We start from the raw sequence: 110450 nt of genomic DNA, 5'->3' as shown, positions 1-110450 counted from the left end.
TTGCAACTGACGCCTCTCTTGGCTCTGCAGGGTGACGTCGACTATCTCAATGCATCCTCAGGTTCGCTCGCTGCCATTAATGCGATGGCCGCCGATCCTCGAATAGACACCACCGCCGACATGCGGTCTTCCTTTGCCCGTTACATGGCGACCGCCGGACTTGAAATGCGCTGGCCGGTGCTGTTCTCGATGACCGGCTCCAGCCATGTCGTCGAGCCGATGGCGCAGGTCTTCATGCGCCCAAACGAACAGTATGTCGGCGGCCTGGCCGTTCCCAACGAGGATGCACAGAGCTTCGTCTTCGACGCCACGACGCTGTTCGAGCGCGACAAGTTCTCCGGCTACGACCGCGTCGAAGGCGGCAGCCGCGCCAATGTCGGGTTTCGCTATTCGGGCGCCTATGACAATGGCTGGGGCACCAACGCCATCTTTGGCCAGTCCTACCAGCTGGGCGGACGCAATTCGTTCGATTCACCGGATCTGGTCAATGCGGGTGCCGATTCCGGCCTGGAGACTTCGACCTCCGATTATGTCGGCCTTATCGGGTTCAGCAGCCCGAGCGGCTTCTCAGGCTCGTTCAGCGGCCGCTTCGACGAGCAGAGCTTCGAAGTTCGCCGCGCCGAGGTGAAGGCCGCCTATTCCGGCCTGCCGGTTTCGCTGAGCGCCAAATACGCCTTCATCCAGGCGCAGCCGCTCTACGGTTTCACCACCGATCGCCACGAAGTCACGCTCGGCGCCTCGACGCACCTGGCTGAAAACTGGCGCGTCTTCGGCACAGGCACCTACGACCTGCAGCAAAGCGTGCTGGTCAAGGACGGCGTCGGCTTTGCCTACAACGATTCCTGCTTCACCTATCTGATGACGTTCTCGGAATCGCGCGACATCAACACCAGGGAAGTGTCGCAGAATGTCGGCTTCAACCTGTCGTTCCGCACGCTCGGCGATTTCGGCTCGTCACAAAACTCGATCGACACCATCCAGTAGAGCCGGCTGACGACATCGTTTTGCCGTATAAAGCGGGCACGGGTTTCGGTCATCCAAAACCGGGCTTAGAATTGGGATGCTTTCGATGAGGAAATACCTGTTTTCGGCAGGATTCGCGCTCCTGATAGCGGCGACCTCGATCTCAGTCACCATGATGACGCCGCCGGCCTTCGCCAGTGAAATCAAGTATGTCGTCAACAACATACCGATCACCAGCGGCGACATTGCGCACCGGGCTGCCTTCCTGAAACTGCAGCGCAAGAAGGGCGACGCAGGCAAGGAGATGATCGACCAGACGCTGCGCATGGCCGAGGCCAAGCGCCTCGGCATCCGCATCACCGACGCCCAGGTCGAGGCCGCCTATCAGCGCTTTGCCTCGACCAACAAGATGCAGCTCAAGCAATTGGACGGCGTCATGACGCAGTCCGGCGTTACCAAGGAGCATTTCAAGGAATTCATCCGCGCCCAGATGGCGTGGAACCAGGCGCTGAGCGCACGCTATAGCGGCGGCGGCGGACAGATGAGCGAACAGGACCTGGTCAAGCACATGCTCGAAAAAGGCGGCGCCAAGCCGAGCGCCACCGAGTACATGCTGCAGCAGGTGATCTTCGTGGTGCCGAAGGCCGAGCGCAGCGCCACACTCGCCAAGCGCAAGCGTGAGGCCGAGGCCATGCGCGCCCGCTTCAACGGCTGCGCCACCACGCGCGAATTCGCCAAGGGCCTGATCGACGTCACCGTTCGCGATCTCCCCAGGGTGCTGGCGCCGCAACTGCCGCCGGACTGGGCCGAGCAGATCAAGGCCACCAAGCTGGGCGGCGCCACGGCCGTGCGCGAGACCGATCGCGGCATCGAATTCATCGGCATCTGCTCGTCGCGCGAGGTCTCCGACGACAAGGCTGCCCAGATGGTGTTCCAGAGCGAAAGCACCGGCGACAAGAACGCCGACGACCTCTCGGCCAAATATGTCGAGGAGCTGAAGGCGAAAGCCAAGATCGTCACGCGCTGAAACCGGCCTGGCCGTGCGTGAGACAGAGCTTCCGCTTGCACTGAGCGTCGGCGATCCGTCCGGCGTCGGGCCGGAAATCGCCATTGCCGCGTGGCAGAGCGCCCACGATTCGGGTGCGGCACCCTTCTATCTTCTCGCCGACCCGGCGCTGATCGCCGCGCGGGCGCGCCGGATCGGCGCCGAAGTGGCAATCGCGGAGACGGTGCCGGCGCAAGCAGCTGATGTCTTTCAACACGCTTTGCCCGTGGTGCCGCTGGCGGCCCGCTTCACCGACGATCCCGGCCGGCCTGACGCGGCCAATGCCGCCGGCACCATCGAGGCCATCGACAGCGCCGTCGCCGACTGCCTTGCCGGCCACGCGGCCGCGGTCGTCACCTGTCCGATTGCCAAGAAGCCGCTTTACGATGCCGGCTTCGGCTTTCCCGGCCACACCGAATATCTGGCGCATCTGGCCTCTCTCCACACCGGTGGCGCGGTAACCCCGGTGATGCTGCTCGCGGGCCCCGAATTGCGCACCGTTCCGGTCACCATCCACATTGCGCTGGCCGAGGTGCCGAAGGTGCTGACGACGGAGCTGATCGTTGCGATCTCGCGCATCACCGCCGCCGATCTTGCAAGCCGCTTCGGCATCGCCAGGCCGAGGCTCGCACTTGCCGGCCTCAATCCGCATGCAGGCGAGAGCGGCACCATGGGGACGGAGGATGAGCGCATCATCCGTCCGGCGGTCGAGATCCTGCGCGCGCAAGGCATCGACGCCTTCGGGCCGCTGCCGGCCGATACGATGTTTCATGCGCGCGCCCGTGCCGGCTACGACGTGGCGATCTGCATGTATCACGACCAGGCGTTGATCCCGGCCAAGGCGCTGGCCTTCGACGAGGCGGTCAACGTCACGCTTGGCCTGCCGTTCATTCGCACTTCGCCCGATCACGGCACAGCCTTCGACATCGCCGGCAAAGGCATCGCACGTCCCGACAGCCTGATCGCGGCGCTGAAGCTGGCCCGCCGGCTGGCCGATACCGGCATAAAGGTCGCAGCCGCATGAGCATTGATGGGCTGCCGCCACTGCGCGAGGTGATCGAGCGCCACGGGCTGCAGGCAAAGAAAGCGCTTGGCCAGAATTTCCTGCTCGACCTCAATCTGACCGGCAAGATCGCGCGCGCCGCCGGTGACCTTAGCGACAGCACGGTGATCGAGGTCGGCCCCGGCCCCGGCGGGCTGACCAGGGCGCTGCTCTCTGCCGGTGCCCGGCGCGTTATCGCCATCGAACGCGACGAACGCTGCCTGGCGGCGCTTGCCGAGGTCTCCAACCACTATCCGGGCCGGCTTGAGGTGATCAGCGGCGACGCGCTGAAGACGGATTTTGCCACTCTTGCCAGTGCCGCGTCGCAAGGCGGCGGCCCGGTGAGGATTGCCGCCAACCTGCCCTACAATATCGGCACCGAGCTGTTGATCCGTTGGCTGACCGTCACCGACTGGCCGCCCTTCTATCAATCGATGACGCTGATGTTCCAGCGCGAGGTGGCCGAGCGGATTGTCGCCGGCGCCGGCAGCGACGCCTATGGCCGGCTCGGCGTTCTGGCGGGCTGGCGGACTGAAGCGAGGATCGCCTTCGACGTGCCACCGCAAGCTTTCACGCCGCCTCCCAAGGTGACCTCCTCGGTGGTGCATCTGGTGCCGCGTGCCAGCCCGCTGGCGGCCGACGTGAAAAAACTCGGCCGCGTCACCGAAGCCGCCTTCGGCCAGCGCCGGAAGATGCTGCGGCAGAGCGTGAAGAGCCTGGGGGGTGAGGCACTGCTTATGCGCGCCAACATCGATCCGACCCGGCGGGCGGAGACGCTCAGCGTCGAGGAGTTCGTGCGGTTGACGAACGCCGTTTGAGATACTGCTGATCTCCCCCCTCGTGGGGGAGATCAGCGCTCTGCCCTCACACTGTCTTCTCGTCCAGCAGCCCCGAGACGAAATCAAACAAACCCGGCCGCCTATCCCGTCGCAGCCGCTCGGCAGTGACTATGCCGCGCACTTCGGCGAAGGCGCGGTCGAGATCGTCGTTGACGATGACGAAGTCGTATTCCTTCCAGTGCTCGATCTCGTTGCGGGCGTTCTTCAGCCTGGTCTCGATCACCTGTTCCTGGTCCTCGGCGCGGCGCTTCAGCCGCGCCTTCAATTCCTTCATCGACGGCGGCAGGATGAAGATCGAGACGATGTCGGCGCGCATCTTCTCCTTGAGCTGCTGGGCGCCTTGCCAGTCGATGTCGAACAGCATGTCGCGTCCTTGCGCCAACGCCAGTTCGGCCGGCTCACGCGGTGTCGCATAGCAATTGCCGTGCACCTCGGCCCATTCCAGCAGCGCGTCGGAATCGCGTAGCCGCTCGAACTCGCGCATGGTGCGGAAGTGGTAGTGGACGCCTTCGATCTCCGAGCCGCGGCGTGGCCTGGTGGTGACCGAGACCGACAGTTCCAGGCTGCCGTCGCTTTCCAGCAGGTTGCGCGCGATCGTCGACTTGCCTGCGCCGGACGGCGACGACAGGACGAGCATCAGCCCGCGTCGGCGAATGCGGGACCCCAGATCCCTGGCAACCATCGGCTCCTTGGCACCCATTTTGGGCTACTCCAGATTCTGGACCTGTTCGCGAAATTGGTCGACCACCGCCTTGAGCTCCAGCCCGATGGCGGTGACAGTGGCGGCGTTCGACTTCGAACACAGCGTATTCGATTCGCGGTTGAATTCCTGCGCCAGAAAATCGAGCTTGCGGCCGATGGCGCCGCCATTTGCCAGCAGCACCCGGCCCGACGCCACATGTGTCTTCAGCCGGTCGATTTCTTCGCGAATATCGGCCTTGGTGGCCAGGAACGCCGCTTCCATGTGCAGCCGAACGGCATCGAGATTGGCCGACGCATCCATCAGCAGCCGCACCTGTTCGGCGATCCGCTCGCGGATTGCCGCCGGTTCACGCGACGGGTCGGCCTCGGCCTTGCGCGTCAGCGCCTCGATGGCGTCGATGTGACCGGAAAGCAGCGAGCGCAGCGCTTCACCTTCGCTTTGGCGCGCCTGCTCGAGACCGGTAAGTGCGGTTTCGAGCGCTGACAGGATTGCCGCGTCGAGCGCTGCCCGCACCTCCTCGGTTTCGTTGCTTTCGGGGATGTCCAGCACGCCGCGCAGGGAAAGCAGGCCGTCGGCGGTCGCCGGGGCAACACCGAACTGGTCCTGCAGCCGCTTGGCCAATCCGGCCAGATCCCGGAGGAAGACTTCGTTGACCACCGGCTGCACCTGCTGGCCGGCGGCACGGCCGACGGTCAGGGTCGCCTGGAAATTGCCGCGCGAAAAGCGCTTCTGCAGCGTCTGCCGGACCGCCGGCTCGAGCCGCTCAAAACCTTGCGGCAGCCGCAGCCTGACCTCGACGCTCTTGCCGTTGACCGACTTGACCTCCCAGGCGATCGAGGCGCCGTCGTGCTCGCCGACGGCGCGTGCAAATCCGGTCATGCTCTGCAAATTCATGATGCGGCTCGTGTCTCCTGATGTTCCAATTCTGAAATCCCGCTCGCGTTCGATATCACGGGGAGCGCGAATGTCAGAATCGGAATACCGGCAAGGTGTTGATTTCCGGTATCGTTTTGATCTCGCAGTACTGAAATCTGCAGAGCCATCAGAGCAAGGCCAAAGACGCTTCGAACCGCGCTGGGCGCTCAAAGCACCAGCGCGTCGCCCATGTCCGCAAGGCGCAAGGTCACTCCGCCAAAAAGCGCCGGTCTGCTACTGGGCGGCACCCGCATCGCCGCCGGCGTCCCCGCTGTCGCCGCCGGCATCGCCACTGGCGTCACCGCTGTCATCGCCATCCGCCGGCGCATCGGTCTGGCCCGGGGTCTTGGCGCCCTTTGCGGCAGCTTCAGCCTGCTTTTTCTGCAGCGCCCGGTAGCGGGCAACGTTCTCATTGTGCTCGGCAAGCGTTGTGGCAAAGACATGGCCACCGGTGCCGTCGGCGACGAAATAGAGATCGTCGGTCTTCGACGGGTTGGCGACGGCTTCGAGCGCGGCCCGGCCGGGATTGGCGATCGGCGTCGGCGGCAGACCGTTGATCAGGTAGGTGTTGTAAGGCGTCTGCTTCTCGATGTCCGACTGATAGATCGGCCGGTCGGCGGGTTTGCCCTTGCCACCGAACAGGCCGTAAATGATGGTCGGATCGGATTGCAGCCGCATGCCCTTGGCCAGACGGTTGAGGAAGACGGCGGCAACGCGCGAGCGCTCGTCGCCCCGGCCGGTTTCCTTTTCGACGATCGAGGCCAAGGTGACGAAGTCGTCGACATTGGCCAGAGGCAGGTCGGGCGCGCGGCGCTGCCAGACCTCGTCGACCAGCTTCTTCTGGTCGGCGAGCAGCTTGTCGACCATCTGCTGGCGCGTGGCGCCGCGGGTGAAGCGCAACGTATCGGTGGCAAGGCTGCCCTCGGCCGGCGTGGTCGCCGGCATGTCCCCGGTCAGCGCATCCTGTTCGGCAACGCGCTGCAGCGCCTGCTCGACCGTCAGGCCCTCGGGAATGGTCAGCGAATACATCACCGACTTGCCGCTCTTCAGAAGCTCCATGATGTCGCGCATGGAGGCGCGCGGCTTGACTTCGTATTCGCCGGCCTTCAGCGCTGAATCATTGCCATAGACGCGCACGCCAATGCGGAAGATGCGGGCGTCGGTGATCAATCCACGCCGTTCGAGCTGGTCGGCAATATCCTGGACGCCGGTGTTCGGCTTGACCAGGAAGGTGTCGCCATTGGCGGACGGACCAGGTTCGTTGAAGGCCTGTTTGCCGAAATAGAGCGAGACGCCGGCGGCGAGGATCATCAACATCACCGCGGAGATGACGAAGTTCATGAACACGACGACCTGGCTGCGCGAGGCGCGCGAGCGCTTCGGCGGCGGCGTGCCGGCTTCCGGCCGCAAGGCCTCGGCCGCAGTCTTCGGCACGATCGGGCCGGTCTGCTGGTTTTGTCCGAATTGTCCGCTGCCGCCCGGATTGGTGTTCATAAGCGCCCTACCATCTGATCTCTTAGAGCGCCCATGCGTCCGGTCGGACGCACAGCGTGCCCTAACATTTCAAGCCTACGCATCGTGCTTTCAAAAAAAACGCCTTCGGTTTCAGGCCGATGCGACGAATCCCCAGCGGCAGAGTAGGCTCGAATATGGCAAAATTGACGACAGACCGCTGGCGCGCCGGTCGATACCGCAATCAGCCGATATAGCGCTGGAAAACCAGCGAAGCGTTGGTGCCGCCGAAGCCGAAGGAGTTGGACAATGCCACGTCGATCTGGCGGGGGCGTGGCGTGTTCGCTACCAGATCGATCGCGGTTTCGCGTTCCGGGTTGTCGAGATTGATGGTGGCGGGTGCGATGTTGTCGCGGATGGCGAGGATCGAGAAGATCGCCTCGGCGGCCCCCGCGGCACCCAGGAGATGGCCGATCGACGACTTGGTCGATGACATCGAGATCTTCGAGGCGGCATTACCGACCAGCCGCTCGACGGCACCGAGCTCGATCGTATCGGCCATGGTCGAGGTGCCATGCGCGTTGATGTAATCGATATCGGCGGGCGTCAGCTTGGCCCGGTTCAGCGCCGCCGTCATACAGCGGAAGGCGCCGTCGCCGTCTTCGGCCGGCGCGGTGATGTGATAGGCGTCGCCGGTCAGGCCGTAGCCGGTAACCTCGGCATAGATCTTGGCGCCGCGCGCCTTGGCGTGTTCGAGTTCTTCCAGCACGACGACGCCGGCGCCCTCGCCCATGACGAAACCGTCACGGTCGCGGTCATAGGGGCGCGAAGCCTTTTCAGGCGTGTCGTTGCGCTCGGTGGACAGTGCCCGGCAAGCGGCGAAGCCGGCTAGCGAAAGCCTGGTCACCGGCGATTCGGCGCCGCCGGCCAGCATCACGTCGGCATCGCCGAAGATGATCAGCCGGGCGGCATCGCCAATGGCGTGCGCGCCAGTTGAGCAGGCAGTGACGACGGCGTGATTGGGACCCTTCAGCCCGTGCCGGATCGACACCTGACCGGACACCAGGTTGATGATGTTTCCAGGAATGAAGAACGGGCTGATGCGGCGCGGACCGCGCTCGTGCAGGATCAGCGCGTTTTCGGCGATGCCTTCGAGGCCGCCAATGCCGGAGCCGATCATGACGCCGGTGGCGCAACGCTCGGCTTCGGTGCCGGGCTCCCAGCCGGAATCCTTCAGCGCTTCGTCGGCGGCCGCGATCCCGTAAAGGATGAAGTCGCCGATCTTGCGCAGTTCCTTCGGCTCAAGCACGGCTTCGGGATTGAGCGTGCCGTTGGTGCCGTCACCGCGTGGAATGACGTGGGCGATCTTGCAGGCAAGATCTTCCACTTCAAACTCGGTGACGCGCTTGGCAGCGCTGCGGCCGGTCAGCAATTCCTTCCAGCTGTGCTCGAAGCCCATGCCGAATGGCGAAACAAGGCCAAGGCCCGTGACGACGACACGCCTCATCGCAGGTCCTCCCCGGTGATGACTGCGGATAGCGTCAGGCCGAAGCCTTGTCGATGTACTTCACGGCATCGCCGACGGTCAGGATGGTCTCGGCCGCATCGTCCGGAATCTCGACGCCAAACTCTTCTTCGAACGCCATGACGAGTTCGACCGTGTCGAGGCTGTCCGCGCCCAGATCATCGATGAAGCTCGCCTGCTCCGTCACCTTGTCGGCATCGACGCCAAGATGTTCGATGACGATCTTCTTGACGCGCTCTGCGGTGTCACTCATTTGGGGCATCCTCGTCTTTTGTTTGTCTGTCTTCGTTAGCGGGCAGAATGCCGCTAATCAAGCTCAAAGATGGTCCTGCCGGAAACGCAACGGCACCGGACCGGTTTTTGCCCGAACCGCCGGGTTGCGGGCCGCATTACACGAAAATTGGCTAAGGTCCAAGGCGAAATGGTCTCTTTTCACAAGCCGGCCACGTCTTCTTATAACCCGGCCATCTCCCGTCAAATCATCGCCATGCCGCCGTTGACATGGATGGTCTGGCCGGTGACGTAGGCGGCTTCGTTGGAGGCGAGATAGGCGACGGCAGACGCCACTTCAACACTCGTGCCCATGCGGCGCGTCGGAATCGCCGCCATGATCGCGTCTTTCTGCTTGTCGTTGAGCTTGTCGGTCATGGCCGATTCGATGAAGCCCGGGGCGACGCAGTTGACGGTGATGTTGCGGGTGGCGATCTCCTGCGCCAACGACTTGGAAAAGCCGATCATGCCGGCCTTGGAAGCGCAATAATTGGTCTGGCCTGGGTTGCCGGTGACACCGACCACCGAGGTGATGTTGATGATGCGGCCATGCCGGCGGCGCATCATCGGATGGGTGAGTTCACGGGTCAGCCGAAACACGGCGGTCAGGTTGACCTCGAGCACACTGTCCCAATCGGCATCCGACATCCGCACGAACAGGCCGTCCTTGGTGATGCCGGCATTGTTGACCAGTATATCGACGCCTTCGAGTTCGGCTTCCGCCTTCTGGCCAAGCGCCTTGACCTCGTCGCGGTTCGACAAATTGGCTGGAAACAGTTTTACCCGGTCGCCGAGCTCGGCTGCCAGGGTCTCCAATTTCTCGATGCGGGTGCCGTGCAGGCCGACAATGGCGCCTTGCGCATGCAGCACCCGGGCAATCGCCTCGCCAATGCCACCCGATGCGCCGGTGACAAGCGCCTTGCGGCCGGTCAGTTCGAACATTTTCGTCTCCTGATCTTAAGAGAACACCCTTCCCATGGGAGGGGTCGAATCGCCAGTGGATTATGCAAGCGCGGCCTGCGCCGCCTCGACATCGGCAGGAGTGCCGACGGCTGCGGTAGCGATGTCGCGGTTGATGCGTCGTGCCAGGCCCGACAGCACCTTGCCGGCGCCGATCTCATAGAGTGTAGCGACGCCGTTGGCGCCGAACCACTCCACCGTTTCGCGCCAGCGCACGCGGCCGGTGATCTGCTCGACAAGCCGCCGAGCGATCTCATCGGGATCGCTGGTCGGGGTCACGGTAACGTTGGAAACGACTGGAACCACCGGCGCATGCTTGGCTACCCCGGCCATCGCCTCGCGCATCACAGTGGCCGCCGGCGCCATCAGCGCCGAGTGGAAGGGGGCGGAGACCTGCAGCATCAGCGCCCGCTTGGCGCCCTTCTCGGTGCACAGTTTCGCGGCGAGTTCCACCGCCGCCTTGGCGCCGGAGATCACCAGCTGGCCGCCGCCATTGTCGTTGGCGATCTGGCAGACCTTGCCGGAGCCGGCTGCCGCTTCAGTGCAAGCGGCTTCGACGTCAGGCTGTTCCAGTCCGATGATCGCCGCCATCGCGCCCTCACCGGCCGGCACCGCCGCCTGCATGGCATCGCCGCGAATGCGCAGCAGCCGGGCGGCATCGGCGACCGAGACGAAACCGGCGGCGGCAAGGGCGGAATATTCGCCGAGCGAATGGCCGGCAACGTAGGCGACCTTGTCCTTCAGCGAAAAACCGCGCGCTTCCAGTGCCCGCACCGCAGCCAGCGATACTGCCATCAGCGCCGGCTGGGCATTGGCGGTCAAGGTCAGCGTCTCTTCAGGGCCTTCCCAGATCAATGTCGACAGCTTTTCGCCCAGCGCCTCATCGACTTCCTCGAAGACCCTGCGCGCCTCGGGGAAGGCGTCGGCGAGGTCCTTGCCCATGCCGACAGCCTGGCTGCCTTGTCCCGGAAAGGTGAATGCAACGGCCATTTGGGCTCTCTCCAGCGGCTGATTTTTCCTGCCTGTGACGCAAGGCGGACCGCCAAGTCAAGCCCGCGAGCAGCATTTCGGCCCTCGTTCCACCCGGCAGCTGACCTCGAGTCCCTGTTCTGAAAGGCTTTTTGCCGATCACTCCTGATGAAAACCGCTCACGAATCGTTTGCTGGCTCTTCTTATTTCCGCCACAGGCGCTAGCTTTTGCATGACAGTTCTATGACAGAACGGTGACGCGAGTGGAAAAACGCGTTGCTTGGGCCGGGGGAAGAAGAGAAGTGGCAAGGATCAGGAAGGGCGCGGCAGTACCCGCGCCACAGTTCTTGGAAGACGATCCGTCCACCGGCTACCTGCCGGGGCGCAGATGGCCTGTCATCCGCTACGGTCTGGTCACGCTGCTTGCTTCCGCCGTTCTGGTGTTCGCCATCGAATGGATCGTGCGCGGCGACTTTTTCGGCACGGTCGACTTCTTCCTGCAACCCTTCAAGCCGGGCTGGACCACCATCATCGTCTTTGCGCTGGTGCTGATCGGACTGGACGCCGTGCTTGGCCGCAGCCACCAAAGCCTGATGATCGTGGCGCCGCTGACGCTGGCGCTGGCCTTTGTCGGGCACCAGAAGTCGCACTATCTCGGCGATCCGCTCTACCCGACCGATTTCCTCTATTCGCGCCAGATCATGGCGTTGATGCCGCTTCTGGTGCGCGAGCGGCCCTGGACGGCGGTGGCCATGGCCGTCGGCATCGTCGCCGGCCTGTCGCTGCTGATCTATGGCTGGCGGGTGTGGCGCCGCAAGGTGCCGATCCTCAGCCGCAAGGGGCGCCTGGCGCGGTTGACGCTGGCGGTGCCGCTGCTCGCCTTCTTCGTTTCGATCATGGACTACGCCACCTTCTCGTGGACCCGCGACCGGCTGCAGATCATCCCGATCATGTGGGACCAGAAGGAAAACTATGCCTCCAACGGGTTTGCGCTGGCTTTCGCGCTCAACGTGCCGATGGCGCATGTCTCGGCGCCAGTGGGCTATTCCGACAAGGCGATCGATGCGATCGACAGGCCTGAGGTGACGGCCTCGGTGCCGGATGAGAAACCCGACATCATCGTGGTGATGAGCGAATCCTTCTGGGATCCGACCAAGCTGCCCGGCGTCACCATCACGCCGGACCCGATCCCCAATGTGCGCGCTTTGCGCTCGGGCTACATGTTCTCGCCGGAATTCGGCGGCATGACCGCCAACATCGAATTCGAGGCGCTGACCGGCTTTTCCAATGCCTTCCTGCCGGCGGGCTCGATCCCCTATCAGCAATATGTGCGCACGCCGACGCCGTCGCTGGCGACCTTCCTGAAAAGCGAAGGTTATCGGGCGCGCGCCATCCATCCCGGCACCAACTGGTTCTGGAATCGCGGCGCGGTCTATGCCGATTTCGGCTTCAACGATTTCCGCTCGGAAGAGACGCTGCCGCCGCTGGAGAAGCGCGGGCCGCTGGCCTCCGACGCGGCAATGACCGACGAGATCATCGCAGAGGCCGACGCCAGCGAGGACCCGGTGTTCTTCTTCGCCGTCAGCCTGCAGAACCACGGCCCCTACGAGCCGTACCGCTACTACAACCCGACCCACAAGGTCGCGGCACCCATCAGCACATGGGCGCGGGAATCGCTGCTCAGCTACGCCGAGGGTTCGGCCGATGCCGACCGTGGCCTCGAGCGGCTGATCGAATGGGCGAAGAAGCGCGAGCGGCCGACGGTCATAGCCTTCTTCGGCGACCATCTGCCGCCGCTTGGTCCCGTCTATGTCGAGACCGGCTTCCTCAAAGACAATGTCGCGCCGCGCAAGGAGCCGACGCCGGAGGCCGCACTTGAGCACCACCAGACGCCGCTGATCATCTGGTCGAACCGCACCGGCCCGGCGCAGGATATGGGCGCGGTCAGCCCGGCCTTCCTGCCCTACCACATCCTGACCACCGCCGGGATCACGCACCCCTACTACACCGGCTTCCTCGGCGCGCTGCGCGAACGCTATCGCGTCGTCGATCGCAATCTCCTGCTGACACCGTCAGGCGAAGCGACGCCCGACTGGGCGCGGCAGAAGGACATCGATCCGGCGATCAACGATTTCCGCCTGCTGCAATACGACATGATGTTCGGCAAGCGTAAGGCCGCGCCCGACTTCTTCCCCGAAACGGTGGACAAGCTCGCCCATACAAGTTGACGCCCGGCGTTTTTCGATCCTGCGACGCCAAGGATGCTGGAACGGCGTCCTACCCTTGCCTTCCCGCCAAATTGCTGTATAGACGCCCGCAATCTGCCGGTCCTTGCTGGGGGCTGAACGGAGGGCCGTTGTTTTCCCAGGGAAAACGGCGTGTGAAGCCAGAAGCGCTTCCGCCTCCCGTGTCTCCGCTCTCGACCGTCTCGAAATGCTCCTTTCTTCCCCGCCCCTTCGGGACCAGCGGGTCAGAGAAGTTGCAGAGGCTTTTGCCGCGAGGGTCCGGGAGAGAAACGAAGAAAGGCATTGAACCACTATGGCTCTATACGAACATGTGTTCCTTGCCCGGCAGGACCTCTCGCAGCAGCAGGTCGATGCGCTTGTCGAACAGTACAAGGGCGTCATCTCCGCAAATGGCGGGTCCGTCGGCCGGGTCGAGAACTGGGGACTGAAGTCCCTCACCTACCGGGTCAACAAGAACCGGAAGGCTTACTACACGCTTATGGACCTCACCTGCCCGCCGGCAGCGCTCAACGAGATGGAGCGCCAGATGGGTCTGTCCGAAGACGTGCTGCGTTTCCTGACCGTCAAGGTCGAGGCGCATGAGGAAGGCCCGTCGGCCATGATGCAGAAGCGCGAAGAGCGCTCGGAACGCGGCGGCTTCGGCGACCGCGACCGTGGCGATCGTGGTCCGCGCTCGTTTGGCGATCGTGATCGCGGCGACCGTGGCGATCGTCCGCCGCGCTCATTTGGCGACGCCGGTGGCGATCGTGGTCCGCGCCGTCCGCGCGAAGGCGTTGAAGGGGGTGCAGAATAATGGTCGACATCAATCAGATCCCGACCCGGCGCCCGTTCCATCGCCGCCGCAAGACCTGCCCGTTCTCCGGCGCCAACGCGCCCAAGATCGACTACAAGGACGTGCGTCTGCTGCAACGCTACATTTCCGAGCGCGGCAAGATCGTGCCGTCGCGCATCACCGCCGTCAGCCAGAAGAAGCAGCGCGAACTCGCCAAGGCGATCAAGCGCGCCCGCTTCCTCGGCCTGCTGCCCTACGTGGTTCGCTAAGACTTTCGAGCGGGCGGTTCGCCGCCCGCTCTATTCTCCCACGGCGACGGGCGCCGCAGGGAGTATTTTGATGATGCATGTCGTTGTCCCAAAACCGGGATCCACTTTTGGGCGACATGCATTGAAATCCCGAGTTGAGGTGAAAAGCCTCTAACTGCCGCGACAGGCAGGACAGCGACACCGGCGCCAAGGCGCTCCGAGCTTCCTGACCTGTTCCACTCAATTCGGCGCCGACCTTGTGATCGGTGCCCAGACGAAGGAACAAAACCATGGAAGTCATTCTTCTCGAACGCGTTTCCCGCCTCGGCCAGATGGGCGATACCGTCAAGGTCAAGGACGGCTTTGCCCGCAACTTCCTCTTGCCGCAGGGCAAGGCGCTGCGCGCCAACGAAGCCAACAAGAAGAAGTTCGAGGGACAGCGCGCCCAGCTCGAAGCCCGCAACCTCGAACGCAAGTCGGAAGCCAGCCAGGTTGCCGAAAAGCTCGACGGCAAGAGCTTCATCGCCGTGCGTTCGGCCGGCGAGACCGGCCAGCTCTACGGTTCGGTGTCGACCCGCGACATCGCCGAGCTGCTGACGGCGGAAGGCTTCTCGGTCAACCGCAACCAGATCCAGCTCAACCAGCCGATCAAGACCATCGGCGTCACCAATGTGGCGATCGCGCTGCATCCGGAAGTCGAGGTCACCATCAGCCTCAACATCGCCCGCACGGCCGATGAAGCCGAGCGTCAGGCCAAGGGCGAAACGCTGACCACCGCCGAAGCCATCTATGGCGACGACATCAACGACAATGCGCGGCCGGAGAACTTCTTCGACCCGAACACCGAGTTCGAAGGCGGCGAAGACAACGCCTGATCGCCTAACGACAAGCGAGGAAGCGGCGCTCCCAATCACATTGTCGTCATTCAGCCTTTGTGGACCAATGCCCGGGCCTCTCGCCCGGGCATTTTTGTACCAAATGGAACTTTTCGAACCCCTATATATTGTTGCAGAGTTAGCCCGCCAGTCTGACCGTGAGGGGACATTTGGTGATGAATATTCTGTTGAAGCGCGTTCTCGACCGCCTGGTGCGCACAGGCAATCTCAAAGTCACCGCGCCGAAGGGTTCGACGCATGTGTTCGGCGACGGCAGCGGCGAGCCGGTGCACATGCACATCAAGACCAAGCATGCCGAACGCGCCATCACCTTCGATCCGATGCTGGCGGTGCCGGAATCCTACATGGACGGCGAACTCGACATCCTTGAGGGCGGCGTTCTCGGCCTGATGCGCATCGCCTTCCAGAACATGGGCAGCGGCGGCATCGATGCCACCTGGTCGAAGGCGATCGAGGGCCTGCGCCACGCCTTCCGCCGCCTGCAGCAGATCAACACCGCCTCGCGCTCGCGCCGCAACGTGCAGCGCCACTACGATCTGTCGGGCGACCTCTACCGGCTCTTCCTCGACGAGGACATGCAATATTCCTGCGCCTATTTCGAGCAGCCGGACATGACACTCGACGAGGCGCAGGTCGCCAAGAAGCGCCACATCGCCGCCAAGCTCAGGCTGAAGGCCGGCCAGACCGTGCTCGACATCGGCTCCGGCTGGGGCGGGCTTGGCCTCTACCTCGCCAAGGCTTTCGACGTCGACGTGCAGGGCGTGACGCTGTCGACCGAGCAGCACGGCGTCGCGACCGACCGGGCGCATGCGCAAGGCCTGCAGGACCGAGTGCATTTCGAGCTGAAGGACTACCGCGAACTCAACGAACGCTTCGACCGCATCGTCTCGGTCGGCATGTTCGAGCATGTCGGCGTCAACCATTTCCGCACCTTCTTCGAAAAGTCGGCGACGCTGTTGAAGCCGGACGGCGTCATGCTGCTGCACACGATAGGCCGCTCCGGCGTGCCGTGGGCGACCAGCGCCTTCGTCCGCAAATACATCTTCCCCGGCGGCTACATCCCTTCGTTGTCGGAGGTGATGCCGGCAATCGAAAAGTCGGGGCTGGTGGTTACCGACATCGAGATGCTGCGGCTGCATTACGCCGATACGCTGAAGCACTGGGGCCAGCGCTTTGCCGCCAACCGCGACAAGGCCAAGGCCATCTATGACGAGCGCTTCTGCCGGATGTGGGAGTTCTATCTCGCCGCCTCGGAAGCGGCCTTCCGCTGGCAGGACCTGGTGATCTTCCAGATCCAGATCGCCAAGAAGAACGACACGCTGCCGATGACTCGCGACTACATGGCCAAATGTGAAAAGGCACTGGAAATGCGCGAGATTGGGCATAGCCACGAACAACCGGTCGCCCAGCCTGCCGTTGCCAAGGCTGTTGCTACAAGGTCAGCTGTTGCGAAGTCCGCGCGCCGCCGCAAGGTGGCGGATCGCGAGTAGCCCGGCGGCGGCCCATCGGTCTTGCCATCGCCAGCCCAAACATGAAAAAGGTCTCGCACTAGTGAGACCTTTTTCATGACCTACCTCCTCTACATCGCCGCCGCATTGGCCGAGATCGCCGGCTGCTTTTCCTTCTGGGCCTGGTGGCGCCTTGAAAAGTCACCGCTGTGGCTGGCGCCTGGCCTCGTCTCGCTTGCATTGTTCGGCTTCCTGCTGGCGCTGGTCGACACCAATGCCGCCGGCCGCGCCTACGCCGCCTATGGCGGTATTTACATTGCCGCCTCGCTCGGCTGGCTGTGGCTGGTGGAAGGCGTGCGCCCAGACCTTTGGGATCTTGCCGGCGCGGCGCTTTGCGTTGCCGGCGCCTCTGTCATCCTGTTCGCACCGCACGGAGCCTGAGCGTGGAACTGCCAGCACCGCTCAGACAAGGCGTCGAGCGCCTGCTCGAAACGATACCGCTGCCGGCGTTGCGCCAGGCGGCGAAGACGCTGTCCGACCGCTACCGTGCCGAACTGCGCGACGGTCGCCTGCACATGGCCGAGGAGATGGCGGTAAAAGCCTATCTGGCGACGCGGCTGCCGGCGACCTATGCCGCCGTGCGCGCCAGCCTCGATGCCCTTGCCGATGCACGGCCTGATTTCCAGCCAAAAACCCTGCTCGATGTCGGCGCCGGACCTGGTACGGTGCTTTGGGCCACCACGGACCTCTGGCCAGACCTCGAACAGGCGGTGCTGTTTGAGGCCAGCGCCGCGGTGCGCAAGGTCGGCCAGTCGCTCGCTCTTGATACCATTGTCGCGAGCACCGACTGGCGCGCCGGCGACGTCACCATCGATCTTGCCGATCTCAAGCCTGCCGATCTCGTCACCTGCGCCTATGTGCTGGACGAGATCGCGCCGGCGTCGCTGCCGAAGCTTGTCGGCCGGCTCTGGCAGTTGACCGCCGACACCCTGCTGATTGTCGAGCCGGGCACGCCGGCAGGCTGGCAGCGCATCCTGGCCGTGCGCCGGCATTTGCTGGAGGCCGGCGCGCATGTGCTGGTCCCTTGCCCGCACGAGGCACCCTGCCCGCTTGAGCTGCCCGACTGGTGCCATTTTTCGCGCCGCGTCGCCCGCTCGCGCCTGCATCGCCTAGCCAAGGATGCCGAAGTGCCCTGGGAGGACGAGAAGTTCATCTATGTCGCGGCGTCGCGGCAGCCCGCGGCCTCCCGCGCCGCGCGCGTCATTGCGCCGCCGAAAGCCGGCTCCGGCAAGGTGCTGCTCAAATTGTGCCGGCCGGACGGCAGCGCCGGCGAGACGCTTTTCACCAAGCGCGACGGCGAGCTGTTCAAGCAAGCGCGGCGGTTGGACTGGGGCGATACGTTGGACGAGGGAAGCGGATAGCCGCAGAGATTGTTCTTGCTTCGTTCCTGTCGGACCAATACAATCACCACTTGGCGAGTCAATCGGAATCAGAGCACGGGAATTCTGTCCTGTGGACGGTTTGCCGTCCCCTGTGGACAGCGGGCATCAACGCCGATTGGACGCAACTGATGCATATAAGTCAGCATCGGATCTTTCGCGTTCTGGTATCGAGAAGCCGGGATCGAAATCGGGGACATCATGGCAGAGGCAGCACGAAAATTCGGCGTGGCGGAGCAACCGCTTTATCGTGAGGCGCCAAACAACATCGAGGCCGAGCAGGCGCTGCTCGGCGCCATCCTCGTCAACAACGATGCCTTCTACCGCGTCTCCGACTTCCTCAAGGCCGGCCATTTCTATGAGCCGCTGCACAGGAAGATCTTCGAGGTCGCGGCCGAACTCATCCGCATGGGCAAGGTGGCGACGCCGATCACGCTGAAGACCTTCCTGCCGGCCGACGAGAAGGTCGGCGACATGACGGTGGCGCAATATGTGGTGCGGCTGGCGGTCGAAGCCGTCACCGTCGTCAACGCCACCGACTATGGCCGCGCCATCTATGACCTCGCCACGCGCCGCGCGCTGATCACCGTCGGCGAGGACATGGTCAACATCGCCTATGACGCGCCGGTCGACATGGCGCCGTCCGAGCAGATCGAGGATGCCGAGCGGCGACTGTTCGAACTGGCCGAAACCGGCCGCTACGATGGCGGTTTCGAGAGCTTCACCGACGCCGTCAAGACCGCCGTCGACATGGCCAACGCCGCCTATATGCGCGACGGCCATCTGTCGGGCGTCGCCACGGGCCTGCGCGATCTCGACCGCCGCATGGGCGGGTTGCAGCCCTCCGATCTGATCATCATCGCCGGCCGCCCCGGCATGGGCAAGACATCGCTCGCCACCAACATGGCCTTCAACATCGCCGAGGCCTATGTGCCGGCGCAGCAGGCCGACGGGTCGTTCAAGGCGGCCAATGGCGGCGTCGTCGGCTTCTTCTCGCTCGAAATGTCATCCGAACAGCTGGCGACCCGTATCATTTCCGAGCAGACCGAGATCCCATCGTCAAAAATCCGCCGCGGCGAGATTTCCGAGATGGATTTCGAAAAGCTGGTCGCCTGCTCGCAGACCATGCAGAAGATCCCGCTGTTTATCGACCAGACCGGCGGTATCTCGATCGCGCAGCTTTCCGCCCGGGCGCGGCGGCTGAAACGCCAGCGCGGCCTCGACCTCATCGTCATCGACTATATCCAGCTGATGCAGGGTTCCAGCGCCAAGGCCTCGCAGAACCGCGTGCAGGAAATCACCGAGATCACCACCGGCCTCAAGGCGCTGGCCAAGGAGCTGTCCGTGCCGATCATCGCGCTGTCGCAGCTGTCGCGTCAGGTCGAAAGCCGCGAGGACAAGCGCCCGCAGCTTTCCGACCTGCGTGAATCCGGCTCGATCGAGCAGGACGCCGACGTGGTGATCTTCGTCTATCGCGAGGAATATTATCTGAAGAACCGCGAGCCGAAGCCCGGCACCGACGAATACATCAAGTGGGAACACGAGATGAACGAGATGCGCGGCAAGGCCGAAGTCATCGTCGCCAAGCAGCGCCACGGCCCGACCGGTTCGGTCAGCCTCGCTTTCCAGGGCGAATTCACCCGCTTTTCCGACCTCGCCGAAGAGCATCATATCGCGGAGAGGTTTGAGTAGCCGCTTGTCAGAAGTCGCATCAAATATCTGGAAGGGCAGGTCTCCACGGCGCCCCCCTCTGTCCTGCCGGACATCTCCTCCACCAGGGGGGAGATTGGCTGCCACCGCTGTCGGCGCTTCTTTCTGCAACGTTGAAAATTGGCGAAATCCGTTGCGCAATCTGATCTCCCCCCTGGTGGGGGAGATGTCCGGCAGGACAGAGGGGGGCGCTGTCCCGCTAACCTGTCTTTCTTTGATCGCCGGCCGCGCCTGATGGCTAAATCCCGCGTCCAGTTCATCTGCCAGAATTGCGGATCGGTGCATCAGCGCTGGGCCGGCAAATGCGATGCTTGCGGCGAGTGGAATACCCTCGTCGAGGAAGGCACGTCGGGCGGCATCGGCTCGGGGCCTGCTAACACGCGCAATGCCCGCAAGGGCCGCGCCGTGGTGCTGACCAGCCTGTCCGGCGACATCGAGGATGCGCCGCGCATCATTTCGGGCATTGGCGAGCTCGACCGCGCCACCGGCGGCGGGTTCGTGCGCGGTTCGGCCCTTCTGGTCGGCGGCGATCCCGGCATCGGCAAGTCGACGCTGCTCACCCAGGCCGCTGCAGCATTGGCGTCAAAAGGCCACCGCATCGTCTATGTCTCGGGCGAAGAGGCCGTCGCCCAGATCAGGCTGCGCGCGCAACGGCTTGGCGTCGCCGACACACCCGTCGAACTTGCCGCCGAGACCAATGTCGAGGACATCCTGGCAACAATCGCCGACGGCAGAAGGCCGGACCTCGTCATCCTCGATTCGATCCAGACGCTGTGGACCGACATGGCCGATTCGGCGCCCGGCACTGTCACCCAGGTGCGCGCCGCCGCCCAGGCGATGATCCGCTACGCCAAATCCACGGGCGCCGCCATCGTGCTGGTCGGCCATGTCACCAAGGAAGGCCAGATCGCCGGCCCGCGCGTCGTCGAGCACATGGTCGACGCCGTGCTCTACTTCGAAGGCGAAGGCGGCCACCACTACCGCATCCTGCGCACGGTGAAGAACCGCTTTGGGCCGACCGACGAGATCGGCGTCTTCGAAATGTCCGACAAGGGCCTGCGCGAAGTCGCCAACCCATCGGAGCTATTCCTCGGCGAACGCCATGCGAAATCGCCGGGCGCGGCGGTTTTCGCCGGGATGGAAGGCACACGTCCGGTACTGGTCGAGATCCAGGCGCTGGTGGCGCCGTCGTCGCTGGGCACACCGCGCCGCGCCGTCGTCGGCTGGGACGGCGCGCGGTTGTCGATGATTTTGGCCGTGCTCGAGGCCCATTGCGGGGTGCGCTTCGGCACCCATGATGTCTATCTCAACGTCGCCGGCGGCTACCGGATTTCCGAGCCGGCTGCCGATCTGGCGGTGGCGGCTGCACTGGTTTCGTCGCTCACCGGTCTTGCCCTTCCCGCCGATTGCGTCTATTTCGGCGAAATCAGCCTGTCGGGCGCAGTGAGGCCGGTTGCGCATGCGCAACAGCGCCTTAAAGAGGCCGAAAAGCTGGGTTTTGGAAGTGCGGTTCTGCCCTTGGGCAGCGAGGAGGTTGTCGGGGGGATCGGGACCGGCGCTTTCCAGCCAACCGAACTTGCCGATCTCGTGGCGCGCATAGCCGGCTCACGGCGTAGTCGTGTCGACGAGGAAGACTAACGCGGCTCGGCCGAGCCGTGAAAAGACAATCGGAGTGGGGCGAACAACATGCCGATTACGCTGCTTGACGGAATTCTCGTCGGCTTCACCCTGGTCTCGGCGATGCTCGCCATGGTTCGCGGCCTGTCACGCGAGATCCTGTCCGTCGTTTCCTGGGCCGCGGCCGCTGCGGCGGCGTTCTTCTTCTACAAGCCGGTGCTGCCTTACGTTCAGCCCTATGTCGAAAGCGACAAGATTGCCATGGCGGCGTCCGCCGGCATCGTCTTCGTCATCGCGCTGATCGTCGTTTCCGTCATCACCATGAAGCTTGCCGACTGGATCATCGATTCCAGGATCGGCGCGCTCGACCGTACGCTTGGCTTCCTCTACGGCGCGGCGCGCGGCATCCTCGTCGTCGCGGTGGCGCTGTTGTTCTTCAACTGGCTGGCCGGCGCCAAGGCGCCTCCCTGGATCGCCAACGCCAAGTCGAGGCCGCTGCTCGAAACCATCGGCGCCAAGCTGGAAAGCCTGCTGCCCGAGGATCCGGAAAACGCCATCCTGAAGAAGCTCAACCCGAATCAGCCGGCAGCACCTGAGACGCCCCCGGCAGCCGATGCACCGGCTGCGGATGCGCCGGCAGCCGGCGAGGATGCGCCCGCGCCCGACGACGGGACCGACGCTCCAGCCGACAATGCACCAGCACAGCCCGCCCCCCCGGCCCCGGCCGCGCCGGCAAACTAACCTGGAACGGTATGGCGCCCACTGGGCGGGCGCCATTTATGAGCTGACTGTGGTGTGAACGGCGCACGGCGTGCGTTGCTTTCGCGGCGCTCTCGCCTTATATGGCCATTTTAGCGGAGCTTGAGCCCCATGGCAGTTTCGAAGGCAGACGCAGACGACGTGCTTTCCGCCGAAGCAGACGATCATTTTCACGACGAATGCGGCGTGTTCGGCATTTTCGGCCGGCAGGACGCCGCAGCCATCGTCACACTTGGCCTGCATGCACTGCAGCATCGCGGCCAGGAAGCGGCCGGCATCGTCTCCTATGACGGCACGCAGTTCCATGTCGAACGCCATGTCGGGCTGATCGGCGACACCTTCACCAAGCAGCACGTCATCGACAGCCTGCAAGGCAATCGCGCCATCGGCCACACGCGCTACGCCACCACGGGCGGCGCCGGCATGCGCAACATCCAGCCCTTCTTCGCCGAACTCGCCGATGGCGGCTTTGCCGTCGCTCACAACGGCAACCTCACCAACGCCATGACCGTGCAGCGCGCGCTGCAGAAGCAGGGCGCGATTTTCTCGTCGACCTCCGACACCGAGACGCTGCTGCACCTGGTTGCGACCAGCAAGGAGCGCGATCTCAACTCGCGCTTCATCGACGCCGTGCGCCAGGTCGAAGGCGCCTTCTCGCTGGTGGCGATGACCTCCAAGAAGATGATCGGCTGTCGCGATCCGCTCGGCATCCGGCCGCTGGTGCTCGGCGACCTCGACGGCGCCTGGATCCTGGCCTCCGAAACCTGCGCGCTCGACATTATCGGCGCCCGCTTCGTGCGCGACCTGAAGCCGGGCGAGATGGTCGTCGTGACCTCGAAAGGCATTGAGAGCCTGTTCCCGTTCGAGCCGCAGAAGACCCGCTTCTGCATCTTCGAATATGTCTATTTCGCCCGTCCGGACTCCTCGGTCGAAGGCCGCAACGTCTATGAGGTGCGCAAGCGCATCGGCGCCGAGCTGGCGCAGGAAAGCCCGGTCGAGGCCGATATCGTCGTGCCGGTGCCGGATTCCGGCACGCCGGCGGCGATCGGCTTTTCCCAGGCTGCCGGCATTCCCTTCGAGCTCGGCATCATCCGCAACCACTATGTCGGCCGCACCTTCATCCAGCCCGGCGATTCGATCCGCCATATGGGCGTCAAGCTCAAGCACAATGCCAACCGCCGCATGATCGAGGGCAAGCGCGTGGTGCTGGTCGACGATTCCATCGTGCGCGGCACCACCAGCCAGAAGATCGTGCAGATGGTGCGCGATGCCGGCGCCCGGGAGGTGCATATGCGCATCGCCTCGCCGCCGACCAGTGCGTCGTGCTTCTACGGCGTCGACACGCCGGAGAAGTCGAAGCTTTTGGCATCTCGCATGTCGATCGAGGAAATGGCCGAATTCATCCGCGTCGATTCGCTCGGCTTCCTCACCATTGACGGGCTCTACCGCGCCGTTGGCGAAGCCGGCCGCGACAATGAGCAGCCGCAATTCTGCGACGCCTGTTTCACCGGCCAGTACCCGACCCGCCTGCTCGACTTCGAAGGCCACGACAATGTGCGCACGCTGTCGCTGCTGGCGAACAACGGGGCCTAAAGCCCAGCTGCCATCCTTGAAAGCGCTCGCATGACCCTCGACCTCTCCGGCCGCGTCGCGGTCGTTACCGGCGCCTCGCGCGGCATTGGCTATTTCATCGCGAAAGAACTTGCCGCCGCCGGCGCGCATGTGATTGCGGTCGCCCGCACGGTTGGAGGGCTGGAAGAGCTCGACGACCAGATCAAGGCTGAACGCGCCAAAACCGGCAAGGGCGAAGCGACGCTGGTGCCGCTCGATCTTGCCGACATGCCGGGCATCGACCGGCTCGGTGGCGCCATTCATGAGCGCTGGGGCAAGCTCGACATACTGGTGGCCAATGCCGGCGTGCTCGGCGTCCTCTCGCCGATCGGCCATGTCGAGGCGAAAACCTTCGAGAAGGTGATGACCATCAACGTCACCTCGACCTGGCGGCTGATCCGCTCGGTTGACCCGCTGCTCAGGCTCTCCGACGCCGGCCGCGCCATTCTCATGTCCTCCGGGGCCGCGCATTCGGCGCGTGCCTTCTGGGCGCCCTATGCGGCATCGAAGGCGGCCGTGGAAGCCATGATGCGCTCGTGGGCGCATGAGACGCAAAGCCTGCCGCTGCGCGTCAATGCCGTCGACCCCGGCGCCACCCGCACCGCCATGCGTGCGCAGGCGGCACCCGGCGAGGATCCGGAGACGCTGCCGCATCCCTCAGAAATTGCGAAGCGCATCGTGCCGCTGGCGAGCCCCGAGCTGAAAGAGACAGGGCTGATCTTCCAAGCCAGGAACCAGCGCTTCGTCGCTTACCGGCAGCCGGAATAAAAGCTGGGCGGAAGCGGGATTAAACAGGCCTCCAGTTACGTTTCTTCGAATGTAGGACATTCGAAACCGGAGGACCGACATGCGTAGACTTCTTCTCGTTGCCGCCGCTGCGATTGCCGCCACGGCTGGCGCAGCCTTCGCGCAAGACGCCAAGATGAGCTTCTTCGTCACCAGTGTCGGTTCCGGCAAGGGCGCCGATCTCGGCGGTCTCAAGGGTGCGGACGCCCACTGCGCGTCGCTGGCGGAAGCGGCCGGGGTTACCGGCAAGGAATGGCACGCCTATCTCTCGACCGCCGACGTCGATGCGCGCGACCGCATCGGCAAGGGTCCGTGGGTCAACGCCAAGGGCGAAAAGATCGCCGATGACGTCGCCTCGCTGCACAGCGACACCAACGCCATCACCAAGCAGACGGCATTGAACGAGAAGGGCGAAGTGGTCAACGGCCGTGGCGACAAGCCGAACCGGCACGACATTTTGACCGGCTCGAAGCCCGACGGCACCAAGATCGCCGACCAGACTTGCGGCGACTGGACGCTAAGTGGCGCGGAGGGCGCGGCGATGATGGGCCATCACGACCGCACCGGGCTGGACGAGTCGGCGGCGGCGAAATCCTGGAACTCCTCGCACGCCTCGCGCGGCGGCTGCAGCCAGGAGGCGCTGAAGGGCACCGGCGGCGACGGTCTGTTCTACTGCTTTGCCACGAACTGAGCGCAAGGTAAGCGGCATGGTTCGCTCACGGGTCTGTGATGATCCGGCAGGGCCCTCCCCCTTCGCCCTGCTTTCGCCATCAGCCGGGAGTTGCTAGGGTTCGATCCGAATCCGACATCCAGCAAAGCGAGGAATTCCCATGGCTGCTCCCAGCGTAGCATTGGTCTGGTACCTGGTGATCGCCGGCCCGCAAGGCGGCATGGTGGTGCTGCCCAGCACCTTCGACACCCGCGAACAATGCACCAACGCCATCACCGAATACCAGAAGCAGCCGACCCCGGCCGGCTGGGCGGTGAACTGCGTGCCGAGCGCCTCGCCCTTCACCGACGAAGGTGATGCGGAAGAGCCCGCGGCGCAGTAGCGTCGACGCTCCTGATCTCCCCCCAAGTGGGGGAGATGGCCGGCAGGCCAGAGGGGGGCGCGAAGGAACGCCAACCTTGGCTGCCTTTGAACGCGAGCTTATGAACGATTTGCCTGGGTCTATTGAGAGGCCGGCGGGACAGCGCCCCCCTCTGCCCTGCCGGGCATCTCCCCCACTTGGGGGGAGATCAGCAGCTTCAGCGCTGCGCTGAAACCACCAGCTCCGGCTTACTGTTGATCGTCTGAAATACCACGCAATAGCGTTCCGTCAGCTTGATCAGCGAATCGATGCGCTCCTGCGGCTCATCCGTGTCGAGGTTGAAATTCAGCCGGATAGCGCGGAAGCCGACCGGGGCATCCTTGGCCACGCCCAGCGTGCCGCGAAAGTCGAGATCGCCCTCGGCCTCGACGGTCGCCGCGCCGAGCCTGAACTCCAGCGCCGTCGCCACCGCCTTCAGCGTCACACCAGCGCACGCGACCAGCGCCTCGAGCAGCATATCGCCCGAACAAAGTTCGAGCCCGGAACCGCCGGTTGCCGGATGCAGCCCGGCCACCGCCAGCGCCCTGCCCGTCTCGACCTTGCAAGCGATCGACTGGTCGTCGATCGAGCCCCTGGCGCGAAGCGTGATCAGCGCCTGCGCGGCATCGCCGCGATAAGCCTCCTTGAGCGGCGCCTGCATGGCTTTGAGTGCGGTGGCGTCCATGGTCTGTCCTTTCGAGTCCTTCACGCTTTGATAGCACTGATATGCCGGCGGGACAGAGGGGCCACGACGTCGCGAATAGTTACTTTGACTTCGACCGCCTAGACCATACCTATGCGGGAGCCATTCCCGGAGGTGTCATGCGTGCCAAGCTGAAGCTTATTCCCGCAATTCTCCTGGTGCTTGTCGCCTTCGCGCAGCCCGGCCTCTCCGAAACGCCCGAGCGCCCCGCCCCTGCCGGCGGTGTGCTGTCGCTGCTGCCGGCGCCGCAGATCACCAGCCATTCGATCACCATTGCCGGACGCAAGCTCGACTACCAGGCAAAGGCCGGCACGCTGTCGCTGCTGTCCGGCAAGGGCGAGGTCACGGCGGAAATCTTCTATGTCGCCTACACGCTGCCGCCGGCGGCCGGCGCGGAGAAGGCTCGTCCCATCACCTTCGTCTTCAATGGCGGCCCGGGCGCGGCGTCCGCCTATCTGCATCTCGGTGCACTCGGCCCGCGCGTCATCGCGACCGGGGCCGACGGGCAATTCCTGCCGCCGCCGCAAAAGCTGATCGACAATCCCGACAGCTGGCTCGATATGACCGATCTCGTCTTTGTCGATCCGGTCGGCACCGGCTACAGCCGCGAGGCACCCGGCCAGGACACGAAAGATTTCTGGGGCGTCAGCCAGGATGCCAGTTCTATCGGCGCCTTCATCCGGCTTTATCTCGCCCAGAATGGCCGCACCGGATCGCCACTCTTCCTTGCCGGCGAAAGCTATGGCGGGTTCCGAGCAGCACTGCTGGCCAGAACCCTGCAGGAAGATGTCGGCCTGAGCCCGAATGGCATCGTGCTGATCTCGCCGGCGCTGGAATTCACGCTGGTGCTGCCGGACGAGTTTCAGCCGCTGCATTGGGCGCTGGAACTGCCCTCGCTGGCGGCGGTGCGGCTGCGCAGCGAAGGCCTCAGCGGCGAGGCGCTGCGCGAGAAACTCGCCGAGATCGAGCACTATGCGTTGGGTGACTACCTCACCGCTCTGACCAGCGGCCTCGAACAGGGCGGGCGGCTGGCCAGCCAGCGCGTGGCCGAGATCACCGGCCTGCCGCTCGACCTCGTGCAGCGCAATTTTGCTCGCATCCCGACCGGCCTTTTCGCGCGCGAATTCCAACGCGCCGGCGGCAAGGTGCTCAGTCCTTATGACGGCACGATCGCCACCAGCGATATCGCGCCGGAGAGCGCGCGCATCGCCGGCCCGGATCCGGTGCTCGACCGCAGCGTGCCAGCATTGACCTCGGCCTTCGTCTCCTATGCACGCGACGAGCTGAATTTTCGCACCGACGTCAGCTACCGGTTGCTCAATGGCGATGTCACCCACAATTGGGACTACGGCGGCTCGCGGCAAGGCTATGCCGGGGTGATGGACGATCTGCAGCGCGCACGTTCGCTGAACCCGGCGCTCGGCGTGGTGATCGTCAATGGCGAAACCGACCTGGTCACGCCCTATCTCGCCTCGCGCTATCTGGTGAACCAGCTTCCGACGCTCGGCGGCGCAAAACCCATCCGTCTCGACGTCGTCGAAGGCGGCCACATGATGTATTTCCGACCCGACGGCCGACGCGCGCTGAAGGAGGCCGTTGCGGAGCTCTACCAGGTAACGCAGTGAGGTGGCGAGGTCACGAACCGGTTCCACTGCTGGCCGTTGGCGGACGGCGCCCGGAGAGGGCTTCAACCGCGTCTTCGATGCCGACAACTTGGCGCTCGACGTCCTCCAGATACAATCGCCCGGCCACAATCTGACCGTCGATGATCTCGAACAGCGTGACCCCGCGCACCTCGAAGGGTTGCCCGTCGCTGCGAGTCCCTGACCAATGCCATTCGATCCAGGTCGTGTCACCGTCTTGGACCGAGCGCGTGACCGCCGCGTGGAAGTCAGGTATTCCCGTGAACATGGCCTCCCAGTTGGCGCGCATCTGGTCACGCCCAACGAAGGCTCTGCCCGGGTGCGCCGGCTGTACGCTCCGATAGTTCTCGTGGATGAGAGCGGTGACAGCGTCGAGATGATGCGCGTTCATCGCCGTCACCAGTCGATCGATCACTTCGGTCATCGAAACTCCCGGGCTTATGCAGCGCACGCATTGGCGCGCCCTCTCCGTAGTCCGCTGCCGGGTTGAGCCGCGCCGATCAATCCGCGAGCCTCAAAATTACCTGATTGGGCTGGGGCCGTCCAGCATTGCAAGACGCCGAACATGCGCGTCCGCCGCCGCGCGCAATAGCGTCAGCGACCACTGTTAAGTGGCTTTTGTCCGCGTAAAAGCCCTTTGTAAACATCAGCGAATGCCGCCGCCCCCTGCCCCAACGTAAGCCCGAAGCTGGCGCAGAGGCGCGCCGGCTGTGCCATGGGATGATGCCCCCTGCTGACAGCAAGGTGCCAGGACAGCAAGCGTAGTCTGGTAACATGACGGATTCCCTCGACAAGCCCGACACGCTCATGAACAGCGCGGCCAGCATCGCTGCCGAGCGCACGCTCGGCATCACGCTGGTGTCGGCGTCGGCGGCTTTCTTCGCGCTCACCGGCGTCTTGACCAAATCGATCCATGCCGACCCGCTGACCCTCACTTGCTGGCGCGGCTTTGTCGGCTCGATCCTGATCACCTTCTATGTGCTGTGGCGTCGCCGCCGCTCCGGCGGGCGGGAAAGCTTGCGACTCGGTTGGCGCGGCTGGTTGCTGGCGGTTGAGGGTGCGGCGGCCAGCATCGCCTTCATCTCGGCGTTCAAGTTCACCTATGTCGCCAATGTGGCGGTCATCTATGCCACAGCGCCCTTCATCACCGCGCTGCTAGCCTTCGTGCTGTTGCACGAGCCGTTCCGGGCGCAGACGCTAGTTGCATCAGCGGTGTCACTGTGCGGCGTGACAATCATGGTCGGTTCCGGCTTCGGCAGCGGCCATCTGTTCGGCGATGGGCTCGCACTGCTGATGACCGCCGGCAGCGCGCTCTACATGATCATGGTGCGCGCCTTTCGCGACACGCCGGTGGTGTGGGCGGGCGCGGTGTCGGCCTTCCTTTTGTTCGTGTTCGGCTGGTTCGTCACCGACCCGCTGGCGGTTTCAGCCCACGATGCTGTGCTGCTCGTCGCCTTCGGAGGATCGTTTGCGGCGGCGTCGATCCTGTGGACGGAAGGCTCGCGGCTGATCCCGGCGCCCGAATCCGGCCTGCTCGGTGCGGCCGAAGTGCCGTTCGCGATCTTGTTCGCATTCCTGTTCCTCGGCGAGATCGCACCGGCCGCCAGCCTGATCGGCGGCGCCATCGTGCTGTGCGCGGTTTTTGCCCATGCCGGTCGTGATTGGCTGGTGGCGAGAAAAAGGGCGGCAACCCCATAATTATTTTCGGAGTCATGGAACCATCATTCGGCTCAGGCATTATTGATGCGACGGGTCACCCCCCAAGTCCCCCCAAACCCCTCGACCCGTCCTCCTTAAAGCCGATCGTAAAGGTCGGCTTTTTCTTTGGATATCAGCCGGCAAGGGGAAATCAGCCGGTAAGGCCGGGCAGAGCGAGATTGTCGCTGAGCAAGGCGGCAAGGTCGCGCGCCGGCCGTTCGGCGCCCTGGCCGAGCCTTATGGCGAATTGCGCAATCGGTACCGGCGGCAGGCCGAGCTCGCGCGGTGCTTCGACGATGCCGGAATGGGCAAAGCGGGCGGTGCGCAAGGTCAGCGCTATGCCGGCGTTGACCGCGGTGCGCAGGCCGGCAAGGCTGGCGCTGCCGGCGGCAATACGATAGCGACGGCCGGCTGCATCGAGGGCTGCGAGAGCCGCTTCGCGAAAGCCGCAATAGGGGTCGAGCAGCGCCAGCGGCAATTCCTCTTCCCGCACGGCAAGCCCCTTTTTCGAGCACAGCCACAGCATCGGCTCACTGAACAGCCCGACTTCGTCATTGGCCGGGGTTTTGCGCATGATGATGGCCAGGTCGAGCTGCCCGGCCCGCAGCGCCTCGCCAAGCTCGGCCGAGCGGCCGACGCGCAGTTCGATCCTGACGCGCGGATGGCTGGTTGCGAAGGCGCGCAGCAACTCCGGCAAGCCGCTGTCGGCGAAATCCTGCGTGGTGCCGATGGCGACTCGGCCGGCGGCGCGCGCGCCTTTCAGTGCAAGCCAGGCCTCGCTGTGCACGGCAAGGATGCGACGGGCATGGCCGACCAGATCCTCGCCGGCCAGCGTGAGCCCGCGGCTGCGGCCCTGCGCCACCAACAAGGGTTCGCCGACGACCTCCTCCAGCCGCTGCATCTGGGCCGTCACCGCCGAGGGCGAGCGGCCGACAGCAGACGCAGCCTGGGCCAACGAGCCTCCATCGACAAAGGCCAGGAAGGTTTTGAGCAGATCAGGGTCGAGCGCTTGCATACTTCGATAATACAGAACCTTTCCTTCAAAACAATTCGATTTTTTTGATTCTAGGATGATGGCATGGTCACTCCAACGGCAAACAGACGCCGCTCAACCAAAGGAGAGAAAAATGCCGATCATCAACATCAGCGTCACCGGCAAGCCCGACGCCAAGCTGTCCGCCGCTATTGCCAAGGAAATCACCGACCTGACCGCAACCCATCTGCGCAAGGATCCGACGATCACCGCCGTCGCCATCAGCTATGTCGACCCGCAGCACTGGTTCGCCGGCGGCAAGTCGCTGGCCGAGCACGGCGCCAACACCTTCTGGCTCGACATCAAGGTGGTTGACGGCACCAACACCAAGCTGGAGCTGGAGGCCTATCTGAAGGCGATCTTTGACGCTTTTGGCCAGTTGCTGGGTGGCGTCCATGAGGAGAGCTATGCTTTCGTGCACGAGGTGCCAGCGGCTGCCTACGGTTATGGCGGCAAGAGCCAGGAGTTCCGGTTCATCAGCGGGCGGTTGAAGGCGGCTTGAGGAAGCCAACGAGCGCAGCGCCCGCCCCTCATCCGCCCTTCGGGCGCCTTCTCCCCGTGAACGGGGAGAAGGAAAAAGGCTCGACATTGACCTTGCCCCCCATTGCGTTACCCTCTGCTGCGAAGCGGACGAAGAGCCGCGATACCGGAACGTTGGGAGAGACGCGGCATGATCCTGACACTGGCGCTGCTTGCAGGCCTCGTGCTGGCCTGGCTGCTGATTGCCGCGATCGAGACCTTTCGCCTCGACCTGCGCTTCACCCAGGCGCTGCTCTACGTGCCGTTCAAGCTTGCCTACCAGATCGAGGACCGGCGCATCCGCATTGCCCGCAACGTGCCGACGCCGGTGATCTATGTGGTCTCGCACCAGTCGCGCTTCGAGCCGGCACTGATGCTGTCGCTGCTGCCTGACGACACGCTGCACATCTTGGACGAGGCGTCGGCGCGCTCGCTCTGGCTCGAGCCATGGCGCGAGCTTGGCCGCACCATTGCCTTCAACGCCGAGCATCTGTTCGTCAGCCGCCGGCTGGTCAGGGTGCTGAAGGGCAAAGGCCGGCTTGCCGTCTATCTGCCCGACGACGTCGAGCCCGATGTGAAGTCATTTCGCCTCTTCCGTGCCGTTACCCGCATAGCCATGCAGGCCGACGCCACCATCGTGCCGATCTTCGTTGCCGGCGCGCGCGACCTGCCGGTGTCCTTGACGCCAAAGGACCGGGCGCCCCGCCACTGGTTCCCACAACTGTCGATCAGCGTGCTGGAGCCGATGACGATTGCCGAACTGGTGGCGCGCAATCCCGACCAGGCTTCCAACACCAATGCGCTGTTTGACCGCATCGCCGAGGCCAGGCTTTTCGGCAGCAACCTCGATCGCGGCCTGTTCCTGGCCATGCGCGATGCAGCAGACCGCACCGGTGCCTCGCATCCGATCATCGAGGATGTGATCAGCGGCTCGCTCAGCTACCGAAAAATGTTCATCGGCGCGCGCGTGCTCGGCCGCCGTTTCGAGGCGGTGACAGCACCCGGCGAAGCGGTCGGGGTGTTGCTGCCCAACGCCAATGGCGTGGTGCTGTCCTTTGTCGGCCTGCTTTCGGCCGGCCGGATAGCGGCGTTGATCAACTACACCGCCGGGCCGGCGAGCGTCACCGCCGCGGTGCGCACGGCAGTGATCCGAACGGTGATTTCCTCCCGCGCGTTCGTCGAGAAGGCCGGGCTTGCCGACATCATTGCCGCGGTCGAGGCCGGCGGCGCCAAAATGCTGTGGCTGGAGGATGTGCGCGCAAGCGTCACCGCCCTGGAAAAGCTCACCGCCGCAGTGCTGTGGCGGTTCCCGCTGCAACGGCAGGACGCTGCCAAGCCGGCGGTGATCCTGTTCACCTCAGGCTCGGAAGGCACGCCCAAGGCCGTGGTGCTGTCGCACCGCAATCTCCACGCCAATGCCATGCAGGCTGAGGCGCGCATCACCATCTCGCCGTCCGACATACTGCTCAACGTTCTGCCGGTGTTTCACTCTTTCGGGTTGACCGGCGGCACCATCCTGCCTTTGGTGACCGGGGTAAAGCTGTTCCTCTACCCCTCGCCGCTGCACTACAAGATCATCCCGGAGATCGCGCGCAAGGTGAAGCCGACCGTCATGTTCGGCACCGACACCTTCCTCGCCAATTATGCCCGCACCGCCAAGGATGGCGATTTCTCCAGCCTGCGCTTCGTCGTTGCCGGCGCCGAAGCGGTGAAGCCGGAGACGCGCCGCGTCTACCGCGAGCGCTTCGATGCCTCGATCATCGAGGGGTTCGGGCTGACGGAGGCAGCTCCCGTGGTTGCCGTCAACACCGCCATCCATGGCCGCGACGGCACGGTCGGGCGGCCGTTGCCGGCGATGCGCATGAAGCTAGAACCGGTCGAGGGCATCGAAGACGCCGGCAGGCTGTGGCTCGACGGGCCGAATTTGATGATGGGCTACATGACGGCGGACCGCCCCGGCGAATTGCAGCCGCTGGACGGCTGGCTTGACACCGGCGACATCGTCTCGGTCGACCGCGAGGGCTTCATCACCATTCGCGGCCGGGCAAAACGCTTCGCCAAGATCGCCGGCGAGATGGTGTCGCTCGGCGCGGTCGAGATGCTGGTGCAGTCGCTGTGGCCGGAAGAGCGACATGCGGCGGTGGCGGTGCCGGACAAAAGGCGCGGCGAGCGCATCGTGCTGGTCACCACCGCGGACGACGCCGATCCGGAGGAACTGCGCGCCTTCGGCAAGAAGGCGGGTGCGGCCGAGCTGATGGTGCCCAACGATATCGTCAAGGTCGAGGAGATCCCGGTGCTGGGCTCGGGCAAGACCGACTATGTCTCGACCCGCAAATTGGCGATCGATCGGCTGGGGCTGAGTGCTGCGGCCTGAGAGGCTCTCGTCTAAAAGACCGCCGCCGACAACAGCATGATAAGACCGACCCCCATCATCAGCAGGCCCGGCCAGTTCTGCGACAGGCCGAAGAAACCGAGCCCGCGCCGCCGCGGCTCAAGTGTCGGGCCTGTCGTTGCGAGCTTTGGCGCTGGGCGATCCGGCGTCGCGGGAGAGGACTTCGGATCGCTGAGCCGCCCGCGCCCGATAACCGCGCCCGCCATGTACACAACGCCAGCGACAGTGAGCAACGCGCCGATGAGGATGACAGCCATTTCTCCTCGCTCTTCTCCAGGGCCTGCCTGACGCAAGTCGCTTGCGGGATTAGCGTTTCGGCGACGTCGCACCTCGCCGCTCATGCCTACCGATATAGCGCGACGGCTTCTCCCGGTCGTCCCTTGAGACACAACGGTCAAGATGCCCGGCAGGTTCCGACAGGGGCCTGTCAGCCAATATCCGAAGGCGGCACCTTTTCGCCCTCGCGCAGGGCGCGTTTCGTATAGGCGCGCACGCTGAACGGCAGGAAGATGAGATAACCCGCGACCGAGGCGGTCAGCGTGTACCAGGGATAGGTCATCAAAAGCAGCACGTAGAGCACAACCGCGAGGATGATCGGCAGCACCTTGTCACCCGGCACTTTCAGGCTTTTGCCGGAGTAGACCGGCAGCCGGCTGACCAGCAGGAAGGCGACCAGGATGGTGAAGCCGGTGGCGACGAAGGCGGCCGGGCGGCTGGGCTCAATGCCAACGCGCAGGAACGACAGATAGAGCGGCAGCATGACCAGCACGGCGCCTGCCGGCGCCGGTACGCCGACGAAATATTCGCTCTGCCAGATCGGGCGATCATTGTCCTCGTCGAGCACGTTGAAGCGCGCGAGCCGCAAACCGCAGGCGATGGCGAACAGCAGTACCGCGATCCAGCCCGGCGATCCTGCGCGGTCGAGCAGGAAGGCATAGAGCACCAAAGCGGGCGCCACGCCGAAATTGACGATGTCGGCGAGCGAATCCATTTGCGCGCCGAATTTGGACGTCGCCTTCAGCATGCGCGCCAGGCGCCCGTCTATGCCGTCGAGGAAGGCGGCGAGCAGCACCATCACCACCGCCGGCTCGAAACGGCCTTCGAAGCCGAAGCGGATCCCGGACAGCCCGGCGCAGATGGCAAGCACGGTGACCAGATTGGGCAGCACCATGCGCATCGGGATTTCGCGGATGCGCGGGCCGCCGCTGCCGTGAGCCTCGAATTTTTTGAACGGCGCGCCCACCGCTTACGAGATCCTGACGAGCGGGGTTGCGGCGATGCCACCGAACTCGGCGAGCACCGTTTCGCCGCCGACAGCCGTCTGGCCAACGGCGACGCGCGGTACGGCGGTCGAGGGCAGGAAGACGTCGACGCGCGAGCCGAAGCGGATCAGGCCAAAACGTTCGCCAATGGCGATCGAGCCGCCGGTCTCGGCCCAGCAGACGATGCGCCGCGCCACAAGGCCAGCAATCTGCACGGTGGCGACGGTGCCATTGGGGCTGTCGATGACCAGGCCGTTGCGCTCATTTTCCGAACTTGCCTTGTCGAGTTCGGCGTTGAGGAATTTGCCTGGCCGGTGCTCGATTTTCGTGATGCGACCACGCACCGGGGCGCGGTTCACATGGCAGGAAAAGACGTTCATGAACACCGAGATGCGGGTCATTTCGGTGTTGCCGAGGCCGAGCTCGCGCGGCGGCACCGCGGGCCCGACCGCCGAGATGATACCGTCGGCGGGACTGACCACCAGCCGGTCGTCGACCGGCGTGACGCGCTCGGGATCGCGGAAGAAACACACACACCAGGCGGTCAGGATCAGGCCGATCCAGAACAGCACCGAGGAGAAATAACCGAGGAACAGCGTGCCCGCGCCGAAGGCGGCGATGAACGGATAGCCCTCGCGATGGATCGGAACGAAGGCATTCTTGACCGAGTCGACGAGGCTCATCGGATGGGGCTCATAGGATGGGGGCGGTCCCTGTTTCAGGTCCGGCCTCAATACCGGAAAGGCTCCGTCGTCGCAACGCAACATTGGGCAAGGCTGCATCGGGCGCGGCCGGCAGCAACGGCGACGTGCTTGCCTGCCGACGACTTTGCCGCCAGAATTCCAGCCACCGCTGGCTCAGTGCGCGGCGAAAGGCCGACCGTCCATGATGCCGAAATCAGAGAAACCGCACCTTACTGCCATGCGATCGGCAGCCATCGGCGCTGTTTTGACCGCACTTTTGGCGGCGAGCGAAATCGCCGCGGCGCAAGGCAAACCGTCCTTCGACTGCGCCAAGGCCGCCAGCGTCGCGGAAAAGGCCATCTGCGCCGATCCGGTACTGGCGCAGGCCGATGCCGAGGTGGCGAAGAATTATGCCGCGCTGCTGAAAACGCTCGATGCTCATGCCGGCAAGGCGCTGCGGGCCGACCAGAGCGATTTCATCGCGTATCGCGACCAGATCGCCGACTTCAACGAGAACACACCAAATGAGCAGCAGACTTTCGATCTCGGCGAATTCCTGCGCGACCGTGCGACCTTCCTGGCCGGCATCCGCAAACCGACGGACGCCGGCCTCATCGGCACATGGAGCAGCGTGCGTGGCTCAGTCGAGATGAAGGCAGCGGGCGCCAGCAAGCTCGAGATTTCGGCAGAGATCGTCACCAACCCCGTCTCGGGAAGCGGCGCGTGCGACATCGGTGGCACCGTCGAGAAGCGCAAGACCCTGCGGCTGGTCGACACCGACGACAACGACAAACCGACCGGCTTCGTCTTCACCTTTCGCCGCGACGGCGATGCCCTGATCGTCGATCAGGACGGCACCGGCAAGGATGACAGATCCGAACCACCGTCATGCGGCGCCAACGGTCATGCCGACGGAACGTTCTTCCTGAGCGAAAAACCGTAACCTGCTGTCGGGAAATCACCCCCTCGCCCGTCCTTGGTGAGACGGCGCCGACCTTTGCAATAACGGCGCTCCAACAAGGAGTTTCCCCAAATGCAGAACCAAACGCGTCTTGTTACCGCCGGCCTCGCTTTCGGCGAATCGCCACGCTGGCACGACGGACGTCTGTGGCTCTGCAATTGGGGCACCGGCGAGATCATTGCCGTCGATGCAGACGGCAAGAGCGATGTCGTGCTCACGGTACCGGCCATCCTGCCCTATTCCATGGACTGGCTGGCGAATGGACAGTTGCTGGTCATTTCGGGGCGTGAAGGGTTGCTGCTGCGGCAGGAGGCGGATGGAACGCTTGCCATCCATGCCGATCTTCGATCGCTGTCGAACAGCCCGTGGAACGAGATCGTCGTCGACGGGCGCGACAACATCTATGTCAACGGCGGCGGGCCGGCGCCGGCACCGGGAGAGCATTTCGGGCCGGGCACCATCGTGCTGATCACGCCCGACGGCACAATCCGCCAGGTGGCGGACAACATCGCTTTCGCCAACGGCATGGCGGTGACGCCGGACAACAAAACACTGATCGTCGCGGAATCGCATGCCAACCGGCTGACCGCTTTCGACATCGCTGCCGATGGCAGCCTTTCCAACCGCCGCGTCTGGGCCGATCTCGATGGCTTTCCTGACGGCATCTGCCTCGATGCCGAGGGTGCTGCCTGGTATACGGACGTTCCCAACAAGCGCTGCGTGCGGGTGCGCGAGGGTGGTGAGGTCTTGCAGACCGTCGAGGCCGATCGCGGCTGCTTTGCCTGCATGCTTGGCGGACCCGATGGCAAGACGCTGTTCATCGCCGCCGCCGAATGGCGCGGCTTCGAACACATGGTCAGCGATGCCCGCACCGGCCAGGTGCTGAGCGCCGAAGCGCCGGCACCTGGCGTCGGCTGGCCGTCTTATAGTCCCGGAATCCGCTGATAGTTTGCGATATCGGCCTTCACACCCAGCCGGGTCAGCGTCGCCTGCCGGTCGAAGCCTGCCCGCTCCTGTGCCGCCTTGACGATCGGCACGACATTGTCGACGGCCGCCTGGTTGTGCCATTCGACGATGGTGACGAGGTTGAATTCGCCCGGTCCCGAGAATTGCTCAAGCACGAAATCCCGCACGAAGCCCTGCTGCTGGCGCAGCAATTCATGTGTCATCCTGACCTTGGTGAGGATTTCTTCGCGCGCCTCGACAGGGACGACGAATTTGTCGACCCTGAACACGGCTGCATCGTCAAATTGATTTAGTTGATCCATTTCAATTGTCTCCGTTCTTGAACGACTTGGGTTCGGTGGCTCAGGAACGGGTTTGCGATCTCAACTTAGGTTGAGGTCAAGAGGGATTTTTTTTAAAAGGTTGGCGCGGCAGCGACGCTGCAAATCTCCCCCCTTGAGGGGGAGATGGCCGGCAGGCCAGAGGGGGTCGGTTCGACTGGACGCGACCTTCTTGCGAGCGATGAAGGTTAGCGCTCCACGCGCAACGACCCCCTCTGTCGCCTTCGGCGACATCTCCCCCTCAAGGGGGGAGATTGGCGCTCCACCGCTTAACTCACCTCCGAAGTCCGTCTGCGCACAATCACCCCGAGCTCATCGCTCTCGCGCGCAATACGCAGCCTCTCTTCGGCTTCTGTCGCTTCGCGCTGGCGGTCCCACATCGAGGCGTAGAGGCCGTGTTGACGCATCAGCTCGGCATGGGTGCCGCGTTCGGCGATCTGGCCGTCCTTGAGTACGATGATCTCATCGGCGGTGATCACCGTCGACAGCCTATGCGCAATGACGATGGTGGTGCGGCCCTTGCTGACCAGGTCGAGCGCCGCCTGGATCTCCTGTTCGGTGTGGCTGTCCAGCGCCGAGGTCGCCTCGTCGAGCATCAGAATCGGCGGCGCCTTCAAAATGGTGCGGGCGATCGCCACGCGCTGCTTTTCGCCGCCCGACAGTTTTAGCCCGCGCTCGCCGACCATCGAGCGGTAGCCTTCCGGCAGCCGTTCGATGAACGGGCCGATCTGAGCAAGCTCGGCGGCCTTCTGCATATCCTCCTCGCTGGCGCCGATGCGGCCGTAGCGGATGTTGTAGGCGATTGTGTCGTTGAACAGCACGGTGTCCTGCGGCACCATGCCGATCGCGCCGCGCAGGCTCTGCTGCGTCACATCACGGACATCCTGGCCGTCGATCAGCACCTGTCCGCCCTGGACGTCATAGAAGCGGAACAGCAGCCGCGAGATCGTCGACTTGCCGGCGCCCGACGGGCCGACAATGGCCACCGTCTTGCCGGCCGGAACCTCGAAGGAGATGCCCTTCAGGATCTTGCGGTTCGGATCATAGGCAAAGTGTACGTCGCGGAATTCGACCTTACCGGCCGAGACGGCAAGCGGCCTGGCATCGCGCTTGTCGGTAATCTCCTGCGGCACATCGAGCAGGTCGAACATCTGCTCGATGTCGGTCAGGCCCTGACGGATTTCGCGATAGATGAAGCCAATGAAATTGAGCGGCACCGACAGTTGCACCAGCATGGCGTTGATGAAGACGAAATCGCCGACGCTCTGCGTGCCGGCCTGCACCTCCAGCGCCGACATGCACATGACGATCACGGTGCCGAGGCCGAAGATGATGCCCTGGCCGAAATTCAGCCAGCCGAGCGAGGTCCAGATCCGTGTCGCCGCCATCTCATAGCGCGCCATCGAACGGTCGAAGCGCTCGGCCTCCATACCCTCGTTGTTGAAGTATTTGACCGTCTCGTAGTTGAGCAGCGAATCGATCGCCTTGGTGTTGGCGTCGGTGTCGCTGTCGTTCATGTCGCGGCGGATCGAGATGCGCCAGTCGCTGGCGCGGACCGTAAACCAGACGTAGAGCCAGACCGTGGCTGCCACCACGACCACATATTTCCAGCCATAGGTGTAGGCGAAGATGCCTGTGGTCAGCGCGAATTCGAGAATGGTCGGCGCCGTATTGAGCATAATGAAGCGCACGATCGTCTCGATGCCTTTGGTGCCGCGCTCGATAATGCGCGACAGGCCGCCGGTGCGGCGCTCAAGGTGAAAACGCAGCGACAGCTGGTGCATGTGGACGAAGGTGCGGAAAGCGAGCTGGCGCACCGCATACTGGCCGACGCGGGCAAACAGCGCGTCGCGCAGCTGGTTGAAGCCGAGCTGCACCAGCCGCACGACATTGTAGGCGACGACCAGCATGACCGGCGCCAGCAGGAAGGACGGTAGCGGCGGCGACGACTTGGCGTCGCCTGCCAGCGCATCGGTCGCCCATTTGAAGAAATAGGGTCCGGCAACCAGTGTCAGCTTGGCAACGACCAGAAGCAGCGTCGCCCAGGTGACGCGTGCCCTGAGATCGGCGCGGTCGGCCGGCCACATATACGGCCACAGATTGCGCAAGGTGCCGAAGGTCGAGCTATCGGAGACGGTTTTTTCTGCCACTTGTCTTGCCTTTTGGGTGGGAGTTCAGCGGCCGGAGCAGCAGGAATTGACGAGCGCGGTCAAAGATGCGGAAACGTCTGCGAGCGCTGCGCGGTCGACCTCATAGCGCGAGCGCTGGCGGTCGGGCTGGAAGCGGACCAGGCCGGCCACGACCAGGATCTTCAGATGCTGGGAAACCGTCGACTGCGCTAGGTCGAGATGGTCAACGACCTCACGGCAGCAGCAGGAATTGCTGGCCGACAAATGTTTCAGGATCTCGATGCGCGCCGGGTGTGAGAGTGCTGCAAAGCGAGCGGCAACCGCGCGGCTTTCGAGCGGTGCGCGGTTTGCGTGGTCTGGTTCGGTGAAAGAGTCGGCCATCGTTCATCGGCGATAGACGATGAACGGGTGTGAGGCAAGCTAACCCGATGGGCAGAAGGGCGGAACTGCTAATCTCCCCCCGAGTGGGGGAGATGGCCGGCAGGCCAGAGGGGGGCGCGAAGGATCGCGGCCTCTAATCAGCAGAGTCTGTCTATCCGAAAAGTGGCACGCGTCTTGGAACAACCGACAGGTCGGTGGGACAGCGCCCCCCTCTGCCCTGCCGGGCATCTCCCCCACACGGGGGGAGATTAGCCAATCCCCGACGCTACTGCGCCTTCACCGGCGCCGTCGTCGCTTGCTCGCCCATCGCCTTGAGGTCGGCGGCTTCGCCTTCCTTCGACTTTTCCGGGACCTTGAACACCTGCCCTGGCCAGATGCGGTCGGGATCGCTGATCTGGTCCTGGTTGGCGAGATAGATGGTCGAGTAGCGCACGCCATGACCATAGACCCGCCGCGAAATCCGCCACAGCGTGTCGTTGCGGCGGATGATGACGGCGCCGTCGGCATGTTCGAGTTTCGGCGCCACCGTCTCCGGCACGTCGGGCGTTGCTGCCGCTACGACAGCCGGAGCCTCGGTAGCGGGCGCTGCCGGCACCGCCGGTGCCGGCGCCTCGGTCGCCGGAGCGGCAGGAGCCCCTGCGGGCTCGGCCGGTGCTTCGGCAGCAGCCGGTGCGGCCGGCTTCGGTTCAGCCGGCTTTGCCTCGGCCGGCTTGGTCTCTGCAGGCGCCACGGCGGCAACCGCGTCGCCCGGTTCGCGCTCGAACGGCACGGCGGCGCGGGCAACCACCTTCACGCCGTCAGCATCGAGACCGTCGACATGGATGGTGTAGCTGCCAACCGGGATGTCGCGCGTCGCCTCAACCAGGAAATGGCCGTCCGGCGAGGTCAGCGCATCGCCGAGCAGGATGTCGTTGGCGTAGGCGCGCACCTTGCGGCCGGCGTCAGCCAGACCGGCAACAAAGATCTTGTTGCCGTCGATCTCGATCGCCTCGACGACGATCTTGGGTTCGGCCACCGCCGCAGCCGGCGGTGTCGCCGGGGCCGGAGCGGCCGGCGCAGTTCCGGCCGGGGCGGCAGGTGCCTCAGCAGCAGGAGCAGCGGCCTGATCGCCGGCAGCCGGTGCCGCAGGCTTGGTCTCAGGCGCGGGAACAGTCAGCAGCTCGGCCGGCTTGCCCGGTTCCTCGACCATCGCCAGCACCTGGCCGGCGGCATCCTTGGGAACCGAAACGACGGCAGTCTGCACCGAAGGCGTTACGACATCGCCGGCTGTCGAGCGCAGCGCGATCGTATAGTCGCCGGGCTTGAGCGGATCGTCGAGGACGATGACGAAAGCGCCGTCCGGACCGGCGACGGTCGACCCGAGCACCGTCGAGCCGTTGAGGATTTCGACCTTTGAATTGGGCGCGGCATTGCCGGCAACGACGATCGAGCCGTTGCTTTCGACGCGTACGACATCGAAGCTCGGCACAACCGAGCCGGCCGCAGCCGGTGCTGCCGGGGCCGTCGCGGGAGCTGTTGCGCCGGCAGGCGCCGGTGCCGGCGTAGCCTTGGCATCGGTCGGGGCGGCAGGCGCCGGCGGCAGCCTTCCCTCGGTCCCGGAGTCGGCCGGCGGCGTCAGTGACGCAATCTCCGCCGGCGGCGTGGGATTGAGATACGGGTCGAGTGCACCCGATACATAGGCCGTTCCGACGACCGCGACGGTCCCACCCGCCGCGAACAGAAACGCCTTCAATGGATTAACAGCCATATTCCCCTGCCCCTTAGCCACCTAACGCCGGTCTAGCGTGTTTTGCCGGAACCGACAAGAAAAAGCCCTGGCTTGGAAGCCTCTGGGGCTTGACCCCGCATTCAGACCCAATCACCAATCACGCATGAACACGATTCGATCCGTCTGCATCTACTGCGGCTCGTCTCCGGGCCGCGATGAGATCTACGCCAAGGCCGGACACCTGCTTGGCCGCTCGCTCGCCAAATCCGGCCTGCGACTGGTCTACGGCGGCGGCACCAAAGGCATTATGGGCGCCGTTGCCGAAGGCGCGCTCAAGGCCGGCGGCAAGGTAACGGGCATCATTCCGCGCTTCCTCATCAACAAGGAGGCGACCGAAACCGCGCTTGACCGGCTCGACGAGTTGCTGATCACCGACAACATGCACGAGCGCAAGCACAAGATGTTCGAAAAATCCGACGCCTTTGTGGCGCTGCCGGGCGGCATCGGCACGGTCGAGGAGATCGTCGAAGTCATGACCTGGGGCCAGCTCGGCCATCACCGCAAGCCGATCGTCTTCGCCAACGTCAAAGGATTCTGGAATCCGATGCTGGCGCTGCTCGACCATATGTCGAGCGAAGGCTTTATTCACACCGCGCAGCGGGTCAAACCGTTGGTGATCGAAGACCCCGAAGCCATCGTCGCCGCCATCCTGGTGGCGGGATCGTCGGTCGATGCGCCGACGGAAGGCGTGCAGTCGGTGATTGATAAGATGTAGGGAATAGGGGAGTACGGCAGTAAGGCGGTATGTTTAGAAGGCCTCGAGCCTCTCCCTACTGCGCTACTGCGCTACTGCGCTACTGCGCTACTGCGCTACTGCGCTACTGCGCTACTGCGCTACTGCGCTACTACCCTACTGCCCTACTGCCCTACTGCCTCCCTCAACTCCGCAATCACCGCTCGCTTGTCCTGGCGCCGCCAGGCGAGATGGATCGAGACGGTGCGCTCGAACCACGGCAGGTCACGAAACGCGATCCCTGACGGTGCTGCACTCCGGAGGCTTGCCTGTACCGTCGCCAGGCCGAGTCCGGCGCTGACCAGGCCGAGCGACGTCAGCGGATCGGCCGTCTCATAGGCAATGTCGGGCAGGAAGCCGGCCTTGGCGCAGGCCGCCAGGAACTGGGCGCGGTTGGTGTCGTCGGGCTGGCGCACCACGGTGATCCAGACGCGGCCGTCGAGATGGTCGGGCCGGATGTCGGCGACATCGGTGAGCGGATCATTCTCCGGCATTGCCAGCACCAGCGGTTCGCGCCGAACCAGCATGCCGGCAAGATCGGGATCGTCGGCGGACGGCGGGCCATAGACGAAGCCGAGGTCAAGCGAACGCTGGCGCAACCCCTCGAGTTGCACTGCGGAGCGCTGGTTCTTCAGCTGCAGGTGAAAATCCGGCCGGTCGCGGCGAAACTGCCGCAACATCCGGCTGACGAGGCCGGCATGCACGGCGCCCTCGACATAACCGATGGCGAGCCGCCCGACCGCACCGCTGGCGAGGTTGCGTCCGAGTTCCTCCAGGCGCCGTGCACTGGCAAGCAGCGCCTGCGCCTCGACAAGGAAGGCCTTGCCTTCGGCATTGAGGTGGACGCGCTGCTTTGCCCGCTCGAACAGGGTGACGCCTAGCTGCGCTTCGAGCTGCATGATCTGGCGGCTCAATGGCGACTGCGAGATGTGCAGCAGTTCGGCGGCACGGCCGACAGTGCCGGCTTCGGCGACAGTGACGAAATAGCGGAGCTGGCGCAGGTCGAACATTTTTTCCTCCACCTCTTGTAGTCCTATAGGGTCTCAACTTTAGCCTAATCAGTCTTGGACAGTCTGACCAGCGGCGGCGATAGTTTGGGCATCGCAACCACAGGAGACAGAAAATGCAGTTCTTTGCCCTTCTCACCCGCAACACCGAAAAGTTCAGCGACGCCGATTTCGCGCCGCTGTTGCCCAGCGAGGCCGAACAGCGCCGCACGCTCTATGCCGAAGGCGCCGTGCGCCAGGTCTGGAACCGCGGCGATATTCCGGGCAGCGGCATGATGTTCGAAGCCGGCAGCGATGCCGACGTGCGCGGCCATCTCGCCACTCTGCCGCTGGTCAAGGCCGGCATGATGGACATTGCCGCAGTGGTGCCGCTCGCGCCCTATCCCGGGTTTGGGCCCAAGCGCTGAGCACGCCGCGAATACGCCGCCGGCGGCGATCCCTGCCGCCGGCCAATTTCTGCAGGGCCAGGCCGCTGCATCGCCTGCATCTGTTCCGCTAGGATCTTGTAGCGCCGCCGCGCGTCGCTGATCGACGGACTGTGATCGCCCTGTCAAGAAACTGACACACAGAACCCGGTTAGCCCATGCTACGAATGGCGTGCCGGCATCCGCGCGCGGCGTGGTCGAAATCTCTACTGGCGAGGCGAGCCGTGAACATCGCTCTCAACGCGGAAGGCACTCCCCTGTAGCCTTACCTGCCCGACGAGCACGGGCTGTTCTTCATCTATCATTTCACCGCTGACGGCCTGCGCACCAAGGATCCGGCCGAGGCTGTGTGGACGTGGCGCAGCTACCAGCTGTCCGACCTGCGCGCCCGCCGCGAGATCGCCGCCGAGGCCGCGCTGCCGGCGCCGGTGCGCGAAGCCTTCCTCGGCGCCAGCCAAGGCTGCCATATCGATCTCAAGGACGACTGGCTCTATGGCGACCTGCCGGACCTGCGCCACGACTATTCGGCGGAGGCACGCGGGCTCGGCCATTTCCGCTTTGCCCTCAACGAAAAAATGCTGATCGGCGCGCGCAAGCAGCCACTGGAATCGGTCGATCTCATCCGCAAGGCGGTGGAGAGCGGCGCGCGCAAATTCCGCTCCCCGGCCGACCTGATCGAGGCGGTCATGGGCCAGTCGCTCGACGGCATGGCGGCCGAGCTCCACGGCCTTGGCGATACGCTGGACGGCGTCGAGGACAGTATCGTGCGCGATGCCTGGCACAGCGAGCGGCAGTCGCTGGTCGAGGCGCGCCGTCAGCTCGTGGTTATCCATCGGCAGATGGCGACGCTGACAAACCTGTTCCGCCATCTCGACCATTCACATCGCAACGAACTGCCTGATCCGATCAACGACATGGCGACAAGGCTCTCGCACCGGCGCACACGCTCTATCACGACGGCGAGCAGTTGCAGGCGCGCACAAGGCTGCTGCAGGACGAATTGATGGCCAAGCTGACGATGCAGTCGAACCAGCTGCTCTATGTACTGTCGGTAATGACGGCGGTGCTGTTGCCGATGACCATCATCTCGGGCCTGTTCGGCATGAATGTCGGCGACCTGCCCATGGTCAACACGCCGATGGGTTTCTGGGTGGTTTCGGCGGTTTCGGTCGTGATCGCCGCGGCGACCTATCTGTTCGTCAGGCGGCTCGGGCGGATGTAGCGCCCATTCAAGCTGATTTCACGCCGTTGCGCGAAGATCCTCGGTGACGGTGCCGGCGGCAGCGACTTCCGCTTCATGATCCGGTTCACGCCAGGTCTCTGCGAGGCCCGCCGCATACCAGTCCTGCATCGCCGGCAGGCCAAGCAATTGCGCGGGATAGGCGGCCGCCGCGCCCTCGAAAGTGAGCCCATAGGACTGCACGCGGAACGCCACCGGAGCAAAGAAGGCGTCGACGGCGGTGAAATGTTCGCCGGCCAGAAACGGCCCGCCGAAGCGGGCGAGCCCGTCATTCCACAAGTCGCCGAGACGGAACAGGTCGTGCTTCAACGAATCGGACATCGCAAACGGCTCGACGCGAACGCCGCAACTCATCGGGCACGCACCGCGCAAGGCGATAAAGCTCGAGTGCATTTCGGCGGCGGCCGAACGGGCCCAGGACCGTGCTCTGGCCTCGGCCGGCCACACGCCATGGTGGCGCTCCGCCAGATATTCGGCAATAGCCAGCGAGTCCCAGACAGCCCAGCCGTCATCGACCAGGCAAGGCACACGGCCACTGGGCGAGAATGCCCGGTAGAGGTCGAAGCTCGACCCTGTCGGGAACGGCGTCAGCCGCTCCTCGAACGAGATGTCGAGGGTGCGCATCAGCACCCATAGCCGCAGCGACCATGACGAATAGTTCTTGTTGGCAATGTGCAGCACGTACATGCAAGTCTTCCTACTTCGGAGCCAACACCGCCGAGCGAATTTCACGGCCACGGAACATCGACCAGGAATACATCGCCAACGCTGCCCAGATCAGCGCGAAGGCAATCGCCTGCGTGGCGCCGAACGGCTCATCGAAAATCAGCACGGCGATCAGGAACACCATGGTCGGCGCGATATATTGCATGATGCCGATGGTGGAGAGGCGCAGAAGCTTGGCGCCGAAGGCAAACAACAGCAGCGGTACCGAGGTGACCGGCCCGCAGCCGATCAGCAGCGCCGTGTCTGTGGCGGTACTGGAGATGAAATGGTCCTGGCCGTTGGCAATCAGGAAGACGATGTAGGCAAGCGCCGGCACCGACAGCAAAAGCACTTCGAGCAGAAAGCCCTGGCTCGGGCCGATCGGCAGTGTCTTGCGGAAAAAACCGTACGCGGCGAAGGAAAACGCCAGCGCCAGCGACACCCAGGGCAATTTACCGGCATCGACGGTCAGCACGGCAACGGCGATCGCCGCCAGCGCCACGGCCGCGATCTGCAGCCGGTCGAGCTTCTCGCCCAGCACCAGCGCACCGACAACGATGACGACCAGCGGGTTGATGTAGTAGCCGAGCGCGGTCTCGACCGTGCGGTCAATCGAGATCGCCCAGACATAGATGGCCCAGTTGATCGAAATCAGCGTCGCCGTCAGCGCCGCCATGCCGATGCTGCGCGGCGAGCGGATTGCCGCCTTGAAATCGGCCGTGCGGCCGGCCCAGACCAGCACTGCCGCCGCGATCGGCACCGACCAGACGATGCGATGGGCGATCACCTCGATCAGCGGCAGATGCGCGACCGCTTTCATGTAGAAGGGCAGCAGCCCCCACAGCAGATAGGCGCCAAGCGCCAGGAGGAAGCCGTTACGAGCCTTGGAGTCGGCATCGGGGGCGAGTGCGTCGGTGGCCATGGCGCAACGCTATGGCTCAACGGCTCGGCCAAGACCATCGCAAAGTTGTGATGGATCAATGGACTTCCGCTGATGGTTCAAGGGCCGGGCCACCTCTCCGCCGCTGCGCGGGGGCGAGGACCCAAGATTTACTCCGCCGCCACCAGCCCTGCCATCTCGCGGTTCTTCATCAGCTTGTAGACGATCGAATCCATCAGCGCCTGGAAGGACGCGTCAATGATGTTTTCGGACACCCCGACCGTCCACCAGCGGGCGCCGGTGCCGTCATGCGATTCGATCAGGACACGGGTGATGGCTTCGGTGCCACCATTGAGGATACGCACCTTGAAGTCGGCCAGTTCCATGTCGGCGATCTCGCCTTGGAACTTGCCGAGGTCCTTGCGCAGCGCGATGTCGAGCGCGTTGACCGGGCCATGGCCTTCGGCCACCGACATCTTTTCCTCGCCATCGACCATCACCTTGACGATCGCCTCGGAGACCGTCTTCAGCTGGCCATTGGCATCGAAGCGGCGCTCGACCATGCATCGGAACGAGGTGACCTTGAAGAACTCCGGCAGGCCATGCAGCATCTTGCGCGCCAAGAGCTCGAAGGAGGCATCGGCGCCTTCATAGGCATAACCTTCGGCCTCGCGTTCCTTGACCACAGATATCAACGCATCGAGCCGATGATCGTCCTTCGGCACATCGATGCCGCGCCGCTTCAGTTCGGCGAGGAAATTAGCCTTGCCGCCCTGGTCGGAGACCATGACGCGGCGGCGGTTGCCGACGGCTTGCGGCTCGACATGCTCGTAGGTCGCCGGCTCCTTGGCCAGTGCCGAGGCATGGATGCCGGCCTTGGTAGCGAAGGCGGAGGCGCCGACATAGGGCGCCTGCGCCTCGGGCGCGCGGTTGAGCAATTCGTCGAAGGCGCGGGAAAGCCGCGAAATGCCGGTCAGGGCTTCCGCCGAGATGCCGGTTTCGAAGCTATCGGCGAAGGCCGGCTTCAGCGCCAGCGTCGGCACGATCGAGACCAGATTGGCATTGCCGCAGCGTTCGCCGATGCCGTTCAGCGTGCCCTGGATCTGACGCACGCCGGCTTCGACGGCGGCGAGCGAATTGGCCACTGCCTGGCCCGTGTCGTCATGGGCATGGATGCCGAGATGATCGCCGGAGATGCCAGATGCGATGACCTTGCCGACGATGGCGCGCACTTCCGAAGGCTGTGTGCCGCCATTGGTGTCGCACAACACCACCCAGCGCGCGCCGGCTTCATAGGCGGTCTTGGCGCAGGCCAGCGCGTAGTCCGGATTGGCCTTGAAGCCGTCGAAGAAATGCTCGCAATCGACCATCGCCTCCTTGCCGGCAGAGGTCGCCGCTTCGACCGAAGCCTTGATGGAATCGAGGTTCTCCTCATTGGTGCAGCCAAGCGCGACGCGGACATGATAGTCCCAGCTCTTGGCCACGAAACAGATGGCGTCGGACTTCGACTGCAGCAGCGCCGCCAGGCCCGGATCGTTGGACGCCGACACCCCTGCCCGCTTGGTCATACCGAAGGCGACGAATTTTGCCTTCGCCGTGCGCTTCTGCTGGAAGAATGCGGTGTCGGTCGGATTGGCGCCGGGATAGCCGCCTTCGACATAGTCCATACCGAACTCGTCGAGCAGCTTCGCAATCGCGATCTTGTCCTCGACAGAAAAGTCGATGCCTGGCGTCTGCTGACCGTCGCGCAATGTGGTGTCGAAGAGATAGAGGCGTTGCTTTGTCATGGCTGCGTGGGTGCGTACGCACCCTCCTCTGGCCCGAAGGCCGATGTCATTTCTTTTCTGCAAACTTGTCCGTTGCCCTGATCAGCTGATCAAGGATCCCCGGTTCCGAGTAGGCATGGCCGGCGCCTTCGATCAAATGGAAATCCGCCTTCGGCCAGGCTTTGTGCAGCGCCCAGGCGTATTTCGCCGGGCACGGCATGTCGTAGCGGCCATGGACGATGGTGCCGGGAATGTCCTTCAGTCTGTGCGCGTCGCGCAGCAGCTGTCCCTCCTCGAGCCAGCCGGCATGAACGAAATAGTGGTTCTCGATGCGGGCAAAGGCGATGGCGAATTCGTCCTCGCCGAACTTGTCGCTGGTCTCCGGCTCCGGCAACAGCGTGATCGTCTCGCCTTCCCACAGGCTCCACGCCAGGGCGGCGTCTAGTTGCGCTTTGCGGTCGGAGCCAACCAGCCGCTTGCGGTAGGCGGCCATCATGTCACCGCGCTCGGCTTCAGGGATCGGCGCCTGAAAACGCTCCCACTTCTCGGGAAACATTTCGGAGACGCCGAATTGATAGTACCATTCGAGTTCGGCGCGGGTGAGCGTGTAGATGCCGCGCACGACAAGCTCGCTGACGCGATCTGGGTGCGTCTCGGCATAGGCGAGCGCCAACGTCGAGCCCCAGGAGCCGCCGAACACCAGCCATGTTTCGAAGCCGCACATTTCGCGCAGGCGTTCGATGTCGGCGACCAGATGCCAGGTGGTGTTGGCGTCGAGCGAGGCGTTAGGCGTCGATTTTCCGCAGCCGCGCTGGTCGAACAGGATGACATCGTAAAGCTTCGGGTCGAACAGCCGCCGATGTTTTGGCGAGATGCCGCCGCCGGGACCGCCATGCAGGAATACCGCTGGCTTAGCGCCCTTGGTGCCGGAGCGCTCCCAGTAGATGGTGTGGCCGTCGCCGACATCGAGCATGCCGGACTCGAACGGCTCGATCTCGGGATAGAGCCTACGCAAGGAACTGCTGTGCATCGTCATAGTTTCAAGCCCTGCTGCGGCCAGTTGGCCGTCTCGTGGTCGGGATGCTGGAAGGAGATGATCTGCTCCTGCCGTCGATAGAAGTCGGGATCGTCGAGGATCGGCGCCTCGAAGATCTTCTCCACCCAGGGCAGCCGCACCGCGTAGTTGACCTGGATCTGCGGCGCGAGGTCGGAGCGGTCGTCGAAGGCGCCGATGGCGATCTCCAGCGCGCCCGGCTGGCGATAGGTCAGCGGCGTGCCGCAACGGGCGCAAAAGCCGCGATCGATGTTGACCGACGACTGGAAGTAGGTTGGCTCCTCGCGCACCCATTCGACACCGTCCTTGGGCACCGTCACCAGCGCACCGAAGAAAGAGCCGAACTGTTTCTGGCACATGCGGCAATGGCAGATGGAGGGACGGCCGAGCTTGCCCCTGATACGGAAGCGCACGGCGCCGCACTGGCAGCCGCCGGTTCGAATTTCGTCGGTCATGGTCTTTCCTCTGGCGGCCATTGTTCAGTGTCGTGGTCGGGATGCTGGTAGGAGACGAGTTCAGCGAGATAAGGCGCCGATGACATGTCGGCCATCGTGTCCTCGCCGGGCAGTTGCGGGATGGTGTCGACATAGGGCAGCTTTGCCTCTGTGCCCCACTGGATCAGCGGCACGATTTCGGCCGGATTGTCGAACGCCCCAATGGCGAGGCCGACGCCATCAGGCGCCGTAAAGGTCAGCGGCGTGCCGCAATTGGCGCAGAAGCCGCGGTTGACGTGACTGGACGAGGCGAAATATTTCGGCTCGCCACGCGTCCAGTCGAGCTTGGCGCCTCGCACCGAAACCAGCGGCGCGTAGAAGGCGCCAAACGCTTTCTGGCACATGCGGCAATGGCAGATCGAGGCATCGCCCAGCGCGCCCTCGACGCGGAAGCGCACCGCGCCGCATTGGCAGCCGCCGGTATAGATCGGCCGATTGTCGAGGCTCATCGTGTCTCGCTCCGTTTCATTTTCATTCCGGGGCATGGCAGACGGCCTCGACATTGTTGCCGTCGGGATCGAAGACGAAGGCGCCGTAATAGTGCGGGTGATAATGCGGCCGCAGGCCCGGCCCGCCATTGTCCTTGCCGCCGGCGGCAAGGGCGGCGGCATGGAACGCATCGACCTCAGCGCGGCTGCGCGCGGTGAAGGCGACATGCTGATGGGTCCGTGGTTCATCGGTTCCGGCCTGCAGCCAGAACACCGGCCGGTCGCGGCCATAGCCACCGACCTTGGCGCCGCCGGTATATTCCAGCGGCACCATGTAGATCAGCGAGGCGCCTAGCGGCGCCATCGCCTGATCGTAAAAGGCCTTCGAAGCGTCGAAATCGGCGACGTTGATGCCGAGATGATCGATCATGAAACTGCCTCCCTTGCTGCTGGTTCATGTGCCGTCATATCAGCGCCAGCCAAGCCGGCCTCGATGACGATATGCTGGCAGACATTGTCGATATCGCGGATGACATCGTCGTTCCAGAAGCGCAGGATGGTCCAGCCACTGGCTTTCAAATAAGCGCTGCGTGCCTGGTCGCGTTCTGCGTGTTCGGTGTCGGCGTGCTGGCTGCCATCAACCTCGACTACGAGGTGGTGGGCCGAACAGGCGAAGTCGACAATGTAAGGTCCAATCGGTACCTGCCGGCGAAAGCTCATCCCCATCAGCCGATGAGCCCGCAACTCATTCCATAGTTTCAGCTCGACATCGGTCATGACGCGACGCATGGACTTTGCATTCTTGCGCTGACGCGATGGAACGAGATCGTGGCCCATCAAGTGCTCCGACGCTGACGATTGGCGAAAACGGAGGCGAAAACTGATCTCCCCCCTTGCGGGGGAGATGTCCGGCAGGACAGAGGGGGGTGCTGTCCCGCCGGCATCTCAACTGGCGACCGCTGCATTCTCGGGAAGTAGCTGGAACCAGAACGGGCAAGTAGGAACGTTGGTGTTCCTTCACACCCCCCTCTGTCCTGCCGGACATCTCCCCCGCAAGGGGGGAGATCAGCTGTCATCGGCGCCTTCGCCAACCTCGCAACGGTGTCTCGCGTCACCCTCACCGCTTCACCTCCCAGGTCGTCACGCGCTCTCCAGTCGCCGGATCCTTGCCGTCCTTAAGCTGCACGCCTTGCGCCAGCAGCTCATCACGCACGCGGTCGGCTTCGGCCCAGTTTTTCGCGGCGATCAGTTCCAGGCGCTTGGCGATGGCTTTGGCGACCGCGGCCTCATCTACCTTGGCCGCACCGACATCGAAGCCGAGGAACAGCAGCGATGCCTTCAGCGCTGCGGCGGGTTCATTGCCTTCCACTACCTCGCCGGCAAGCTGCGTCAGCTGCTGGAAGGCGGCGTAGGTGGCGAGGTCGTCCGACAGCGCTGCCACGATCTCCGCTGGCACTTGCCCTGCGGCCGGTGCGAGATCGGCTGCGCGTTTCCATTTGCGCAGCGTGTTCTCGGCCTCCTCCAGCTTGCGGACCGAAAAATCGATCGGCTCGCGATAATGCGTCATCAGCATCGCCAGCCGCAGCACCTCGCCCGGCCATTTGCGGCCGCCGAACGTGTCGGTCTCCAGCAGTTCGGCGATGGCGTAGAAATTGCCGAGGCTCTTCGACATTTTCTGGCCTTCGACCTGCAGGAAGCCGTTGTGCATCCAGACATTGGCCATGACGTCGGTGCCGTGGGCGCAGCGGGACTGCGCGATCTCGTTTTCATGATGCGGGAAGATCAAATCGAGGCCGCCGCCGTGGATGTCGAAGACGTCACCGAGATAGGCGGCCGACATGGCCGAGCACTCGATGTGCCAGCCGGGCCGGCCCCTGCCCCAAGGGCTGTCCCAGCCGGGCTCTTCCGGTGACGACAATTTCCACAGCACGAAATCGCCGGGGTTCTTCTTGTGCGCGTCGACGGCAACGCGGGCGCCTGCCTGCTGCTCGTCGAGATTGCGCTTCGACAGCTCGCCGTAATCCGGCATCGAGGCGGTGTCGAACAACACCTCGCCGGCCGCGACATAGGCATGGCGGCGCTCGATCAGCCGCTCGATGAGGGTGATCATGTCGGCCTTGCCGTCAGGGCGGCGCGCGACGAACTCGGTGGCGCGCGGCTCGACCGTCGGCGGCAAGCAGCCGAGTGCGGCGACATCCCTATGGTACTGGTCGGCGGTCTTTTCGGTGACGCGGCGGATCGCCTCGTTGAGCGTCAGTTTTCCGGATGCAATCTCGGCGCCGAAATCGCGCAGCGCGCGGGCGTTAATCTTGTCGTCGACATCTGTGATGTTGCGCACATACGTAACGTGCGCCTCGCCGTAGACATGACGCAGCAAACGGAACAGCACGTCAAAGACGATCGCCGGCCGCGCATTGCCGATATGGGCAAAGTCGTAGACGGTCGGGCCGCAGACATACATGCGCACATTCCCAGCGTCGATCGGGACGAACGCGTCCTTCGTCCGCGTTAGCGTGTTGTAGAGGCTGAGACCCTTCGATGCGTCAGACATGCGTGCCCTTCCGGTCAACTAAGTTCTGGTTAGAGCCGTCCTATGCCAAGGCACAAATCGGGCTCCAGCCTGCTGGCCGGGGCGTTTGTCCACTCTGGGGAAAGATGAGGCGAAAACGTCCGGACCAGCGCGAGGCTAGCCAATAATGCAAATGCCACAAATGGCGAAAAACGTTTTCATCGGCGGCTTTATCGCCTTGGCCGGTGTTGCCGTCAAGTCGCAACTTCCGGCAAAAGCGCCGCTGGATCACAGGTCATGAGCCACTGAAACATTTTATTAAACATGTCAGCACAGTCATGAAACATTCGCCGGCTAGTTCGCCATGGGTCACGATTCGGTCAGATTCGGCCGGCAAACGCAGACACGGAAATGTTACCAGGGAAGAGATCGATGTCACGAACCAAGCAGGAATCGAGCCGCGCCAAGCAACCGGCGCTCGCCAACCACTACCGCGCGATCGGCCCGGCCGCTATCGTCGCCGCCCTTCTCCACACTGCCAAGAAGAAGAAGCCGGCACCGAAAATCACGTCGCCCCGCGCTGCCTGATCAAAGCTCGGGCACCGGCCGCCGCCAAGGCGTACGCCGGCACGGAAGGCTGAGGCGCCTGAGCGCGCCTGAAAATAACAGCTCTTCCCGATTGAGCAGGTTCTTCCCGAAGACTGGTTTCTTGGGGTCGTGCTCTAAAACAGTGTCATTTGACTGTCATCCGCGCCGGGCTTCTGGCGCCTGACCTTCTCGGGCTCAGGCCCGACGATGCCCCTGTCCTGTATCTCGGGCCCGGTGTTGGCGACCTTGTTGACGAGGTCGGAGACCGGTACGGCCTCGAAGAAATCGGGCTGTGCAGGTCTGAGCAGGTCGGCCACGTCGCGCGGCTCGAGCGCGCGGCAGTCCAGCCAGCGGGCAAAATCCTCCGGCGCGATGACCACCGGACTGCGGTCATGGATATGGGCGATGCCGGCATTGGCGTTGACGGTGAGAATGGCGCCGGTATCCATCTCCGAACCACCCGGCTCGGCATAGGTTTCGACCAGCCCGGCAAAGGCGACGAGCCCGCCATTCCTCGGCCGTATCCAGTAGGGCTGGCCCTTCTTGCCGTTGCCCGATTGCTGCCACTCATAAAAGCCGGAGGCCGGAACCAATGCGCGGCGATGGCGCATGGCGGCTTTGAACGAGGCCTTCTCCGCCGCTCCTTCCGAGCGCGCATTGAACAGCAGCGGAAATTCCCCGGTGTCCTTGACCCAAGCCGGGATCAGACCCCAGCGCACCAGCATCGCCTGGCGATCCGGAAAATTCGAGCCCGGCATGCGCGGCGGTCCGGACAGCGCCATTAGCACCGGCTGCGTCGGCGCGATGTTGTAGCGGGCTGGAAACTGCTCCAGCTCCGCCAGGCCGAGCAATTCAGCGGTCTGGTCCGGCGTGGCCGTCAGGGCAAAGCGTCCGCACATAGGCTAAGATCTCTGAATGGTGTCATGCGAAGGTGGCGATGGAACCGGCGTTGCGCAACCGCTAAAGCTCAACGCCGCCAGCCGTCCACAAGGGTCTGAGCTCATATAGGCGAATCGCGATCGATGAACGAGCAGCGCAAGACACTTCCCGCCGTCTCCGTCGCCGTTGTGCGCGGCACGACAGTGCTGCTGGTCAAGCGGGCGCGGCCGCCGTCGCAAGGGGTCTATGCCTTTCCCGGCGGCAAGGTCGAGCCCGGCGAAGCTCTTGAGCAAGCCGCGGCGCGCGAATTGCTGGAGGAGACGGGGTTGCGGGCGAAAGACTATCGTCCGCTTCGCGACATCCACATCGACGGCAGCGGCGAGAATCACCCGGTCGACTATCTCCTGACGGTGTTCGGCGCTATCTATGCCGGGGGCGAGGCGACAGCCAGTGACGACGCCGAGACCGCCGCCTTCTATACGCTGAACGAAATGACCGACATGCCGCTCGCAGGCGATGTGTTTGAGGTCGCTGAGGAGCTTCTAGGCCCAAGCGGTCCCGGTATCTGAACACAGAGAATCGCCTTGCAGGCGACAAATTGTTTCGCCAGATAGACTTATGACCCGCGCCGCGCTCTTCCTCGCCGCATGCCTCGCCGCCAGCACCGCCGTGCAGCCGGCGCTGGCCGCCGAGTCACCGTTCGAGCCCGGGCTGATGCGGCTGGCCGAGGTTCTGGGATCGCTGCATTTCCTGCGCAATCTGTGCGGCGAAAAGGGCGACCAGTGGCGCACCGAGATGGAGAAGCTGATCGATTCGGAAAATCCAGGTCCCGAGCGGCGCGCCCGCTTCATCGCCAGCTTCAATCGCGGCTACCGTTCCTTCAGCGGCACCTACACGCAGTGCACGCCGTCAGCGACCGCGGCCATCAGCCGCTATATGAAGGAAGGCGAGACAATGACCCGCGACATCGCTTCGCGCTACGGCAACTGACGAGCGCCATACCGCGTCATAGCCAACGCCTTTTCGAGCACCCCGCCTTGTATCCACGGCACGTTGATGCAATGTTGGTGTTGCACTTTCGCAACAGTATTAACGAAACGTTAGCGCGCGGATGTGGAATTAACTCAAACTGAAGGTTTTCATCCCGCTCACCGGTCTAATCGGCTAAGTTTGAATCGGACCGAACGCTGGCGATGAAGTTTGTCAAAGACGATCAAAAAAATGTCGTATTTACAAATGCTTACTTAGCCTGCGTGGAGATAGGGACAGCCCAAGCCGGATCCGACACGTTGGATCGCCGCTTGAAAAGGGTGGACATCGCAATGGAACATGGCGTCAACGACATCGACGCGCTGGTCAGGGAAGAAAAGCGCCTGACCGCGGTGGAAAGCCATAGCGAGGCCTGGGCGGAAGGTCTGTCGGCCGGTATCGAGCCGGAAATCATTGCCGAGGCAGCACTTGAAACGGCGTTCGGCGAGATGCTGCGCGCCAATGGCGAGACTTCAGCTCTTGCCCTGCTCGACCGAATGCGTGAAAAGGTGATCGCCGGCGCTTTCGAGCCGGAGCGGCTGCGGCACTAGAGCGGCGCGCGTCCCTCTGGGCGCAAACCGGCGCTCCGGCGCCTTGATCGGTTCTTTGACGACGGCGCGCCGTTTGGGCATCATGCCTGGCGCCTGAAGGAGCCCAGGCCCAAGGAGAGGCAAGCGGTGAATTTTTCGATGTCAGGCCAGCCTCGCGGACTGGTCCTCAGCATCTGGCTTGCCGCTTCCTGCGCCGCGGTTCCGCCGGCACTCGTCCTGACAAGCAGCCCTGCCTACGCGCTGAGCGAGATCAAGCGCGAGGAGCTTCCGGCGCCGGCTGAGCCGCCAGCCAATGGTGAGACGGCGCCATCCGAAAATTCCGTGCCGATGCCCGATCTGCCCGGCACGACGCCGCCAGCGGCCAGCCAGCCGAAATCACCCGCAGAGCCCGAACAAAGCGAGCCGGAAGGGCCGACCGACGATGGCGGCGTGGCCAACCCGCGTGCCGATCCCGACGCGCCGGTGCCTGAAGTCGTCTACGACCTTTCCAAATTGCCGGAGCCGGTCAGGCGCATGCACGACCTGATGGTCGAAGCCTGCGTCAGCGGCGACATCGAGAAGCTGCGGCCCCTGATCGGCACGGGCGAGACCATGACCCAATTGTCGCTGGGCGAGATCGAGGGCGACCCGATCGCCTTCCTGAAGGGGCTTTCAGGCGACAAGGAAGGCCAGGAAATCCTCGCCATCATGGAAGAGGTGCTCAATGCCGGCTATGTCCATGTCGATGTCGGCACGCCGCAGGAGCTCTATGTCTGGCCGTATTTCTTCGCCCTGCCGCTGGACAAGCTCGACGCCAAACAGCGGGTCGAACTGTTCAAGATCGTCACCGCCGGCGACTATGACGACATGAAACAGTTCGGCGCCTACATCTTCTATCGCGTCGGCATCACGCCCGCCGGGCAGTGGACATTCTTCGTCGCCGGAGATTGAGTTCTTGCCGTCAGGCTATTTCGGCAGGGCCTCGGAAAACTCCACAGCCTTGCCCTGCCCGGGCGTGACGATCTCGCCATCCCACATTACACGGCGGCCGCGCACGACGGTGCCAACCGGCCAGCCGGTGACTTGCTTGCCATCATAGGGCGTCCAGGCGGCTTTGGAGCCGGCCTGCGCATTGGTGATGGTCTCGCGACGCTTCATGTCGACGATGGTGAAATCGGCGTCGTAGCCGGCGGCGATGCGGCCTTTCCGGGCCATACCGAAGATGCGCTGCGGTCCGTGGCTGGACAGGTCGACGAAGCGCTGCAGGGTCAGCCGGCCTGAATTGACGTGGTCGAGCATGATCGGCACCAGCGTCTGCACCCCGGTCATCCCCGACGGCGAGGCCGGATAGGGCTTTGCCTTCTCGGCCAGCGTGTGCGGGGCGTGGTCGGAGCCCAGCACGTCGACGATGCCTTGCGCAATGCCGTGCCAGACGCCGTCGCGATGGCGTGCCGCCCGCACCGGCGGGTTCATCTGGATCAACTTGCCCAACCGCGCATAGTCGTCGGCCGCGAGCGTCAAATGATGCGGCGTCGCCTCGCAGGTGGCAACATCCTTGTGCTGTTCGAGGAACAGGATTTCTTCCGCGGTCGAGATGTGCAGGACATGGATGCGGGCGCGGGTGTTTCGCGCGATACGCACCAGCCGCTCGGTACAGCGCAAGGCGGCGATCTCGTCGCGCCAGACGGGGTGCGAGGACGGGTCACCCTCGACGCGCAGGCCAAGGCGTTCGCGCAGACGGAACTCATCCTCCGAATGAAAGGCGGCGCGGCGGCGGGTGTTCCTCAGGATCGAAGCGACGCCCTCGTCATCCTCAACCAGCAAGTCGCCGGTGGAGGAACCCATGAACACCTTGATGCCGGCCGCACCGGGGAGCCGCTCGAGTTCGCCGACATCGCCGGCGTTCTCGCGGGTGCCGCCGACCCAGAAGGCGAAGTCGCAATGCATGCGGCCGGTGCCGCGCCGCACCTTGTCGGCAAGGGCCGCCTCGCTGGTGGTCAGCGGGTTGGTGTTGGGCATCTCGAAGACGACGGTGACGCCGCCCAACACAGCCGCGCGCGAGCCCGTCTCCAGATCTTCCTTATGCTCCAGCCCCGGCTCGCGGAAATGCACCTGACTGTCGACGACGCCCGGCAGTATGTGCAGGCCGCGGCAATCGATCGTCTCGCCAGCCGAGGCCTGGCCCAGATCGCCGATGGCCGCGATGCGACCGTCTTTGACGCCGACATCGCGCGCGCCCTCGCCGTCATGGTTGACCACCGTGCCGCCTGTCAGGATGAGGTCGTAGGTGCTGGCCATGGGCGTTCGGTCTCTTGCGGGGGGAGTATCAGGGGCTTACGTAATGACCGTCTGTTTTGCAAGATCAGGTTCTTTGCCGCCCATGCCCTTTGCCCTTCTCGACAACCGCGCCCTCATTTCCGTGTCAGGCCCGGATGCCGAGCATTTTTTGCAGAACATCCTCACCACCGACCTCGATACGCTGGCCGCCGGCGAGGCAAAGCCCGGCGCACTGCTTTCGCCGCAGGGCAAGATCCTGTTCGATTTTCTGATCGCGCGCGCTGGCGAAAGCGGCTTCCAGCTGGAATGCCGGGCCGACATCGCAGACGATTTCCTGCGCCGGCTGATGCTTTACAAGCTGCGCGCCAAGGCCGAGATTGCCAAGCAGGATCAATCGCTTGTGACGGTTGCATGGGGCGATGATTTAACCGCTTCACATTCTGATTCAACGGCACTTGCCGATACCCGCTTCCGTGACGTAGCCGTCAGCCGCTCCTATGGAGGCGCATCCGAAGGCGGCGATCAGGCTGCGTGGCAAACCCTGCGCATCGCCCACGGCATTGCCGAAAGCGGGCCGGACTATCAGCTCGGCGACACCTTCCCGCATGACGTGCTGCTCGACGAGACCGGCGGGGTCGGCTTCAAGAAGGGCTGCTATGTCGGCCAGGAAGTGGTCTCGCGCATGCAGCATCGCGGCACCGCCAGACGGCGCGTGCTGATCGTTTCGGCCGACCATGCTTTGCCCGCGCCGGGCACGGAGCTGACGGTGGCGGGGCGGCCGGTCGGCACGCTCGGCTCGAGCGAAGGCTCGATCGGCCTAGCCATCGCCCGCATCGACCGGGTCAAGGCGGCGCTCGACGCCGGCCAACCGATCCTAGCGGGTGACGTCGCTGTTTCGCTCGCCATTCCGGCCTGGGCAAAGTTCAGCTTTCCCAGGGAAGCGGTCGGCGCGGAGGACGCCTGATGGCCGCCGACCGTGTCGGGGCGCCGCCGCGCGCCTGGCAGCGCATGCTGTCGGGACGGCGGCTAGACCTGCTCGATCCCTCGCCGCTCGACATCGAAATCTCCGACATCGCCCACGGGCTTGCCCGTGTCGCCCGCTGGAATGGTCAGACACGCGGCGATCACGCCTTTTCGGTTGCCCAGCATTCGCTGCTGGTCGAGGCGCTTTTTGGCGAATTGCAGCCGGATGCCTCGGCCAATGCGCGGCTGGCGGCGCTGCTGCACGACGCGCCGGAATATGTCATCGGCGACATGATCTCGCCGTTCAAATCGGTGATGGGCGGCTCCTACAAGGACTGCGAGCTGCGCCTGCAGCGCGCCATCCATCAGCGCTTTTCGCTGCCGGCGGAACTCGGCGCCGGCCTGCGCAAAGAGATCAAGCGCGCCGACCAGATCGCTGCCTACTATGAGGCGACGCTGCTCGCCGGCTTTTCGACCGCGGAGGCAACCGAGTTCTTCGGCCGGCCGCGCGGCTTCAATGCCGACCGCTTCGATTTCACGCCGCACTCGGTGACCTCGGCGCAGGCGGCGTTCCTCAAGCGTTATGCGACGCTTGAAAAGCAGCGCCAGGCAGCGGTTGCCGTGCATTCGGCCGAGTGAACATACGCTAAATTAACCAGCGGTAACCACAGTACCGGCTTTCGATCACGGTCAGCAGGCACGCCTCATGTCCGTTGCGCACGTCAAGGGTGGTTCGCCCGTCCGCAGACGGGGAGCCGGAGGCGTCGCCGCCCCACAGCAGATCGCAGACGAATTGCGCCACCAGAACGAGCGCTTTTCGGCGGCCGTCGAAAACATGTCGCATGGCCTATGCATGTTCGATGCCGACGAGCGGATGATCATCTGCAACGGCAACTATCTCAGCATCTTCTCCCTCGATGCGAAGATCGTGCGGCCCGGCATCGCGTTCCTGGATATTCTCCAACACAGCGTCGAAATCGGCGTCGCCTCGCAGAGCGCCGCAGACCTCTATGCCATCCGCAAGCCCTACATCGAGCGCGCGCAAGCCTCGACCTATGAGGAAATACTGTCGGACGGCCGTATCATTTCCATCACGCACCGGCCGCTGGCCTCGGGCGGCTGGGTGTCGATCTATGAGGACATCACGGAGCAAAGGCGGGCCGAGCAGGAATTGAAGGAGCAGCACCGCCGCTTCGATGCGGCGCTCGCCAACATGTCGCAAGGCCTGCTGATGTATGACGCCGACGGCACGCTGATCGTGCGCAATCAGCGCTTCTTCGACCTCTACAACGTCAAGCCCAGAGACTTCCCGCTCGGCATGAGCCATCGCGCCCTGCTCGAGCAGATGGTGCGCCTGCGCATCTATCCGTCGATCGATATCGACGGCGAGATCTCCAAGACCAGGGCCAGCCTGCAGGCCGGCGAAACGCGCTCGACAAATCGCATCCTTGCCGATGGCCGAACATTGCTGATTGCGCGCCGGCCGCTTGCCGGCGGCGGCTGGGTGGCGACGTTCGAAGACATCACCGAGCGCCGGCGCGCCGAAGAGCGCATGAGCCACCTTGCCCATTACGACACGCTGACCGACCTGCCCAACCGCTCGATGTTCCGCGAACGGCTCGACCAGGCGCTTGGCGAAACCGCTGCTACTCCGCTGGCGATCTTCTCGCTCGACCTCGATCGCTTCAAGGCCATCAACGACACCTGGGGGCACCCGGCCGGCGACTGGCTGCTGAAGTGCGTGGCCGACCGGTTGCGGCAGAGCCTGCGCAGCGAGACCGATGTGGTCGCCCGCCTCGGCGGCGACGAGTTCGCCATCCTGCAGTTCAATCCCAAAGGTACCGCCGATGCTGAAAAGCTGGCAAAGCGCATCGTCGCTGTCGTCAGCCAGCCGTTTCGCGACAAGGGCCGCGACATGCATGTCGGCATCAGCCTTGGCATCGCTCTCTATCCCAACGATGGCAAGGACGCCGACACGCTGTTGAAGAATGCTGACATGGCGCTCTACAGCGGCAAGAGTGAAGGCCGCAACGTCTACCGCTTTTTCGAACCCGGCATGGACGCCCTCGCGCGGGCGCGCCTGACGCTCGAAACCGATCTCGAGACGGCACTGAAGCGGCAGGAATTCGTCCTGGACTTCCAGCCGATCACCAACATCGCGTCGGGCGAAATCGTCGGCGCCGAAGCCTTGATGCGGTGGAATTCGCCAACACGCGGCCTGGTGGCGCCCGACGATTTCATCGCGGCCGCCGAAGACAGCGGACTGATCGTTCCGCTGGGCGAATGGGCGCTGAAACAGGCCTGCAGCGTGGCCGCCGGCTGGCCGCCCGGAATGCGCATTGCCGTCAACGTCTCGGCCGTGCAGATCAGAAGCGCCGACTTTGCCCGCAGCGTGATTTCGGCGCTGGCCGTTTCCGGCGTGCCGGCCAGGCGGCTTGAGCTGGAGATCACCGAAACCGTGTTGATGGATGAAAGCGAGACGGTGCTGAAGACGCTTAGACAGCTGCGCGAACTCGGCATCCGCATCGCGCTCGACGATTTCGGCACCGGCTATTCGTCGCTCGGCTATCTCAGGCGCTTTCCCGTCGACAAGATCAAGATCGATCGATCGTTTATCCATGATATCGACAACCGGGACACGGCGGCGATCGTGCGCTCGATCATCGGGCTTGGTGCCGAGCTCGGCATCACCGTCACCGCCGAAGGCGTCGAGACCGAAGCGCAGCTCGACATATTGCGCAAGGCTGGCTGTGTCGAGGCGCAGGGCTTTCTGATCGGCGTGCCGTCAAAGGCGGCTGACATGGCACGACTGCTCAAGTCGAAGGCAGCGTCCCGGCCCGCCTGAACATGCCCGGTGTCATTCCATGCGCCGCGCGGAAGGTGCGCGAGAGATGGCTCTGGTCGGAGAAGCCGGCCGCAAAGGCGGCGTCGGCGAGGTTTGAGCCTTGGCGGATCAGGACATCGGCGCGGCGCAACCGGCGGTCACGGATGAAGGCAGCGGGCGTGAGGCCCAGCACCTTCCTGAAATCCCGGATGACCTGAAAGCGCGTCACGCCTGCGGCTTCGGCGAGCCGCCGCAGATCGAGGTCCGAAGCCAGATGATCCTCGATGACCTGTTCATAGACCTGGAGCCGGCCCTTCGAGCCGAAGCTTTCGACCGCCTCGCGCCGCCGGCCGCCCCAATCGCCATGGCGCAGGACGAGCTTGCGCAAGGCGATCAGCATGGATGTCTCGGCACTTGTGGCATCGCCTGATGTCGAGGCCTGGTGTGCGGTGGCCACCGCCTGGACGAGATCGGCATCATCGACGATCGATTGCGAAAACAGTGGCGCGCGATCCTGCCCGAGTTCTGCAGCGATCGCGCCCATGAGGGAAACCGAGGGATAGAAGGTGCGGTAGGCCCAGCCCTGCTCGGCACCTGCCTCGCCGTCGTGCCACACCTCCGGATTGACGAGGAGGACCGTGCCCACCGGCGCGACGACGGTCTCGTTGCCGATGCGGACACGCTCGCAGCCATGCGTGATCAGCGCGACGACATAGGTCGGGTGCGTGTGCAACTGGTAGCGATGCCGGGTGAAACGCGCCCTCAGCATGCCAAGATCGCGAAAGCGCGGATGACGCCAGAACTGCGTTGTCTCCTGCGCCTCCTGAATTCCCGACACGGTCAATCCTGTTCAAGACGCTGCCGGCGCAAACCCTTTAGATGCTGGCATCGACAAGACCGAATTTACGACGGCCGGCAAGGAGAGCGCAATGCTGCACAACGACCCCGTCGCCGCCCTCACCCCGCAGGTGGTGGAATGGCGGCATCACATCCACGCCAATCCCGAGCTTGGTTTCAGCGAGTATGAGACAGCGCGCTTTGTTGCCGACAAGCTGCGCGCCTTCGGGTTCGACGAAATCCATGAAGGCATGGGCGGCACCGGCGTGGTCGGCGTCCTCAGGGGACGGCCGGGGACACGCGCCATCGGGCTCAGGGCCGAGCTCGATGCCTTGCCTGTCCTGGAGAAGACCGGATTGCCATATGCTTCGAAAAGGGACGGCGTGATGCATGCCTGCGGCCATGACGGCCACACCGCGATGTTGCTCGGCGCCGCCAGGCTGCTCGCCGATAGCAGAGCCTTCGACGGAACCGTCTATTTCATCTTTCAGCCGGCGGAGGAAAATGAAGGCGGCAGCATGCGCATGATCGAGGACAGGCTGTTCGAGCGCTTCCCGGTGGAAGCCGTCTACGCCGTCCATAACTGGCCGGGACTGCCGCTCGGCACGATCGCTACCCGAGCCGGCGCGATGATGGCGGCTGTCGACACTTTCGAGTTGAGTTTCGAGGGAACCGGCGCACATGCCGCCATGCCGCAGCTTGGCGACGACCCGGTGCTTGCAGCCAGCGCTTTCGTTCAGGCCGTGCAGCGCATCGTCAGCCGCTCGGTCGATCCGCAGACGGCGCTGGTCGTCTCGATCACCCAGATCCATGGCGGCAATGTCGGCAACATCGTGCCGGGCAAGGTTTGGCTGCAAGGCACCTGCCGCTTCTTCGAGTCCGCTCTGTCGGACCATTGCGAAAGACTGGTCGGGGAGATCGCGGAGGGTATCGCTGCGGCGAACAGCCTGACCGCCAAGCTCGTCTACAAAAAGGGTTACCCACCGCTGGTCAATACATCAGTCGCGACGGCCCAAGCCGTCCAGGCCGCCGCCGCTGTCGTCGGCCGCGAGCGGGTCGAGACCGCGTTCAACCCGAGCCTCGGCTGCGAGGATTTCGCCTATATGGTCCGCGAAGCCGGCGGCTGCTATGCGTGGGTCGGCGCCGGCTCAGTCGGACCGGGCGAAGGACTGCATGGCGATCGCTATGTCTTCAACGACGCAATCGTTCCGACCGTGCTGAGTTATTTCGTCACCCTCGTCGAGCAGACGGCGGCCACCAATACACCAGATTGAATGCCGCTATTCAGCGCAGCGTCTCGATGTATTTTTCGTGGAAGCTGACATAGCCGGGTTCGACCACTTTAAGATGCCGCTCTATCAGCTGGTGGAACGCCGGGAGCTGATGAAACGGTACGCCGGGATAAGCGTGATGCTCGGCGTGGTAGGGCATGTTCCAGGCAACCTTGCGCACCAGCCAGTTGGTCAGCGTGGTACGGGTGTTTTCCAGCATGTTGGCGACGAGCGGGCAGCGGCCATGTTCGGCCAGCAGATAGAGCCTGAGGAATGGCTGTCCGAGCAGCGCCGGCACGATCCAGACATAGAGCAGCACCGTCGCCTGGAACCACACGCCAAGTGCCGCAACCACGATATAGAAGGCAATCATGGCGCGGGCCTCAGAACGCACCTTGGGCAGACCCTTTGGCGGTACGTAGCTGTCGCGGCAACCGCCGGTCGCGTTGGTGTAGAGCGTCTGCAGATTCCCCCACCACACCGGCAGGCCCGAGACGTGGACGATGTATTGCCGCACCGTCTCCGGTTTCGGAAAGGCGAGTTCGGGATCGTTCTCGGGATCCTGGGTGAAGCGATGATGAGCGAAATGGAAGTAGCGGAACCAGTCGGCCGGCAGCGCGATCGCCAGGCTGCAGACCCTAGCCACGGCATCGTTGAGCCACTGTGTCTCGAAAGCCGTCCTGTGCGCCGTCTCATGCAACAGCGTGAACAGGAAGACGACGAGGATGCCTTGCGGCAGCATCAGCAGCGGCCAGTACGGCACTTTGGCCGCGATCAGCGCGCCGAGAACGATGATCCCGCCGAGATGGAAGGCGAGCTGGATCAGGCCCGGCCCGTCCGATTTGCCGGTCAGGCGGCTGCGCTGCTCATTGTTCAGCGACGCGATGACATCGCGATGGTCTCTGGGTTCGGTCTGCGCTGATACGGTCATGGAGCCAACCTACCCAACAAGAAACCTTTCTAAAAACGAGGATTTCTGCAAAATAGATAAGCTTAACTTATCTATTGGAGCACCAATGGCCGCACTTCCATCCCTGAGAGGACTGCAAGCCTTCGAGGCTGCGGCGCGCTCGGGCAGCTTTGCCGCGGCGGCGGAAGAGCTGTCGATCTCGGCGGCCGCCGTCAGCCAGCTCATCCGCACGGTCGAGGAACAGATGGGCCGAAAACTGTTCCATCGCGTCAACCGTCGCGTGGTGCTGACCGAAGCCGGCGTCGAGATGCTGCCGAGGCTGACCTTGGCCTTCCAGGAGATCGGCAGCATCGCACGCGGCGGCGATGCTTTCCGCCCACGGCTTGTCATATCGGTGCCGCCGTCCATGGCGATGGGCTGGCTTTCGGGACGTCTCGCCGGCTTCGTCGCCAGCCATGGCGCCGTCGACATCTCGCTGCGCGGCGATGACGACCCGGTGCCGTTCGACCGTGAACTGATCGACCTCAGACTGTCCTTTGGACCGCATTATCGCGAACACCCGACAGAGGACGTTGTCAGGGACGCCGTCTATCCCGTCTGCGCGCCTGGACTTGCCGCCAGCTCGGAAAACCTGGCCGGCCTGCCGCTGATCCACACCGATTGGGGACCGACCGGCGCGTCGTTTCCGTCATGGCGCAACTGGTTCGAGGCTGCCAGCATCGAATCCGGCCGGGCAGTCCAGCGCGGCCTGTCGGCGAACTCGTCGCGGGCAGCGCTCGACCTGGCCATTTCAGGGCTGGGCGTGACGCTGGCACAAGGCATCTATTGCGCTAAGGCGCTGGAAGAAGGCCGGCTGGTCCGGCCGAATGCCCTATCGATCGCGCTGCGCCAACCCTATTGCCTGACGATCCCCGAGCGCAGCGCAAGGCGCGACGTGGTTGCGGCGTTTCGCAATTGGCTGATCGGCGAATGCCGGCGGTCGGTGGGTTCGCCGGCACTCCGATGATCGCGTGCCCCCGCGCCCCACTCAGAGATGGCTGGCCAATGCGGCGACCATGTCCTTGTTCGTCGCCACGGGAATGATCTCGAACTCCACAAGGTCAGCCCATTCGATGACCCAGCGCTGCAGCAGCGTGACGTCATCGGCCTCGACCAGAAGGAAGCAGCGGCTCATATCCGCCGCGATCCACGAGTGGTGCACGACAAGCTCATCCGGCTTCAGGCGGCCGCGCTCGCCGAAGCGACGATAGATCTCCTTGCGATCGCAGCCGGTGAAATCCTCAATGACGATGAACTGCATACGTCCCCTCGCCTTGAATTACCGCCCGGGACGGTCGAGCCGTTCCAGGAACCATTGCGTCAGCCGCACCCAGACCTCGTCCTTTTCGCCGGAATCCTCCCAGCCATGGTCGAGATTGGGGTTGTCGTTGACCTCGATGACGAAGACGCCATCCTTGGTTTCCTTGAGGTCGACGCCGTAAAGCCCGTCGCCGATGCAGCGCGCCGCCTTCACCGCCGTCTCGACAACATGCGGCGGCGTCTCCTTCAGCGTGAAGGTCTTGATACCGCCCTGGTCGGGCTTGCCGCTGGCCTTGTGGTTGACGATCTGCCAGTGCTTTTTGGCCATCAGATAGTGCACGGCAAACAGCGGCTGGCCTCCGAGCACGCCGACGCGCCAGTCATACTCGGTCGGAATGAATTTCTGCGCGATCAGAAGGTCGGAATCCTCCAGCCACTCGGTGGCGAGTGTCTTCAGTTCCTCGAAGTTGCCGCATTTCTTGACGCCGCGCGAGAACGATGAGTCCGGGATCTTCAGCACCAGCGGAAAGCCCAGCGTCTGCGCCGCCAGTTCGAGGTCCGTGGTGCCGGCAATCATCACTGTCGGCGGCACCGGCACCTTGTTGTAGGCCATCAGCTCGTTGAGATAGACCTTGTTGGTGCAGCGGATCATCGACAGCGGATCGTCGATAACCGGCATGCCTTCCTGCTGGGCGCGGCGCGCGAAGCGGTAGGTATGGTTGGAGATCGAGGTGGTCTCGCGGATGAACAGCGCGTCGTAATTGGCGAGCTTGGCCAGATCCTTCCTGGTGATCGGTTCGATTTCGACGCCCATCTTTTCGGCGATCTTGGCCCAGTAGCGCAGCGAGGAAATCTCCGACGGCGGCAGCTCCTCATGCGGATCGACCAGCGTGGCGAAAGTGTAGCGCGCCGGAGTGCGGCCCTTGGTGTCACGCCATTCGCGGTTGGTGTAGGTCTCGAGCGCCTGCACGAATAAGGCTTCTTCCTCCTCGGTCATCCTGGCCAGCGGCAGGAAGCCGATCTTGCGGATCGAAGCCCATTCGGCGCTGTCCTTGATGTGGACCTCAAGCGCCGGGGCGCGGAACCAGTCGAACAAAAGCTTGGCGAAGCGATCCCAGATCTTAGACGGGCCGATGCCGAAGAAGATGCAGACTTTTTGCGGAAAGACGCCGCCGAGATCCTTGCGGCATTTGTTGAGCGCCAGTTCCAGTTCCGGCAGCGCGTGCTCGTAGAGCTTGCGCTCCGACAGGTCGATCATCGTCTCGACCGTCGGGATGACCTTGTGGCCGCGCGACCCGGCGAGCAGAGAGGCATAGTAGCCACGGCTCTGGTAGGCGTAATTGTTCGACAGGTTGATGACCTTCGGCTGCTGGCCGCGAAACAGCGCCGGATGCGCAAGATAATCACGGTTGGTGATGATCTTGTGCGGCGTCGCGGCCTGGTCGAGATCGTTCTGCCGGCCGGTGAGGATGACCCAGGTCATTGTTATCAGCGTTTCCCAAGAGTGATGGCAGCACGCAGTCCGTCGCGGCCGAATTGCGCCATGTTCATGAAGATGCCGTGTGGGACGGGAATGTTGGCGGCATCGAGGATGGTCTCCTGTCGTTCGTCCTCGACCCAGGGATCGTGGATGAGGATATGGTCGCCGTCATCGCCGATGGCCAGTACCCAGTGCGGCACCTTCTTGCCGAACATCAGGAAGCCGCTGATCAGCACCAGCACCAGCTTGCCATCGGCCAGGGCGCCACGGATGTCGTCGATGGCGAATGGACGGTAATTCACCGGGATGCCGTATTGTTCCGCGCGGCGGCGAAAGTCGACTTGGGCAAGTTCCATCACCCGGCGCTTGTCCTCGCTGCGCACCGACTGCAGGAACAGCGCGCCATAGAAGGACACGAAGATTTCCGCCGCCAGCCCGTTTTCGTGGCCGGCCACCGCAAGGCCGAACGGCTCGCAGCCGCCCGGGCCGGACATCATGAAAACCGTCGTCGCCTCGCGCCACAGGCGGATTTCCATGACCGGATCGGGCACGAAGCCGGAATCGAAATTGGCCATCGCCATCATCAGGCAGCATGGGCCGCAGGTGAACTCGCAGGTCTGCTGGTAGAACGGCACCTCGGTGGCGACCGGAATATCGCCGCGTAAGGTCTTTTCATAGCGCAGTGCCGTCTCGCCATCCTCGTAGTAGGCAGGTTCGCGACCGATCTTGCGGTAGCCGCTCTGCTCATAGATGCCGATGGCGCGCAGATTGTCCTCGCGCACTTCGAGACGCAGCATCATGCGGTCGTGCTCGAAGGCGGCCTCTTCGGCCGCTGCAAGCAGCATGCGGCCAACGCCGCGGCCGCCGAAAAATGGGCCGGTGGCAAGCGAATAGAGCCGGGCGACGCCGCTGCCCTTGCGAAACAGCACCACGGCGTAGCCGGCGACGCGGCCATCGCTTTCGGCGACCAGCATCTCGGCGGTCTCGCGTTCGATCAACAGGCGAAAGGAGCGCCGGGAAATGCGGTCACTGGAAAAAACCGCCTTCTCGATGGCGGCGAGGTCATCGACGTCGGACGCGCGGGCCTTGCGAATCTCGGCAGGCATGCGGGTTCAGAAAACCTCGATTGGGTGGAGGAAAAGGCCCCGGTCAAAAACGTCGCAAACATCAGCCGAAACGCCGATATTGTCCAAGCGCTATCGCACCTTGAATAGGGCCGAATTGTGACAGATTCCGCCGCGAGTGGCGGGCTATGGGAGCGGCACCGCGAAGTGCGCCGCCGCCCCCGTTGCACGACTGCGAAAACGGAATGCGCTCAACTGGCGAGGCCGGCCACTAGCTGGCCATAGGCGCGCTTGGCCACTGCCGCCAGCTGCTCGCGCGGCAGCGAACCGACGACTGCACAGGCATAGCCCTTATCCAGCCAGTAGACCGCCTCGGGACCGTCGGCGTCGGCCATGTAGGTACCCTTGGACTTGGCTGAGGAATCAGCGGTAACGAACAGGGAGATGCGCTGGCCCTTGGCGTCCTCGTAAAGCAGCATGGCGGCCTTGCCCTGGCCGGCGGGCAGCAGCCGGCCGCCAACCAGCCGGAAGCCCTCCGCCACCAGATCGGGCGCCACCAGCTTCAGGCCGACACGGTTGGACAGCCAGGTCTGCAGATGATCCTTGTCGCTGGCCGGCACTTCCACCGCATGGCGTTGTTCGGCGGCATAGATGACATGGGCGGCGATAGCCTCCTCGGCCAGCTGGTCGTCTGCCCCGTCATCCCTGCCGATACCGTCGATGCCGGCAAAATAGCCGCCAAGACCGCCGACGACGAGCACCGCGGCCGCCGCGGCTGCAAGCCACCAGCGCGACTGCCGCGCCGCCACTTTGGTCGCGCCTTCACCGCGCACGATCTGCTTGAACAGCACCGGCACGGGCTCGTCGAGGACGCCGGCAAAGGCGGCGCGCAGTGCGGCGCGGTCGGCGGTGTAGCGGGCGCTTTTCGCCTTCATTTCGGGATTGGCGTCGATCCAGGCGTCATAGGCGGCGCGCTCGTCGCCCGGCAGTTCGCCGTCGAGGGCCATGTGGATATCGCGTTCGGAAAAATCGCGGCGGGTCATTTCTCGACGATCCTTATCGAGCGCCGGCGCGCGGTGTCGTCGAGCAGGCTGCGCAGCTCCTCGCGCCCGCGCGCTATGCGCGACATCAGCGTGCCGGCGGGCACGCCGAGAATGTTGGCGGCCTCGGCATAGGAAAATCCTTCGATGGCGACCATGACGAGCGCGGCACGGCGGTCGGGGCTGATCGCCTGCAGAGCGTCGATGATCTCGCGCGAGGCGGCATTCTCCGCCTGCTCGGCGGGAACTGCCTGTGCCTCGTTTGCGTCGAGCGGCAGGATCGCCGCCTCACCGCGCCGGTTCACCTTGCGCATCTGATCGATGAACAAATGATGCATGATCGTAAACAGCCACCTCCGGGGGCTTTCTCCTGTCTGCCAGCTCTCGAGCCGCAAGAGCGCCCGTTCGAGGCAATCCTGGACGAGATCGTCGGCGGAATCGCGGTCGCGCAGAAGCGAGCGTGCGTAGCGGCGCAGGCGCGGTATTTCACCAAGGATTGCTGCCTTCTTTTCGTCCATGACCGCTGGTTCTGAGGTCGCCCTTGTTTAACCCGATTGAACGCGCCTTCCCGGCGCGGCGCAAGCGGCCAGCGCGAAGCGGTCCGCCGCCCCGGTCACCCAAGCAATGAGATAACGACACCGCTGGCCGATTTATTCCTGGCTAAATGGAAATCTTATTGTTCTTGCTTGTCTTTATCCACTTCCCTCGCCGCCCGCGTCAGCAGCCGCTGATAGAACAGCCCGATGCCGATCAGCACCGCACCCAGGCCGATGAAGGACAGCGCCCTGAGCACGCCCTCCAGCTCCGACATGTCGAAGAGGAAGACTTTCACCACGGCAATCGCGATCAGCGCCGCCGAGGCGATGCGCAGCACCTGCGATTTCAACCAGACGCCGGCGGTCAGCAGCACGACGCCGATGACCAGCCAGAGCGCCGAATAGGTGTAGGTCTCGAGTTGGCCAAGGCCGCTCCACAGGCCGATGAACTCGCCCTTGAACACGCGCCGGACCGACAGTGTGGCGTAGGCGAAGACAAGCAGTGCCGCGACCACCGCCAGCATCTGCGCATACCATGGCGGCCGCTTGTACCTGGCATAGAGCGCCAGCCCGCCGGCGGCGATGGCCGGCAGCAGGTAGGCCAGGAACAACAGGTTGAACACCGGGATCTGGCCGGTCGACTCGTCGGTGAACAGCGGGTTCAGCACCAGGAAATGCTGGAAGACGATGAAGGTGACCGAGACCACACCGGCGGCCATCGAGCCGTAGCGCAGCACCGAGCTTGGCGAGCGCATGTCGATGGCGACCAGCATGGCGCCGGCGCCGATGGCGATCAGTGTGTAGATGGCCTGCTCCGCGAGCGTCACGGTGCCGGTGTCGATGACGCCGCCATGCATGGCGTGGCGCACCAGCATGGCGACGGTGAGCAGCGCGAACAGGGCTGCCCCCGCCTCCATGGCAAGGCGCGGCCGGCCATTGGTAGTGCGGGCGAGTTGCCAGGCGGCGAAGCCGAAGGCCAGCGCCGGCACGCCGTATCCCGGCAGCAGCCAGTTGAACACCGGCGTCGTCGTCAGCGATCCGGCGCCGACGATGGTCGGATCGAAGGCAACGCGACCAAGCACGGCGACGACCGCGCCGACCGAAATCCAGCCGAGCACCGGATAGGAGCGCCAGCGCGTCGCCAGCGCCGGCACGATGGCGGCAACGCCGGCAAGCAGCGTGGTCCAGCCGGATCCGAAGGCCATATGCAGCATCAGGAGGCCGGCCAGAGCCGAGCCGCCAAGCGCGAAGGAAACGGCGATGTCGCCCTTGAGCGGCGGCTGTTCGGCGCGCGCGATCCATTCGCCGCCGGCGGCGAAGACGACAACCAGAAGGGCAGCGACCGCGGCGTAAGCAAGATCGCGATCGAGATTGCCATAGGCGAGCCACAGCGTCAGCAGGATGACCAGCGGCGCAGCAACGCCCCATGCCGCCCAGCATGCCGCGCGGGCCTGTGCCGTGGCGGCGAAGCGGCGCGCGGCCCAGAAACCGGCGCCGATGAAGACGAGGCCGAGGCCAAGGCCGATGCGCAGCGTCAAGGGATTTCCGGCCGCCGCCGGCATGCCGTCAAAGCCTATATTTCCCTGGGTTAAGTCTGAGCCGATGGTGGCGGGCGGAATGATGCCGAGATAGATCATCACGCTGACTACACCGGCGGCATGAAGCAGGGGCAAAGCGCGCGGCCGGTAGAGTGCGGTGGCGACAAGGGCAACGAGGACGGTTGCGCCCGGCAAGGCGCCGCCGGCGGCGACCAGTGTCGTGTCGACGGACAGGCCGAGTGCCGAAAACGCAACGAAGACGCCAGGCACGATCGAGGGCCAGTCGAAACCGTTCTTCGCAGTTTCCGCTTCGCCGCCACGACTGCCCAGCCAGACAAAGGCAAGCACTGCCAGCGTCACCGCGTCGATGAATAGGATGACGGCAAGGTCAGTCCCGGGCGCAGCCATCATGTAGGCGATGGTCCACGCGCCGGTGCCGAAGAAGGCCGCCGCGATCAGGAATTTCCAGTCGCGCATGCGGGCGATCACCGCGGTGGCGGCAAGCACGATGGCGAGATAGATGAACAGCGCCCATGGGTTGGGCGCCTGCGAGGACACAAGCGCCGGCGTTGCCATTGAGCCGACAAGGCCGATGCCGGCCAGTGCCTGGCCATGGACGAGAGCGGCGACAATCGTTGCCACGCCGATGGCGCCGAGCACGGTGAAGGCGAAGGCCGGGCCGACGAAGCCGTAAACGGCATGGGCGGCATAGACCGTGCCGAACAGGATGAAGGCGCCGGCGGCCGTCAGGATCGCCGGGATGTAGGCGCCAGCCACTCCTTCCACTGGGACCTTGAAGCCCGTGCGGCGGATGAACTCGCCGCCGCCGATCAGCACCAGACCGAGCAATGCCGCCAGGGCCAGCCGTACCTCAGGGCCGAAAATGCCGGCCTCGATGGTGTAGCGGATCAGGAACAGGCCGCCCAAGGCCAGCGCGATGCCGCCGACCCAGACCGCCCATCGTGTGCCGAGCGCGGTTTCGACTTCGGACTGCCGGGCCGCTTTCGCGGTGGCAGCCGGCGCGGATCCGGTCAACGCGGCCTTGGCCGCTGCCGAAAGTTCCGGCACGGGCTCGCTGGTGGCCGCTTCGGGCGCCGCGGCCGGCGCTTGTGCCACTTCGGCTACTGTTGGCGAAGCTATGTCGGCAATCGCTGTGGTGGCCTGAGCAGCATCCGCCGGCACGCTGTCATTTGCGGCCGCCTCAACCGCCTTGGCAGCGGGCGCAGCAACATTCACGCCGGACAGAACCAGACTGCGCAGCGCGCCGAGTTCGCGCTCGATCAGGCTGATGCGGCCCTGCTGGCGCAAGACGAGGACGAACAGCACGACAACGACGACAGCGCCAATCAGGCTTTCAAACATGGCGGTTCCCCCAAACCAGGCCAGTTTTCACTGACAATTGCGGCGGCCACACGGCCACCCCAGACGGCTATTCAAGTCACGCCACCGCAATGGTGAGCGGAGAGAAATCATCGAGCATGTTTCGCCGGCAAATTCCAGCGGTCTACAGCCGTTATCCTCACCCATCATCTCGGATGGTCAGGAATGACGCGCCACAGCCACTTGCCAGGGACCATGTTATTCTCAGGTGAACTCCAGGGAAAATCAAATGCCTAAAAGAAGCGCGGGACTGCTGATCCACCGGGCAAGGGCCGGCATTCTCGAGTTTCTGCTGGTCCATCCCGGCGGTCCCTTCTGGGCAAGGAAGGACGAAGGCGCGTGGTCTATCCCCAAGGGTCTCATCGAAGAGAACGAGGATGAGCTGGCGGCCGCCCGGCGCGAGGCCGGAGAGGAACTCGGCGTCGCCATCGATGGCGATTTCGAGCCCGTTGGCAGCTATCGGCAACCGGGCGGCAAGATCGTCATCGCCTGGAGCGTCGAAGCCGATATCGATACCGATGCCATCAAAAGCGACATGTTCACCCTCGAATGGCCGCCAAGGTCGGGCTCGATGAAGGAATTCCCCGAAGTTGACAGAGCCGGCTGGTTTTCATTGCCTGAAGCCAGCCTCAAAATCCTCAGCGGTCAACGCGCCATCCTCGATGATTTCATGGAGCGGCGCAAAGCCGGCTGAATCACATCGCCCGACTTTCAGACGGTGAACCTAGCGCGCCGACAGATTGGCGGCTGGGAAGATCGAGCATGTCTCGGTGCCGAAGGCGAGCAATTTGCCCTGCGCGTCCTTCAGCGTTGCTTCCGACACCGCCAGCGTGCGGCCTTTGTGGACGATCTTGCCCTCGCAGACCACTTCGCCGGTCTTTGGAGTGATCGGCCGCGTAAAATTCACCTTGAACTCCGCCGTTGTGTAGGCCTCGCCCTTCTCGAGCAGCGTCTGCACTGCGCAGGCCAGCGCCGAATCCAGCAGCGTCGCCGCCCAGCCGCCATGCACGCCGCCCAGCGGGTTGAGATGGCGCTCGCTCGGCATGCCGCGAAACACCGCCCGCCCATCCGACACTTCGGTCAGGGTAAAATTCAGCCGGAAGGAAATCGGCGGCGCCGGATATTTGCCGTCGATGATGCGCTGCAAAAGTTCGAGGCCGCTGTATTCGTGCAGGTCGCCAAGCGGAATGGTGCCGAGGCCAAGCGGCGACACCCGGCCGGGATAAAGTTCGACTTCGCTCATATGATGATGCTCAGGTTGTGATTTCTGGGGCAGCGTGTGTTGTTGCGGCGGCCTTGCCGCCCGAATGGTGCTTGCGCAAGGCGGCGAGGAAGCCGGCACGCGCGTCGGGCTGTTCGATGCCGCGCGGCTCATAGACATGGCGGGTGAAGAAGAAACCGGTCAGCCGGAACGCATCCTCGAGTGCCGCCTGATCGGCGCGCAGACCAGAGCCGCGCTGCAGGAAGGCCGGCAGCACCAGCATCTTGTCGCGCCATGGCGCGCCGGCCTGGCGCGACACGGCGCGGCCGGATTTCGGCGAGACATAGGCCAGATCCTGCCGGGCGCCAGTCGCCGCGCACTGGCTGAGATCGAGGCCGAAGCCGAGTTCGTCGAGGATGAGCAGTTCGAAGCGCGCCACCAATTCACCGGCGGCATCTAGATCGTCGAGATGGGCGATCATCACGGCCAGCGTCTCGTAGAGGCCGCCATGGGCGTCGCGCTCCGGCAGCAGCCTCAGATGCGCGGCCATGGTCTGCAGGCCGTAGACGGCCACCGCGCTGTCCATCAGCCGGGCGGCATTCATCTCGATCGCCTCGGCCTGAAAGATGCCGAGATGCTCGTCGAGGCGGGCCCGCCACAACAGGTCGACGCGGTTGCCGGGCTGCAGCACCGGCTGCTGCTTGCGCGAGCGGCCGCCGCGTACCAGGCCGAGATGGCGGCCATGCGCGCGCGTCATCACCTCGAGGATGGCGCTGGTTTCGCCATGCTTGCGGGTGCCGAGAATGATTTCCTCGTCGCGCCATTCCATGCCGGGAGCTTGTCACCGGATGCGTGGCGAAATCAAGATTTTGGCGCGCCGCGTGCGATCTGTGCTGACATTGGACCGCCGACACACCGTCGAAATGCTACTATCGCGTGAAGTTCGCATGGTCGGCCAGCACCTCATCGATCACGCGCCGGGATCTTTCGGCCTCGGCCTGGTTGGCGTCGTGTCCGGCAACGGTGATCAGCGCCTTCCACAGCGCCCAGCCGCGGCCGCGTGCCCAGGTCGCTTCGTCGACGTCGATATGTTCGCGAAACGTCTCCCGGCTTTCAGCCGGCGCACGAGATCGGTATCGATGGTCAGTTTTGGGTCACTCATATCGTCATCTCAAACTGCCGGGGCGGCAGTTCTAGACGACGAAGCTCAATGGGGAAACTCAAGCCCCATCTCGCGGTAGCGCTCGGGATCATCGCCCCAGTTCTCGCGCACCTTGACGAACAGGAACAGGTGCACCTTCTGTTCCAAAATGCCGGCGATCTCCATGCGCGCGGCCTGCCCGATGGCGCGGATCGTCTCGCCCTTGTGGCCGAGCACGATCTTCTTCTGGCTGTCGCGCTCGACATAGATGGTCTGGTCGATACGCACCGAGCCGTCCGGCTTCTCTTCCCATTTCTCGGTCTCGATATGGGAGGAATAGGGCAACTCCTGATGCAGCCGCAAATACAGCTTTTCGCGCGTGATCTCGGCTGCCAGCTGGCGCATCGGTAGGTCGGAGATCTGATCCTCCGGATAGTACCAGGGGCCGACTGGCAGCGCCTGCGCGAGGTAATCGAGCAAATCCTTGCAGCCGGAGCCGGTCAGCGCCGAGACCATGAAGGTGCGCTTGAACGGCACTTTTTCGTTTGCTGCCGCGGCCAAGGCCAGCAGCGCCTCGTGCTTGACCCGGTCGACCTTGTTGAGGATCAGCACCATCGGCTGGCGCACGTCTTTCAGCCGCTCGAGGATGGCGTCGGCGTCACCCCTGATGCCGCGCTCGGCATCGATCAAGAGCAGCACGATATCGGCGTCCTTGGCGCCGCCCCAGGCGGTGGTCACCATCGCGGTGTCGAGCCGGCGCTTCGGCTTGAAGATGCCGGGCGTGTCGACGAAGACGATCTGTGCATTGTCATGCGTGGCGATGCCGCGCACGATAGCGCGGGTGGTCTGCACCTTGTGGGTGACGATCGACACTTTGGCGCCGACCAGTTGGTTGACCAAAGTCGACTTGCCGGCATTGGGCGCGCCGATCAGGGCGACGAAGCCGGAATGCGTAGCAGGCGTCTCCGCTGCCGAGGGCAAGTCTTCGCTGGCGGTCATGCCGCACTCCCTTGGTTGGCCCAGATGCCTTCGCGTAACAGAAATGCCGATGCCGCCGCTTCTTCGGCTGCACGGCGAGAGCCGCCCATGCCGCTTGCCGGGGCAAAACCACTGACCTTCACGGACACCGTGAAGACCGGTTGGTGTTCAGGTCCTTCGCGTTTTTCGATCGCGTATTCGGGCCTGACATCGCTGCTCTTGGCGATCCATTCCTGCAGGTCGGATTTCGGATTGGGCGGCTTTGCCACAACCTTTTGCGAGCGCGGCTCCCAGTATCGCAGGACGAATTGCCTGGCCGCATCGAGGCCGCCATCGATATAGACCGCCGCGATCAGCGCCTCGACCGCATCCGCCAGATAGTTTCCGCCCGAGCCGCGCGAGCGCGCCTTCAAGGCGGCGTCGGCGCGGACCAGATCTTCCAGCTGCATTTCAATGCCGATCTCGGAGCATGTCCGCGCATCGACCAGGGCATTGAAGCGCGGCGCGATTTCACCTTCCGGCGCTTCGGGAAATTTTTCGAAAAGCAGGTCGGCAACGATCAGGCCGAGCACGCGGTCGCCGAGGAATTCGAGGCGCTGGTTGTTGCTGCTTGCCTTGACCGCACTGGAATGGGTCAGCGCGGTCTCGAGCAAACGGACATCCCGGAAGGAATGGCCGGTTCTGGCTTTCACCAAATCGGCCAGAGTTTCACCAGTCGGGCGCTTCAAGGCCATCAATTTACGAAATGGAACATGCGCGACAGGCGCACCAGCGACGGCCATTTCCAGATCTCGAGCGGACTCGCTTTGCCTGCGATCGAGAAGAAAACGATGTTGGCGCGGCCGACCAGGTTTTCAGCCGGGACGTAGCCGACGCTCAGGCGGCTGTCGGAGGAATTGTCGCGGTTATCACCCATCATGAAATAGTTGCCGGGCGGCACAACGAACTCGCGGGTGTTGTCGGTGATCGAATTCGGTGTCAGGTCGAGCGTGTCGTAGCTGACGCCATTGGGCAGAGTCTCGCGATAGACGTCGACCGGCTCAGGCACTTCCGTGATATCAGGATTTTGGATCTGGCCTGTCTTCACACGCGGCACGCCTTGGCCATTGATGAACAGCTGGCCGTCCTTCATCTGGATACGATCACCGGGGAGGCCGACGACGCGCTTGATGTAATCGAGCGACGGATCCGGCGGGAACTTGAACACCACCACGTCGCCACGCTTCGGGTCGGAACCCCAGATACGGCCCGAAAAGATGTCGGGCCCGAACGGCAGCGAATAGCGCGAGAAGCCATAGGACCATTTGGTGACGAAAAGATAGTCGCCTTCGAGCAAGGTCGGCCGCATCGACCCCGACGGGATCGAGAAGGGTTGGAACAGGAGCGTGCGGATGACCATGGCCAGCAGCAAAGCCTGGATGATGACGCTGACGATTTCGCCAAGCCCGCCGGATTTCTTCTCGGATTTTTCAACCACGCTCATGTCGTCCTCGATTGTGCTTGGATGGTATAGAGTCTCGGCGCGCGCTGGGCAACGTCATGCCGGCGTTAGATATAATCGCCGGTCGTCAGACGCAATCAATGTGGCGCTTGTTCGGCGGGCAACGCCTCGATGATCACAAAGGCTTGAGCGAGCGGGAAATCATCGGTGATTGTGAGGTGGATCGCCGCTTTGTGTCCTTGCGGCAGGATTCCGGCCAGTCGCGCAGCCGCCCCGCCGGTCAGCGCCATGGTCGGCTTGCCGCTGGGCAGGTTGACGACACCCATGTCGCGCCAGAACACGCCCTGCGCCAGGCCGGTGCCGAGCGCCTTGGCGCAGGCCTCCTTGGCGGCGAAGCGCTTGGCATAGGAGGCGGCACGCCCGGCCCGGCCCTCGGATCGGGCTTGCTCGACCTCGGTGTAGATGCGCTGGATGAAACGCTGGCCATGCCGTTCCAGCGACTTTTCGATGCGTCTGATGTCGATCAGGTCGCTGCCGATGCCGATGATCATTCCGCCGGAACTTCTCGTCCGCCGTGGCCGGCTTTGTGTACCCGTTCGGCCATGCGCTTGCGGCGCTGCTCGCGAAAGGCGGTCATGCCCCAGCGGGTGATGCCGTAGAAGATGAGCCCGAAGACCAGCCCGAGCGGCACCGCGCCGATCAGCATCGGCTCCAGCACCGGGTGCCACAGTTTGGCAAACGACAGCGTGTGCATCATCTCACCAAGATGCGCAGGCGGTCCGTTCTTGGGCAGGCGTTCATGCAGGATCAGCTTGCCGACTTCCCAGGACGCGCCCCACAGCAGCGGGAAAGTCAGCGGATTGCCGAAGAATACCGCGCCGAGGGCGGCGGCCACCAGATTGCCGGCGATTACCCAGCAGAGCAGGGCGGCAACGGCGAAATGGAAGCCGAGCGGGAAGAAGGAGGCGAACACGCCGGCCGCGACGCCGGCCGCCACTGCGTGCGGCGTCGCCTTCAGCCTGAGGATGCGCTTGGAGAAATACTGCAACGAGCGGGAAAACGAGCGGCGCGGCCATAGATAGGTACGCACCCGCTCCAACAGGCCATCAGGCTTGCGGCGTCGAAAAAGCACTCTGTTTCAATTCCCGTTCAGCAACGCCCCCAACCATCCAAGGCCGGAGGCGATAGGTCTATCTTGCGCTTCGAGGGCGCAGAAAGGCAACAACGACTTTAATATAGCGACTGCCTTGCCGCGGAACAACGAAACGCCGCCGCGCTGGTCTGCCGCAGTCCTGTAAAAGAGCGCCATTGGGGCGAAACTGAGGACAACCTCAGGTGAGAGGTTAGATGACGACGATAAGGCCCGCCCGCGAAGACCATGCCGAGGCGGATAGACTATTCCCGATATTCGCTCACTTCGACCAGATTGCCGTCCGGGTCGCGGAAATAGACCGACATCATTGGGCCGCGAGCGCCGGTACGTTCGACCGGACCGACTTCTATTGCCACGCCATTGGCCTCCAGGCTGCCACAGATCTCGGCGAGCGGCCTCGCGGCGACCAGACAGAAATCGCCGGACCCGGCCGTCGGCGTCCTGGCTTTCGGCTCAAAAGTGCGACCGACTTCATGCAGGTTGATCTTCTGCGACCCGAACAGCAGCGCCGTCGGCCGGTTCGGCTCGTCGAGACGTTTCAGGCCTAGCACGCGCTGATAGAACGCGCAGGTGGCCTCCACCGAGCGGACGGTCAGCACGAAATGATCGATACCGGCGATCACGCGACGACCCTCCCGGTTAGATGTTGCGGCTGCCGGGCTTGATCGCCGGGATGGCGGCCAGTTCCGGCGGCAGGTGGTCGGCGGGATAGGCGGGCACTTCGTATTCGGCGAGCGCGATCAGCGGCACGCCGACATTGGTCTTGCCGGCCGAGCGGTCGATGATGCAGGCGGCCGCCACCACTTCGGCGCCAAGCGCGCGCAGGCAGTCGATGGTCTCGCGGATCGAAAGGCCGGTGGTGACGATGTCCTCGACGATGACGACGCGCGAGCCCGGCGCGATCTCGAAGCGGCGCAGCCTGAACTCGCCGCCTTCGCGCTCGACCCAGATTGCAGGGACGCCGAGATGGCGCGACGTCTCGTAGGCCGGGATCAGACCGCCGATCGCCGGGCCGACGACATAGTCTATCTTGCCCGGCACCGCCTTGCGGATCTTTTCGGCCAGCGCCTTGCACAGGCGCTCCGTCTTGTCGGCATGCATGAAGACCCGCGCCTTCTGCAGGAAGATTGGGCTGCGCAGGCCTGATGTCAGGATGAAATGTCCCTCCAGAACAGCGCCCGCCTCGCGGAATATGCCCAGCACTTCGTCCGTGTTCATCCTGCCTGCCCCGAAAAACTAGTGGTTAGCCGTTGACGCGCCGCGCATCGCTGACGCTCGAATTGTCCTTGAGCTGCGACAGCAGCCGGTTGAGATGCTTCAGATCCCAGACTTCGAGATCGATCAGCATTTCGGTGAAGTCGGGCGCGGTGCGCACCATCGACAGCGTATGGATGTTGGCGTCGTTCGAGGCAACCACCTGGGCGATGTCGGCCAACGACCCTGGGGCGTTGATGGCGGTGACCGAGACGCGCGCCGGAAAGCGTTCCTTGGTCTGCTCGTCAATGTCCCAGCGCACGTCGATCCAGCGTTCCGGCTGGTCGTCGAAGGCCTGCAGCGCCGGCGACTGGATGGGATAGATGGTGATGCCGGTGCCGGGCTGGACGATGCCGACGATGCGGTCGCCGGGCACGGCTCCTTCCGGCGCGAAGCGCACCGGCAGGTCGCCTCGCACGCCGCGGATCGGCACAGCGCCATCGCGCGGCTGGTTCTTGTCCTTGCGCGCGGCTCGCGTACCGGGCATCTGGAACAGCATGCCGGCGGCGTTGCGGATCTTCGACCAGCCCTCCTCGCGCTGCTTGGGGGCACTGACGGTGACGCGCTCGTCCTTGTAGTCGGGGAAGACCGCCTTCATCACGTCGGTGGAGGCCAGTTCGCCGCGCCCGACCGAGGCCAGCACATCCTCGATGTCCTTGCGCGCCAGCCGGTGCAGCACCGGCTTCAGGTTTTCCTTGGTGAAGGTCTTGCCGGCGCGTTCGAAAGCGCGCTCGAGGATGCGGGCGCCGAGACCCGAATACTGCTTGCGGATGGCGTTCTTGGTGGCGCGGCGGATGGCCGAGCGCGCCTTGCCGGTGACAACAACCGATTCCCAGGCCGCCGGCGGCACCTGCGCCTTGGAGCGGATGATCTCGACCTCATCGCCGTTCTTGAGCTCGGTCATCAGCGGCATGATGCGGCCGTTGACCTTGGCGCCGACGCAGGTGTCGCCGACATCGGTGTGCACGGCATAGGCGAAATCGATGGGGGTGGCGCCGCGTGGCAGCGCGATCAGCATGCCTTTCGGCGTGAAGCAGAACACCTGGTCCTGGAACAGCTCCAGCTTGGTGTTTTCGAGGAAATCTTCCGGGTTGTCGCCTTCGGCCAGTTGCTCGATGGTGCGCCGCAGCCACGCATAGGCGTTGGTCTCTTTCGAGATCGTATGGGCGGCACCGTTGGTCTTGCCGCCGGTGTCCTTGTAGATCGAATGGGCGGCGACGCCATATTCGGCGATCTTGTTCATCTCGCGGGTGCGGATCTGCAGTTCGACGCGCTGGCGCGAGGGGCCGACGATTGTGGTGTGGATCGAGCGGTAATCGTTCTGCTTCGGCGTCGAGATGTAATCCTTGAAGCGGCCGGGCACCATCGACCATGTCGTGTGGATGGCGCCGAGCGCGCGGTAACAATCTTCGACGCTGTCGACGACAACGCGGAAACCGAAAATGTCGGAGAGCTGCTCGAAGGACAGCGCCTTGGCCTCCATCTTGCGAAACACCGACCACGGCTTCTTCTGCCGGCTCTTCACGCCGGCGTTGATCGCGTGCTTCTCAAACAGCGCCGACAGCGCCTTCTCAATGTCGGTCAGCACCCCTTTGTTGCGCTCGAAGATCTCGGCAAGCCGCGCGGTGACGGCGCGGTAGGCTTCCGGATTGATGAAGCGGAAGGCGATCTCCTCCAGCTCCTCGCGCATGCCTTGCATGCCCATGCGCCCAGCGAGCGGCGCATAGATATCCATCGTCTCCTCGGCGATGCGCAGGCGCTTGGCCTCGGGCATGTGGTCGAGGGTGCGCATGTTGTGCAAACGGTCGGCGAGCTTGACCAGAAGGACGCGCACATCCTCCGAGATGGCCAGCAACAGCTTGCGCAGGTTCTCCGCCTGCTCGGCCTTCTTGGAGACGAGATCGAGCTTCTTCAGCTTGGTCAGACCCTCGACCAGCTTGCCCATTTCGGGACCGAACAGATCGTCAATCTCGGCCCGCGTCGCGGTCGTGTCCTCGATCGTGTCGTGCAGCAGAGCGACGGCGATCGTCGCCTCGTCCATGTGCATTTCGGTGAGGATGGCAGCGACTTCGAGCGGATGCGAGAAATAGGGATCGCCGGACGCGCGCTTCTGGTGGCCATGCTTCTGCATGGCGTAGACATAGGCCTTGTTGAGCAACGCCTCGTTGACGTCAGGCTTGTAGCGCGCGACGCGCTCGACAAGCTCATACTGACGCATCATGGGCGGGTTCTCGCGGTGCTGAAATGATTGATGCGCCGCACTAGCGTACGGCGCATCTCATAGATAGCCACGAAACTGACGGGACGGAAGTGCCGGAACCATATTCCCGGCAGGTCCAGAGCGCCGCTTAGTAGTCGTCGCTCTTTTCTGGCGGTACCAGGCCTTCGATGCCGGCCAGCAAGTCTTCCTCGGTCATGCGATCGAAGGTGACGTTTTCTTCGGCGTCGTCAGCATCGGTCGCCGCGACTGCGCCGCCGGTCTGGTCGGCGATCGCCTCGCCGTCGGCTTCGGGCTCGTCGACCTCGACATGCTTCTGCAGCGAGTGGATCAGATCTTCCTTGAGGTCGTCGGGCGACAGCGTCTCATCGGCGATCTCGCGCAGCGCTACGACCGGATTCTTGTCGTTGTCGCGCGGCACGGTGATCGGCGCGCCCTGGCTGATCTGGCGGGCGCGATGGCCGGCGAGCAGCACGAGCTCGAAGCGGTTGTCGACCTTGTCGATGCAGTCTTCAACGGTTACGCGGGCCATTGATTGCCCCTTTCATGCCTGGATTTGATGGAAAACAGGCGCGGTCCATAACCCGAACGCCGCCAAAATACAAGCATTATGGCACTGTGACCTCATGGGCCGACCAATACCGGTTTCGGGCGCCGATGAATGGCTTGCCGGCGAAGCCTGCCCACCGGCGACGATACGGCCCCGATCACAATTGCTTGCAGTCGGCCCAGGCACCCTTGGATTGCCGTAAAACTGGCGCTATCTCGGTTGACGAAAGGTCAGCCGGTTTATTTACGAGCCGACCGATATATCAGACCCATTTCGATTAGTCCGCCACCTATTTCGAAAAAGGAATATTGCCATGTTCGACCCCCGTGAAAAAATCGCTCTTTTCATCGACGGCGCCAATCTTTACGCCACCTCGCGGGCACTCGGCTTCGACATAGACTACCGCAAACTGCTGTCGAGCTTTCAAAAGCGCGGCTATCTGCTGCGCGCTTACTACTACACCGCATTGGTCGAGGACCAGGAATACTCTTCGATCCGCCCCTTGATCGACTGGCTCGACTATAATGGCTTCAAGGTGGTGACCAAGCCGGCCAAGGAATTCACCGACTCGACCGGCCGCCGCAAGATCAAGGGCAACATGGACATCGAGCTGACCGTCGATGCGCTCGAGCTCGCCGATGTCGTCGACCACTATGTCATCTTCTCCGGCGATGGCGATTTCCGCACGCTGGTCGAAGCGCTGCAACGGCGCGGCCGCAAGGTCTCGATCGTCTCCACCATGGCCTCGCAGCCGCCGATGATCTCGGATGATCTGCGCCGCCAGGCCGACCACTTCATCGACCTGACATCGCTGAAGAACGAGGTCGGCCGCGATCCATCCGAGCGGCCGGTGCGCCGGCCCGAGCCGGCCGAGGTCGACGAGGAAGACTATTGAGAAGCGGTCGCCTTGAACGCCGCTTCCGAACCCGACCGCGACTGCCCGCTCTGCCCGCGCCTGCATGATTTCATCGCAGACTGGCGGCAGCGCGAGCCGTCCTGGTTCAATGCGCCGGTGCCGACCTTCCTGCCGCCAGAAGGCGACGGCGCCGTCGAGTTGCTGATCGTCGGACTGGCGCCCGGCCTGCGCGGCGCCAACCGCACCGGGCGGCCCTTCACCGGCGACTATGCCGGCGACCTGCTCTACTCCACACTGATTGCGCACGGCTTTGCGCGCGGCGAGTTCAAGGCGCGGCCCGATGACGGCTTGCTGCTGGTCGGCACCGCGATCACCAATGCGGTGCGCTGCGTGCCGCCAGAGAACAGGCCGGTCGGCGCTGAGATCGCCACCTGCCGCAGTTTTTTGGTGCCGACGATTGCGCGCTTCCCCAGGCTGCGTGCAGTGCTGGCGCTGGGTTCGATCGCTCACCAGTCGACGGTCAGGGCGCTGGGCCAGCGCGTCGCCGCCTATCCATTCAAGCATGGCGGCCAGCTCGAGGCCGGCGCTGTTACACTGTTTTCCAGCTATCACTGCTCGCGCTACAACACCAACACCGGTGTTTTGACAGAGGCGATGTTCGTCAAGGTTTTCAGCGACATCGCCGCTTTCCTGCGGGGCTGAGGGCTGCCAAGTGTCGTCTCACACCGGCAGCAGCGCGTCCGGCTTCACATCCGATATCGACGCATAGGTGTGGGTTTCCCGCACACCCGGCAGCGGCAGGATCACGCGCTTCAAAAAATCCTGATAGGCGGCCATCTCGGAAATGCGCGCCTTCACCAGATAGTCGAAGCCGCCGACGACCATGTGGCACTCCAGCACTTCGGGGGCTTTCGCCACTGCCTCGGCGAAACGGTCGAACACATGCGGCGCTGCCTGGTCGAGCCTGACTTCGATGAAGACGAGCGTGCCCCGGCCGATCTTTTGCGGATTGTGCACGGCCCGGACGGCAGTGATGAACCCGTCACGAAACAGGCGCTTCACCCGCTGGCTGGCGCCGGTCGGCGACAGGCCGACTCGGGCTGCGAGATCGAGCGTGGTGCGGCGGCCGTCCTCCTGCAGCAACCGCAGCAGGCTGCGGTCGATGGCATCAAGCTGATCGGATTCATGATTCACGTTCGTAGTGCCCCTGTTGTGTGATTTTCACTTCCCAATTGCGAAAACAGCATATTTTGTCGCACCATTTTCAACAATAGGCTGCGCTTTAAGCGAGAGCCGCTGGAGGAAGAAACCTCCGCCGGCAGGATCCAACGGGATGAGAATGCGCGCGGCAGAGGACCGAAACACGAAGCCCGCAATTCTTGCCGGCCTGGCCATGATCGGCATTTACGCCTTGCAGTTCGTCGCCGCCCGGTTCAGCCTGCGGGAGCATCTGACGGCGACCGATCTCGCGACCTTGCGCTTTATCGGCGCCGGCATGGTCATGCTGCCGGTCGTCTGGAGAAGCGGCCTGGCGACCATCAAGGCATTGGGCTGGAGACGTGCCTGGACGCTGGCGGCGCTGGCCGGCCTGCCCTACCCGATCATCATCAATTGGGGCCTGACCTATGCGCCCGCCGCGCATGGCGCTGCACTTTGCCCTGCCTCGATCGTGTTCTTCTCGTTCTTGCTGTCGCACATGGCTACGACTGATAAAGCCTCGCGCCAGCGAACCATCGGCGTCGCCGCCATCATCGCCGGGCTGATCCTTTTCATCGCGCCGGTGCGCCCCGGCAGCGGCGTGAAGGATGTCCTGTTCGGTGATCTTTTGTTCATCGCGTCGGGCGCAATGTTTGCCGCCTATGCCGTTCTCGTGCGGCGCTGGCGCGTCGATCCGGTCACGGCGACCGCAACGGTCGTGCTCCTGTCATGCGTGCCGCTGCCATTGCTCTATTTCTTTGCCCCGAGCGGGCTGCGCGCCGCATCAGTGGCCGAGATCGCCAGCCAGATCGTCATTCAAGGGTTTTTGGCAGGTGCGGCCGCCATGTTCCTCTACACCTATGTCGTCCGACAGTTGGGGTCGCAAACGGCATCGCTGTTCATGCCATGCGTGCCGATCGCAACTGTCCTGATCGCCATGACGGTGCTCGGCGAAACGCCGACCGGCACCCAGTTCGCCGCCATCGTGATCATGGCTGCTGGAATGGCCTATTCGGCTGTTGCCAGACCTGCGGCCAAGACTGCCTGATTCAGGGCGATGGCGATGGTTGTGCAGATGGAGCAAACAACTCAGCCAGCGTTTGCTGCCCGCCCTGCAGCACATTGAGGTCGACATCGCCCTCGATGCCGTCGACGCGGCCCATATTGTGGTACTGCCAGTAGATCCAGCCGTCCTCGCTCGGTTTGATCGCCAGCGAGCGCAGCCAGCGCCGACGCACAGCTATCTGTTCGGCATAGGCGTCCTTAGCCTCGTCGGTCAGGTAGATGATCGCCGGCTTGCCGAACGCGGCTTCAACCGGCCCGAGGAAGGCCTGGAGTTCCGCGCCCAGCTGTTGCGGCGATGGGCGCTGCGGACAATTGCCGCCGAATTCGATGTCGACCACCGGCGGCAGCAGCGGCTGGTCGTGCGGCACCACTGCAATGAAATTCTTCGCCTGGTCGGCGCCTGGCCGGCAGAAGGTGAAAAAGTGGTAGGCGCCGACCGCAAGGCCGGCCGCACGGGCCTCGCGCAGGTTTTTGGCAAAGGCATCGTCGACATGGTCGCCACCCTCGGTCGCCTTGATGATGGCGAAAGCGACGTCATCGGCCGCAACGCGCCGCCAGTCGATCTCGCGCTGATGATGGGAAACGTCGATGCCCCTGACCGGATAGCTGTCCCGATCCGGCGAGAAGGTCTGGAAATACAAGAAGCCGCCTGCCGCGACGAGGCCGGCAATGACCAGACTGGCCGCAGACCAAAGGATGATCCGGTTCTTCAAGACCATCCCCTGTTCATCGTCGTGGCTGATTGGTCGAAACCCTTGAAGGCCAAACCGTTGGCTTTTCTAAGGCTATTCTCCGAGGCCCCTCACCCCCGCTCTTTGAGAAGCCGGCCCTTCTCGCGCGACCAGTCGCGCTGTTTTTCGGTTTCGCGCTTGTCGTGCAGTTTCTTGCCGCGGCCGACGGCGAGCAGCAGCTTGGCGCGGCCCTGGTCGTTGAAATAAATCTTCAGCGGCACCAGCGTCATGCCTTCGCGCTCAATGCTTTGTGACAGTTTTGCCATCTCGCGCTTGTTGAGCAGCAGCTTTCGGCGCCGGCGCGGCTCATGGTTGAAGCGGTTGGCTTGCAGATATTCCGGCAGATAGGAATTGATCAGCCAGATCTCGCCGCCTTCGACCGAGGCGTAACTGTCCTGGATGTTGGCCTGGCCCTGGCGCAAAGACTTGACCTCGGTGCCGGTCAGCACCAGGCCGGCCTCGACGGTGTCGAGCACCTCATAGGAAAACCGCGCCTTGCGGTTTTCCGCAACGGTCTTGTTGTTGGGATCGGCTTTTCTGACTTGATTCATGATGCGGAGAGGTGGCGCCTCATCCTCAATTTATCAAGCCGGCGTGCTTCATCGCCGCATCGATCTTCTCGGCGGTCGATGCCTCGATCGTCACCAGCGGAGAGCGCACAACGTTCTCGACCTTGCCAATCTTCGACAGCGCGTATTTGACGCCGCACAGGCCGGGCTCGAGGAAGATCGCCTTGTGCAGCGGCAGCAGACGGTCCTGCAACTCCAGCGCCTTGGCGCTGTCGCCGGACAGCGTGGCCTCCTGGAATTCGGCACACAGCCTGGGCGCGACATTCGATGTCACCGAGATACAGCCGACGCCGCCATGGGCATTGAAGCCGAGTGCGGAGGCATCCTCGCCCGAAAGCTGGATGAAATCCTTGCCACAGGTGGCGCGCTGTTCGGACACACGCTCGACCTTGCCGGTGGCATCCTTGACGCCAACGATGTTCTTGAAGTCGTGCGCCAGCCGACCCATCGTTTCGGGCATCATGTCGATCACCGAGCGCGGCGGGATGTTGTAGATGATGATCGGCAGGCTGGTCGCCCGGGCGACGGCCGCGAAATGCTCGTAGAGGCCGCGCTGCGTCGGCTTGTTGTAATAGGGCGTGACGACCAGAGCCGCGTCGGCGCCCGCCTGCTCGGCATACTGCACCAGACCGACCGCTTCCGCGGTGTTGTTGGAGCCGGCGCCGGCGACGACAGGCACCCTGCCCTTGGCGACCTCGATGCAGACCTTGACGACATGGCGATGCTCGTCGTGCGACAGCGTCGGCGACTCGCCGGTGGTGCCGACCGGGACGAGGCCCGTGGTGCCCTCTGCCAGTTGCCACTCGACGAAAGCGCGAAAGGCTTTCTCGTCGAAACGCCCGCTCTTTTCGAACGGTGTCACGAGCGCAGTAAGCGAGCCTCTCAGCATATCGTCCAACTCCTTGGGACTTTTCGGTTTCTTGGTGTGTTTTAGCGTCGGCGCCTTCTAGCCGAAAGCGAAGCCGCGCACCATAGTCTCGACACTGTTGCGCGGCAAGCATGCCGATGGTGCCAGCAAGCGCAATTCGAACGGCCTCGATAACCCTTTGTTTACGGGCTCTTCACGACCTAAGTCTAGGCTCTCAGGCACCTGGGCTTGCCATTTAAAGTGCCGCAACAGGGAAAGATCAGGATCATGCCGGCCAGTCGGCCCCGCCGCTTCGTATTGCTTGGCGCCGTTGCCCTGCTGATAGCGGGGACGGCTGCAAACGAGAGCGTCGATGAGCAGACGACCTCGTCGATCCCGATGCCTGGCCTGCAGGACGGCGCGCAGACTGAGGCGCCCTCCGCCAGTATCGTCGTGTTGAAAGGCGGTCTCGACGCGTTGGCGACCGGCGATATTGCCGCGGCACGCGCCGTGCGCGAAACATTGCCGGCCAATTCGCTGGACCGCCACATCCTTGCCTGGGCGATCGCGCTCTATGGCGGCGACCGTGTGCCGAGCAGCGAGATTGCCGATACCGCAAAGATGTTGCCGACCTGGCCAGGCACCATCGCCTTGCGCAAGAACAGCGAGCGCGCGCTCTACCGCGAAAGCCCGTCGCCGCAGACCGTGGTGAAAGCCTTTGACGGCAGCCAACCGCTGACCTTTGAAGGCGTGGTGATCCTGGCCCGCTCTTATGTGGCGCTTGGCAACATCAAAGCGGCGCTCTCGGTGCTGTCACCGTTCTGGCGCACCGAGAAACTGGAAGCGAAGGATGAGGCGTCCGTCATCAGAGAGTTTGGCGCCATCATCCCGACTGCCGACCATCGTTTCCGCATGGAACGGATGTTTTATGCCGACCGGGAGAATTCAGCGCTGCGGGTCGCAGCGCTTGCCGGCGCGCAACCGCTGGCCGATGCCTGGGCCGCCGCCTCGCGTGGTGACAAGACCACGGCCAAGCTGTTGAAAGCAGTGCCTGCGGCGCAGCAATCGGCCGGCTATTTCTTCGCGCAAGCCGAATATCTGCGCAAGCAGCGGAAGTTTGCGGATGCCGCCGCATTGGTGATGAAAGCGCCAACCGATCGTGACGCGCTGGTCGATCCCGATGCCTGGTGGGTCGAGCGCCGCGTGTTGTCGCGCGCACTGGTCGACCAGGGCGACTGGAAGACTGCCTACAAGATCGTTGCCGCGCATGCCGCCGAAAGCCCCGTCAGTGCCGCCGAGGCTGAATTCCACGCCGGCTGGTATGCGCTGCGCGGCCTCAACGATCCCGCGACGGCCTCGACCCATTTTGCCCGCATCGCCGACCTCGCGCAGGGGCCGATGTCTCTGTCGCGCGCCTATTACTGGCTTGGCCGCGCGGCGGAAGTCGGTGGCCCCGGCGATGCGAAGACCTATTTCACCAAGGCGGCCGCCTATGGCACCACCTTCTACGGGCAGTTGGCGGCGGAACGGGTTGGTCTGCGCACGCTGAACATCGTCTATCCCGAGCCAAGCACCGCAGACCGCCAAAGCTTTGACGGACGCGAAGCGGTCAGCGCCATCAAGCGGCTGCAGGAGGCGGGCTATGACCGCTATGCCGAGACGCTCTACCGCGACCTCGCCGGACAGTTGACCAGCCCCGGCGAACTGGCGCTGCTGGCCGTGCTGGCGGAAAAGCAGGGCAACCATTTCATGGCGCTGAAGGTCGGCAAGATCGCCGGCGCGCGCGGCATCGATGTCGGCGCGCTGTCGCACCCGCTGGGCGTCATTCCCGACACCGCCGACATTTCCGGCTCGGGCAAGGCGCTGGCCTATGCCATCGCCCGCCAGGAAAGCGAGTTCAATGTCGGCGCCGTCTCCAGCGCCGGCGCGCGCGGCCTGCTGCAGCTGATGCCGGGCACCGCAAAGCAATTGGCCAAGAAGGCCGGGCTAACGTTTTCGCAGGATCGGCTGACCAGCGATGCCGGCTACAATGCGACCCTGGGCGCGGCCTTCCTCGGCGAGCAACTCGACCGCTTCGGCGGCTCCTATGTGCTGACCTTCGCCGGCTACAATGCCGGCCCCAACCGCGCCAGCCAATGGGTAGCCAAATATGGCGACCCGCGCGGCAAGGGCATCGACGCGGTCGTCGACTGGATCGAACGGATTCCCTACACGGAAACAAGAAGCTACGTTCAGCGCGTGATGGAGAATTACGAAGTCTACAAGATGCGCATTTCGGGCAAGTACGACATTATCGGCGACCTGGTGAACGGGCGGAGCTGAGGCGACAGAGCTGTCGCCTCAGGCAGACATTTGGCGATCCTTCGCGCCCCCCTCTGGCCTGCCGGCCATCTCCCCCACGAGTGGGGAGATCAGCTTTCATCCTCGATTTCGCCCATCTCCAATGTCGCGGAAAAGGCGCAGCACCCGATCCGCCAATCTCCCCCCTCGTGGGGGAGATGTCCGGCAGGACAGAGGGGGGCGCTGTCCCTCCGGACATTTCCAAGCTTGTCAGCCTGCCGACAACCTCCGATTTGACCACCCCCGCCCTCACCTGTAGCAGTCGGAGACGATCCGACCAGGGAGCCCCTTCAGATGTCGAGCAGCGACGGCTTTTCCGACTTTTTCTACACCGCGCCGGACGGGCTCAAGCTTCACGCCCGCGTCTATGGCGAGACAAACTCGGGTACATGGCCGGTCGTCTGCCTGCCTGGGCTGACCCGCAACGCGCGCGACTTTCATGAGCTTGCGCTCTATCTGTCGCGGCGGGCCAACCATCCGCGCAGGGTCATCGCCTTCGACTATCGCGGCCGTGGCCAGTCGGCCTACGATCCTGAAATCGGCCACTACAATGTCGGCATCGAGGCCGGCGACGTCCTCGCCGGGCTAGCCGCTCTGAATGTCGAGGAAGCGGCCTTCATCGGCACGTCGCGCGGCGGGCTGATCATCCATGTGCTCGGCGCGCTGCGGCCAGCCGTGCTGAAAGCCATTGTGCTCAACGACATCGGCCCGGTGATCGAGGCCGAGGGGCTCACCCATATCCGCACCTATCTCGATCCGGCACCAAAGCCGAAGAGCCGCGCCGAGGCAATCGATGCCCAACGCAGCGCTCATGGCGCGGATTTTCCTGCGCTGACCGAGGCGGATTGGGAGCGGATGGTGTCGGCTCTCTATCGCGAGACGGATCAGGGGCTGATGCCGGATTTCGATCCGCGGCTGGTCGAGACACTGGCCGGCTTCGACCCCAGCAAGCCGTTGCCGGATTTGTGGCCGCAGTTCGAGGCGCTGGCGGCCATACCGCTGCTTGCCATACGCGGGGCCAACTCGAAACTTTTGTCGGTGGAGACGTTCGAAGAGATGGGCAAGCGCCATCCCGGCCTGGAAGCGATCACCGTCGAGGGCCAGGGCCACGCCCCCTTCCTGGAGACAGGCAATCTGCCCGGCGCCATCGTAGCTTTCCTGGATAAGGCGGAAAACACAGCTCGAACAAAGTAATCCCCAAGATCAAACAGGATCCTGGGGTTACCTTTTCAGTATATGAAAGCTCGGCGGAACTATTTGGCTTTCGAGCTTTTCCTGGGCGCCTTGACCGCTTTCGCCGCGGTCGCTGCGCCCTTTTGCGTCGGCGCTGCCGTTGAAGGCGTGGTCAGCGGCGATGCGAAGGCCGAGCTTTCGCCTGACAAACCCTCGCCGCGCGACGTTTCCAGCACGACGACGCAACCGTCGAGATCGTTGGTGGCCAGGTGCGCATAGCGCATGGTCATCGAAAGCGTCTGGTGGCCGAGCCACATCTGCACGCGGCGGATGTCGATGCCGCCCTGGACCAAACGCGACGCGCAGGTGTGGCGCAATATATGCGGCACGACCTGGTCGTCGGCGCCGAGGCCGACTTCGGCCTTGGCATCGTTCCAGATGGCGCGAAATTGTGCCTGGCTGAGTTTGGTGAACGGACCCTTGGGCCTGCGACCCTCTGAGGGTGGCAGCTTGATCACCTCTTTGACCCGTTCGGTCATCGGAATGGTGCGGCTGCGGCCAGATTTGGTAATCCAGAACGAGACGCGGTGTTCCTGGATGTCGTTCCAGATCAATCCGAGTGCCTCGCCGAGGCGACAGCCGGTGTCGACGAGAAAGACGGAGAGACGGTAGGCATCCTCGCTGCGGCTCTTGATGGCGGCGAACAACCTTGCCTCTTCGTCCCTTTCGAGGAAACGAATCCGTCCCGCCCGCTCTTTCTGGCGGCGGAACTCGGGCAGGCTGTGGATATCCCCCATCTTGTAAGCCTTGCGCAGCAGTTTGCTGAGGGCAGCCATCTTTCGATTGATGGTTGCGTTGCTGTTGCCGCGCTGGCGCAAGGTGCCGATAAGGTTGTCCAGGGTGCTCTGGTCGAAGGCGCTGAACCGTTCTCCGAGGAGAATCTCGTCTATTTCGCCGATGAAGGAGCTGACATTGTATTTATGCCGCCCATCATCCCAGAGTATGTCTCGGTATGCTGAAAAAAGCTCTCCGACCCGGTGCGACTTTACTTCTCTGATCTTGTTGTAGCTGTATTTTATCTTGGAGGTTTGAGAAGAGAACATTGAGAAATGTTCGGAGGGATCACCCTCTTGTATCGCTTCGATGGTCATCAAATGCCACACCCCCGAGTGGATAGAGTCAGACCTACCCGCTTGGAAGCGTCCTTTCAAGAGATTTAATCACGCAGTTGTGAATTCATCCGCCCATCAGCGGATCCCACGAACTCACCCTACGGACTGTTCAGCTGCCGATTCCCCCTGTTCCTTCTGCTTGTCTTGACCCAGTCACGAAACAAAACAGCCCGGGCGTTGAAGCGCCCGGGCTGGTATTCACCTGTCTAAAGCCAGCCCTTAGAACGAGCGCTGGAAGCGGAGCATGCCGCCGATGGCGTCGTCGTCGCCAGCAGAAATACCGGTCCAGTTGTGGTTCGAGCCAAGGGTATCGACCTCGTCGATCTTGCCTGCATTGACGTAGTCAACTTCAGCCGTGATCGTCAGGCCCGGGACAATATCGTAAGCGATGTTGGCGGCGACGCCGAGGTTCTCACCTTCGTCATACGAGACCTGGGCGTTGAACGAGGTCTTCTCGTTGATGGTGTAAGTGCCACCACCCCAGACTGCCCAGTTGCCGTCCCACTGCTTGTAGAAGCCGCGGCCGCCGGCCGGGAATGCGTAGGTCGGGTCCGTCAGGTTGTCGTCGGTGCCGTAGCCAGCCATGATGAAGAGCGACAGGTTCTGCATCGGGGTGATGTCCAAACGAACCTTGCCGGCGACTTCTTCATAGTTGCTGTCATAAGCGACGACGCCAGTGATGGCGCCCCAGCCCTGCGTGTACTTCACGCCGCCGACGACATGCGGAACGTAGCTGTCGATCGTGCCCACGCCGTAGGAACCGGCCGTGCCGTCGCCCGCGCCTTCTTCGAGAGAGATCACGGCCGAGAAGCCGTTGCCTGCGTCGAAGTAGTACTGGATGACGTTGGTGTCGAAATCGCCGTAGGGAACGAGCGTATCCTGGATGACGTTGCCGGCGTAGCCGATGAACGTATTGAAGGCCGATTCGTCCTTACCGACGCGCAGACCACCGAGCTGGATCCAGGCGAAGTTCAGCGAGACGGTGTCGCCGTTGCCGGCAGCGTTGACTTCACCGACTGCGCCCGAATCACGGTTGTTGTTCTGGAAGTTGAAGCGGGTCTCGGTGTAGGTCTTCAAGGTGCCGAGTTCGGTTTCCTGGCCGGTCCAGGTCTTCAGCGAGAAGCGGGCGTGCTTGAACCAGGTGTCGTTGCTGCCGCCGTCCTCAGTATCGGTGGACGTCGCACCATCGAACGAGCCGACGTCGCCGCCGCCAATGTCGTAGCGGACATAGCCGCCGATGCGCAGGCAGGTTTCGGTGCCGGGGATGTAGAAGTAGCCCGAGCCGTAAACGTCGCAAATCTTGACGTATTCAGCCGGTTCCGGCTCGGCGACGACGACGGCGTCGGCGGCGCGCGCACCGGAAACTGCGATCAGGGCCGCAGCGGAGCCGAGAAGAAGGCTCTTGATGTTCATTTTCTGACCTCCAGTCAAAAGTTAAAAAACGGGTCTGGGTATTCTTTGCTGAAGGACAGCGTTCCCTGCCCCATCCCCACTACCGAAAAAGATGCGCACCGCGCCGCTCCTTCGAATTCGACATTACCCATGAGACGGCGGCGTTCAACCACGATCGTACCGGCAAAAGGCCTATCCGGGTGCTATCCCCTGGCGTTGTTGCACAAATGACACGATTTGGCCTCAGTCAGAAAGCTCTCGTTAACCATCGAAGGGCCCGGAAGCCTTGGCCTCGGCCTCGCAATACGGCCGAATCCGGCGATGGCCGGCCGAAATTGCGGCTCCGTTGCCGACTCGCTGGCCAAGGAGCTGCCGCAGAATTGCCGTATGCAAAGGGGCTGCTGCGGCCGAATCCGGATTTTTCACGGATAATGGCGCCGGCTTGTTGATTGTGCCGGCGCTTTTCTTTATCCAGCGGCGCAACGGAGAGGTGGCCGAGTGGTCGAAGGCGCTCCCCTGCTAAGGGAGTAGAGGTCAAAAGCTTCTCGTGGGTTCGAATCCCATCCTCTCCGCCACCCTACGCCCTGCGGGCTTCGGGTGGCAGGCCACCCGGAACCGCATTTTGGACGTAGGAGTGTCGCCCGAAGCTACGGAGTAGCGTAGGGGGACCATGTGGTACGTCTACTTCCTGCGGCTCCATAACGGCGATGTCTGTGTCGGATCGTCAAATGACCTTCGACGTCGATTCGAATCTCACCGATCCGGCCATGTGACGTCGACAAAGGCTCACCTGCCTGTGGTCTTGAAGGCCTATATCGGAGTTGAAACCGAGGCCAACGCACGGCAGCTCGAGCGATATTTCAAGACCGGGTCGGGCAAGGCGTTCGCAAGCAAGCGGTTTTTCGCGAACAGCTCCAACTGATTGCCAAGGATGCACATCCCTTTGAATAAAACAGAAAAGCAGAACAACGACCCGCTTTTCACGGACCTCCACTCCCGATTCTGACTGGAGGTCAGAAAATGAACATCAAGAGCCTTCTTCTCGGCTCCGCTGCGGCCCTGATCGCAGTTTCCGGTGCGCGCGCCGCCGACGCCGTCGTCGTCGCCGAGCCGGAACCGGCTGAATACGTCAAGATTTGCGACGTTTACGGCTCGGGCTACTTCTACATCCCCGGCACCGAAACCTGCCTGCGCATCGGCGGCTATGTCCGCTACGACATCGGCGTCGGCGACGTCGGCTCGTTCGATGGTGCCAGGTCCTTCGATCATAAGGACGGCGACGAGCAGGATACCTTCTACAAGAATGCCCGTTTCACGCTGAAGACCTGGACCGGCCAAGAAACCGAACTCGGCACCTTGAAGACCTACACCGAGACCCGCTTCAACTTCGGCAACCGCAACGGCTACCCGTCGGCAGACGATCCGGCAACGGAAGCAGATGAATTCAACTCCAACCCTGCCGGCAACAAGAACGTTTCTCTGAACTTCGCCTGGATCCAGCTCGGTGGCCTTCGCGTCGGTAAGGACGAATCGGCCTTCGATACGTTCATCGGCTACGCCGGCAACGTCATCCAGGATACGCTGGTTCCTTACGGCGATTTCGACACCAACGTCGTCCAGTACTACTTCGATGCCGGCAACGGTTTCTCGGCCGTGGTCTCGCTCGAAGAAGGCTCGGGCACCGTCGGCACCATCGACAGCTACGTTCCGCATGTCGTCGGCGGCGTGAAGTACACGCAGGGCTGGGGAGCCATCACCGGCGTCGTCGCTTATGACAGCAACTATGAGGAAGTCGCCGGCAAGGTTCGTTTGGACATCACCCCGATGCAGAACCTGTCGCTCTTCATCATGGGCGGCTACGGCACCGACGACAATTTGACGGATCCGAACTACGCGATCGACGCCGGTGGCCGCGGCTTCTACAAGCAGTGGGGCGGCAACTGGGCATTCTGGGGTGGTGGCACTTACACCATCAACGAGAAGACCTCGTTCAACCTCCAGGTGTCATATGACGACTGGAAGAACCTCGGCGTCGCCGCGAACATCGCCTACGATGTGGTTCCCGGCTTCACGGTCACAGCCGAAGTCGACTACCTCAATGCAGGCAAGTTCGACGACGCCGACTTCTCCAACTTCACCAACGCCGACAAGAAGAGCAGCGTCGGCGGTCTCCTCCGCTTCCAGCGCTCGTTCTAACAGGCAGAGCCTGACTCAAAATCGAACCCGGCGGGCAACCGCCGGGTTTTTCTTTTGAAGCATCCTTCGCCGTAGTGATTGGGTGATTGGGCTGCGGTGCAGACCTTCAGAAGCTGGAAGCTCAACCGGCGGCTAGGTCATAGAGCCGTGGCGCCCTGTGCCGATTTCGTCTTAGGTGTCCTGGCCACTATTTCCAGGTGCGTCAGAACTTGCACCAACTGACCCAGCACGCTAGCAAGAAGGCCCTTTTCGAGTGAGCCTTTGCGATGCGCCAGCGCCCTGCCCTCACGCCGCTCGTCGGCGCGCTTCCCTCTACGGTGCCGTTTGTCGGTCCTGAGGCGCAGGAGCGTGAGCGCGGCCGCCCGTTTCGTGCCCGCATCGGCGCCAATGAGAGCAGTTTCGGCCCTTCGCCACGTGTCATCGCCCGGATGGAGAGCGTCGCGCGTGACCAGTGGATGTATTGCGACCCCGACAATTACGATCTGAAGCAGGCCGCGGCCCGCCATCTCGGCGTTAGTGCCGAAAACGTGGTGGTGGGCGAAGGCATAGACGGGCTGCTCAGCCTGGTGGCGCGCATGTATGCGGCGCCCGGCGACGCGGTGGTCACCTCGCTCGGCGCCTACCCGACATTCAACTTCCACATTGCCGGCGTCGGCGGCCGACTGGTCACGGTGCCTTACGAGAACGACAAGGAAAGTCTGGACGGCCTGCTGGCTGCGGTCGTCAGGGAAAAAGCGCCGCTGGTCTATCTCTCCAATCCCGACAATCCGATGGGCAGCTGGTGGGAAGCAAGCGAGGTTACCCGCTTCATCGAAGCCTTGCCGGAAACCACCATGCTGGTGCTCGACGAGGCCTATGGCGAGTTGGGGCCGGCCTCGGCACTGCCGCCGATCGATGTCGCGCGGCCCAATGTCATCCGCATGCGCACCTTCTCCAAGGCCTACGGGCTGGCCGGCATTCGCTGCGGTTACGCGGTGGCGGAGGCTGAGGTGATCCGGGATTTCGAGAAGATCCGCAACCATTACGGCGTCAGCCGCATGGCGCAGATCGCCGGCGTCGAGGCGCTTGCCGATCAGGACTGGCTGCGCAGCGTGGCGGCTCGGGTCGCTGCCGGGCGCACACGCATAGCCGGGACTGCCGAGACGAACGGACTGAAGCCGCTGCCGTCAGCGACCAATTTCGTCACCATAGACTGTGGCCAGGACGGCGCCTTCGCGCTGAAGGTGCTGCAAAACCTGTTGTCTCGCGACGTCTTCATCCGCAAGCCTATGGCGCCAGGGCTCGACCGCTGCATCCGGGTCAGCGTCGGCCTCGATCATGAGCTCGACATCTTTGCCGAGGAACTGCCCGGCGCGCTGGCGGCAGCGCGCGGGAACTAGACCGCCATGCGGGGCGGGCCAACGCCGCAAGAACTCTAGACAGAATCCGCTAGCGGACCGCCATCAGTCGGCGGTCAGCGGAGTCTTTGGCACCGCCGAGCAGTCGCGTGATCCGTTTCAACGCCTCCGAAAGCTCGGCGGCTTCATCATCGGCGAGGCCGGCGGTCAGACAGGCGAGGCCGCGATTCGCCGCTGCCTGAAGTGTGGCCAGCGCGGCACTGCCCCGGGCCGTCAGCGACAGGATCCGCCGGCGCCGATCGTCCGGGTTGGCACGCAGTTCGATCAGGCCGGCGGCCGTGAATTTTCGCAGGATCCGCATGAGGTGGGCCGGCGGGAGTTGGAGTTCGCCGGCAAGGGCCGATGCAGCCGGTGCAAGATCGAGATGGAACGCCCTCGCCAAAAATCCCGATTCGCCGCCGGGGCCAGCAAAAACGTCAGCTGGCCGGTGGCCGAGTTCGAACAGCACCCTGGCTTCTACCAAAGTGTAGGCGCTCTGCATCAGCGTCTCATCGAGCAGCCCGACCAGGCACGTGTAGAACCTGTTGAAGCCGCGCATCTCGGCAACCAACGCATCTCGATCGGCTGGCATGTCGGCCACCTTTCCCAGAAGATTTCCGCAGTGCCCGATCTTCATCGAATTAGTTGATTTCGTCAACTATTTGCTGGACGATGCCATTCATCTCGAAGGTGTGAGCCGGGTTCCCGTCGATCCAGCAACAATCCAGCCGTTCAAGCCTGTTTGCTTTCGTTCGATCCTGCGCCAGACTCTGTGCATGGGAGATGATGATGGATGACCAGAAAAAGGCGGTACAGGCGCGCGTCCACGGCAAGGTGCAAGGCGTCGGCTACCGGGTGTGGGCGCGACGCGAAGCGATAGAGCTTGGCCTCGCAGGTTGGGTTCGCAATGAACGGGACGGCACCGTGACGGCCTGGATTGCCGGTGGCGATGCCGCGGTTTCGACAATGATCGAACGGCTACGGCAAGGACCAAGCGGAGCTTCGGTTTCAAAGGTCGAGACCGAGGAATTCGAACTCCGCGACGTCCCCATCGACTTTCGGATCATCGTTTAAAGGTACGATCCGGATTGCTCTCTTGAATTAATTGAACGTTCGTTTTATTATCGGCGCCTATTGGGAGGCATTCATGGCGCGCACGACCGGATCCGACGGTGAAAAGACGGAAGCCGCAGTCCGCGAGGCGGCGGTCAGCCTGATCGCACGCTTCGGCTACGAAGCGATGTCGATGCGCCAGCTCGCCGCCGAAGTCGGTGTCCAGGCGGCCGCGCTCTACCGCTATTTCCCGACCAAGGAAGACCTTCTGTTCACGCTGATGCGCGAGCATATGGAAGGGCTCATCAAAGCTTGGGACGCCGCACGTCCCGATGCCGCCGATCCGACGACGCGGCTGGCCGCCTATGTCGAAAACCACATCGCCTTCCACATCGAGCGCCGCCACTCCACCCATGTCTCGAACATGGAATTGCGCAGCCTCTCGCATGACCGGCTGACGCAGATCCTGCGCATGCGCACCGCCTATGAGAAGGAGTTGCGCGCCATCCTGCGCGACGGCGCGGAGGCCGGCACCTTCAGCATCGACGACACCGGGCTCACCGCCATGGCGCTGATCCAGATGATGACCGGCGTCATCGTCTGGTTCCGGCCGGGCGAGCGGCTGTCGATGGCTGAAGTCACGGCGACATATCTTTCAATGACAATGCGCCTGGTTGGCGCGAAGATCGGTTTCGGGGAGGAACGGCATGTACACGAACACGCTCAGCTTCGGGCATGACGAAGACATCGAGGCGCTGCGCGACCTGGTGCGGCGCTTTGCCCAGGAGAAAATAGCGCCGATTGCCGCCGAGATCGACCGCAGCAATCAATTCCCCATGCATCTGTGGAAAGAACTCGGCGCGCTCGGCCTGCTCGGCATCACCGCCGATCCCGATTTCGGCGGCAGCGGCATGGGCTACCTCGCCCACGTGATCGCGGTGGAAGAGATTTCCCGTGCCTCGGCCTCGATCGGCCTCTCCTACGGCGCCCATTCGAACCTCTGCGTCAACCAGATCAACCGCTGGGCGACACCGGCGCAGAAGGAGAAATATCTGCCGGCGCTGTGCTCGGGTGAAAAGGTCGGCGCGCTGGCAATGTCGGAATCCGGCGCCGGCTCCGACGTCGTCTCGCTCAAGCTGCGCGCCGAAAAACGCAACGACCGCTATGTGCTCAACGGCTCGAAGATGTGGATCACCAACGGTCCCGACGCCGAAACGCTGGTGGTCTACGCCAAGACCGATCCGGAGCGGAAATCGCGCGGCATCACCGCCTTCATCGTCGAAAAGAAGATGGCTGGCTTTTCGACGGCGCAAAAGCTGGACAAGCTTGGCATGCGCGGCTCCAACACCGGCGAACTGGTGTTCGACAATGTCGAGGTTCCCTACGACAACGTGCTGCATGAGGAAGGGCGTGGCGTCGAGGTGCTGATGTCCGGCCTCGACTATGAGCGTACCGTGCTTGCCGGCGGACCGATCGGGCTGATGGCGGCGTGCCTGGATGTCGCGATCCCCTATGTGCATGAGCGCAAGCAGTTCGGCCAGCCGATCGGCGAGTTCCAGCTGGTGCAAGGCAAGCTGGCCGACATGTATTCGACGATGAACGCCGCGCGCGCCTACGTCTATGCAGTGGCGGCTGCCTGCGATCGCGGCCAGACGACGCGCAAGGACGCCGCCGGCTGCGTGCTGTTTGCGGCGGAGAAGGCGACGCTGATGGCGCTCGACGCCATCCAGCTGCTCGGCGGCAACGGCTATATCAATGACTATCCGACCGGCCGGCTGTTGCGCGACGCCAAGCTCTACGAGATCGGCGCCGGCACCAGCGAAATCCGCCGCTGGCTGATCGGACGCGAGATCATGGCGGAGGGCGTTTAGTATGGCCGTACTCCAAACCCAGATCTCGCCCTCCTCCGAAACCTTCCGCGCCAATTCGGAGCGCATGCGGGCACTGGTCGTCGACATCGCCGACAAGGCCGCCTCCGTCGAGCGCGGTGGCTCGGACGAGGCGCGCGAGCGCCATGTTTCGCGCGGCAAGCTGTTGCCGCGCGAGCGACTGGCGCAATTGCTCGACACCGGCTCGCCCTTCCTCGAGATCGGCCAGTTCGCGGCATGGTCGATGTATGGCGAGGAGATTTCCTCAGCCGGCATGATCGCGGGCGTCGGCCGTGTCGAAGGCGCCGAGGTGATGGTTGTCGTCAACGACGCCACGGTGAAGGGTGGGACCTATTATCCGCTGACGGTGAAGAAGCATTTGCGGGCGCAGGAGATCGCGCTGCAGAACAATCTGCCTTGCATCTATCTGGTCGACAGCGGCGGCGCCAATCTGCCCAACCAGGACGAGGTGTTTCCCGACCGCGAGCATTTCGGCCGCATCTTCTACAACCAGGCCAACATGTCGGCGGCCGGCATCCCGCAGATCGCCTGCGTCATGGGTTCGTGCACGGCGGGCGGCGCCTATGTGCCGGCAATGTCGGACGAGACGATCATGGTGCGCAACCAGGCGACCATTTTTCTCGGCGGCCCGCCGCTGGTGAAAGCTGCCACTGGCGAAGACGTCAGCGCCGAGGATCTGGGCGGCGCCGATGTGCACACCAGGTTGTCCGGTGTCGCCGACCACTACGCGCTGGACGACGAACATGCGCTGGCCATCTGCCGGCGCATTGTGAAAAACCTCAACCGGCGCAAGAGTGTAAGCCTGACCTTACAGAAGCCCACGCCACCACTTTACGACGCTCGGGAACTCTATGGCATCGTGCCGACCGATCTGCGCCAGCCCTATGATGTGCGCGAGGTGATTGCGCGCGTCGTCGACGGCTCCGAGTTCGACGAGTTCAAGCAGAATTACGGCACCACGCTGGTCACCGGCTTTGCCCATCTCCAGGGCATGCCCGTCGGCATCATCGCCAACAATGGCGTGCTGTTTTCGGAAAGCGCGCTGAAGGGCGCGCATTTCATCGAGCTGTGCTGCCAGCGCAAGATTCCGTTGATCTTCCTGCAAAACATCACCGGCTTCATGGTCGGGCGAAAGTACGAAGCCGGCGGCATCGCCAAGGACGGCGCCAAGCTGGTGATGGCGGTCGCTACCGCGCGCGTGCCGAAGGTGACGATGATCATCGGCGGTTCGTTCGGCGCCGGCAATTACGGCATGTGCGGGCGCGCCTATTCGCCACGCTTCCTGTGGATGTGGCCGAACGCCCGCATTTCGGTGATGGGCGGCGAACAGGCAGCGACCGTGCTGGCGGTGGTCAAGCGCGAGGGCATCGAGCGCAAGGGCGGTGAATGGAGCGCGGACGAGGAAGCGAAATTCAAGAAGCCGATCCTGATGAAATACGAGCATGAGGGCCATCCGCTTTATTCCTCGGCACGGCTGTGGGACGACGGCATCATCGATCCGGCGAAAACACGCGAGGTGCTGGCGCTCAGCCTGTCGGCCGCGCTCAACGCCGACATCGAAGAAACGAAGTTCGGCGTGTTCAGGATGTGAGATGAGCACGCTCGGCCAACGCATCAGCATCCACACCGGCGACATCACCAGGCTTGCGGTCGATGCCATCGTCAATGCCGCCAATTCCTCGCTGCTTGGCGGCGGCGGCGTCGACGGCGCCATTCACCGCGCGGCCGGCCCGGAGCTCGAATTCGAATGCCGGATGCTCAATGGCTGCAAGGTCGGTGATGCAAAGCTCACAAAGGGCTACAGGCTGCCGGCGCGCTACATCATCCACACGGTCGGACCTGTCTGGCAAGGTGGCAGCAAGGGCGAAGCCGGACTGCTCGCTTCCTGCTACCGCCGGTCGCTTGAAATTGCGCATACTCATGATTGCCGGACGGTGGCGTTTCCGGCGATCTCGACCGGCATCTACCGTTATCCGAAGAATGAGGCGGCAGACATTGCCGTCGGCACAGCAAGCGACTTCCTGCAACAGAACGTCCTGCCCGAGACGGTTGTTTTCTGCTGCTTCGACGACCAGACCGCCGAACTATACCGGCAGGCCGTTGCTGGCGTTGGGGAACGCTGAACTTCATGGCGCCGAACGATCCTCGCTGCCGGCAATTGCCAATATCCACCGCCGAACTGGCGGGGGGACAAAATATTCGCTATTACTCGTCCTGCATTGGGCAATTTGGGGTGGTTGGAAATGTATCTGCAATATTACCGCAAAGCGGCCGTCTCGATACTTGCGGGATTTCTAATATTCTCGGCACCCAGCAGCGGTGCTGCGGGATCGCTGGCGGGAAAGATCGGCGACAAGCGGTTTTCTCCGACCTTGTCGCTCGATCCGAAGGAAGCGTGCTACAAAGCCTATCTCGCCTATATCGCAGCGGGCGGCCATTCGGCCTACGCCACGACGTTCTATTCGCGCGTAGTCGATCTTCACATTTTCTGCAGCGCGAAGCTGAACGCGCCTTCGCAGAAGGCCGCGGAGGATATGGCATTGCGTGCCTGTCAGAGCGCCTTCACCAGGTGGAAGGTCAAAACAGCGAGCGGCGGTTGCGCGATCGCGATGTCGAAGTAAGCCGGCGGCCGCCAGACTGGCGCCGCCCGAGGCAAACTCTGGAGGCTCCATGTTCGCCAAGATCCTGATCGCCAATCGCGGCGAGATCGCCTGCCGTGTGATCCGCACCGCGCGCAGGCTCGGTGTGCGCACCGTCGCCGTCTATTCCGACGCCGATGCCAAGGCCATGCATGTCGAAATGGCCGACGAGGCGGTGCATATCGGCGCTTCTCCCGTCGGCGAAAGCTATCTGCGCGGCGACAAGATTGTCTCGGCCGCGCTGGCGACAGGCGCCGAGGCAATCCACCCCGGCTACGGCTTTCTCTCGGAAAACCCCGACTTCGTCGATCAGGTGGTGGCGGCAGGGCTCACCTTCATCGGCCCCTCGGCGGCCTCGATCCGTGCGATGGGTCTGAAGGACGCAGCCAAACGGCTGATGGAAAAGGCCGGCGTGCCGGTCGTGCCGGGCTATCATGGCGAGGCGCAGGAGATCGTGCTGCTGGCGTCCAAGGCGCGCGAAATCGGCTATCCCGTGCTGATCAAGGCGCGCGCCGGCGGCGGTGGCAAGGGCATGCGCCGCGTCGAGCATCCCGACGATTTCTCCGAGGCATTGTCGGGCGCACGGCGCGAGGCCAAGGCCGCGTTTGGCGACGACCGCGTGCTGGTGGAAAAATATGTCGACAAGCCGCGCCACATCGAGGTTCAGGTGTTCGGCGACAATTTTGGCAACGCCGTGCATCTCTTTGAGCGCGACTGCTCGGCGCAGCGGCGCCATCAGAAAGTGATCGAGGAAGCGCCGGCACCCGGCATGACACCGGCGTTGCGCAAGGCGATGACGGAAGCGGCGGTCAAGGCCGCCAAGGCGATCAGCTATTCGGGCGCTGGGACGATCGAATTTATCGTCGACGCCTCGCGAGGGCTGGAGGCCGACCGCTTCTGGTTCATGGAAATGAACACCCGCCTGCAGGTCGAACATCCCGTTACCGAAATGGTCACAGGCACCGACCTGGTCGAGTGGCAGCTGCGGGTGGCCAGCGGCGAAAAGCTGCCGAAGACGCAGAGCGAGATAACGCTGTCCGGCCACGCCTTCGAGGCGCGCATCTATGCCGAGGACGCGGCGAAAGGGTTTCTGCCGGCGACCGGCACGCTGCACCATCTGGCGTTTCCCGACAACGCTCCCGAAGGCGCCACGATGCGCATCGAGACCGGCGTGCGGGCCGGCGATGCGATCTCGCCCTTCTACGATCCGATGATCGCCAAGCTGGTGGTCCACGCCAAGGACAGGCAAGCGGCGCTCGACGCGCTCGGCACTGCGTTGTCGCAGACCGAGATTGCCGGCTCGACCGTCAACACAGCCTTTCTCGCGGCACTTGCCGCCGACACCGACTTTTCCGCCGGCGACGTCGATACCGGCCTGATCGGCAGGCATCAGGAGGCGCTGACCACGGTCGCCCCACCGAGCGGCGAGATCGTTGCCGCGGCAGCCCTTGCCGCGGCCGGCGCCGGTGCGTTGCCGCCATCGGACGATCCGTGGTCGTCGCTTGCCGGCTATGCGCATTTCCACACTGTTGCGCAGCGCACACGGCTACGCCATGGCGAGGACGATATTCTGGCGCGTGTTTCAGTGCGGCCGGACGGGCGCTTCGAGGTGGCGCTGGATGCGCCCTATGACAGCGTCAACTCGCACGATCTTCGCGCCGCCCCTCGCCTTGCGCGCTGGCCAGGCCACGTCACCGTGTTTGAAGGCGCGGTCGGCTACAGTTTCCTCGTCCCGGATCCGCTGGCGCGAACCGATGAAGCCGCCGCCGCTTCCGGCAGCCTGCGCGCGCCGATGCCCGGCCTGGTCAAGCTGGTGCGCGCGGCCAAGGGCGAAGCCGTGACCAAGGGCCAGCCTCTGCTGATCCTGGAAGCGATGAAGATGGAGCACACGATCTCGGCCAGCCATGACGGCGTCATCGCCGAGATTGCAGCGGAAGGCGCGCAGGTCACCGACGGAACCGTGCTGGTGCGTTTCGTTGAAGAGGCTGCATAGCCGGCTGGAGGCTCGAACAAAAAATGACCGGGACAAGCCCGGCCATTTCATGAGTATGCGGACGATTACTGCGCGATCGGCGCGTATTTGCCGTCATGCCACTGGTTGATGTCGTAGCTGGCGTTCTTCAGGTCGCCCTTCTCGTCGAAGGTAACCTCGCCGACCACGGTGCTGAACGGCGTGCCGTTCTTCAGCGCTTCGGCGACCTTGACCGGATCGTCGGTTCCGGCGCGCTTGACGCCCTCTGCAAAGGCCTGAACGACGGCGTAGGAGAAAAGCGTGAAGCCTTCCGGCACGAAGCCGCCCGCCTTGATCTTGGCGATGGCGTCCTTGGCTTCCGGCTTGGCCTGCGGGTCCGACGGGAAGACGAACATCGTGCCTTCGCCGGCCGGGCCAGCGACCTGCCAGAATTCCGGCGTGGCGATCGAGTCCGGCATGATCAGCTGGAACTTGACGCTCTGCTCGGCCGACTGGCGCAGGATCAGCCCGGCTTCCGGGTGATAGCCGCCGAAATAGACGACGTCGGCCTTGAGGTCCTTCAGCTTGGTGACGAGCGCCGAATAGTCCTTCTCACCGGCATTGATGCCTTCATAGTCGACTTCCTTGAGGCCGCCGGCATTCATCGTCGCCTTAACGGCATCGGCAACGCCCTGGCCGTAGGCGCTCTTGTCATGCAGGATGACGACATTCTTGCCGGCATATTTCTTGGCGATCCATGGGCCCATGAAGGCGCCCTGCGCATCGTCGCGCGTGTAAAGGCGCATGATTGTCGGCCAACCGGCCTTGGCGGCGGCGTCGGTCAGCTCGGGGTTGGAGGCGGACGGGCTCATCATCAGCGCGCCGGCTTCGGCATAGACGGCGGAGGCCGGAATGGCGGAGCCCGAGCAGGCATGGCCGTCAATAAACTTGACGCCGTTGGCAACGATCCGGTTGGCCACCGAAACCGCCTGCTTGGGATCGCACTGGTCGTCTTCGATGTCGAGCTTGATCATCGAGCCGTTGACACCGCCGGCGGCGTTGATCGCGTCGGCTGCTGCCGTTGCGCCCTGCTTGAACTGATCGCCGATCGTGGCGAGCTGTCCGGTCATCGGGCCGACCACCGAAATGGTGATATCATCGGCAAAGGCAACCGGCGCGCTCATCATCAGGCCAAATACGGCCGCGCTCAAAATACCCATTTTTTTCATGGTGATAGAACTCCTCCCACACTCGCGCAGCCGCTCTGGCCGCGCTTCTTTCAGAAGGCGGGACAATTTCATCCTTCACTGGGCCTGTCTAGGCGCATCGGCGCCACTCGATTGGGCCTCATCAACGCAAAAAGCCACGCCAGCCTTGTTCCGGCCGGTCGTGGCTTTTTGCTCTTAGAGCAGTCCCCATGCGCCCCCGCGCCACGAAAACCTGCTCACCGTCCCCATTGTGCACGGCTGGGACCGTGTCGGCCTGCCGCGTTCTTGTCTTTCGTCGTCGACCGTCTTGTCGCGGTCTTGTTGTCTACCGGTTCCGGCCGTCTATGCGGTCTTGATCCCGGAGCTTCCCTGTCTTTCGTATATCTGCTCGAGATCGCCGATCTCAGTGCATGGTCATCCATTCGCGGGCTTCGCGCAGCGCCCTGGCGATCTCGACCTTGGACATTGCGGCCGACAGTTCCGAGCGCAGTTCGGCGGCGCGGATCGAGCCCTTGATGGCGGCGATGTTGAACCATTTGTGGGCGGCAACGACATCGGTCTCGCAATCGCGGCCGGTCGCATACATCATGCCCAGTTCGAAAAGAATGTCGGCCTGGGCAGTTGCCCCCATGGCGCCGAAGCCGGCTTCAAGCATTTCAAAACGTGCCATTTTAGTCCCCTGTCTGGCTCCCGAGAGCGGGCCTTTTCTGTCCCCCGGTGTCCCCTGGGGAGCCGCTCTTTCGATGCTTTCGAGAATGAAGCCGAGCCTTGAATTCGTCGTTAAATGGCGTGCTTAATTTGGAGAAAACAAAGCTAAAACAAGAGGTAAACGCGGAAATTCGTTAAGGATACAAAGTCAGCAACCGCGCCGTTTCGCGCCGGATTTGACGAAAATTTATGGGGCACCAATCAACACTCTGCTAACCACGGAAACCAAAGCCAACGCCTCGATCGTCTCATTTCCTGGTCGCTGAGCGCTTTCTCGACCCTTATGAAAATTGCAAACCCTTCCCCCACGGCACCCGCTTTTGTTTTGCCGGGAGCTGGATTAGCTTACGTTTGCGTAAGGGGCAGAGAGGCGGGCGCCCCACCTAAAACCACAGGGAGGACAGATATGTTTCGGAAAGTGAGCTTGGCCCTGGCGGCTACAGTGATGATGGCGGGCGCGGCCTGGGCCGATCCGATCGAAGGCAATTGGAAGACGCAAGCCGGCGACACCGCACTCATTGGCGGCAGCGACTCATTCTCCATCACACTGAAGACCGGCAAATATGCCGGCAAGACCATCGGCTCGCTCAAGCCGGCCGGCGACAACAAATATGCCGGCAACATCACAGATCCGGCAAACGACAAGACCTATTCCGGCAAGGCCACACTGTCGGGTACCTCGCTGAAGATGAGCGGCTGCGTGCTCGGCGGGCTGATTTGCAAGAGCCAGACCTGGCACAAGCTCTGAGCTTGCTGTTTTGACATGACGACAACGGGGCCTTCACGGGCCCCGTTTCTTTTCCAGGACGGTCCACGACATACCCGCATCGGCACCTCGCGGCCTCTTAGCCGAGCCGACGCTCTCCCTAAAACATCGTCAATCACTTTGAACCGCAGATGAACGCCGGCATCAGAGCCGGTTCAGTCGCATCAGGGCATTTTGAAGGCGTGTTCAAGGAGACACCACGCAAATGCTCGCTCGCCGCTTCACCATCGTCTGCCTGTTGATGAGCCTGTTCGGCATGTTCTTCGCCATTCTCGTGGCCGAAGCCGGCCGTCCGGCCCGCTCCTGGGATGCAGCCAGTTCCAGCAGCTGCCAGTTCGATTGCATGAACCATTTTCGCCCCTGAGACGACAAAGACATAGATCCAAACAGAAAAGCAAAAGCCATGAACCGCATCGCCATCAACGCCCTCCAGACCCTCCGGCTTCTGCCGCGGGCGGCGCTCGTCTTGATCGTGCTGTCGGCGCCGGTCTTGGCTATGCCGATGATGCGGGCCGCCGCCGACACGACGACCGACGCGCCGGCGACGAAGAAGCATGGCGTTGGCTTTGTTCTGCTGGTCAGCCTGCAGCGCGGGTAAGCTATGCCGGCATTCAGGTGATGCCGGCCTGACCCGAATCTCAACACACCTTGAAACGTGGTGGAATAAATCTTCGCCTTGGCCGCCTGGATGGCCACCCTCCCACTCCCAAGTGTGGCCTCAAGTCCCTATATTGAGCCATGGAAAAGCGAATCTACCCACAAGCTATCGAATCGGTCGTGATGCCGGAGCCTTTCGGCAAGAAGAGTTTCGACGACGCCAAAAAGGCCGTGGCCGCCTTGCAGGCGCTCTACGACCGCAACACCAAATTCCTGCGCGACTCCTTTGCGGCACTTGCCGCTGGCGGCGACGAAAGCAAGCGGTACCGCGCCTTCTACCCGGAGATCGGCGTCACCACCAATTCTTTCACCCAGATCGATTCGCGCCAGGCGTATGGCCATATGCCGACGCCAGGGCATTTCTCGACCACCATCACCCAGCCGGTGCTGTTCGAACGCTATCTCGTCGAGCAGCTTCGCCTGATCATGCGCAATCATGGCGTGCCGGTGACGGTTTCGGAATCGACCACGCCGATCCCGCTGCATTTCGCCTTCCTAGAAGGCACGCATGTCGACGGCGCCGCGGCAGAACGCATCAAGCGGCCGATCCGCGACCTGTTCGATGTGCCGGATCTCGACGGCACCGACGACCAGATCGCCAATGGCACCTTCGAAGTGGCGTTCGGCGAACCGAGGCCGCTCGCGCCGTTCACGGCGCAGCGCATCGACTATTCGCTGCACCGCATGACGCATTACACGGCGACCAGCCCGCAGCATTTCCAGAACTTCGTGCTGTTCACCAACTACCAGTTCTACATCGATGAATTCGTCGCCCGCGCCCGGACCCAGATGGCGGAAGGTGGCCACGGCTATGCTGAATTCGTCGAACCCGGCAATGTCGTCACCAAGGCCGGGCAGAGTGCGCCCAGCGAAGGCGTGGCGGCGCCGCGCCTGCCGCAGATGCCAGCCTATCATTTGAAGAAGCCGAACCATGGCGGCATCACCATGGTCAACATCGGTGTCGGCCCGTCCAACGCCAAGACGATCACCGACCATATCGCGGTGCTCAGGCCACATGCCTGGCTGATGCTCGGCCATTGCGCCGGCCTGCGCAACACGCAGGCGCTGGGCGACTATGTGCTGGCGCATGCCTATGTCAGGGAGGACCATGTGCTGGACGACGACCTGCCGGTGTGGGTGCCGATCCCGCCGCTGGCCGAGATCCAGGTGGCGCTGCAGGAGGCGGTCGCCGAAGTCACCGGGCTTTCCGGCTACGATCTCAAGCGCATTATGCGCACCGGAACCGTCGCCACTATCGACAACCGCAATTGGGAGCTGCGCGACCAGCGCGGACCGGTGC

114 protein-coding genes, 1 tRNA gene and 1 pseudogene (2 of these 116 running past the window's edge) are annotated in these 110450 nt (G+C 63.5%); 59 read left to right on the top strand and 57 right to left on the bottom strand.

The window, feature by feature from the left end; genetic code table 11:
- The 4 genes from ACYHH6_RS16795 to rsmA form a co-directional block, all read left to right on the top strand.
- Positions 1 to 984: the 3' end of an LPS-assembly protein LptD gene (locus tag ACYHH6_RS16795; protein WP_352585069.1), read on the top strand. Its footprint begins 1461 nt before the window's first position; only the last 984 of its 2445 coding nucleotides appear in the window; its start codon lies beyond the left edge, outside the window; it ends in the stop codon at positions 982 to 984.
- A gap of 76 nt (positions 985 to 1060) precedes the next feature.
- Complete coding sequence (locus ACYHH6_RS16790; RefSeq protein WP_352585066.1) at positions 1061 to 1990, top strand: peptidylprolyl isomerase; 930 nt, start codon at positions 1061 to 1063, stop codon at positions 1988 to 1990.
- 13 nt (positions 1991 to 2003) lie between these two features.
- Complete coding sequence (gene pdxA / locus ACYHH6_RS16785) at positions 2004 to 3032, top strand: 4-hydroxythreonine-4-phosphate dehydrogenase PdxA (RefSeq protein ID WP_352585064.1); 1029 nt, start codon at positions 2004 to 2006, stop codon at positions 3030 to 3032.
- The gene (gene rsmA / locus ACYHH6_RS16780) at positions 3029 to 3868 is read left to right on the top strand and encodes a 16S rRNA (adenine(1518)-N(6)/adenine(1519)-N(6))-dimethyltransferase RsmA (protein WP_352585063.1); all 840 of its coding nucleotides are present in this window, start codon (positions 3029 to 3031) and stop codon (positions 3866 to 3868) included. The genes pdxA and rsmA overlap by 4 nt, the downstream gene beginning before the upstream one ends.
- Positions 3869 to 3914: 46 nt before the next feature.
- On the opposite strand, the gene gmk is transcribed toward rsmA, so the two are convergent.
- The 7 genes from gmk to fabD form a co-directional block, all read right to left on the bottom strand.
- On the bottom strand, positions 3915 to 4589 hold the full coding sequence (gene gmk, locus ACYHH6_RS16775; protein WP_246691276.1) for a guanylate kinase: 675 nt from the start codon (positions 4587 to 4589) through the stop codon (positions 3915 to 3917).
- A gap of 6 nt (positions 4590 to 4595) precedes the next feature.
- The gene (locus ACYHH6_RS16770) at positions 4596 to 5486 is read right to left on the bottom strand and encodes a YicC/YloC family endoribonuclease (RefSeq protein ID WP_352585061.1); all 891 of its coding nucleotides are present in this window, start codon (positions 5484 to 5486) and stop codon (positions 4596 to 4598) included.
- Positions 5487 to 5741: 255 nt separating this feature from the next.
- Entirely contained in the window at positions 5742 to 7001 is a 1260-nt protein-coding gene (gene mltG, locus ACYHH6_RS16765) for an endolytic transglycosylase MltG (RefSeq protein ID WP_352585059.1), read from the bottom strand.
- 202 nt (positions 7002 to 7203) lie between these two features.
- Positions 7204 to 8466, bottom strand: coding sequence for a beta-ketoacyl-ACP synthase II (gene fabF / locus ACYHH6_RS16760; RefSeq protein ID WP_352585057.1), 1263 nt, complete (start codon positions 8464 to 8466; stop codon positions 7204 to 7206).
- Positions 8467 to 8500: 34 nt separating this feature from the next.
- Positions 8501 to 8737 carry an acyl carrier protein gene (locus tag ACYHH6_RS16755; RefSeq protein ID WP_006203723.1) on the bottom strand — a complete coding sequence of 79 codons (237 nt, stop codon included), beginning with the start codon at positions 8735 to 8737 and terminating at the stop codon, positions 8501 to 8503.
- Between the two features lie 221 nt (positions 8738 to 8958).
- Complete coding sequence (gene fabG / locus ACYHH6_RS16750; protein WP_112560795.1) at positions 8959 to 9696, bottom strand: 3-oxoacyl-[acyl-carrier-protein] reductase; 738 nt, start codon at positions 9694 to 9696, stop codon at positions 8959 to 8961.
- A gap of 60 nt (positions 9697 to 9756) precedes the next feature.
- Positions 9757 to 10704 carry an ACP S-malonyltransferase gene (gene fabD / locus ACYHH6_RS16745; protein ID WP_352585055.1) on the bottom strand — a complete coding sequence of 316 codons (948 nt, stop codon included), beginning with the start codon at positions 10702 to 10704 and terminating at the stop codon, positions 9757 to 9759.
- Between the two features lie 281 nt (positions 10705 to 10985).
- Between fabD and ACYHH6_RS16740 the strand changes: the two genes are divergently transcribed.
- The 14 genes from ACYHH6_RS16740 (at position 10986) to ACYHH6_RS16675 (ending at position 25267) form a co-directional block, all read left to right on the top strand.
- Positions 10986 to 12911 (top strand): LTA synthase family protein, encoded by a 1926-nt coding sequence (locus ACYHH6_RS16740; RefSeq protein WP_352585053.1) that lies wholly within the window; start codon positions 10986 to 10988, stop codon positions 12909 to 12911.
- A 310-nt stretch (positions 12912 to 13221) separates the two neighbouring features.
- Positions 13222 to 13722, top strand: coding sequence for a 30S ribosomal protein S6 (gene rpsF, locus ACYHH6_RS16735; protein ID WP_112560792.1), 501 nt, complete (start codon positions 13222 to 13224; stop codon positions 13720 to 13722).
- Positions 13722 to 13970, top strand: a complete 249-nt coding sequence (gene rpsR / locus ACYHH6_RS16730) for a 30S ribosomal protein S18 (RefSeq protein WP_006203718.1) — start codon at positions 13722 to 13724, stop codon at positions 13968 to 13970. The genes rpsF and rpsR overlap by 1 nt, the downstream gene beginning before the upstream one ends.
- A gap of 269 nt (positions 13971 to 14239) precedes the next feature.
- Positions 14240 to 14824, top strand: a complete 585-nt coding sequence (gene rplI, locus ACYHH6_RS16725) for a 50S ribosomal protein L9 (protein WP_112560791.1) — start codon at positions 14240 to 14242, stop codon at positions 14822 to 14824.
- Between the two features lie 176 nt (positions 14825 to 15000).
- Positions 15001 to 16335: a cyclopropane fatty acid synthase gene (locus ACYHH6_RS16720; RefSeq protein ID WP_352585051.1), complete on the top strand. Its 1335-nt coding sequence runs from the start codon at positions 15001 to 15003 to the stop codon at positions 16333 to 16335.
- Between the two features lie 75 nt (positions 16336 to 16410).
- Entirely contained in the window at positions 16411 to 16734 is a 324-nt protein-coding gene (locus tag ACYHH6_RS16715) for a YnfA family protein (protein WP_352557969.1), read from the top strand.
- A 2-nt stretch (positions 16735 to 16736) separates the two neighbouring features.
- On the top strand, positions 16737 to 17714 hold the full coding sequence (locus tag ACYHH6_RS16710; RefSeq protein WP_352585050.1) for a small ribosomal subunit Rsm22 family protein: 978 nt from the start codon (positions 16737 to 16739) through the stop codon (positions 17712 to 17714).
- Positions 17715 to 17933: 219 nt separating this feature from the next.
- Entirely contained in the window at positions 17934 to 19424 is a 1491-nt protein-coding gene (locus ACYHH6_RS16705) for a replicative DNA helicase (protein WP_112560787.1), read from the top strand.
- Positions 19425 to 19676: 252 nt separating this feature from the next.
- Positions 19677 to 21080, top strand: a complete 1404-nt coding sequence (gene radA / locus ACYHH6_RS16700; protein WP_352585048.1) for a DNA repair protein RadA — start codon at positions 19677 to 19679, stop codon at positions 21078 to 21080.
- Positions 21081 to 21128: 48 nt separating this feature from the next.
- On the top strand, positions 21129 to 21800 hold the full coding sequence (locus tag ACYHH6_RS16695; RefSeq protein WP_352585046.1) for a CvpA family protein: 672 nt from the start codon (positions 21129 to 21131) through the stop codon (positions 21798 to 21800).
- A 129-nt stretch (positions 21801 to 21929) separates the two neighbouring features.
- A complete protein-coding gene (purF, locus tag ACYHH6_RS16690; protein ID WP_112397309.1) occupies positions 21930 to 23411 on the top strand; it encodes an amidophosphoribosyltransferase in 1482 nt (493 codons plus the stop codon).
- A gap of 30 nt (positions 23412 to 23441) precedes the next feature.
- The gene (locus ACYHH6_RS16685; protein WP_352585045.1) at positions 23442 to 24197 is read left to right on the top strand and encodes an SDR family NAD(P)-dependent oxidoreductase; all 756 of its coding nucleotides are present in this window, start codon (positions 23442 to 23444) and stop codon (positions 24195 to 24197) included.
- Positions 24198 to 24276: 79 nt separating this feature from the next.
- Positions 24277 to 24906, top strand: coding sequence for a hypothetical protein (locus tag ACYHH6_RS16680; protein ID WP_352585043.1), 630 nt, complete (start codon positions 24277 to 24279; stop codon positions 24904 to 24906).
- 139 nt (positions 24907 to 25045) lie between these two features.
- Positions 25046 to 25267 (top strand): hypothetical protein, encoded by a 222-nt coding sequence (locus ACYHH6_RS16675; RefSeq protein ID WP_023689120.1) that lies wholly within the window; start codon positions 25046 to 25048, stop codon positions 25265 to 25267.
- A 196-nt stretch (positions 25268 to 25463) separates the two neighbouring features.
- On the opposite strand, the gene ACYHH6_RS16670 is transcribed toward ACYHH6_RS16675, so the two are convergent.
- Positions 25464 to 25970, bottom strand: coding sequence for an OsmC family protein (locus tag ACYHH6_RS16670; RefSeq protein ID WP_352585041.1), 507 nt, complete (start codon positions 25968 to 25970; stop codon positions 25464 to 25466).
- A 137-nt stretch (positions 25971 to 26107) separates the two neighbouring features.
- On the opposite strand from ACYHH6_RS16670, the gene ACYHH6_RS16665 reads away from it, so the two are divergent.
- A complete protein-coding gene (locus ACYHH6_RS16665) occupies positions 26108 to 27613 on the top strand; it encodes a S10 family peptidase (RefSeq protein WP_352585040.1) in 1506 nt (501 codons plus the stop codon).
- 10 nt (positions 27614 to 27623) lie between these two features.
- On the opposite strand, the gene ACYHH6_RS16660 is transcribed toward ACYHH6_RS16665, so the two are convergent.
- Positions 27624 to 28055, bottom strand: coding sequence for a nuclear transport factor 2 family protein (locus tag ACYHH6_RS16660; protein WP_352585038.1), 432 nt, complete (start codon positions 28053 to 28055; stop codon positions 27624 to 27626).
- Between the two features lie 350 nt (positions 28056 to 28405).
- Between ACYHH6_RS16660 and ACYHH6_RS16655 the strand changes: the two genes are divergently transcribed.
- Positions 28406 to 29329 (top strand): DMT family transporter, encoded by a 924-nt coding sequence (locus tag ACYHH6_RS16655; protein WP_435053262.1) that lies wholly within the window; start codon positions 28406 to 28408, stop codon positions 29327 to 29329.
- A gap of 151 nt (positions 29330 to 29480) precedes the next feature.
- Here ACYHH6_RS16655 and ACYHH6_RS16650 read toward each other — a convergent pair whose 3' ends face one another.
- Entirely contained in the window at positions 29481 to 30344 is an 864-nt protein-coding gene (locus tag ACYHH6_RS16650) for a LysR substrate-binding domain-containing protein (protein WP_352585036.1), read from the bottom strand.
- 112 nt (positions 30345 to 30456) lie between these two features.
- Here ACYHH6_RS16650 and ACYHH6_RS16645 point away from each other — a divergent pair, with 112 nt between their 5' ends.
- Entirely contained in the window at positions 30457 to 30864 is a 408-nt protein-coding gene (locus ACYHH6_RS16645; protein WP_352585034.1) for a tautomerase family protein, read from the top strand.
- A 168-nt stretch (positions 30865 to 31032) separates the two neighbouring features.
- Entirely contained in the window at positions 31033 to 33255 is a 2223-nt protein-coding gene (locus ACYHH6_RS16640; RefSeq protein WP_352585032.1) for an AMP-binding protein, read from the top strand.
- An 11-nt stretch (positions 33256 to 33266) separates the two neighbouring features.
- On the opposite strand, the gene ACYHH6_RS16635 is transcribed toward ACYHH6_RS16640, so the two are convergent.
- The 3 genes from ACYHH6_RS16635 to ACYHH6_RS16625 form a co-directional block, all read right to left on the bottom strand.
- Positions 33267 to 33530 (bottom strand): hypothetical protein, encoded by a 264-nt coding sequence (locus ACYHH6_RS16635; protein WP_352585031.1) that lies wholly within the window; start codon positions 33528 to 33530, stop codon positions 33267 to 33269.
- Positions 33531 to 33700: 170 nt separating this feature from the next.
- Complete coding sequence (locus ACYHH6_RS16630) at positions 33701 to 34516, bottom strand: CDP-alcohol phosphatidyltransferase family protein (RefSeq protein WP_352585029.1); 816 nt, start codon at positions 34514 to 34516, stop codon at positions 33701 to 33703.
- 3 nt (positions 34517 to 34519) lie between these two features.
- Complete coding sequence (locus ACYHH6_RS16625) at positions 34520 to 35218, bottom strand: phosphatidylserine decarboxylase (protein ID WP_352585027.1); 699 nt, start codon at positions 35216 to 35218, stop codon at positions 34520 to 34522.
- Between the two features lie 202 nt (positions 35219 to 35420).
- On the opposite strand from ACYHH6_RS16625, the gene ACYHH6_RS16620 reads away from it, so the two are divergent.
- Together ACYHH6_RS16620 and ACYHH6_RS16615 are read left to right on the top strand one after the other, a co-directional pair.
- Positions 35421 to 36161 (top strand): lysozyme inhibitor LprI family protein, encoded by a 741-nt coding sequence (locus ACYHH6_RS16620; protein WP_352585026.1) that lies wholly within the window; start codon positions 35421 to 35423, stop codon positions 36159 to 36161.
- Between the two features lie 90 nt (positions 36162 to 36251).
- The gene (locus ACYHH6_RS16615) at positions 36252 to 37124 is read left to right on the top strand and encodes an SMP-30/gluconolactonase/LRE family protein (RefSeq protein WP_352585024.1); all 873 of its coding nucleotides are present in this window, start codon (positions 36252 to 36254) and stop codon (positions 37122 to 37124) included.
- Here ACYHH6_RS16615 and ACYHH6_RS16610 read toward each other — a convergent pair.
- From ACYHH6_RS16610 to ACYHH6_RS16595, 4 genes are all read right to left on the bottom strand, one after another.
- Positions 37103 to 37447 (bottom strand): antibiotic biosynthesis monooxygenase, encoded by a 345-nt coding sequence (locus ACYHH6_RS16610; RefSeq protein WP_352585022.1) that lies wholly within the window; start codon positions 37445 to 37447, stop codon positions 37103 to 37105. The genes ACYHH6_RS16615 and ACYHH6_RS16610 overlap by 22 nt on opposite strands.
- A gap of 287 nt (positions 37448 to 37734) precedes the next feature.
- Positions 37735 to 39615, bottom strand: a complete 1881-nt coding sequence (locus ACYHH6_RS16605) for an ABCB family ABC transporter ATP-binding protein/permease (protein ID WP_352585020.1) — start codon at positions 39613 to 39615, stop codon at positions 37735 to 37737.
- A gap of 24 nt (positions 39616 to 39639) precedes the next feature.
- Positions 39640 to 39975 (bottom strand): ArsR/SmtB family transcription factor, encoded by a 336-nt coding sequence (locus ACYHH6_RS16600; protein WP_352585018.1) that lies wholly within the window; start codon positions 39973 to 39975, stop codon positions 39640 to 39642.
- A 265-nt stretch (positions 39976 to 40240) separates the two neighbouring features.
- Positions 40241 to 41722: a LysM peptidoglycan-binding domain-containing protein gene (locus ACYHH6_RS16595; RefSeq protein ID WP_352585017.1), complete on the bottom strand. Its 1482-nt coding sequence runs from the start codon at positions 41720 to 41722 to the stop codon at positions 40241 to 40243.
- Between the two features lie 124 nt (positions 41723 to 41846).
- Between ACYHH6_RS16595 and ACYHH6_RS16590 the strand changes: the two genes are divergently transcribed.
- Positions 41847 to 42458, top strand: a complete 612-nt coding sequence (locus tag ACYHH6_RS16590) for an LOG family protein (RefSeq protein WP_352585015.1) — start codon at positions 41847 to 41849, stop codon at positions 42456 to 42458.
- Between the two features lie 143 nt (positions 42459 to 42601).
- On the opposite strand, the gene ACYHH6_RS16585 is transcribed toward ACYHH6_RS16590, so the two are convergent.
- A complete protein-coding gene (locus ACYHH6_RS16585) occupies positions 42602 to 43486 on the bottom strand; it encodes a LysR family transcriptional regulator (protein ID WP_352585013.1) in 885 nt (294 codons plus the stop codon).
- A gap of 113 nt (positions 43487 to 43599) precedes the next feature.
- Here ACYHH6_RS16585 and ACYHH6_RS16580 point away from each other — a divergent pair, with 113 nt between their 5' ends.
- Together ACYHH6_RS16580 and ACYHH6_RS16575 are read left to right on the top strand one after the other, a co-directional pair.
- Positions 43600 to 43890 carry a muconolactone Delta-isomerase family protein gene (locus ACYHH6_RS16580; RefSeq protein WP_203278078.1) on the top strand — a complete coding sequence of 97 codons (291 nt, stop codon included), beginning with the start codon at positions 43600 to 43602 and terminating at the stop codon, positions 43888 to 43890.
- A 365-nt stretch (positions 43891 to 44255) separates the two neighbouring features.
- A pseudogene (locus tag ACYHH6_RS16575) lies at positions 44256 to 45130 on the top strand (CorA family divalent cation transporter).
- Between the two features lie 18 nt (positions 45131 to 45148).
- Here ACYHH6_RS16575 and ACYHH6_RS16570 read toward each other — a convergent pair.
- The 9 genes from ACYHH6_RS16570 to cysS form a co-directional block, all read right to left on the bottom strand.
- Complete coding sequence (locus ACYHH6_RS16570) at positions 45149 to 45835, bottom strand: glutathione S-transferase family protein (protein ID WP_352585011.1); 687 nt, start codon at positions 45833 to 45835, stop codon at positions 45149 to 45151.
- A gap of 10 nt (positions 45836 to 45845) precedes the next feature.
- Positions 45846 to 46775: an EamA family transporter RarD gene (rarD, locus tag ACYHH6_RS16565; RefSeq protein WP_352585009.1), complete on the bottom strand. Its 930-nt coding sequence runs from the start codon at positions 46773 to 46775 to the stop codon at positions 45846 to 45848.
- 128 nt (positions 46776 to 46903) lie between these two features.
- Entirely contained in the window at positions 46904 to 48520 is a 1617-nt protein-coding gene (cimA, locus tag ACYHH6_RS16560) for a citramalate synthase (RefSeq protein ID WP_352585007.1), read from the bottom strand.
- Between the two features lie 46 nt (positions 48521 to 48566).
- On the bottom strand, positions 48567 to 49529 hold the full coding sequence (pip, locus tag ACYHH6_RS16555; RefSeq protein WP_352585005.1) for a prolyl aminopeptidase: 963 nt from the start codon (positions 49527 to 49529) through the stop codon (positions 48567 to 48569).
- Between the two features lie 2 nt (positions 49530 to 49531).
- Positions 49532 to 50008 carry a GFA family protein gene (locus tag ACYHH6_RS16550; RefSeq protein WP_352585004.1) on the bottom strand — a complete coding sequence of 159 codons (477 nt, stop codon included), beginning with the start codon at positions 50006 to 50008 and terminating at the stop codon, positions 49532 to 49534.
- Positions 50005 to 50496: a GFA family protein gene (locus ACYHH6_RS16545; RefSeq protein WP_352585003.1), complete on the bottom strand. Its 492-nt coding sequence runs from the start codon at positions 50494 to 50496 to the stop codon at positions 50005 to 50007. Before ACYHH6_RS16545 ends, ACYHH6_RS16550 begins: the two co-directional genes overlap by 4 nt.
- Positions 50497 to 50518: 22 nt before the next feature.
- A complete protein-coding gene (locus ACYHH6_RS16540; RefSeq protein WP_352585001.1) occupies positions 50519 to 50905 on the bottom strand; it encodes a VOC family protein in 387 nt (128 codons plus the stop codon).
- Positions 50902 to 51312, bottom strand: a complete 411-nt coding sequence (locus tag ACYHH6_RS16535; RefSeq protein WP_352585000.1) for an endonuclease domain-containing protein — start codon at positions 51310 to 51312, stop codon at positions 50902 to 50904. Before ACYHH6_RS16535 ends, ACYHH6_RS16540 begins: the two co-directional genes overlap by 4 nt.
- Before the next feature lie 280 nt (positions 51313 to 51592).
- The gene (gene cysS, locus ACYHH6_RS16530) at positions 51593 to 53026 is read right to left on the bottom strand and encodes a cysteine--tRNA ligase (protein WP_352584998.1); all 1434 of its coding nucleotides are present in this window, start codon (positions 53024 to 53026) and stop codon (positions 51593 to 51595) included.
- A gap of 390 nt (positions 53027 to 53416) precedes the next feature.
- Here cysS and ACYHH6_RS16525 point away from each other — a divergent pair, with 390 nt between their 5' ends.
- Positions 53417 to 53572 carry a hypothetical protein gene (locus ACYHH6_RS16525; protein ID WP_112560752.1) on the top strand — a complete coding sequence of 52 codons (156 nt, stop codon included), beginning with the start codon at positions 53417 to 53419 and terminating at the stop codon, positions 53570 to 53572.
- A gap of 134 nt (positions 53573 to 53706) precedes the next feature.
- Here the strand turns inward: ACYHH6_RS16525 and ACYHH6_RS16520 are convergent, their stop codons facing one another.
- Positions 53707 to 54471: an SOS response-associated peptidase gene (locus ACYHH6_RS16520; protein WP_352584996.1), complete on the bottom strand. Its 765-nt coding sequence runs from the start codon at positions 54469 to 54471 to the stop codon at positions 53707 to 53709.
- 123 nt (positions 54472 to 54594) lie between these two features.
- On the opposite strand from ACYHH6_RS16520, the gene ACYHH6_RS16515 reads away from it, so the two are divergent.
- The 4 genes from ACYHH6_RS16515 (at position 54595) to ACYHH6_RS16500 (ending at position 56961) form a co-directional block, all read left to right on the top strand.
- Positions 54595 to 55020: an NUDIX hydrolase gene (locus tag ACYHH6_RS16515; RefSeq protein WP_352584994.1), complete on the top strand. Its 426-nt coding sequence runs from the start codon at positions 54595 to 54597 to the stop codon at positions 55018 to 55020.
- Between the two features lie 49 nt (positions 55021 to 55069).
- A complete protein-coding gene (locus tag ACYHH6_RS16510) occupies positions 55070 to 55441 on the top strand; it encodes a TIGR02301 family protein (protein WP_352584992.1) in 372 nt (123 codons plus the stop codon).
- A 332-nt stretch (positions 55442 to 55773) separates the two neighbouring features.
- Positions 55774 to 56031 (top strand): hypothetical protein, encoded by a 258-nt coding sequence (locus ACYHH6_RS16505; protein WP_008874920.1) that lies wholly within the window; start codon positions 55774 to 55776, stop codon positions 56029 to 56031.
- A 126-nt stretch (positions 56032 to 56157) separates the two neighbouring features.
- Positions 56158 to 56961, top strand: a complete 804-nt coding sequence (locus tag ACYHH6_RS16500) for a hypothetical protein (RefSeq protein ID WP_352584990.1) — start codon at positions 56158 to 56160, stop codon at positions 56959 to 56961.
- 15 nt (positions 56962 to 56976) lie between these two features.
- On the opposite strand, the gene ACYHH6_RS16495 is transcribed toward ACYHH6_RS16500, so the two are convergent.
- Positions 56977 to 58308 carry a dihydroorotase gene (locus ACYHH6_RS16495; protein ID WP_352584988.1) on the bottom strand — a complete coding sequence of 444 codons (1332 nt, stop codon included), beginning with the start codon at positions 58306 to 58308 and terminating at the stop codon, positions 56977 to 56979.
- 82 nt (positions 58309 to 58390) lie between these two features.
- Between ACYHH6_RS16495 and ygfZ the strand changes: the two genes are divergently transcribed.
- From ygfZ to ACYHH6_RS16480, 3 genes are all read left to right on the top strand, one after another.
- Complete coding sequence (ygfZ, locus tag ACYHH6_RS16490; RefSeq protein WP_488500447.1) at positions 58391 to 59251, top strand: CAF17-like 4Fe-4S cluster assembly/insertion protein YgfZ; 861 nt, start codon at positions 58391 to 58393, stop codon at positions 59249 to 59251.
- Positions 59251 to 59889, top strand: a complete 639-nt coding sequence (locus ACYHH6_RS16485) for an HD domain-containing protein (RefSeq protein WP_352584984.1) — start codon at positions 59251 to 59253, stop codon at positions 59887 to 59889. The genes ygfZ and ACYHH6_RS16485 overlap by 1 nt, the downstream gene beginning before the upstream one ends.
- A 67-nt stretch (positions 59890 to 59956) precedes the next feature.
- Positions 59957 to 62095 (top strand): putative bifunctional diguanylate cyclase/phosphodiesterase, encoded by a 2139-nt coding sequence (locus ACYHH6_RS16480; RefSeq protein ID WP_352584982.1) that lies wholly within the window; start codon positions 59957 to 59959, stop codon positions 62093 to 62095.
- Here the strand turns inward: ACYHH6_RS16480 and ACYHH6_RS16475 are convergent.
- Positions 62064 to 62912, bottom strand: coding sequence for an AraC family transcriptional regulator (locus tag ACYHH6_RS16475; RefSeq protein ID WP_352584980.1), 849 nt, complete (start codon positions 62910 to 62912; stop codon positions 62064 to 62066). The genes ACYHH6_RS16480 and ACYHH6_RS16475 overlap by 32 nt on opposite strands.
- A 91-nt stretch (positions 62913 to 63003) precedes the next feature.
- Between ACYHH6_RS16475 and ACYHH6_RS16470 the strand changes: the two genes are divergently transcribed.
- A complete protein-coding gene (locus ACYHH6_RS16470; protein WP_352584978.1) occupies positions 63004 to 64185 on the top strand; it encodes an amidohydrolase in 1182 nt (393 codons plus the stop codon).
- Between the two features lie 10 nt (positions 64186 to 64195).
- Here the strand turns inward: ACYHH6_RS16470 and ACYHH6_RS16465 are convergent, their stop codons facing one another.
- Positions 64196 to 65113, bottom strand: a complete 918-nt coding sequence (locus tag ACYHH6_RS16465) for a fatty acid desaturase family protein (RefSeq protein ID WP_352584976.1) — start codon at positions 65111 to 65113, stop codon at positions 64196 to 64198.
- Positions 65114 to 65198: 85 nt separating this feature from the next.
- Between ACYHH6_RS16465 and ACYHH6_RS16460 the strand changes: the two genes are divergently transcribed.
- Positions 65199 to 66098 (top strand): LysR substrate-binding domain-containing protein, encoded by a 900-nt coding sequence (locus tag ACYHH6_RS16460; RefSeq protein WP_352584974.1) that lies wholly within the window; start codon positions 65199 to 65201, stop codon positions 66096 to 66098.
- 21 nt (positions 66099 to 66119) lie between these two features.
- Here ACYHH6_RS16460 and ACYHH6_RS16455 read toward each other — a convergent pair whose 3' ends face one another.
- From ACYHH6_RS16455 to ACYHH6_RS16430, 6 genes are all read right to left on the bottom strand, one after another.
- Positions 66120 to 66392 (bottom strand): DUF3303 domain-containing protein, encoded by a 273-nt coding sequence (locus tag ACYHH6_RS16455; RefSeq protein WP_112560740.1) that lies wholly within the window; start codon positions 66390 to 66392, stop codon positions 66120 to 66122.
- A gap of 18 nt (positions 66393 to 66410) precedes the next feature.
- Positions 66411 to 67874, bottom strand: a complete 1464-nt coding sequence (locus ACYHH6_RS16450) for a RimK family ATP-grasp domain-containing protein (protein WP_192256718.1) — start codon at positions 67872 to 67874, stop codon at positions 66411 to 66413.
- A 5-nt stretch (positions 67875 to 67879) separates the two neighbouring features.
- Entirely contained in the window at positions 67880 to 68977 is a 1098-nt protein-coding gene (locus tag ACYHH6_RS16445; protein WP_352584972.1) for a peptidase C39 family protein, read from the bottom strand.
- Between the two features lie 209 nt (positions 68978 to 69186).
- Positions 69187 to 69978 (bottom strand): anti-sigma factor family protein, encoded by a 792-nt coding sequence (locus ACYHH6_RS16440; RefSeq protein WP_352584970.1) that lies wholly within the window; start codon positions 69976 to 69978, stop codon positions 69187 to 69189.
- Positions 69975 to 70493 (bottom strand): RNA polymerase sigma factor, encoded by a 519-nt coding sequence (locus ACYHH6_RS16435; RefSeq protein WP_112560736.1) that lies wholly within the window; start codon positions 70491 to 70493, stop codon positions 69975 to 69977. The genes ACYHH6_RS16440 and ACYHH6_RS16435 overlap by 4 nt, the downstream gene beginning before the upstream one ends.
- 155 nt (positions 70494 to 70648) lie before the next feature.
- Positions 70649 to 73411 carry a DUF2339 domain-containing protein gene (locus ACYHH6_RS16430; protein WP_352584969.1) on the bottom strand — a complete coding sequence of 921 codons (2763 nt, stop codon included), beginning with the start codon at positions 73409 to 73411 and terminating at the stop codon, positions 70649 to 70651.
- Between the two features lie 247 nt (positions 73412 to 73658).
- On the opposite strand from ACYHH6_RS16430, the gene ACYHH6_RS16425 reads away from it, so the two are divergent.
- Positions 73659 to 74123 carry an NUDIX hydrolase gene (locus ACYHH6_RS16425; protein WP_352584967.1) on the top strand — a complete coding sequence of 155 codons (465 nt, stop codon included), beginning with the start codon at positions 73659 to 73661 and terminating at the stop codon, positions 74121 to 74123.
- 30 nt (positions 74124 to 74153) lie between these two features.
- On the opposite strand, the gene ACYHH6_RS16420 is transcribed toward ACYHH6_RS16425, so the two are convergent.
- The 11 genes from ACYHH6_RS16420 to rpoZ all read right to left on the bottom strand — a co-directional run bounded on the left by ACYHH6_RS16420 (position 74154) and on the right by rpoZ (position 83347).
- The gene (locus ACYHH6_RS16420) at positions 74154 to 74672 is read right to left on the bottom strand and encodes a PaaI family thioesterase (RefSeq protein ID WP_352584965.1); all 519 of its coding nucleotides are present in this window, start codon (positions 74670 to 74672) and stop codon (positions 74154 to 74156) included.
- A 10-nt stretch (positions 74673 to 74682) separates the two neighbouring features.
- Positions 74683 to 75459, bottom strand: coding sequence for a DNA repair protein RecO (gene recO / locus ACYHH6_RS16415; protein WP_488500446.1), 777 nt, complete (start codon positions 75457 to 75459; stop codon positions 74683 to 74685).
- Between the two features lie 378 nt (positions 75460 to 75837).
- Positions 75838 to 76770 carry a GTPase Era gene (era, locus tag ACYHH6_RS16410; RefSeq protein ID WP_192256708.1) on the bottom strand — a complete coding sequence of 311 codons (933 nt, stop codon included), beginning with the start codon at positions 76768 to 76770 and terminating at the stop codon, positions 75838 to 75840.
- The gene (rnc, locus tag ACYHH6_RS16405; protein WP_352584961.1) at positions 76767 to 77483 is read right to left on the bottom strand and encodes a ribonuclease III; all 717 of its coding nucleotides are present in this window, start codon (positions 77481 to 77483) and stop codon (positions 76767 to 76769) included. The genes era and rnc overlap by 4 nt, the downstream gene beginning before the upstream one ends.
- A complete protein-coding gene (gene lepB / locus ACYHH6_RS16400) occupies positions 77483 to 78232 on the bottom strand; it encodes a signal peptidase I (RefSeq protein WP_352584959.1) in 750 nt (249 codons plus the stop codon). The genes rnc and lepB overlap by 1 nt, the downstream gene beginning before the upstream one ends.
- Positions 78233 to 78327: 95 nt before the next feature.
- Entirely contained in the window at positions 78328 to 78741 is a 414-nt protein-coding gene (gene acpS / locus ACYHH6_RS16395; protein WP_352584957.1) for a holo-ACP synthase, read from the bottom strand.
- Entirely contained in the window at positions 78738 to 79322 is a 585-nt protein-coding gene (locus ACYHH6_RS16390; RefSeq protein ID WP_352584955.1) for a DUF2062 domain-containing protein, read from the bottom strand. Before ACYHH6_RS16390 ends, acpS begins: the two co-directional genes overlap by 4 nt.
- A gap of 263 nt (positions 79323 to 79585) precedes the next feature.
- Positions 79586 to 79966: a VOC family protein gene (locus tag ACYHH6_RS16385; RefSeq protein ID WP_352584953.1), complete on the bottom strand. Its 381-nt coding sequence runs from the start codon at positions 79964 to 79966 to the stop codon at positions 79586 to 79588.
- A gap of 16 nt (positions 79967 to 79982) precedes the next feature.
- A complete protein-coding gene (gene pyrE, locus ACYHH6_RS16380; protein WP_352584951.1) occupies positions 79983 to 80561 on the bottom strand; it encodes an orotate phosphoribosyltransferase in 579 nt (192 codons plus the stop codon).
- Between the two features lie 25 nt (positions 80562 to 80586).
- Positions 80587 to 82818, bottom strand: coding sequence for a RelA/SpoT family protein (locus tag ACYHH6_RS16375; RefSeq protein ID WP_192256693.1), 2232 nt, complete (start codon positions 82816 to 82818; stop codon positions 80587 to 80589).
- A 127-nt stretch (positions 82819 to 82945) separates the two neighbouring features.
- Positions 82946 to 83347 (bottom strand): DNA-directed RNA polymerase subunit omega, encoded by a 402-nt coding sequence (rpoZ, locus tag ACYHH6_RS16370; protein WP_027045279.1) that lies wholly within the window; start codon positions 83345 to 83347, stop codon positions 82946 to 82948.
- Positions 83348 to 83678: 331 nt separating this feature from the next.
- Between rpoZ and ACYHH6_RS16365 the strand changes: the two genes are divergently transcribed.
- Positions 83679 to 84260 (top strand): LabA-like NYN domain-containing protein, encoded by a 582-nt coding sequence (locus ACYHH6_RS16365; RefSeq protein ID WP_112560724.1) that lies wholly within the window; start codon positions 83679 to 83681, stop codon positions 84258 to 84260.
- 12 nt (positions 84261 to 84272) lie between these two features.
- A complete protein-coding gene (locus ACYHH6_RS16360; protein WP_352584949.1) occupies positions 84273 to 84923 on the top strand; it encodes a uracil-DNA glycosylase in 651 nt (216 codons plus the stop codon).
- Positions 84924 to 84941: 18 nt separating this feature from the next.
- On the opposite strand, the gene ACYHH6_RS16355 is transcribed toward ACYHH6_RS16360, so the two are convergent.
- Entirely contained in the window at positions 84942 to 85415 is a 474-nt protein-coding gene (locus ACYHH6_RS16355) for an Lrp/AsnC family transcriptional regulator (RefSeq protein ID WP_352584947.1), read from the bottom strand.
- A gap of 145 nt (positions 85416 to 85560) precedes the next feature.
- On the opposite strand from ACYHH6_RS16355, the gene ACYHH6_RS16350 reads away from it, so the two are divergent.
- A complete protein-coding gene (locus ACYHH6_RS16350) occupies positions 85561 to 86466 on the top strand; it encodes a DMT family transporter (RefSeq protein ID WP_352584945.1) in 906 nt (301 codons plus the stop codon).
- A 1-nt stretch (position 86467) separates the two neighbouring features.
- On the opposite strand, the gene ACYHH6_RS16345 is transcribed toward ACYHH6_RS16350, so the two are convergent.
- The 3 genes from ACYHH6_RS16345 to dapA all read right to left on the bottom strand — a co-directional run bounded on the left by ACYHH6_RS16345 (position 86468) and on the right by dapA (position 88672).
- Positions 86468 to 87196 (bottom strand): glycoside hydrolase family 25 protein, encoded by a 729-nt coding sequence (locus ACYHH6_RS16345; protein WP_352584943.1) that lies wholly within the window; start codon positions 87194 to 87196, stop codon positions 86468 to 86470.
- An 89-nt stretch (positions 87197 to 87285) separates the two neighbouring features.
- Positions 87286 to 87765, bottom strand: a complete 480-nt coding sequence (smpB, locus tag ACYHH6_RS16340) for an SsrA-binding protein SmpB (protein ID WP_025583626.1) — start codon at positions 87763 to 87765, stop codon at positions 87286 to 87288.
- Between the two features lie 25 nt (positions 87766 to 87790).
- Positions 87791 to 88672, bottom strand: coding sequence for a 4-hydroxy-tetrahydrodipicolinate synthase (gene dapA / locus ACYHH6_RS16335; protein ID WP_352584941.1), 882 nt, complete (start codon positions 88670 to 88672; stop codon positions 87791 to 87793).
- 246 nt (positions 88673 to 88918) lie between these two features.
- Here dapA and ACYHH6_RS16330 point away from each other — a divergent pair, with 246 nt between their 5' ends.
- Entirely contained in the window at positions 88919 to 90952 is a 2034-nt protein-coding gene (locus ACYHH6_RS16330) for a lytic transglycosylase domain-containing protein (RefSeq protein WP_352584939.1), read from the top strand.
- A gap of 312 nt (positions 90953 to 91264) precedes the next feature.
- Positions 91265 to 92164, top strand: coding sequence for an alpha/beta fold hydrolase (locus ACYHH6_RS16325; RefSeq protein ID WP_352584937.1), 900 nt, complete (start codon positions 91265 to 91267; stop codon positions 92162 to 92164).
- A 59-nt stretch (positions 92165 to 92223) separates the two neighbouring features.
- Here ACYHH6_RS16325 and ACYHH6_RS16320 read toward each other — a convergent pair whose 3' ends face one another.
- Together ACYHH6_RS16320 and ACYHH6_RS16315 are read right to left on the bottom strand one after the other, a co-directional pair.
- The gene (locus ACYHH6_RS16320; protein WP_352585239.1) at positions 92224 to 93246 is read right to left on the bottom strand and encodes a tyrosine-type recombinase/integrase; all 1023 of its coding nucleotides are present in this window, start codon (positions 93244 to 93246) and stop codon (positions 92224 to 92226) included.
- A gap of 288 nt (positions 93247 to 93534) precedes the next feature.
- Positions 93535 to 94728 (bottom strand): porin, encoded by a 1194-nt coding sequence (locus ACYHH6_RS16315; RefSeq protein WP_352584936.1) that lies wholly within the window; start codon positions 94726 to 94728, stop codon positions 93535 to 93537.
- A gap of 463 nt (positions 94729 to 95191) precedes the next feature.
- Between ACYHH6_RS16315 and ACYHH6_RS16310 the strand changes: the two genes are divergently transcribed.
- The 4 genes from ACYHH6_RS16310 (at position 95192) to ACYHH6_RS16295 (ending at position 98282) form a co-directional block, all read left to right on the top strand.
- Positions 95192 to 95282, top strand: a tRNA-Ser gene (locus tag ACYHH6_RS16310).
- Positions 95283 to 95377: 95 nt separating this feature from the next.
- A complete protein-coding gene (locus tag ACYHH6_RS16305) occupies positions 95378 to 95629 on the top strand; it encodes a GIY-YIG nuclease family protein (protein WP_352584934.1) in 252 nt (83 codons plus the stop codon).
- A 98-nt stretch (positions 95630 to 95727) separates the two neighbouring features.
- On the top strand, positions 95728 to 96903 hold the full coding sequence (locus ACYHH6_RS16300; protein WP_203278052.1) for a porin: 1176 nt from the start codon (positions 95728 to 95730) through the stop codon (positions 96901 to 96903).
- Positions 96904 to 97169: 266 nt separating this feature from the next.
- On the top strand, positions 97170 to 98282 hold the full coding sequence (locus ACYHH6_RS16295; protein WP_352584932.1) for a pyridoxal phosphate-dependent aminotransferase: 1113 nt from the start codon (positions 97170 to 97172) through the stop codon (positions 98280 to 98282).
- 49 nt (positions 98283 to 98331) lie between these two features.
- On the opposite strand, the gene ACYHH6_RS16290 is transcribed toward ACYHH6_RS16295, so the two are convergent.
- Entirely contained in the window at positions 98332 to 98871 is a 540-nt protein-coding gene (locus ACYHH6_RS16290; protein WP_488500514.1) for a MarR family winged helix-turn-helix transcriptional regulator, read from the bottom strand.
- Between ACYHH6_RS16290 and ACYHH6_RS16285 the strand changes: the two genes are divergently transcribed.
- The 8 genes from ACYHH6_RS16285 to ACYHH6_RS16250 all read left to right on the top strand — a co-directional run bounded on the left by ACYHH6_RS16285 (position 98870) and on the right by ACYHH6_RS16250 (position 105853).
- Positions 98870 to 99076 (top strand): hypothetical protein, encoded by a 207-nt coding sequence (locus ACYHH6_RS16285; protein ID WP_488500445.1) that lies wholly within the window; start codon positions 98870 to 98872, stop codon positions 99074 to 99076. The two genes, ACYHH6_RS16290 and ACYHH6_RS16285, sit on opposite strands and share 2 nt — an antisense overlap.
- Entirely contained in the window at positions 99069 to 99353 is a 285-nt protein-coding gene (locus ACYHH6_RS16280; RefSeq protein ID WP_352584929.1) for an acylphosphatase, read from the top strand. Before ACYHH6_RS16285 ends, ACYHH6_RS16280 begins: the two co-directional genes overlap by 8 nt.
- A 73-nt stretch (positions 99354 to 99426) precedes the next feature.
- Positions 99427 to 100071, top strand: coding sequence for a TetR/AcrR family transcriptional regulator (locus tag ACYHH6_RS16275; protein WP_352584927.1), 645 nt, complete (start codon positions 99427 to 99429; stop codon positions 100069 to 100071).
- Entirely contained in the window at positions 100040 to 101203 is a 1164-nt protein-coding gene (locus ACYHH6_RS16270; protein ID WP_352584925.1) for an isovaleryl-CoA dehydrogenase, read from the top strand. The genes ACYHH6_RS16275 and ACYHH6_RS16270 overlap by 32 nt, the downstream gene beginning before the upstream one ends.
- 1 nt (position 101204) lies before the next feature.
- On the top strand, positions 101205 to 102812 hold the full coding sequence (locus tag ACYHH6_RS16265) for a carboxyl transferase domain-containing protein (RefSeq protein ID WP_352584924.1): 1608 nt from the start codon (positions 101205 to 101207) through the stop codon (positions 102810 to 102812).
- A 1-nt stretch (position 102813) separates the two neighbouring features.
- Positions 102814 to 103344, top strand: a complete 531-nt coding sequence (locus tag ACYHH6_RS16260; RefSeq protein ID WP_352584922.1) for an O-acetyl-ADP-ribose deacetylase — start codon at positions 102814 to 102816, stop codon at positions 103342 to 103344.
- A 120-nt stretch (positions 103345 to 103464) separates the two neighbouring features.
- Positions 103465 to 103842, top strand: a complete 378-nt coding sequence (locus ACYHH6_RS16255; protein ID WP_112564227.1) for a hypothetical protein — start codon at positions 103465 to 103467, stop codon at positions 103840 to 103842.
- Positions 103843 to 103891: 49 nt separating this feature from the next.
- Entirely contained in the window at positions 103892 to 105853 is a 1962-nt protein-coding gene (locus ACYHH6_RS16250) for an acetyl/propionyl/methylcrotonyl-CoA carboxylase subunit alpha (RefSeq protein ID WP_352584921.1), read from the top strand.
- Between the two features lie 65 nt (positions 105854 to 105918).
- Here ACYHH6_RS16250 and ACYHH6_RS16245 read toward each other — a convergent pair whose 3' ends face one another.
- Both ACYHH6_RS16245 and ACYHH6_RS16240 read right to left on the bottom strand, forming a co-directional pair.
- Complete coding sequence (locus ACYHH6_RS16245; protein ID WP_112564223.1) at positions 105919 to 107040, bottom strand: branched-chain amino acid ABC transporter substrate-binding protein; 1122 nt, start codon at positions 107038 to 107040, stop codon at positions 105919 to 105921.
- A gap of 382 nt (positions 107041 to 107422) precedes the next feature.
- Positions 107423 to 107689, bottom strand: a complete 267-nt coding sequence (locus tag ACYHH6_RS16240) for an SEL1-like repeat protein (RefSeq protein ID WP_025583692.1) — start codon at positions 107687 to 107689, stop codon at positions 107423 to 107425.
- Between the two features lie 444 nt (positions 107690 to 108133).
- Between ACYHH6_RS16240 and ACYHH6_RS16235 the strand changes: the two genes are divergently transcribed.
- The 4 genes from ACYHH6_RS16235 to ACYHH6_RS16220 all read left to right on the top strand — a co-directional run.
- Complete coding sequence (locus ACYHH6_RS16235; RefSeq protein WP_352584918.1) at positions 108134 to 108475, top strand: DUF2147 domain-containing protein; 342 nt, start codon at positions 108134 to 108136, stop codon at positions 108473 to 108475.
- A gap of 223 nt (positions 108476 to 108698) precedes the next feature.
- Complete coding sequence (locus tag ACYHH6_RS16230; protein WP_185970258.1) at positions 108699 to 108857, top strand: hypothetical protein; 159 nt, start codon at positions 108699 to 108701, stop codon at positions 108855 to 108857.
- Between the two features lie 39 nt (positions 108858 to 108896).
- Positions 108897 to 109091, top strand: a complete 195-nt coding sequence (locus tag ACYHH6_RS16225; protein ID WP_192256648.1) for a hypothetical protein — start codon at positions 108897 to 108899, stop codon at positions 109089 to 109091.
- A gap of 182 nt (positions 109092 to 109273) precedes the next feature.
- Positions 109274 to 110450 carry the 5' portion of an AMP nucleosidase gene (locus tag ACYHH6_RS16220; protein ID WP_352584917.1) on the top strand. The gene runs 284 nt beyond the window's last position, so the window shows 1177 of its 1461 coding nt (coding positions 1–1177); its start codon is at positions 109274 to 109276; the stop codon falls past the right edge of the window.

This window comes from Mesorhizobium sp. P171375 (genome assembly GCF_057786075.1).
Note: the sequence above shows the minus strand (reverse complement) of the source record. Positions and strands in the feature narration are given on the sequence as shown.

Bases quoted from the DNA above. Each gene is read 5' to 3' on its own strand.
- ACYHH6_RS16790 (WP_352585066.1), top strand. From the start codon at position 1,061: ATGCTTTCGATGAGGAAATACCTGTTTTCGGCAGGATTCGCGCTCCTG.
- rsmA (WP_352585063.1), top strand. From the start codon at position 3,029: ATGAGCATTGATGGGCTGCCGCCACTGCGCGAGGTGATCGAGCGCCAC.
- gmk (WP_246691276.1), bottom strand. From the start codon at position 4,589: ATGGGTGCCAAGGAGCCGATGGTTGCCAGGGATCTGGGGTCCCGCATT.
- ACYHH6_RS16770 (WP_352585061.1), bottom strand. From the start codon at position 5,486: ATGAATTTGCAGAGCATGACCGGATTTGCACGCGCCGTCGGCGAGCAC.
- mltG (WP_352585059.1), bottom strand. From the start codon at position 7,001: ATGAACACCAATCCGGGCGGCAGCGGACAATTCGGACAAAACCAGCAG.
- fabF (WP_352585057.1), bottom strand. From the start codon at position 8,466: ATGAGGCGTGTCGTCGTCACGGGCCTTGGCCTTGTTTCGCCATTCGGC.
- ACYHH6_RS16755 (WP_006203723.1), bottom strand. From the start codon at position 8,737: ATGAGTGACACCGCAGAGCGCGTCAAGAAGATCGTCATCGAACATCTT.
- fabG (WP_112560795.1), bottom strand. From the start codon at position 9,696: ATGTTCGAACTGACCGGCCGCAAGGCGCTTGTCACCGGCGCATCGGGT.
- fabD (WP_352585055.1), bottom strand. From the start codon at position 10,704: ATGGCCGTTGCATTCACCTTTCCGGGACAAGGCAGCCAGGCTGTCGGC.
- rpsF (WP_112560792.1), top strand. From the start codon at position 13,222: ATGGCTCTATACGAACATGTGTTCCTTGCCCGGCAGGACCTCTCGCAG.
- rpsR (WP_006203718.1), top strand. From the start codon at position 13,722: ATGGTCGACATCAATCAGATCCCGACCCGGCGCCCGTTCCATCGCCGC.
- rplI (WP_112560791.1), top strand. From the start codon at position 14,240: ATGGAAGTCATTCTTCTCGAACGCGTTTCCCGCCTCGGCCAGATGGGC.
- ACYHH6_RS16720 (WP_352585051.1), top strand. From the start codon at position 15,001: ATGAATATTCTGTTGAAGCGCGTTCTCGACCGCCTGGTGCGCACAGGC.
- ACYHH6_RS16715 (WP_352557969.1), top strand. From the start codon at position 16,411: ATGACCTACCTCCTCTACATCGCCGCCGCATTGGCCGAGATCGCCGGC.
- ACYHH6_RS16705 (WP_112560787.1), top strand. From the start codon at position 17,934: ATGGCAGAGGCAGCACGAAAATTCGGCGTGGCGGAGCAACCGCTTTAT.
- radA (WP_352585048.1), top strand. From the start codon at position 19,677: ATGGCTAAATCCCGCGTCCAGTTCATCTGCCAGAATTGCGGATCGGTG.
- ACYHH6_RS16695 (WP_352585046.1), top strand. From the start codon at position 21,129: ATGCCGATTACGCTGCTTGACGGAATTCTCGTCGGCTTCACCCTGGTC.
- purF (WP_112397309.1), top strand. From the start codon at position 21,930: ATGGCAGTTTCGAAGGCAGACGCAGACGACGTGCTTTCCGCCGAAGCA.
- ACYHH6_RS16685 (WP_352585045.1), top strand. From the start codon at position 23,442: ATGACCCTCGACCTCTCCGGCCGCGTCGCGGTCGTTACCGGCGCCTCG.
- ACYHH6_RS16680 (WP_352585043.1), top strand. From the start codon at position 24,277: ATGCGTAGACTTCTTCTCGTTGCCGCCGCTGCGATTGCCGCCACGGCT.
- ACYHH6_RS16675 (WP_023689120.1), top strand. From the start codon at position 25,046: ATGGCTGCTCCCAGCGTAGCATTGGTCTGGTACCTGGTGATCGCCGGC.
- ACYHH6_RS16670 (WP_352585041.1), bottom strand. From the start codon at position 25,970: ATGGACGCCACCGCACTCAAAGCCATGCAGGCGCCGCTCAAGGAGGCT.
- ACYHH6_RS16665 (WP_352585040.1), top strand. From the start codon at position 26,108: ATGCGTGCCAAGCTGAAGCTTATTCCCGCAATTCTCCTGGTGCTTGTC.
- ACYHH6_RS16660 (WP_352585038.1), bottom strand. From the start codon at position 28,055: ATGACCGAAGTGATCGATCGACTGGTGACGGCGATGAACGCGCATCAT.
- ACYHH6_RS16655 (WP_435053262.1), top strand. From the start codon at position 28,406: ATGACGGATTCCCTCGACAAGCCCGACACGCTCATGAACAGCGCGGCC.
- ACYHH6_RS16650 (WP_352585036.1), bottom strand. From the start codon at position 30,344: ATGCAAGCGCTCGACCCTGATCTGCTCAAAACCTTCCTGGCCTTTGTC.
- ACYHH6_RS16645 (WP_352585034.1), top strand. From the start codon at position 30,457: ATGCCGATCATCAACATCAGCGTCACCGGCAAGCCCGACGCCAAGCTG.
- ACYHH6_RS16640 (WP_352585032.1), top strand. From the start codon at position 31,033: ATGATCCTGACACTGGCGCTGCTTGCAGGCCTCGTGCTGGCCTGGCTG.
- ACYHH6_RS16635 (WP_352585031.1), bottom strand. From the start codon at position 33,530: ATGGCTGTCATCCTCATCGGCGCGTTGCTCACTGTCGCTGGCGTTGTG.
- ACYHH6_RS16625 (WP_352585027.1), bottom strand. From the start codon at position 35,218: ATGAGCCTCGTCGACTCGGTCAAGAATGCCTTCGTTCCGATCCATCGC.
- ACYHH6_RS16620 (WP_352585026.1), top strand. From the start codon at position 35,421: ATGATGCCGAAATCAGAGAAACCGCACCTTACTGCCATGCGATCGGCA.
- ACYHH6_RS16615 (WP_352585024.1), top strand. From the start codon at position 36,252: ATGCAGAACCAAACGCGTCTTGTTACCGCCGGCCTCGCTTTCGGCGAA.
- ACYHH6_RS16610 (WP_352585022.1), bottom strand. From the start codon at position 37,447: ATGGATCAACTAAATCAATTTGACGATGCAGCCGTGTTCAGGGTCGAC.
- ACYHH6_RS16600 (WP_352585018.1), bottom strand. From the start codon at position 39,975: ATGGCCGACTCTTTCACCGAACCAGACCACGCAAACCGCGCACCGCTC.
- ACYHH6_RS16595 (WP_352585017.1), bottom strand. From the start codon at position 41,722: ATGGCTGTTAATCCATTGAAGGCGTTTCTGTTCGCGGCGGGTGGGACC.
- ACYHH6_RS16590 (WP_352585015.1), top strand. From the start codon at position 41,847: ATGAACACGATTCGATCCGTCTGCATCTACTGCGGCTCGTCTCCGGGC.
- ACYHH6_RS16585 (WP_352585013.1), bottom strand. From the start codon at position 43,486: ATGTTCGACCTGCGCCAGCTCCGCTATTTCGTCACTGTCGCCGAAGCC.
- ACYHH6_RS16580 (WP_203278078.1), top strand. From the start codon at position 43,600: ATGCAGTTCTTTGCCCTTCTCACCCGCAACACCGAAAAGTTCAGCGAC.
- ACYHH6_RS16570 (WP_352585011.1), bottom strand. From the start codon at position 45,835: ATGTACGTGCTGCACATTGCCAACAAGAACTATTCGTCATGGTCGCTG.
- rarD (WP_352585009.1), bottom strand. From the start codon at position 46,775: ATGGCCACCGACGCACTCGCCCCCGATGCCGACTCCAAGGCTCGTAAC.
- cimA (WP_352585007.1), bottom strand. From the start codon at position 48,520: ATGACAAAGCAACGCCTCTATCTCTTCGACACCACATTGCGCGACGGT.
- pip (WP_352585005.1), bottom strand. From the start codon at position 49,529: ATGCACAGCAGTTCCTTGCGTAGGCTCTATCCCGAGATCGAGCCGTTC.
- ACYHH6_RS16550 (WP_352585004.1), bottom strand. From the start codon at position 50,008: ATGACCGACGAAATTCGAACCGGCGGCTGCCAGTGCGGCGCCGTGCGC.
- ACYHH6_RS16545 (WP_352585003.1), bottom strand. From the start codon at position 50,496: ATGAGCCTCGACAATCGGCCGATCTATACCGGCGGCTGCCAATGCGGC.
- ACYHH6_RS16540 (WP_352585001.1), bottom strand. From the start codon at position 50,905: ATGATCGATCATCTCGGCATCAACGTCGCCGATTTCGACGCTTCGAAG.
- ACYHH6_RS16535 (WP_352585000.1), bottom strand. From the start codon at position 51,312: ATGGGCCACGATCTCGTTCCATCGCGTCAGCGCAAGAATGCAAAGTCC.
- cysS (WP_352584998.1), bottom strand. From the start codon at position 53,026: ATGTCTGACGCATCGAAGGGTCTCAGCCTCTACAACACGCTAACGCGG.
- ACYHH6_RS16525 (WP_112560752.1), top strand. From the start codon at position 53,417: ATGTCACGAACCAAGCAGGAATCGAGCCGCGCCAAGCAACCGGCGCTC.
- ACYHH6_RS16520 (WP_352584996.1), bottom strand. From the start codon at position 54,471: ATGTGCGGACGCTTTGCCCTGACGGCCACGCCGGACCAGACCGCTGAA.
- ACYHH6_RS16515 (WP_352584994.1), top strand. From the start codon at position 54,595: ATGAACGAGCAGCGCAAGACACTTCCCGCCGTCTCCGTCGCCGTTGTG.
- ACYHH6_RS16510 (WP_352584992.1), top strand. From the start codon at position 55,070: ATGACCCGCGCCGCGCTCTTCCTCGCCGCATGCCTCGCCGCCAGCACC.
- ACYHH6_RS16505 (WP_008874920.1), top strand. From the start codon at position 55,774: ATGGAACATGGCGTCAACGACATCGACGCGCTGGTCAGGGAAGAAAAG.
- ACYHH6_RS16495 (WP_352584988.1), bottom strand. From the start codon at position 58,308: ATGGCCAGCACCTACGACCTCATCCTGACAGGCGGCACGGTGGTCAAC.
- ygfZ (WP_488500447.1), top strand. From the start codon at position 58,391: ATGCCCTTTGCCCTTCTCGACAACCGCGCCCTCATTTCCGTGTCAGGC.
- ACYHH6_RS16485 (WP_352584984.1), top strand. From the start codon at position 59,251: ATGGCCGCCGACCGTGTCGGGGCGCCGCCGCGCGCCTGGCAGCGCATG.
- ACYHH6_RS16480 (WP_352584982.1), top strand. From the start codon at position 59,957: ATGTCCGTTGCGCACGTCAAGGGTGGTTCGCCCGTCCGCAGACGGGGA.
- ACYHH6_RS16470 (WP_352584978.1), top strand. From the start codon at position 63,004: ATGCTGCACAACGACCCCGTCGCCGCCCTCACCCCGCAGGTGGTGGAA.
- ACYHH6_RS16465 (WP_352584976.1), bottom strand. From the start codon at position 65,113: ATGACCGTATCAGCGCAGACCGAACCCAGAGACCATCGCGATGTCATC.
- ACYHH6_RS16460 (WP_352584974.1), top strand. From the start codon at position 65,199: ATGGCCGCACTTCCATCCCTGAGAGGACTGCAAGCCTTCGAGGCTGCG.
- ACYHH6_RS16455 (WP_112560740.1), bottom strand. From the start codon at position 66,392: ATGCAGTTCATCGTCATTGAGGATTTCACCGGCTGCGATCGCAAGGAG.
- ACYHH6_RS16450 (WP_192256718.1), bottom strand. From the start codon at position 67,874: ATGACCTGGGTCATCCTCACCGGCCGGCAGAACGATCTCGACCAGGCC.
- ACYHH6_RS16445 (WP_352584972.1), bottom strand. From the start codon at position 68,977: ATGCCTGCCGAGATTCGCAAGGCCCGCGCGTCCGACGTCGATGACCTC.
- ACYHH6_RS16440 (WP_352584970.1), bottom strand. From the start codon at position 69,978: ATGACCCGCCGCGATTTTTCCGAACGCGATATCCACATGGCCCTCGAC.
- ACYHH6_RS16435 (WP_112560736.1), bottom strand. From the start codon at position 70,493: ATGGACGAAAAGAAGGCAGCAATCCTTGGTGAAATACCGCGCCTGCGC.
- ACYHH6_RS16430 (WP_352584969.1), bottom strand. From the start codon at position 73,411: ATGTTTGAAAGCCTGATTGGCGCTGTCGTCGTTGTCGTGCTGTTCGTC.
- ACYHH6_RS16425 (WP_352584967.1), top strand. From the start codon at position 73,659: ATGCCTAAAAGAAGCGCGGGACTGCTGATCCACCGGGCAAGGGCCGGC.
- ACYHH6_RS16420 (WP_352584965.1), bottom strand. From the start codon at position 74,672: ATGAGCGAAGTCGAACTTTATCCCGGCCGGGTGTCGCCGCTTGGCCTC.
- recO (WP_488500446.1), bottom strand. From the start codon at position 75,459: ATGGAATGGCGCGACGAGGAAATCATTCTCGGCACCCGCAAGCATGGC.
- era (WP_192256708.1), bottom strand. From the start codon at position 76,770: ATGACCGCCAGCGAAGACTTGCCCTCGGCAGCGGAGACGCCTGCTACG.
- rnc (WP_352584961.1), bottom strand. From the start codon at position 77,483: ATGGCCTTGAAGCGCCCGACTGGTGAAACTCTGGCCGATTTGGTGAAA.
- lepB (WP_352584959.1), bottom strand. From the start codon at position 78,232: ATGAGCGTGGTTGAAAAATCCGAGAAGAAATCCGGCGGGCTTGGCGAA.
- acpS (WP_352584957.1), bottom strand. From the start codon at position 78,741: ATGATCATCGGCATCGGCAGCGACCTGATCGACATCAGACGCATCGAA.
- pyrE (WP_352584951.1), bottom strand. From the start codon at position 80,561: ATGAACACGGACGAAGTGCTGGGCATATTCCGCGAGGCGGGCGCTGTT.
- ACYHH6_RS16375 (WP_192256693.1), bottom strand. From the start codon at position 82,818: ATGATGCGTCAGTATGAGCTTGTCGAGCGCGTCGCGCGCTACAAGCCT.
- rpoZ (WP_027045279.1), bottom strand. From the start codon at position 83,347: ATGGCCCGCGTAACCGTTGAAGACTGCATCGACAAGGTCGACAACCGC.
- ACYHH6_RS16365 (WP_112560724.1), top strand. From the start codon at position 83,679: ATGTTCGACCCCCGTGAAAAAATCGCTCTTTTCATCGACGGCGCCAAT.
- ACYHH6_RS16350 (WP_352584945.1), top strand. From the start codon at position 85,561: ATGCGCGCGGCAGAGGACCGAAACACGAAGCCCGCAATTCTTGCCGGC.
- smpB (WP_025583626.1), bottom strand. From the start codon at position 87,765: ATGAATCAAGTCAGAAAAGCCGATCCCAACAACAAGACCGTTGCGGAA.
- dapA (WP_352584941.1), bottom strand. From the start codon at position 88,672: ATGCTGAGAGGCTCGCTTACTGCGCTCGTGACACCGTTCGAAAAGAGC.
- ACYHH6_RS16330 (WP_352584939.1), top strand. From the start codon at position 88,919: ATGCCGGCCAGTCGGCCCCGCCGCTTCGTATTGCTTGGCGCCGTTGCC.
- ACYHH6_RS16325 (WP_352584937.1), top strand. From the start codon at position 91,265: ATGTCGAGCAGCGACGGCTTTTCCGACTTTTTCTACACCGCGCCGGAC.
- ACYHH6_RS16320 (WP_352585239.1), bottom strand. From the start codon at position 93,246: ATGTTCTCTTCTCAAACCTCCAAGATAAAATACAGCTACAACAAGATC.
- ACYHH6_RS16315 (WP_352584936.1), bottom strand. From the start codon at position 94,728: ATGAACATCAAGAGCCTTCTTCTCGGCTCCGCTGCGGCCCTGATCGCA.
- ACYHH6_RS16305 (WP_352584934.1), top strand. From the start codon at position 95,378: ATGTGGTACGTCTACTTCCTGCGGCTCCATAACGGCGATGTCTGTGTC.
- ACYHH6_RS16300 (WP_203278052.1), top strand. From the start codon at position 95,728: ATGAACATCAAGAGCCTTCTTCTCGGCTCCGCTGCGGCCCTGATCGCA.
- ACYHH6_RS16295 (WP_352584932.1), top strand. From the start codon at position 97,170: ATGCGCCAGCGCCCTGCCCTCACGCCGCTCGTCGGCGCGCTTCCCTCT.
- ACYHH6_RS16285 (WP_488500445.1), top strand. From the start codon at position 98,870: ATGTCGGCCACCTTTCCCAGAAGATTTCCGCAGTGCCCGATCTTCATC.
- ACYHH6_RS16290 (WP_488500514.1), bottom strand. From the start codon at position 98,871: ATGCCAGCCGATCGAGATGCGTTGGTTGCCGAGATGCGCGGCTTCAAC.
- ACYHH6_RS16280 (WP_352584929.1), top strand. From the start codon at position 99,069: ATGGATGACCAGAAAAAGGCGGTACAGGCGCGCGTCCACGGCAAGGTG.
- ACYHH6_RS16275 (WP_352584927.1), top strand. From the start codon at position 99,427: ATGGCGCGCACGACCGGATCCGACGGTGAAAAGACGGAAGCCGCAGTC.
- ACYHH6_RS16270 (WP_352584925.1), top strand. From the start codon at position 100,040: ATGTACACGAACACGCTCAGCTTCGGGCATGACGAAGACATCGAGGCG.
- ACYHH6_RS16265 (WP_352584924.1), top strand. From the start codon at position 101,205: ATGGCCGTACTCCAAACCCAGATCTCGCCCTCCTCCGAAACCTTCCGC.
- ACYHH6_RS16260 (WP_352584922.1), top strand. From the start codon at position 102,814: ATGAGCACGCTCGGCCAACGCATCAGCATCCACACCGGCGACATCACC.
- ACYHH6_RS16255 (WP_112564227.1), top strand. From the start codon at position 103,465: ATGTATCTGCAATATTACCGCAAAGCGGCCGTCTCGATACTTGCGGGA.
- ACYHH6_RS16250 (WP_352584921.1), top strand. From the start codon at position 103,892: ATGTTCGCCAAGATCCTGATCGCCAATCGCGGCGAGATCGCCTGCCGT.
- ACYHH6_RS16245 (WP_112564223.1), bottom strand. From the start codon at position 107,040: ATGAAAAAAATGGGTATTTTGAGCGCGGCCGTATTTGGCCTGATGATG.
- ACYHH6_RS16240 (WP_025583692.1), bottom strand. From the start codon at position 107,689: ATGGCACGTTTTGAAATGCTTGAAGCCGGCTTCGGCGCCATGGGGGCA.
- ACYHH6_RS16235 (WP_352584918.1), top strand. From the start codon at position 108,134: ATGTTTCGGAAAGTGAGCTTGGCCCTGGCGGCTACAGTGATGATGGCG.
- ACYHH6_RS16230 (WP_185970258.1), top strand. From the start codon at position 108,699: ATGCTCGCTCGCCGCTTCACCATCGTCTGCCTGTTGATGAGCCTGTTC.
- ACYHH6_RS16225 (WP_192256648.1), top strand. From the start codon at position 108,897: ATGAACCGCATCGCCATCAACGCCCTCCAGACCCTCCGGCTTCTGCCG.